A 115,343-nucleotide genomic window follows, 5' to 3' on the forward strand; every position below is an offset into this window, starting at 1 on the left:
GCGCAGGCTTTGGACCTGGCATGAGTTATTTTCTTATATTAAACGCTGCATTTAATTGACCACGAAGCATTTTGTCGCGAACTTCTTTCTTCTTCATCATCTTTTGTTCTTGTCTTCTTATTTCGAACGTCTGCATCCCATCTTCCATTTTATTTGCAATGTCAATTAGGCGTTCGACATCTATAAATGAATACTTGCGTGTACCACCTTTTGTTCTTTCAGGGTAAATTAATTTTCTTTCTTCATAATAGCGGATCTTCCTCTCGCTTAATCCAGTTAGTTCACTTACTATCCCAATTGTAATCACTTTCTTATCTTTATAAGACATAACCAAGAAACACCTCTTTGATGGAGATTATTTATCTGTTTTAAAGTGAGAATGTTCTGACCTTTTGTCATACTATATCACATGGACAAGGGGTAGGTGAGAGGGTTTGTTAGATTTTCTGACAAATTTTCGATTGAACGATCATATTAAATAGTGAATGTACATTTTCTGAAAATTACGTTATACTTTATAAAACTTATAAATTAACTCGGAATAATAGATGTGAAAAGTTAAGAGGAGATGAAGAGATGAACAATGGAGGGTATGTGTATTTAGTTGGGGCAGGTCCTGGGGATTTGCAGCTCATGACATTGAAAGCTAGAAGATGTGTTGAGATGGCAGATGTTGTTCTCTACGACCGGCTGGTGAATCCATTATTGCTTGAATGGACGAAGCCGGACTGTGAGCATATTTATTGCGGGAAGTTACCTAAGCGGCACTTATTGAGACAAGAGGCCATAAATGAAAAGCTCGTTCAGTATGGGACTGAAGGCAAAATTGTCGTCAGGCTTAAAGGCGGTGACCCAAGTGTGTTTGGTCGAGTGGGGGAAGAGGCTCATGCTTTAGATGAAGCTGGCGTTCCTTATGAAATCGTTCCGGGGATCACAGCTGGAATTGGAGCGGCAACATATGCTGGTATTCCTGTGACGCATCGGAATCACAGTGCATCGTTTACCGTCGTAACGGGCCATGACAAGTCTGAAAAAGGAGAGCCTTTAATCGACTGGCAAGCACTTGCAAGAGGGAGCGATACAATTGCCTTTTATATGGGAGTGAAAAACCTCGGTTATATAGCTAATCAACTAACTCTGCACGGTAAGCCAAAAGAAACACCTGTTATTTTGATTCAATGGGGAACGTTAGGCAGTCAAAAAACCGTGAGCGGGACACTTGAAACGATTGCAGAAGAAGTAAGCAAATCAAACTTGACGAACCCTGCGATCACTTTAGTTGGTGATGTGGCCAACATAAGAAAAGAACCAAGCTGGTTTGAGCGTAAACCACTATTTGGTCAACATATCTTATTAGGCAGAACTTCAGGAAGCCAAGGTGCGATTGCTCATGAGTTAGAAGAACTAGGAGCTGAAGTATTCGAATTTCCACGTATGTATTCTAGGACAGCTGAAAAACCGCAAGCAGATTTTAGGGACTTTGATCAAATTGTCTTTTTATCGCCTGAAAGTGTTGAAATCTTTTTTAATTGGTTGAGAGCAGATAAGGTGGATCTACGGGATATAAGGGCTGCATTTCATGTGCGGTCAAAAAAATCAGAGAGGGCTTTAGAGAAGTACGGTTGTTTTACAAGTGAATTATCTAAGGTAAAGGATGGGTGTTCTAAGGTTCTGTTGCTAGGGAATGCACATTCAGCAAATGACAAAATCTTATTAACTGACACATGGGGTCCACACGAATATGTTATTACCCATCACGATTTGGTTGTCTCGTCTACAGATGTTACCTGTGAAAGACTAAAAGATGAAGGGCGTATTCAAACCATTGTCTTCCCAAGTGCTCAGTCTGTACAAACCGTCAGCGATCGGTTTATGAAAATGGGCTGGAGCATAGAGGAGATTAACGAAACAGTCAAAGTGATTTGTTTTGGTTCAATGTCAGAGAAGGCAGCTCTTTCTGCTGGTTATAAAGTAGATGTCGTGTTAGAATCTCCTACAAAAGAAGCACTCATTAAAGCTCTAATACAATCGAACATAACAGAGGTGGTTAAATAGTGAAAGCCATTTTATATGTAGGTCACGGAAGCCGGGTGAGGGCTGGAAATGAAGAATTAATCGCATTTATTAACCAAGTAAAGCTGCGGTTTCCCGAGGTTCCTATTCAGGAGCATAGTTTTATTGAACTTGCCGAACCGTCGATCGACCAAGGAATTAAAACATGTATTGAAAAAGGGGCAACAGACATTGCGGTCATTCCTGTTTTGCTGCTAACGGCCAATCATGCGAAATTTGATATTCCAAGAGAAATCGACCGCGCAAAAGCACAATATCCTAACGTACAGTTTTCTTACGGCCGCCCGTTTGGAGTGGAATCAACTTTAATCTCAATTTTAAAGAAGAGACTTGAATACAAAGGTTTAATAAGTGTTGAAGGCAGACCAACAGATGAGGAGCGTGAAGAGGTAAGTGTTCTGCTTGTAGGACGGGGCAGCAGTGATCCTGATGCAAACAGCGATTTAATGAAAATCTCTAGACTTTTATGGGAGGAAGCTCCGGTAAGTGAGATAGAGGTATGTTATATCGCGGCAACAAGACCATCTGTCGATCAAGGTTTGGAGAAAATTACTAGATCACCTTATAAAAAAGTATTCGTTCTTCCTTATCTTCTTTTCACCGGTGTCTTAATGAAAGGACTTCAAAAAAAATTAGACCAGTGGTCGCTTGAAACCGGAATAGAATCGATTTTATGCCCTTATTTAGGGTTTGATAATGATATGAAAGAAGTGTTGGTCAAGAGGGTAGAAGAAGTGTTAGCTAATCAGGTGAGGGTGAATTGTGATTTATGTGTTTATCGAATAGAAGCAGAAGAAAAAAAGCAGGTGACCCCTGAATGAATCTTCCTGTGATGATGGACCTTGAGGGACGGGAAGTAACGGTAGTTGGAGGGGGAAGAGTGGCGTGCCGCCAAATAAAGAAGCTTCGGCTTCAAAGAGCAGCCATTCATCTTATTTCGCCAGATATTATTGCAGAAATCGAAGACCTAGTTAGAGCAGGTGAAGTGAGCTTTGAAAAACGTGAAGTTAAGCCGAATGAATCGTTCTCATCTGACCTGCTCATTCTAGCTACCAATGATCAAGAATTAAATGAGGCGCTTTATCATAACCGGGAAGCTAGACAATGGGTCTATAATGCCTCAAATCAAGTAAAAAGTGATATCCACTTTCCTCACACTTTACAAAAAGGGGATTTAACGATTACAGTTTCAACAAATGGGGCAAGTCCGTTCTATGCTAAAGAGCTCTCAAAACAAATCGAAAACCAATTGCCAGTTGATATTGAAGATCAGCTCTTATTTTTAAAATGGGCAAGAGATCAGATTAAAAGCGCGTCTTTAAATTCAGTTGATAAAAAAGATCTGCTTACTCAAATGGTTCATCCTAATTGGCTTAACGATAAAGAGCGTGAAGAGAAGCTTCTGATTAAAGTAAAGAAATCAAGCATGAAATAAAGAAGCCTGATCCGGATAGGATCAGGCTGTTTGTTATTCTTTAGAGAAAGAAAGCTGTGCGATTGCATCATGCTGGTGAATCGATTCTTCATTACGGCACTCAATTTCAAATGAACGAATCGCTTCATTTTCATAAAGATCACTAGCTACAAGGCGAACAAGATCTTCTACAAAACGAGGATTCTCATATGCATGTTCTGTAACAGCTTTTTCATCAGGTCTCTTTAATACAGGGTAAAGAATGGAGCTGGCATTACTTTCTGCTGCTTCAAGCAGCGCTTGCTTCCAATCAATATCTTCCACGTCATCCACCACAGCACTCATCGTTACAAAGCCGCGCTGGTTGTGCGCACTGTACTCACTAATTTCTTTTGAACAAGGACATAAAGTAGTTACAGCAGCAACTAAAGTAATCTTTGATGTGTAACCTGTTTCTTCATTAAAGCTAACATCAAATGTTACATCTGCGTGAGCCATTCCTTCTTTCTTCATAGAAGGGCTTGATTTAGTAAAGAACCAAGGGAATGTAACCTTTACATCAGATGCTTTTTGTTTCATTTCACGAGCTAAGATGGCAGCAAACTCACGCAGCGTTTCAATTGAAAGAAGATGAGTTTGGAAATACATATGGAGCTGTTCTGTTAAACGGCTCATGTTAATCCCTTTGAATTCTGCATCTAAGCTTGTCGTCATGGCAAATTCGGCTGTAGTCGTTTGAGTTGTTGGTGCTAGGGCCGATTCAATCATCACAGGATACTTGACCTTTGAAATACCTACTTTTTGAATAGGGAAATAATAGTCATCTGGTTTATTTTGAAGATCTGGCATCTGATCTTTTTCTTTAGGCTTTGTTCCTTCAATTGGTTCCACTGAGCCGAAATGACGGTGCCTTTCAGCTTTAGGCGGCAATTGTCTATTCATCATCATCACTCCTGATTTATCCTCTAACATAATCTATAAGTAGAGTAAATTACATAAGAAATACGAAATTATCATACCATATTTTGTTCCAAGCAGAAAACAACTTGATTCGATATAGTTAAAAATTACTTATACAAGTTGTAAAGGTTGCATGCGCTGCTCCCTCATATTACACTACAAAAGGAAATGTAGACAAGGAAGTGAGCATACTTGAAAAAAGGAACGGGTATTTTAATAGCAGTTGCGCTAGTTTTAGTAGTGCTTGGGTTAACGATTCAAACAACCGTTCAACCTAATGATGAGAGAGTAATTGTTGATCACACAAAGAAAGTTTACAGTGCACCAGAGTGTTTTGATCAAGCTGAATTAACCAACAATCTTGAAGAGGTTACATATGGCTATGCAGTTGATCTAGGATATGATTCTGAATCATCTTGCACGGCTGAAGCACTTAAAAGTGAGAAAATGCCAGTATTGCTCTCGTGGTTCAGATAAGCTGACCCCCCGCATGAAAATGCGCGGGGATTTTTTTGTTTCTTTTCATTTATTCCAGCTGTTACATAATTCGCAAAGAGCTAGTGAAAGAAGGGGAGACATAATATAATGAAATGAACATAAAATATCCTTTATATGTGCTTAACCATACTCAATAATGCTTCTCCACTTTGAGCATTTGGGAGAATTGGGCAATGAATGGCGTAAAATGAATGAACTAGACGGGTGAGGCGAGGTAAGCTAAGTTAAGCGTTTGGTATGCGGGATGAGTAGGATAGATTCACTTTGCGGCAACGATATCATTGTGCTATAGTTAGAATGTTCAAATAATTAGATAAATAGAGAAAACGAGAGAAGTAAGGAGCTGGAGTGACAAGATGAAGGTAGCTAAATTTGGGGGAAGTTCCGTAGCTAGTGCAGAACAAATCAAAAAAGTAGCAGCAATTGTATCAGAGGATTCTGAGCGGAAAATTGTTGTCGTTTCTGCACCTGGAAAAAGAGATAGCAGCGACACGAAAGTTACAGATTTACTTATTCATTTAGGTGAAACATACCTGTCGAATGGCGAGGTAGAATTAGCCCTACAAGCCGTTGTAGAACGCTATGCTTCCATTGCCGAGGGTCTTGGTTTAGGGGGCAGTATTATTGCCACAATCGAAGCTGATCTCCGTGAGAGGTTAACATTTGACAGGAATCGTCCTGGGTCATTTATGGACTTAATTAAAGCTAGCGGCGAGGATAATAATGCTAAATTAATTGCGTCATACTTACAAAGTGTGGGCTTACCTGCAAAATATGTTAATCCTAAAGATGCAGGTTTATTAGTAAGTGATGAGCCTGGAAATGCTCAAGTGCTTCTAGAAGCTTACGATCATTTAAAAGAGCTGCGTAACACTGATGAAATCATTGTTTTCCCAGGTTTCTTTGGCTACTCAAAAGAAGGGACTCTTGTAACGTTCCCACGAGGCGGATCTGATATTACTGGTTCGATCTTAGCGGCCGGTGTGGAAGCTGACTTATATGAGAATTTTACAGACGTAGATTCTGTTTTTGCAGCGAACCCAAATGTCGTTTCAGAACCTGTGAAAATCAAGAAAATGACATATCGAGAAATGCGCGAGCTCTCGTATGCCGGATTTTCAGTTTTCCATGATGAAGCCTTAATTCCTGCATTCAGAAAAGGAATTCCTGTTTGTGTGAAAAATACCAACAATCCATCTTCCTCTGGAACGATGATTATCGCCGAACGAGAATATTTTCTAAATCCTGTAATTGGAATTGCGGCAGATGAAGGCTTTTCAACCATTTACGTTCGTAAATACTTAATGAATAGAGAAGTGGGCTTTGGACGAAGGCTTCTGCAAATTATTGAAGATGAAGGCTTGTCCTATGAACATATTCCATCGGGAATTGACGATACATCTGTCATTCTGAGACAATGTCAGTTAACTCATGAGATTGAAGAGCGGATCGTTGAACGTATCAGAATGGAACTTGGGGCAGATGATGTGTATATTGAAAAGGATTTTGCAATGATTATGATTGTCGGAGAAGGGATGCACAATACAGTTGGCGTGTCAGCTCGTATGACTGCTGCTCTGGCCCGTGCTAATGTGAATATTGAGATGATTAACCAAGGATCTTCTGAAGTGAGCTTAGTTATTGGGATTCATGAAAAAGATACAGACCGTGCAGTACGAGAACTGTATGCTGAATTTTTCGGTGCTGCAGTTGAAGTCGTTCAATAAATGGTAATACGCACACAAAAAAGGAGCTGTCTTTAGTCAGCTCCTTTTTGTTACCCTTTTTTTGTTTGCTGTTTATGCATTTGTTTAATGAGGTCTTTCATCTCTGCTACTTCATTACGCAGAGAAGCAAGCTCTTCTTTTGTATCTGCCTCTTTATCATCTAATTCTGATTTGAGTTCTTCTTCGTTTGCTTTTTCAACGTTATTAACGATAACACCGATAAATAAGTTAAAGACAATAAATGTCCCTACTAAAATAAAGATGACAAAATAAATCCAAGACCACCAAACCTCTGCAAAAATCGGCCTCATGACACCGCTTGCCCAAGATTCAAGTGTAACAACTTGGAATAATGTTAATAAAGAAAGCTGTAAGTTACCAAAGTACTCAGGTGCTACAGAAGCAAATAACATCGTTCCAATCACAGCAAAAATATAGAAAATAATTCCCATCAGGATCATAATGTTTCCTAAAGCCGGGATGGTCATCAGCAAAGCATCGACTAAACGACGCAGAGAAGGAATGACAGAAATGGCACGTAATACGCGAAGAACGCGCAGGATACGAAGAACCGTTACAAAATGAGCACCGGCAAAGACATGACCGGCAAGAACGATTAATAAATCAAACCAGTTCCAGCTGCTTTTAAAAAAAGATTTAGTCGGTCTCGCTGCGATAAAACGCAGTGTAATCTCAATTGTAAATATCCAAAGTAAGGCTAAATCTGCTGCGTAGAACCAATCATTATAACCTTGATAAACAGTAGGATATGTTTCAAGGCCTACAATAATGGCATTAATGATAATCAAGGTAATAATAGTTGGGGTAAAGGCCTTATGAAAGACGATACGCTGAGCTAAGGCTACTAATGGTGGAACTTGTTGTTCGGCTGGATTGTTTTCCATTTACATAATAACTCCTTCTTGCATTTTATTCTGCTATTTCGATATGCACACTTTCCTATTTTACTAGATAAGAAGTCAACAAGACAAGCTGACGTTTCTTTTTATATATGTGCAATCCCTTCAGCAGTAATTGAAAACCGAAATCGAAATAACCACTTCGAAAGCGAGGTAAATTATTTCGTCATTCGGATTTATTCTGCTATGATCAATAATAATAGAAAAGGGAGGGTGAATATGAAAAAAGAATCACCTATTATTATTCTAGGGGCAGGGTTAACAGGACTATTTGCTGCACAAGAATTAAAAAAGAAAGGCATCCCGTCTCTTCTCATTGAAAAAGGGAGAAGTGTAGGGGGCAGGATGGCTACAAGAAGAATCCAAGGCGGTAGAGCCGATCATGGAGCTCAATTTTTTACAGCAAGATCAGATGTTATGAAAAGTTTAGTAGACAGCTGGATGGAAGAGGGCACTGTTAATGAGTGGACAAAGGGCTTTCACCAAATGGACCTAGGCGGTCAAGTTCATCTAGAGGCAGATGGTTATCCGCGGTATGTAGGCTCAACTGGTATGAACGCGCTTACAAAATCACTTGTTGATGAGAATGATATTCTTTTAAATCATCGTGCTGTTCATCTTGATTATCAAAAGCAACAATGGCAGTTGGAAGTCATAAATGAGCAGGATTCTGTAACAGAAACAATACAAGCGGCAGGAATTATATCAACCATTCCGATCCCTCAAGTCCTCACCTGGATGAACCTCGAGCTGTTAGAAAGTGATATAAAGATGGAGCTTGCAAATATTACGTATGATCCTTGCATTTGTTTGATGGTTACGTTAAGAAATGTCAGCAGAATTCCTCCTAAGGGCGGTATACAGGGAGATGGAAATGTAGCTTTTATAGGAGACAATCAACAAAAAGGAATATCGACCAAACCGATCATTACGATCCATGCCTCAGGAGAATGGAGTTCTAACAATTTCGATGCTGCCGATGACGAGGTCACTTCATCCTTATTAAAGCAAGTAGAATCACTCATCTCTCCTAATGAAGTAGAAGAAGTACAAGTGAAGAGGTGGAGGTATGCAAAGCCACGGTCACTATATCCAGACAGGGTGCTTGCTACAACATATCCGAGTCCTATAGTGTTTGCAGGAGATTGCTTTAAAGAAGGGAAAGTAGAAGGCGCTGTATTATCTGGAATGGAAGCAGGAAAACGAATGAGCAGGTACTTAAAGAAATAGAGGCTGGTGGCATAACTAACGTATATGACTCAGCATATGAACAAAGCGTTAGTATAGTGGATGAAACATAACGAAGATTCGAATGCGAAAAGAAGATGTTCACTGAAAAAATACTAGTTTGTGAGTTACAGGATAACCCCCTTCTCGCTCCGTTGATTGGAGCGGAAGGTACGAGACTCCTGCGGGAAGAGCGTTGGCCATGGGAGACCCCACAGGAGTGCAACGACGAGGAGGCTCCCGGTCCGCCCGCGGAAAGCGAGTACCTGCAGCGGAAATCAACAACTACTGTCAGGGCGAATCAGTGGCTTCAACTAAAGCAAAGTTGAGATTCCACCTGCCAAGCCTGAGGACTCGTGTTATCCCAGCCTCTATAATTATTTTGATTCTGTAAACACAGATCCTAATTCCTTCGAACGGGCAATGGCTTTTAAGATAGCATCATGCATGGCATCCTGGCCATTACGTTCACTTAAAAGCGTGATGCCAGCTTCCGTTGTTCCGTTTGGACTCATCACTTCCTCATATAATTCCCGAGATGATTTTGATGTGTCTTGAAGTCGTTTTCCAACTCCGACAACTGTTTGCGTAATTAAAGCTGTCGCTTCCTCACTTGTTAATCCACTCTCAACAGCCGCCTTCTCCATCGCTTCAATGAGATAATAAAAGTAAGCAGGGCCGCTGCCGGCTACGCCGGTGACAGCATCCATTTTTTCTTCTGGAACGACAGTTACCGTACCTACAGCTGAAAATAATAGCGACACCGTTTCTAAGTCATCACTTGTTGAATATCTGCCAGCACAGATGGCGGTTGCTGATGCTCCTACTTTAGCAGAAGTATTTGGCATCGTCCGAACCACTCTGCTCTTTGTGCCAGATAAATCCTCAATATAACTAGAAGGGATCCCTGCAATAACTGAAATAATCAGCTTATCGTTATTTACTTTCTCTTTAATTTCTCGTACAGCTTCTTCAATATTTTTAGGTTTCATCGCTAAAACAATAATTTCCGCTTGTTCCACAGCCCATGTACGGCTTGTGGTTGTTTGAATGTTGTATCTCATTTTTAATTTTTCGAGCTTATTTGTATCTGACAGGTTTGTGGCAATGATGTTATGTGGGTCTACGATTTGGTTTCGTATAAGTCCGCCAATGATTGCCTCTGCCATGGCACCTGCACCTAAAAAAGTAATCGTTTTATTAGTTAACATAAGTCACCTATCCTTTAATTTGTCCGTTCCCTAAAATCAGGTATTTGTTTGAAGTCAGGGCGTTCAGTCCCATTGGCCCTCTAGCATGTAATTTCTGTGTGCTTATTCCAATTTCGGCCCCAAAACCAAATTCAAATCCATCCGTAAACCTGGTTGACGCGTTGTGATAAATAGCAGCTGCATCCACAAAATTTTGGAATATATGGACATGTTCTTTAGTCTCGCTGATGATGGCTTCAGAATGTTTTGTGCCGTATTTTCGTATATGTCCAATCGCTTCATCAATAGAAGGGACGATTCGAACAGCAAGTTTTAAATCTAAATATTCATCTGCCCAATCAGATTCTGTGGCTTCCTTAACGCGCTCATCCATTGAACAAGCAGTCTGATCTCCGAAAAAGGTTACCCCTCTTTCTTCAAGTTGGTCAAGCAGACTTTGTAAATGTTCATTTGCAAAGTCTTGATGGATGATTACTGTTTCTGCTGCATTACATACAGATGGACGCTGTGTTTTCGCGTTGACGACAATTGATTTTGTTAGCTCGAAATCAGCTGAATGATCAACATAGATGTGACAATTTCCTACACCTGTCTCAATGACTGGGACGGTTGCTTTTTCAATGACTGCCTGAATTAAGGAAGCTCCCCCTCGTGGAATAAGTACATCTACATATTCGTTGCATGTAAATAGGTGTTCCGCCGTCGCTCGATTTGTATCTTCAATTAACTGAATCGTCTCTACAGGAAGTGAAACCTTTTTAAGCGCGCCTTGTAATACATTGACTAGGGCTATATTAGAATGAATGGCTGTAGAGCTGCCTCGTAAAATGACTGCATTTCCTGTTTTTAGACATAAGGCCGCTGCATCAACTGTGACATTCGGCCTTGCTTCATAAATCATGCCGACAACTCCTAGCGGCACGCGTACGTTTTGAATATGAAGCCCGTTAGGTCTTTCCCATTCACTCGTCACTTCACCTACAGGGTCATTTAGTTCTGCTACTTGTTCAGCGGCAGAGGCAATTTCTTCTAAACGGTCTGCAGTAAGAGTAAGGCGGTCAATCATCGTTTCACTCATCCCGTTTGCTCTTTGAGTTTCTACATCTTTTGCATTTTCATTTATTAAAAATTCCTGGTTTATTCTAAGTTCATCAGCAATGACTTTGAGAGCAGCATTTTTTTGATCTGTTGTTAAGTTTGCTAAAAGATGGGCAATTTCTTTTGCATTTTTTGCTTTTGTGTATACTTCATTCATTTCTAGATTCTCTCCTTTGTGAGTGGGACCCACTGATCACGGTGAATGGCCACTGGTTTAGTCAGCTTGATTTGTTCATTGGCTTGATTGCTTTGCATGCCTTTAATCAACATTAAATCACTAGCAGACAGTGTCGTTTGTCCTTTGCCAATGACTGCATTTTTTTCATTTACAATTTCAACGACATCATTTTCGTGAAAACGTCCAATAACGTCTACTACACCAACTGGCAGCAGGCTTTTGCCTTCAAAAAGCAAGGCTCGCTCTGCTCCTTTATCGATTTTGATTTGGCCAGATGCCTCAGAGTGCACTGCCAGCCATTGTTTAGAAGCGGGCATAACGCTCGCATGTTTGAATGATCCAATATACGTTCCATCACCTTTACCTAGCAAGAGATCTTCAAGTGTTGTCTCCCCGCTGGATTTTCCGATAAACACATTCACTCCAAAAGGGGTAGCTGTCTTAGCTGCCATTAGTTTAGATTTCATTCCACCTGTGCCGACCTTAGACCCTGAATCACCTGCATAAGCGAAAAGGTCTTCAGTTACTTCAGGAATATAGTGAAACTTTTTAGCGTTAGGGTTTTGATTTGGATTGGAATCATATAGACCATTCACATCCGTAATCATACAAAGGGCATCGGCATGTATAAACCCGCTGACTAGAGCGGAAAGCATGTCATTATCACCGAAAGTTAACTCTTCTATCGAAGTTGAGTCGTTTTCATTAATGATCGGAATAGCTGAACGCTTCAATAATTCAGTTAACGTTTGCAAGGCATTTTGGTAACGCTTCTGATCTTTAAAGTCTTCTCTAGTTAAAAGCAGCTGAGCAGCTGTAAGATCGTGTGCTGCAAATTCTGCAAGATAAGCTTGCATTAACAATCCTTGACCAACTGCAGCAGCAGCTTGTTTGCCTGCTGTTGTGGAAGGACGGGATGGATAACCGAGCGCAGAAAAACCTGCCGCTATTGCCCCAGAAGATACTAATACGACTTCATGGCCAAGTTTTTTTGCATAAGCAATGGCCCTGACATGCTCGCGTAATTTTGTCAGACATAGCGAGCCATTAGCGCCTGTAAGGGAGCTGCTTCCTACTTTCATAACTAATCGTTGACGGTTCATAATCAATGCCTTCTTTCTTTGGATCATTTATATTACATGCATCTTGTCTTTACTAAATAAAAAACCCTTCCATCCTTATCTATAAATAAGGACGGAAGGGTTGCATCCGCGGTACCACCTTGATTGGCATAAAATTATGCCCGCTCTAACATCCGTATCGTGGATGAGACGGTCAGGCTTTTACCAGACTGCTCAAGGGCAGGTTCCGCTACAACAGGGGTGATGGTCTTCTCAGCCGGTGAGACCACTCTCTTTTCACATGAAGTATGCGTACTATTCCCAATCAACGCACATTTGATTTAATTTTTATTATTATAATCATGCAAGCTTTTTTAGTCAAGTAGAAATCTGAAGATTCACACAACTTTAAAGCGCTTTCATAGAAAACTTTTGCTACTTATATTGGACCGGGTTACACTAATAAAGGATCCTTTATTATATGTAGGAGTGAGATCATGAGTGAGTTTACACGTCTAGAAAACAAAGTATTATGGATAACAGGTGCATCAAGCGGTCTAGGAAGACAATTAGCTATAGATGCGGCAGCCGCTGGTGCGGTCCTGGTGTTATTAGCTAGAAATGAAGCTAAGCTTAAAGAGGTGCAGCAAGTCATCCAAGAAACTTCCGGTCGAGCTCATATTTATACACTTGATATTAGCAAAACCGAGGACATAGAAGCAAGTGTCAAAAACATATTCGAAAAAGTCCAAAGAGTTGATATACTTATTAATAATGCTGGCTTTGGGGTATTTGATTATGCAGATCGAATGAATTCAGCGGATACGAAAGAAATGTTTGATGTGAATGTTCTTGGACTGATTGAAATGACGAGAGCGGTACTTCCATTAATGAAAGAAGCGAATCAAGGTCATATCATCAATGTCGCCTCTCAAGCAGGGAAACTCGCAACACCTAAATCAAGTGTATATGCTGCTACAAAGCATGCAGTATTAGGATACACGAATGCTCTTCGTCTTGAGCTAGAAGATACAAGTCTTCATGTAACAGCTGTGAACCCTGGTCCGATTCGTACTCCTTTTTTTGACCGGGCTGATGAGGATGGGAGCTATGTGGCTAATATTGAAAAGTTCATGCTGACCCCGGAATACGTATCAAAAGAAATTTTAAAAGTGATTGAAAAGCCAAAACGGGAAATTAATCTTCCGAAATGGATGGGGTTTGGATCAAAACTATACCAGTTGATGCCTGGTGTGGTAGAGAAGCTTGCGGGCAGTAAATTACGACAGAAATAAAATGGAGGTAAAAGTGAAAAATACATTCCATTGCTGTGCGACCTGTATTCATTTTAAGGCAGCCAGGGTTAATGATCACATGCACTATTTTTGCCAAAGACTTGGGTATGAAACCAAGCCTTCTTATCAATTTTCATGTTGGGAGCCGAAAGAACAAGTAAAGAAGCTGATGAAGAAGCGTCTTTCCTCTGATGAGTGATAAAAGAACCTAGTAAAAACTATGGTAAATGAATCAGCCTCCCATAAACATGTGACTAACCATGTCAATAAAAAATCAAGGTCCATCTCGGACCTTGATTTTTTTGTTTAGAAGAAATCTAAATCTCTTTGTTGATTGATTTGCTCAGGCTTCTTTGCAGGATCATCTTCCGGTGTATAAGCAATTAAAATGACACCAAGATCTTGCTCAAGCTGACGGACAGTTTGTAATTGATTTTGCTCTAAACGAGCTACGGGATAATTCATGTAAATCACCTCTACTCCTATTATTTACTTAGAAGTACTCTCTATACAAAACACGAGGAATGAACTTCAATTAAAAAAATCGCACTTTTGGGTAATCGCCTGAATAACATAATTTATGGGTAGAGGACCTTAAGCTGTGCAGGTTTTAGAGAGAAAATGTGATATTTCCCAAGAGGGGCTGATAAAATATGTGTGGTATTACTGGGTGGATTGACTGGCGGCGCGATATGAGAAAAGAAGAAGCGGAAGTATTAAAGATGGCTGAAACCCTCAATAGAAGGGGTCCAGATGATATGAATGTGTGGACTTCTAAGCATGTGGGCTTTGGTCACGCAAGACTTATTGTTGTTGACCCAGAAGGCGGAATACAGCCGATGAGCAGAACGTATAAAAATAAAACCTATACGATATGTTATAACGGTGAATTATACAATACAGAAGATATTCGTAAAGAGCTGCTATCAGCTGGTCATGACTTTAGCGGCCATTCCGACACTGAGGTATTATTGAAGTCCTATATTGAATGGGGTTATCAATGCCTCGAGAAATTAAATGGAATTTTTGCATTTGCTATTTGGAATGATCAAGATGAAAGTCTGTTTATGGCAAGAGATAGACTTGGAGTGAAGCCCCTGTTTTACACAGTACGAAACGGATGTTTACTATTTGGTTCGGAGTTGAAAGCACTCCTGGCTCACCGTGATATAGAGCCTGTTGTTGACAGGGAAGGTATTGCAGAAATTATGGGGCTAGGACCGTCGCGAACACCTGGCCATGGGGTGTTCAAAGATATAAATGAGCTTCGTCCTGCTCACATGTTAATTTATGACCGGAATGGTGCGAAAATCAGCCGTTACTGGACACTTAAAAGTAAACCCCACCCCCATTCAATGGAGGAAACCGCTGCACATATCCGTGAATTAATGGAGGATATTGTAGAGAGGCAATTATTTGCTGATGTACCAGTCGGTTTATTTTTATCTGGGGGGGTAGATTCAAGTGCATTAACAGCTCTAGCTGCAAAGGTACATGATAAGCAAGGCTTGGGTGCCGTTCGGAGTTATTCGGTTGATTATGATGAAAATGATAAATACTTTAAAGCAAATGATTTTCAGCCAAATGCAGATGGACCCTGGATAAAGCTCGTTTCTGATTCATTTAAAACAAAGCATTATAATGCCATTATTTCTATTGATGAACTAGCAAATCAACTGAAAGAAGCTGTTCGGGTACGGGATTTACCGGGCATGGCAGATATAGATTCATCTCTTCTATGGTTTTGTAGGGAAATAAAGAAAGATGTGACAGTGGGGCTCTCTGGCGAGTGTGCGGATGAAATTTTCGGAGGATACCCGTGGTTTCATAAACCTGAGATCATGAATGTTGATATGTTTCCATGGATGCGCTCCATTGATGAGCGGCAAGATTTATTAAATGAAAAATGGCAGAAGAAAATTAATTTAAAAAGATATGTGTACGACAGGTATAAAGAAACGATCTCTGAAACTCCAAGATTTAATGGTGACACGAAAGAAGAAGCACGAAGGAGAGAGATCTCTTATTTAAATATCATTTGGTTTATGACCAATTTATTAGATAGAAAAGATCGTATGAGTATGGGGGCAAGTCTTGAAGTTCGTGTTCCATTTTCAGATCACCGCTTAGTTGAGTATGTATGGAATATCCCGTGGGAGATGAAACAATTAGGCGGAAGAGAAAAAGGAATTCTGCGAAAATCATTAGAGGGCTTATTGCCAGATGAGATTTTGTATCGAAAGAAAAGTCCTTATCCTAAGACCCATCACCCGAGCTACACAGAAGCTGTTCAAAAAGGGATCCAAGAGATTCTGGCTCAAGATGACTCGCCCATTTTTGAATTTATTAATAAAGAAAAGCTGAGAGAAATAGCTGATAGCGGAGGGCTTTCAACAGGCACCCCTTATTTTGGGCAGTTGATGGCAGGACCGCAGCTTTTAGCGCATTTTATTCAGATGGACTTTTGGCTGAGAGAGTACGGAGTCAAAATAGAAGGATAATTAGAGAACGGCCTTACGTTGTAGGGCTGTTTTTTTATATTGTAGATTTATTTAGAGGTTGCATGTATAGGTAAGTTGAAGTAAGATATTCAGTAATGAAAGAAATGACCGTTTTAGTAAAATGGTCATTTTGCAAGGGTGATGATATGTTAGCAAATAAAAAAGAAACGATTTTAGAGGCTGCTGGTCAATCTTTTTCGATGTTTGGATACAAAGGAACAACGATCGATCAAGTTGCAAAGCTTGCCAATATTGGTAAAGGAACCATCTATACAGCGTTTAAAAGCAAGGAAGAATTATTTGAAGCAGTCTTAAATCAAATTATGATTGAAGTGAAAGATGTATTTGAGCGGGCTTTTCTAGACAGTAGAAGTATGGATGACAACATCAGTCATGCGCTGCATGATTTGCTTGAATTCAGGCAGCAGCATGTACTCTTAAATAAGTTGACTCAAGAAGCATCTGCTATTCGTTCTGTTCCTGCAAAAAATGCACTAACTGAGGTTGAAAAAGTCATTATTGAATCGATCACACAGCAAATTGAACGAGGGATCGAGCACGGGAAAGTAAAGGTCTCAGACCCAAAGTTGACTGCATTTATGGTGTTTAAATCCTATATGGCATTAGCTATTGAGTTTACAGAGATGTTTGAACCTATCAGTAAACAAAAAATTATCAAGTTATTTAAGAGTCATTTAACGAAAGGTCTGCTTGGTGACTAGGAGACCTTTTCTTTTTAATTAAAATTGACTAAATGAACAAATTGGTCATAAATTGGAGTGGTTGCATGAAAGGTTATAGAACTGAGTTGAAAGGTATATGGAGTCAAAAGAAAATGGTTATCGCTCTATTAGGAATTATTCTTATGCCTTTACTTTATGGAGGTGTATTAGTTTGGTCTTTTTGGGATCCGTATGGTCAATTGGATCAGTTGCCGGTAGCTGTAGTAAATGAAGACCTGGGTGCAGAGGTAGAAGGGGAACAAATAGAAGCTGGGGCAGAGTTTATTGAAGAGTTGAAAAAAGATCCAGCTTTAGACTTCCATTTCGTTTCAAAGAAAGAGGCAGAACAAGGATTAGCTAGTCACGATTATTATTTCTATGTTGAAATTCCGGAGAGCTTCTCAGAGGATCTTATTTCATTAAAAGAGTCAAACCCTGTGAAGGCAAACGTATTTTATGAAGTGAATGAAGAGTATAATTACGTCTCATCACAAATAGCTTCAAATGTGATTGAAGAAATGGAAAAAGAATTATCAGAAACCCTGACATTAGCATATGTAGAGGTCGCACATGATGCCTTTAGTAAGTTGACTGAGGCAGTCATAGCGCTTGAAGAAGGATCCAATGAAATAGCTGATGGAAATAAGACTGCGACAGAAAGCATGGAGCGCTTGTCTATGGGGTTAGTCAGCATTACATCTGGTTCAAATGAGCTTACTACAGGGGTGAAAAAGGCTGCTGAAGGGTCGGATCAGTTAGTTAGTGGGATCGAGCAAGCCAAAAAAGAACTTCAAACATTCAATCAAGCAAATAATGTAGACGCTAAATTTAATGAGACAAGCCAACTTTTAAAACAAACCATTAATGAGCTAGAACATGCCGATACAAAAGAAGCAGCTGTGATACTAGATAATCTAGATAACCATCTCAAAAATGTAAAGAGGGAGCTAAACCAAGCAGACGAGCAAGTGCAATTGGTAGAAGAACAAATACGTGGCCTGAAAGACAGCATGGAGGGGATGGAACAGCAGTTTAATGAAGTCATTCTTACGATAAATGATTATACTGACAAGCTGAATCAGCAAATGGAAATGACTCATAAAGAGTTATATGAATGGAATCAAAACGTGAAAGCAGCCTATGAAAAAGTAGAACAACCTTTGGCTGAACTTAAAAAAATTCAATCTCAAGTGGAGGAGCTTCCGGCCATTCTTAATAATATATATCCCGAATGGAGGGAACATGAACATCTCGTTAGTTGGTATGAGGATATTCAAGCGAATGTGAAACGTGTGGAGGGGCTTTACAAAGAGACTGCAGGTTCAATAGAAACGATTAATAATGGATTTCCTGAATTATTGAACGGACTCGAGTCACGTCAACTCGAATGGAAACAGTTTAATGAAGAGTTAAACAAACAAATGGATCAATCTTCAACAAAAATGAATCAATTCTTTGAAGAGGCGACCTCTAAAACGGAAGAGCTTCTTATGATTTTAGATCAGCTCTCTAGTGCCTTACAAGAAGCTGAAGCTGCTATTCCAGATGGTTTAAATGGGGATCAACTAACTGCCTCATTTGAAGAAGAGTATATGAATGTTTTAACCACTCTTAATAAAGTAAATGAAAAAATAAATTTGGCCGCTTCTCTTTATCAAAGAGGTCAGGCAGCAAGTGAACAAGCATATAAAGGGGTAGTAGATTTAAATGAAGGGCTGCATGAACTAGTGAATGGATCAGATCTTCTGAGTGAGAGCTTAGTTGAAGCAAGTGATGGAGGAAATGAACTCTTTAGCGGTCTTCAAACGTTGCAAGATGGATCCATTGATTTAGCCCTTAATATGAATCAGCTTAAAGAAGTGCTGCTTGAGGTTGATCCAAATGAAAAACAAGAAAGTATGCTTGTGAGTCCAGTGCAGTCCAAGAATCAATCGCAGACTGAAGATTATTCATACGGTGTAGGCTTAAGCCCTTACTTTCTGTCCATTGGGTTATATGTTGGGGGGCTGACTTTATCAATCATTTATCCCTTTAGAGAGCCATTAGGAGAGCATCAATCTGGATGGGAATGGTTTAGCGGAAAGCTAGGAGTTATCTATTCCGTTGGGGTTTTGCAGTCTTCGCTAGTTGCCGTATTTCTTCTATATGGGCTTAAGCTTGATGTAGCAAGCAAGATTGGCTTTTTTAGCTTTACCATCTTTACGAGTTTAGCGTTTCTCTCACTTATTTTCTTTTTGGTGAGTGTTCTTGATAATCCTGGCCGGTTTGCAGCGATCATTTTATTAATCCTGCAATTAGGCGGAAGTGCGGGAAGCTTTCCGGTTGAATTGTTAGCATCTCCCTTGCAAACTCTGCATGGCTGGCTGCCAATGACTTACTCTGTACTTGGATTTAGGTCGGTCATTTTTATGGGGGTGAATCCTTTGCTTTGGGACAGCGTTCGCTTTTTATGCATCTTATTAATGATTTGTACAGCAGGGGCTTTCGTTTATTTTATAGTTACACATCATAAGCGGAATAAAAAAGAATATCCTACAACTTCAGCAGCTGAATAAAGAATGAATGTCTCAACTTTAATTGGGCACATTACAGGTATCAGATTCGTATTGGAGGCAAATGTATGAAGAATATCCAATTAACCGCATCAGAGATTGGTACTCTGTGGATGACCTATCAACAAAAAACGATGCTGCTAAGGATGATTGAACATTTTCTATTGCATACTGAAGATAAGAAATCCAAGAAAATAATGATGGGGCTCCATAAAGATATATCTACATTTACTATAAAAATTGAAAAATTATTTATCCAAGAAGGGCATTCTATTCCATTAGGATACACTGAGCAAGATGTTAATTTAGAAGCTCCTAAGTTATTTGATCAACATTTTGATATTATGTGTATGAAATTGATGAAGGCTATAAGTATGGGGATACATGTATTGCATGTAAATATGGCCTATAGAGAAGATTTATTAATCCTTTTTAGGGACCTTACCGCCCTGACTCAAAAATATTACAATCAATGCTCTATGTATTTAGCAGAGAAGGGCTTGCTTACAAGGCCGCCTTATTTATCAAATGATCAAGGGATCCAATTTGTTCAAGATAAAGATTACTTCAGAGGAAACAAGCTGGTTGGGGATGAACGTGTGCTAAATGCTATTGAAGTGGCCCATCTGTATCATGCCATTGAAAATAACACCATTGGATTAACCTTAATGATTGGCTTTGCTCAATCTTCTAAAGAAAAAGATATTCAAGACTACTTTCTTAAAGGAAAAAAGTTAGCTAATCAAGTGGTAGATGATATTAGTCAAATCATGAAAAAAGATGACATTCAATTTACAAAGCCACCAAACGGAGCGTTGACTTCATCTACTATTTCACCATTTTCAGATAAGCTTATGATGTATTGTACAAGCTTATTATGCAGCTTTTCACTAGGGAGCAACGCATTTGGTACGGCATTTAGTCTTAGAAGCGACTTGCCATTAAAGGTTGCATCACTTGGAAAGTCTATTTTTGATTTTGCCTCAGAAGGTGCTAAATTAATGGCGAAGTATGGGTGGATGGAAGAGCCTCCTCAAATGATTGATCGCAGAGCTATTATAAAGTCAAAAAAATAAATCGAAAAACCAGCAGCATATCATGTTATGCCGCTGGTTTTTTCTATAGGGAATTTGCTTTTTCTATTAGGGTAGAGATGTCTGCGTGATCATTTGGAGACTTGTCTATGTGATGCCAGACTACTTCATTATTTGAATCAAACAACCAAGCGCCGCCTTGAACTTCAACATCAGATTTCTTAATGGCTTCTTTAACAGCTTTTTTGTCTTGAGCATTTGAGGGAAGAGTAAAATTCCCTTTAAATAAGCTGGATACAGAATGAATGAATAGTTTCCATTTAGACAGGGATTGGTGACCTAGTTTGTTATACAAAGTAAGCGTTGAATCACCGTAAAAAGGAAATGGGTACGAAGAGAGTGTATCTTTGTATTTCGTAAGATACTCTTCGTCGTGTGGAGTGACAATGAATATCTCTACATTTCTCTTTTTGAATTGTTCGTAAGACTCACGCACCTGCGTGAGGAAATCTCTATAAATTGGTCAACCAAGGTGACGAACGAATAATACATAACAAGGACTTTCTTTGACCAACTCATGAAATGTAATGTCAGTCCCATCGGCCGCCTCAAGCTTTGTATTTAATTGATCTTCAGTCATTTTAGTAGTCATCATGCTTGACCTCCTTTTCTAGAGGATAAAAGTTTTAGCAAATAATAGCAACTAATCCCCCTTCAGCACATATTTTTGTTAAAGGAGAAGCGGGTTGAGATATGGTCCTATAGTCATAAGAAATGATATGTGAGAAAATGAAATGAAAAATAAGGAATATACATGTGAAATATGGTGGTAATGGGCTACAGGGGGGTATTATGCAAAAATATCAAGAAAAATTTAAACAAAGGTTGAAACAACAGGTTGAAAAGTGGCAGCCAGGGGATACCATTTCAAGAGATCAGATCTATCGTTTTCTTCATTCTGTTCATGGTACTGCCGCTTCTATCGGACTGCCGGACTACTCACAAGCTGCTTCAGAAAAATTAACAGAACTTAATAAGGAACTGAAGGATAAATGGTCATTTGAAGAAGTAATGACCGGATATTTTTCCCCTTTTATAAAAGATATGACAGAGCAAGCGGAAGGTTTAAGGGAGTCAACTCTTGTTCCTGTTTCAACATTGGAAACGATCGAAGAACAGGATGCTAAAGCAGTTGTCTTAATGATTGATGAAGACCTAGACTTTCTTTCTGGGATGAAGAGCGGGTTAGAGCAGCGAGGTTTTATCGTTTTATTAGCCACATCTCCTGAAAAGGGTCTTGAAATGTTTCTTAATGAAAGACCTAACTGTGTGATTGTAGATTATGTACGCCCGTATGAACGAGAGTATGAGTCTGCTCAATCGCTATTATCGAAAGCGACCTCTGAATTTATCCCCGTTCTAATGATAAGCAGCAGTATGGATAAACATATCGAGTTAAGTGCTTATAAATCGGGTGTAGCTGATTTTATAAAAAAACCAGTAGATAGTGAAGAGTTAGAAGTACGTATGAACAATCGTCTAAGATACCAAAAGGTTATTCAACAAACAATCATGACTGATGATTTAACAGGTGTCTATACTAGACGCTATCTTTCTACAGAAGGTAAAAAACAATTGAGTCAAGCACTACGATCCAAGCAAACATTAACTGCTGCTATGTTTGATTTAGATTTTTTTAAGAAGGTGAATGATACGTATGGCCACCCTGCTGGTGATAACGTACTAAAGTCTTTTGCAAATATTATTACTCAGTTAAAACGAGAGTATGATTTATTGTTTAGGTTAGGGGGCGAAGAATTTTTATTGCTTCTTCCAAATACAACACCTGCTGAAGCAAAGAAGGTGGTGGAGAGGATTCGCATTAAACTCCGACTAACAGAGTACCAAGAAGGCTCCTCCTCCTTTAATGTTACGTTCTCAAGCGGTATCGCAGGTTCTACAATCGAAACTAAAAAATTGGAAGAGTTAGTTGAACAGGCAGATCAAGCTTTATATATGGCTAAGCAAACAGGCAGAAATCAAACCGTTCTTTTTGAAAATAAGAATATGGTAGCTTCAAAACGTACGATCTATGTATCTATTATTGATGATGATGAAGTGTTACGAAGAATATTATTTGACCGAGTATGTGAGCTCGTTACGGATCAAGTAAATCTTGAAGTGACTGCCTATAAAAATGGTGAAGAATTTCTTTTAGCAGATTGGTATAAAACAAGGGAAAAACACCTAGTGATTCTTGACCGCATTATGCCTAAGATGGATGGTTTAGAAGTGTTATCTACCCTTCGCAGCAAGTACCCCGAACATGAAGTTATGGTGTTAATGCTGACGGGGCGCAAGCAGGAACAAGAAATTGTCAAAGCACTAGAATTAGGTGCTGATGATTATTTAACAAAACCATTTAAGGTTGATGAAGTGACTGCTAGAATTAAACGGCTTATTAAGCGCTCATTACTTTAGGTGAGGAGTTGGTCATCATATCTATTTCAACTATTTTCTCTGTGTTTATCCTGCTCCTTATCATCCATATTTTCACCCTCATCTATTTACTTTTCATTAAAGGAAAATGGATGAGGAAGCAAAAAAGAAAAGAGCACCTTAGGTTCACAGTAGATAAAGCAGTATCAACCTACTTGTTTAATGATTCGATATCACTTAATGAAGTAGGGCTGACACGACATTTAAAAGGACAATCGATTACGTATGAGCTCCTTGAAGAATCACTAGAGACGTACCAAAAATTAATTGATCATGAAGAAACAAGAGAAAAGGTTGTTTTATTAGCTGAACACTATTTAAGAGATTATTATAAGGACCAGCTGTTAAAAGGTAGATGGAGTAAGAGGATGAATACACTGTACTATATCGAGGACTTTAAGATGAGAAGTCTTGCCGATACAATTTGGATGCTCTTTCAAACGCATTCAAAATGGGATGAAGAAAAAGAACAAATCATCCGAACTCTTGCAGCTCTGCAAGACGTGAGGCTGTTTGGAATGTTAGTAGAGGAGCAGCCTGATTGGTCTGTGGGCTTATATAAAGAAATATTTAGAAGGATGGATAGAGATCAATTTAAATATAACGTTTCAGAACTAGATTCATTCGAGCACCCTGTTGGAAATGCGATGCTTGATGTGGCGAGGGAAGAACGGGATGAAGATCTGCTTCCGTTATTTGAAGAACTTCTTAGCAGTCACTCTCTTGAAGTAAGGATTAGAGCCTTAAAAGGTATATTAGCTTTAGAGAGAATAACTAAGGTTGAGCTCCTCACTTCCTTTGCTTCCTCAAGTGAATGGGTAGAGAGAATGTTATTTGCAAGAATAGCAGGGAAGTTAAAGCAGTCTCGCTATATCGCAATACTAACCGAATTAATGGGGGATTCAAATTGGTGGGTAAGGCAAGGGGCTGCAGAGGCTTTATTCCATTATCGAGACGGAGTGCTTATTTTAGAGCATATTTACACTAATCACCCCGATCCATTCGCAAGAGATATGGCTAGACAATGGGTAGGAAGCAGGGACAGTGTGAGTGATGGAGGATGTTAGAAAAGGAGGGGGGTTAGTGTGATCGAATCATTAGAATTAGTCTTTTATGTAATCGGTATTCTGCTCATAAGTTATATGGCTTTTGCCTCACTTTTTTACACGGTACTCTTGCTTCTCTCTGCAGGGATGCTTAGACGGGAGAGAGGATTAAATAAAGGAGAGCCATACGAAGATATCCTGCATTCGACAGACACAAAGCCTATCTCCATTCTTGTACCAGCTTTTAATGAAGAAGCAGGGGTCGTTGGCAGTATCCGTTCACTCCTCAGTATGAATTATCCCGAATATGAAATTATCGTGGTAAATGACGGGTCAACTGATAACACATTGAATCGTTTAATAGAAGCTTTTAGTATGAAGGAAACTGTGCAAGTATGCAGAAAGCAGCTTGAAACGAAAGAAATTAAAGCCGTTTATAAATCAGAGCTATTCCATAATATTTATGTGGTTGATAAAGGAAATGGAGGAAAAGCTGATGCATTAAATGCAGGAATTAATGTTTCAAAATATCCGTATATATGTTCACTTGATGGAGATTCCATTTTAGAGGGCGATGCTTTATTAAAAGTAATGAAGCCGATTGTTGATTCAAATGAGAAGGTAATTGCTGCAGGAGGAAGCGTACGAATTGCTAATGGAAGTGAAATTGAACGCGGGCAGGTAGAAAAAATAAATCTTCCTACACACCCTTTAGCAATTATGCAGGTGATTGAGTATTTCCGTGCATTTTTAATGGGAAGAATTGGGTTGTCAAAATATAACTTGCTACTTATTATTTCTGGAGCCTTCGGGGTCTTTAATAAAAGCTGGGTCATTAAAGCAGGCGGATATAAAGTAGGGACCGTAGGGGAAGATATGGAGCTGGTTGTCAGGCTTCACCGTCAAATCAAAAAAGAAGGGGTTAAACGATCTATCCGCTATATTCCGGACCCCGTATGCTGGACAGAAGCACCGGAAAGCTTAACAATCCTTAGAAGGCAGCGAACTAGATGGCAAAGAGGATTATTTGAAACGCTCCGCCTTCATTGGAAGTTGATTTTTAATCCTAAATATAAACAAGTGGGTTTGATTTCTATGCCCTATTTCCTTTTAATAGAGCTGCTCGGAGCGATTGTTGAATTTTTTGCCTACCTCTATATCATACTAGGTTTGTTTTTTGCTTTTGTACCTATTGATATAACCGTCCTTCTATTTTTACTCACATGGGTGTATGGTTCTTATTTATCCATGTGGGGTGTTTTGTTAGAAGAATGGAGTTCTCGCAGATATCCAAGAAAAAGAGATCTAATTATTTTATTTTTGTATGCTTCAAGCGAAGTATTTTGGTACCGGCCGTTAACTGTTCTCTGGAGGCTAGAAGGTATTTGGCAGGCGTTAAGGAAGCGCTCGGATTGGGGTGTTATGACTCGAAGGGGTGTATCTAAATAATAAATGTAAAAACAGGAGGGGAGCTTGTTTGAAAAAGATATTAATCGCTGATGATGAAGAAGTATTACGGATGTTAATTGTTGATACTTTAGAGGAAGATCATCATCAATTAGATGAGGCAGAAGATGGTATTGAAGCCCTGTCTTTAATAAAGAAAGAACAGTATGATTTGCTTATCCTAGATTATATGATGCCTGAGAAATCAGGGATAGAAGTATTAATGGAGACCAGAAAGTTGGCTATTCCTCAACCAAAAGTGTTAATGTTAACAGCTAAAAGCCAGCAAAAAGATCAGGATGAAATGTATAAAGAGGGGGCGAACTATTTTTTAGCAAAGCCGTTTAGTCCAATTGAACTGCTGTCGCTCGTGGAGGAAATGTTAAGTGACTAATTATTTCAAGAGGACCCTCAATAGGCAATTCACTTTTTTGTTACTTGTTGTATCTTTAGTTATTGTTCTAGTAGGTGGAGTGCTAGCTGTTTATGGTGTATCAATCCAATCAAGCTATCAGGCTGAAAGAGAGCGGAAATTAGAAAAGCAGAAAATTGTATTTGAAATTGATTCACATGCTAAGCAGATGTTAATAAGGGCAAGAGGTTACTTTGCTTTTCAAGACAATGAAGAGTTAAATGCTCTCTACAGAGAAATAGATGCACTAAATTTGTATATTGAGAGGTTTTCCTCTTTAGATCTCTCAGCAGAAGAGCTTGCTTTATTAACTGAAATTAAAACAACCATTCATTTATATCAGACGATTCATCTGCCTGAAGCTTTAAGCTTAGTAAGTAACAATGAGCTTGACCGCTTAAGTGCTTATGCCAACAACGGAGCAAATGATACAGTAAACCAATTAATTGAGAACACATCAAATTATGTGTTAACAATCTCTGAAAAGGCAGCAGAAATTAGCAGCAGCTACACGGAAAAAGTAAGTATACTAGTCTCATTGTTTGTTGTTTTTTTAGGTGTTGTACTTCTCATTCTTTTCATCGTTCTGTACAAAATGATTAAACAAATAGGAAAGCCGATTCAAGATGTTACGGTTGCAGCTGCTGAGCTTGCAATCGGTAAAGATGTTTCTTTAAAAAGCCATCAAAGGGAAGATGAAATTGGTGTATTATCTAGAACGTTTCTTGATATGGTGGAGATCATTCAACAAAAAGAAGATGAGATGACTCAGCAAAATATTGAATTGAAAACCCAGCAAGAAGAACTTGAACATAAGCAGGATCAGCTAATAAAGTCCCTTCATGAAACAGAAGAGATGCAAAACGTATTATTAAAATACAACTCACTTAACCATGCTATATCTGTCACTCTTAATAAAGAGGACCTATTTGATGAGCTGCTTACTCATTTAAGCGATATTTATCCTGTTGATAAAATGCTTTTATTCTTAACGGAGGAAAGGTTTTACCGTTCAAGAGGGATCTATGAGAAGCATGTCACTCAGCTATTAAATCATTTTGATCAAGGAATTGGACTTATCTTGAGGGAGAAAAACAATTATCATCTTGTAGAAAGAGAAGTGACTGATGTTGAGAGAGGTTTAGCGGAGGGAGTATTGACTGCTTACGACCTCTACATCCCTATTTATTCTTCCGGCGGGGAGCTGCGTGCGGTTTTTGGAACAAATAGAGTTGGTAAACCTTTTTCGCAAACAGAAATTAATGAATTAAGCGGAGTTATGAATCATATGTCTATTGCTATTGAGAAAGTTCTTATGCACGAAGAAACAGAAAAAGAAAGACAGCTAAATCAAGATATCATAGATAATGTAAATGAAGCGATTCAGTTTGTAGACAATGAGGGGCATCTCCTACAGTTTAACCAGTCATTTTGTCAATTGATTGAATGTGAACAAAAGGCTCAATTAAAAGCGCCTTTTTCGATGTGGTTTCAAGCACTAGAACATGTGCTTGGTGGTAACGAGGCAGTAGCCAGTTTTTACAATGAGGCTTTAAAGCAAGATAATAGCTCCGTGTTATCATTGAATTATGAGATTCACACCAAGCAAAAACGTATATTCAAAGTGTATGCCGAGCCTGTATACCATGGATATCATAAAGTAGGGACCATTTTTGTACACCGTGATATTACTAAGCAGCATGAAGTAGAGCAAATGAAATCAGAGCTTGTTAGTACAGTAAGCCATGAGCTGAGGACACCTTTATCTAGTATTTTAGGATTTACGGAATTAATGCTTCATCGCAAGCTGAAGCCTGAAAAACAAGAAAAATACTTAAAAACGATCCATAAAGAAGCCAACCGTTTAACGAATCTGATCAATGATTTCTTAGATTTACAACGGATGGAATCGGGCGGGCAGATGTATACAAACGAGAGTGTAGATATAAGGGATCTTGTATCTGAAGTGTTAACAAGGTTTGAGGCATATTCAGAGAAGCATACGCTGCATTTTATCAACCTGGCAGAAAAGACGATCATACAAGGGGATAGTGAGAGGATCCAACAAGTCATTACAAACATTATTAGCAATGCCATTAAATTTTCCCCCGATGGCGGTGACATCACAACGACAGTAACTAGTAATTCCACCTCCCTCTTCGTATCTGTTAAGGATGAGGGGCTTGGTATTCCAGAGAACGAGATGAAAAATTTATTTAGAAAGTTTTACAGGATCGATAACTCAGATCGAAAGAAAATTGGTGGAACAGGGCTTGGACTTCCGATTTGTAAAGAAATAGTCGAAGCTCATAACGGTACGATAAGCGTAGAATCAAAAGAAAACGAGGGAAGTACATTTATCATTGAGCTCCCTTTAAATGATTGTTCCCAAACGCTGAAGGCGGAAGGGGAGAGCTCTAAAACGATATTGTTGTTAGAAGATGATCAGAGCCTGGCATTATTATTAGCTGAAGAATTAAAGAATTATGGGTTTAATGTTGAACATTTCTCAAACCCTGCCACAGCTATCACATTTGTCGATACAATGGCTAGTCATCTTATCTCCACTCATTCGCTCCCTCTAGATGCAATGGTTGTAGATATTATGCTTGGGGATGAGCTGACGGGCTGGGACTTTATCCATAAGATAAAAGCAAATAATCTTTGGAGTGACTTGCCTATTTTTATTTCTTCAGCACTAGATGAAGCCGAGCAGCTGACAAGACACTCTGAGATTGAGAGCTATTTGACAAAACCCTACCCTCCTAGCGAACTATCAAAAACAATAATTGAAACGCTCAATCAAGATAAGACAAGGGGTGAAATACTCATACCTAAGAGAAAGAGTGAAAGATGAGAAAGAGGCTGGGACATAACTAATGTGTGTGATTCAAGATATGAAAGATGTGCTGAATCTAGCAGCTGATATATTTAAAGACTGTGGGCGGAAACTAAGGATACTTAAAAATTAATCCCCCCACAGCAGTATTTGTTGATTTACGCTGCAGGCACACGCTTTCCGCGGGCGGTCCGGGAGCTATATGAATTGAACTGAACTAAGCCTACGAACTACTCCACCTGCCTTAAACAAAATGTAATTTAGCGGATGAATTATACGGAGACTCCAATGGGAACTAAAGCAAAGCTGAGACCCCACAGGGCTTATGCCCGAGGAGGCTCGGCAGCTTCCCATGGAAAGCGAAGTATAGTTCAGAAGCGGTATACATAAGCCGCATATGTAATATCTGTATCCCACAAGTTTAGAATACTTTTCTAATAGGATTTATTTTAATAACGAAGAAGGAAGAAAATTCTGAAAAGGTAATTGTAGGATGCAAAAGAACTGTGGTATGATCACAATAATCAGACTAATTTATCATGACAATTGTTTCGGTTTTGTGTGAATGATTATTCATTCATAATAAGGAGGAGTGGAAGAGTTGCTCAATTCAACAATCGTACTTAAAAAACGTAACAGGTTATTAACGAAGCTTATTTGGGCCTTATTTAGCTTAGGGTTGCTTAGTAATTTTATAAGTTCGGTTCCAATGGAAGGGATCATAGCTTATGCAGTGTGCGGGGCAGTTTTATCAACTGTGATCACTTTATTAACCTTTCAAGAAAAAGCACAAATGTATGTTCCATATGCTGTAACTGTTTCATTTTCTATTCTAACATTTGTACTCGGGACTACCTCACCAAAATTATCAAATTATCTTTTAGTATATGTCAGTTTAGCAATCGTCACTTTATATCATCAATATCATCTCATTGCTATTTCTGGAGTGCTTGGGCTCGTATTAACCAACTATTTCTTCCTTAATCTAAACGAAGCTATGTTCAGCGGATTAGGCAGTGAAGTGTTAATTTCTCTAAATCTGTATGTATTGTTATTAACTCTTATTCTAATTGCACAGGCCAGGATTGGGACTAGTATGCAAAAAGATGTTGAAATGCAGGCAGAAGATGCGACGAAAGCTAAAGAAAAAGCTGAAAACTTATTACATAAAGTGGCACAATCTCAAGCTGTCATCACACAATTCAGCGGAAAAGTAAAAGACGATATTCATTCTACAAAAGCTGTATCTACACAGCTTTACCAAACATTTAAAGAAGTTTCCGGGGGAATAGAAGATCAAGCAATGAGTGTAAGTGAAATGAACGAATTAATAAAGGAGCAAGACCAATCAGTGACATATGTTTCAACGTATGCTGAAACGGTTCATACAACCGCTTCTGACAGCCTTAAAGAAACGGAGTCAGGTTATCAGCGCTTAAATGAGTTAACAAAGGAAATGAATGATGTTCAGAAGATGGTAGAAAGTACGACAGTTAATATGAGTGACCTAACTGATAAAACGAAAAATATTGGTGCCATCTTAACGACGATCGATCAAATTGCCGAACAGACAAACTTACTAGCATTAAATGCTGCAATTGAAGCTGCCAGGGCCGGAGAACATGGGAGGGGATTTGCTGTTGTCGCTGATGAAGTTAGAAAGCTTGCCACACATTCGCAGCATTCTACAAAAGAAATCACCAAGCTTTTATTTGATATTCAGAAAAAAACCGAATCCGTCTCATTAGAGGTGAACCTTAGTGAACAAGCAATCAACAGAGGAATGCTTGCGACCGAACAAACGGAAACGAGCTTACAATTTCTATTATCAAAAATGAAGCAAATGGCTGAAGCAGCTAGTGCATTTAATGAGCTGGTGAAAAAATTAAAATCATCATCTGCGATTATAACCGAGGAACTTGCAACAGTTACAAGCGGAACCGAGCAATCACATGCGATGGTTGAAGAAGTTTTTGCAAGTGTCGAGGAACAAAATGAGTATATCGCAGCCATAACGGACCGCTTTAAAGAATTAGAAAAACTAACAAATGAATTGTCTTCTTTAATAGATAGAACAGAATAACACTGATAAAAAGGCACATGAAGAAAAAGTTTCTACATGGGTCTTTTTTGCTTTATTTTAGTAAATGTTGAATTGGAGTGATAATGTTTGAAAAAGAACCGTTTCAAGGTTATACTGTTTGTATAATATATGTACAATTTATTTCTAAGTTGTGATTAGTGATTAAGAGAGGGTGGATACGGTGGCAAGAAAAAAGATTTTCGTCATCGGTGCGGGCCCTGGCGGACTGGCAGCAGCTATGCTCTTAGCCGGTAGAGGGTATCACGTAGAAGTATTTGAAAAACAATCTTATCTTGGGGGCAGAACCTCTTCTTTTACAAAAGATGGATACACGTTTGACAGAGGGCCGACATTTCTAAGCATGCCCTATATTTTAGAAGAGTTATTTGATGCAGTGGGACGTAGAATGAATGACTATCTTTCTATGATAGAAATTGATCCGATGTATGAATTGAAATTTGATACCCTCTCTGTCTTTCCTTCAAGAGATTCTTCGATCACAAAAGAGAGAATTGATCAAACTTTTCCGGGTGAGGGCGAAGGATATTTGCAGTTTATGAGGGAAACAGAGAAAAAAATGAATGCCTTAATGCCTGTTCTGCAAAATAGACATAGTTCTTTGCTTGATTATACGAGATGGAGAACAATTAAGGCGCTTCCAGAATTATCACTTGGTCAAAGCCTTTATCAAGTCTTATCTAAATACTTCAAGGATGAACGTCTCAAACTCGCATTCACATTCCAATCAAAATATTTAGGAATGTCACCGTGGGATTGTCCAGGGGCATTCAGCATACTATCTTATATGGAACATAAATACGGTGTATTCCATCCAACAGGGGGGTTAAATCAAATACCTAAAGCGATGGCTAAAGTCGTTCAGGAATTTGGCGGAAGCATCCACCTGAATACCGGAGTAGAAAAACTGATTACTAAAAATAAAAAAATTATCGGGATTGAAACAACTAGCGGGGATCGTCTTCACTGCGATGATGTAGTGATTAATGCTGACTTCGCTAAAGCAATGACTACGATTGTAGAAGATCGTGACTTAAAACTTTATACAAAAAAGCGATTGGAAAAAAAGAAATACTCTTGCTCTACTTTTATGATTTACGCAGGGGTTAAGAAAACATTTGATCTTCCTCACCATACAATCCTTTTTTCAAATGATTATAAAAAGAATGTTGAGGAAATTACCCATTCTAAAATCATTTCAGAGGATCCATCAATCTACATTCAAAATGCCAGTGTGACAGACGGCAAATTAGCAGAAAAAGGGAAATCTGCTATGTATCTATTAGCCCCTGTTCCAAATAATTTTAGTTTAATCGATTGGGAAGAGAACAAACATGCTTTTAAGCAGCTTGTATACGAGCAGGTAGAAAAGAAGACAGGGTTTAAAGGGCTAAGGGAGAATCTTGAGGTAGAAGAGATTATTACACCGCTTGATTGGGAAGAAAAACATCATGTTTATAAAGGGGCGACGTTTAATTTAGCCCATAACTTAGGACAGATGATGTATTTCAGGCCTCATAATAAATTTCAGGAACTTGAAAATTGCTGGCTTGTAGGAGGCGGTACTCATCCAGGAAGCGGGCTGCCTACAATCTTTGAATCGGCAAGAATAACAGCTAACTTAATCTTTGATGCTGATAAGGAGGTGTTGGTGTCCACGTGAAGACAGCAATTATTGGCGGTGGTGTCGGAGGAATGCTCTCTGCTTTGTATGAAAGACAGCGAGGCAATGAAGTAGTCTTATATGAAAAAGAATCCTCCTTAGGTGGAAGGTTAAACTTTGTTTCCAAAGATGGTTTTAAAATCGATAAAGGTCCAACGATTGTTTTACTTCCAGAAATGATCTACTCCATCTTAAAAGAAGTAGGGATCCAAAAGGACGAGGTTGAGATGATTCGGATTGACCCTCTCTACAAACTACAATTTCCTGATGGGATGGAGTTTTTCAAATGGAGTCATATCGATAAACAACAACAAGAGATCAAAAAATGGTTTCCAGGAGAAGAAGAATCCTTTGTTCATTATTTAAATGAAATGAAATGGAGATTTGAAGAAGGAAAAGAAGCGTTTCTAGATCGAGACTTTGTGAGAAAACGAGATTTCTTTTCTCCTTCAAATGTACAGACATTATGGAAGCTAAAAGCATACCAAACAGTGAAAAAACAGGCAAGCCGGTATTTTATCAATCCGAGACTTGTAGAGGCTTTTTCGTTTCAAACCTTATATATAGGCGGGGCGCCAAACAAGTCTCCTGCGCTTTATTCATTAGTTCCGTTTAGTGAACATCATCATGGCATTTGGTATGTAAAAGGCGGATATGCAAGTCTCGTTTCACTTTTTGAAGAAAAGCTTCGTGCCAGGGGAGTTGAGATCAAGCTTTCTTCAGAAGTAAGTGAACTGATCACTGATGGTAAAAGATGTACAGGTGTACGTACAGGGGATAACTTAGATAAGGTTGATCGAGTAATTGTAAATGGAGACTTTCCGCTTGCTGAGCGGTTAGTGACCAGTAAACAGAAGTCGTATACCCCTTCATCAGGGTGTCTCCTGCTCTATTTTGGGCTCAATCGTACGTATAGTGAGTCCTCTGTTCATCAGTTTTTGATGACAGAAGACTTTGAAACTCATATGAATGAAGTATTTGAAAAGAAGACTTTGCCGGCTTCTCCCTCCATGTATGTATTTCATCCGTCTTTGATTGATGAATCGCTCGCTCCTAAGAATAAAGGGGTCATGTATGTGTTAATTCCAGTTCCATCTAACGGAAATGTGGATTGGGATTCAATTGATGACTATGTAGATGAGCGGATTAAGGAGCTAGAGGAAAGAGCATTTCCTAATTTAAGAGAAGCGATTGAATGGATGGAAGTTCGGACTCCAAAAGATGCGATGCAGGAGGGTTTGTATGCGGGAGGAAGCTTTGGAATTGCTCCTACCCTTATGCAATCAGGAGTATTTAGACCTCAATTAAAACCCTTTCAATATGAAAATGTGTATGCCGTAGGAGCATCAACTCATCCAGGCGGGGGCATCCCAATTGTGATGCAAGGTGCTAAGCTGTTAAATGAGTATATTGAAACAGAAGAGTTGGTCCAATCATGGTGAAAAGGAGTGAGACGATGGATAGGATAGAACAAGCTTATTATGATTGTTACGATGTCATTCGCCGTCATTCTAAAACATTTACAAAAGCCTTTGGTACACTTCCGAAAGAAAAACGAAATGCCGTATGGGCTGTATATGCTTTTTGCCGTGAAGTGGACGATATTGTTGATGAAGGTGACAACCCAAAAGAAGAGTTAACACATTTTGAAGAAACATTTGAGCTGTTTTTGCAGAGAAAGCTGCCGCTTGTAGAATCTAAATGGATTGCACTAGACGATGTATTTTCTCGTTTTGAAATGGATCAAGTAGCTTTCTATGATATGATTCGCGGACAGAGAATGGATTTAGAGAAAACAAAATATAAGTCACTAGATGAGTTAGAACACTATTCTTATCACGTGGCTAGTACCGTTGGGCTGATGCTGCTTCCTATTCTTGCTCCTAAGAACCACGAATCTCTTAGAGCGGGTGGAATTGCGCTCGGGCTTGCGATGCAATTAACGAACATTCTCCGTGATGTACAGGAAGATTTAGATAGAGACCGTATCTATCTGCCATCCGATTTAATGATGAAGCATGGCTATTCTTTAGTCGACTTGCATATGGGAATCAATAATTCTTCTTTTGTGAAGGTTTTTGAAGAGATCGCTGAAAGAGCAGAAATGCTGTATGAACAAGCCTTAGATACTATGGAAGGATACCCCCTTGATTCGAGACTCCAAGTAAAAGGGTCTGCCTTATTGTATCGAGCGATTCTCCAATCGATCCGCAAAAATAACTACAACGTTTTTAAGACCCGTCATTATGTGACGCAAGAAGAAAAAGATGCGATTTTGTTAGAGATGGAAGCATAACTACCTTATTGCATTATCTGCTATACGCTAAGAAGGAGCTGTCAAAAGACAGCTCCTTAAACATGTTTATCTATGAGTACCTTCGCTATATTCTTGCCGCTTAATGTGACCATTGGAGACCCGCCTCCTGGATGAGTCGAGCCGCCGACAAAGTATAGGTTGCTCAAGTCCTTTGCTTTATTAGCTGGCCTTAAATATGCATCTTTTCGTTTATTCGATGCTGGCCCGTACAATGCCCCGCGATATGCATTAAATGTGGAAGCAATCCAATTAGGCTCTATTATTTTTTCTTCTAAAATATAGGGTCTGATCTCTACACCAAAAGCCTCAAGTTTATCATAGATTACTTCTTTATATGTTTCTAAATCTAGCGGATCCTTTTCATTTGTGATGGCTGGTGCATTCACTAAAATAAATAAATTATCTCCATCAGGTGAGACAGCAGGGTCAGTATAAGATGAATTACATATATACACTGTAGGATCTCTCGGGAGCTGTTTTTTTGTGAATAATTCATTGAATTCTTTTTCGTACGATTCGCTAAAATAAACCTGATGGTGAATAAGTGAATCAAGCCGTCTATTTAAAGAAACTAAGAGAACGAGCGCAGAAATCGAGGGCTCATAGGAATCTCTTTTTCGATCTTTAAAAGAGGGTCGGTACTTTTCTTTTACTAAGGAAGGGTAAACGGATAAAAGGTCCCCGTTCATAATCACTTCATCTACATCAATCATCTCATCAGTTGATAAAGCCATTGCTGTTACACGGCTGTCTTTCACTTCAAGATGATTCACTTCTGTGTCTGTCTTAATGTTCACACCAAGCTCCACTGCTCTTCTAGTTAGAGCTTCCGCAATGACAGGGTTTCCCCCTTTAACGTAATACACTCCCTCGATCAACTCTAAGTAAGCAATCATCGCAAATGTAGCAGGGGCAACATACGGAGAGGAGCCGATATAGGTTGCATATCGGTTAAACATTTGGATTACCTGCTCATTGGTAAAGTACTTTCTATGAAATGAATCAAGAGTTTGGTGCGGCCTTACTTGGGTAAGCGCACGAGCAAGCTCTGGTGAAAGATAATCAGTCCAGCTGGTAAAAGTTCGATGAAAGAAGTAGCGTTCTGACAATCCGTATAAACGTTTGATTTCAGTTAAATAATCTGAATAACAAGAACGAGCATCTGGCTCAAATGAAGTGAGCTGACTGCTTACCTCAGATACATCAGTAGACAAATCTAGCGTTGTCCCATTTGTGAAATGATTTCTGGTGTGGGTTTTTAGTTGAATAAACTCAAGATAATCCTCCGGGTTGACACCAGTCTCTTTAAATATACTTTTAAACACATTAGGCATGGTTATGGTATTTGGACCAAAGTCAAATTGAGCACGACCTAACTGATGGCGCATCATCTTTCCACCTAAATGTTGATTCTTTTCTACTAAATGCACCTCAAAACCATGATAGGCAAGCAGTACTGCACTAGCTAAACCTCCCAGTCCCCCGCCAACAATCCCTACAACTTTCTTTTTCATGAATAACGCCGTCCTTTCCAAACAAATCCCTTCCCATTAAAGCTTAAGAACATAGATCGATATAATACTAATAACAGGCTTACTGCGGAGAGGGGCATGAAGAGCCACAGCCACTTTTCTTGATTCATGGAACGATCAATAAAGAATTTGATCATCCAAGTGAGAGTTAACGGTAACAAGTAATAAAATTGCAAAGTAAATAGACCGTATAAGGCAAGAGGGAGTGGCACAATAAACAACATAAAATAAAAAATAGAGAGAAAAACGGCTAGTATAACTGACCTGCCTATACCGGGAAAAATATTTTTTGAAAACCCTTCCCATACTTCTTTATTACTGTCGTACATATGGCATGTTACATCAGTTGTCACATTCGCAATGATTGCTTTGCTGCCGCTTTTTTTTACAGCGCGGGTAAGATGGACATCTTCGACAAGAGAATTTTGAACTGTCTGATGCCCGCCGGCTTTCTCATAGGCTGCACGGCTAAAGAACATGAAAGCACCATGGGCAGCAGTAAAAGCAGGCTTCATTGTATAGTTAGCCATAAAAAGCGGCAGGTGCATAAGTACAATCATATGCTGCATAGGAACAAGCAGTTTACTAAGAAAGCTTGTTGTAGGGAAAAACGGAAACCCTGTAAGCAATCCTGCTTTATGTTTCTCCAATAGCTGTAAAGCTTTATGAAGTGTGTTTGGCTTTATTCGAATGTCTGCATCAATAAAAACGAGAAATTCTCCCCGCGCTTTTGCTCCAAGTTGATAACATGCATGAACCTTTCCCACCCATCCTATTGGAAGCGGTTTTCCGTCGATTATAGTTACGTTGGTAAGAGATTGACTGTATGTTTCTAGAAGAGGTCGAGTCTGATCAGTTGAACCGTCGTCTAGAAAAAAAAATTCTACATTTGGGTACGTTACCTTCGATAAAGAAGAAAGTAAGTCACCTACATTGCGCTCTTCGTTTCTAAGCGGCACCAAAACAGAAAGCAAGGGGTAGGTGACACGTTTCTCACTTTTATCTGGAAGCTTCGGGATAAATAAGCGATTAATCGTGGCCCATATTAATATGACGAAAAGAATGAAGCAGAGGATCAATATCATCATTTAATTCCTCCCTTTAAAGTGAATGTTTGCAGCCACTCACTGACTGTTTTTCCACTTTGCAAAAGAGGTTGGTATTCTGATGGCTTCTCAAGAACCAACTCCTCCTTTTGCTCCTCAAGCTGCCTTGTAAGTGCTTTTTCTAATGAACATGTGATCTCTTTTCTATTTCTCCCTAGACCACCGTTATTCTCAATAGCAGTCCCGACATGAATATATAGCTCAGGTTTTTGCTCGTGTCTAAAGGTGTAGTAATAGGTGAGCGGAACGACTAATACATCTTTCTTATCTTTTAATAAGTACCCGACACCAGATTTAAATTCAAGCGGCCGTTTTTCAAGATGTTGTTCAGCCCCTTGAGGGAAAAACCACAGGGCTTGTTTAGTTGTCAACTTGGTCCGTGCATAGTTTAACGAGTCTAGGAGAGAGCGAGAATCGGATGGGTTGACTGAAAAAGCACCTATTTTTCTAAAAAAGGAATAGGACTTCATCCCTTCCTCACTCATCATCGCAAACGATTCATGACGTAAGCACTCGTTGGATAAATAAAAGGAAACGAGACCATCCCACCAGCTGCTGTGATTGGCGATTAACAGAAGAGGTCTGTCAGTTTTAGGGAAGGTTCCCTTTAGATTGACTGAATAAAAGGATCTTTTTAAAAGCCAATGAGTGGTATAGAAATGAAACACTTTTGAAAACCAGACACTCTTCTTATCTTTAATCATCTAGACTCACCTTCTTCTTTCTGTAGTGAGAGGAGATAGCTCCATAAAATAAGTAAGGTAGGGATGGCAGTGACAATAATAGCCAGCCAAAGCTGTTCAGTTGCAGCGATGACCATAAACATGAAAATCATTAATCCAAATAGCCAGACCATACGTATCTTCCAATAAGGTGATTGATCAAAGTGGTAAACCTTTTTATAAGAAAGCAGAAGATAAATAATAGCGTGAAGTAAAAAAGCAAGCCAAAACCATCCTGCAAAATTTGAAAAAGGAATGTCATAATACAACCCGCCCTGATCCCATATCCAATATTCTTTAATATGGAAAGCTACTGGATCAATGATTAAGTCAATCACAACAGCGAATACACTGCCAGCTACAACGTAAGTCAGTCCCCTAATCCAAGTATTAGAAATGACTTTTGTCAGTTGTTTGCTGATGACATGGGTCGTTGCTATAACCATCAACCAAGCAAAGCCGATCGTTAAAGGAAGGTCGAATACGACAAGTCCAAAATCTGGATTGTAATAATAGTGTCCAAAAAACAGCCCGTAATGAACTCCTGCGCCTTCAACAAGAAGTGTAATCAAAAAGATAGCAGCACTGATCACACTCCCAAGAGCCGCACCATAATTTCGGATAAAGTAAACGACTCCAAGAGTTCCGGATAAGATGAGAAACACTGCATTAGCCCACTCAAGAGCAGGAGGCAGAATATCAAAGGTTAATAGAATGACTCCGTTTATGTACCAAAAAATAAATAAACCGAATAGTATACGGTCGAATGTGTGTGACATGACTTTAGCCTCCTTATCTACTATGATCATTATAAAGTGATTTAGATAATTGTACAAATATTGTACAACGCGTTAAAATGTACAGCATGTTAAATTACACAATTTTTTATTTAGATAGAACGGAGGCATTAACATGAGAAATGAAGTCGTAATTGTAACAGGAGCAGGACAGGGTATAGGGAAAGTGATTGCATTAGAGTATGTAAAAAGGGGAGCGACCGTAATTGCTTGTGATATCAATCAAGAGGCAGTCGAAAAAACGGCTCAAGAAATAGATGAAAAAGACAAACACCTTTATTATCCTATGGCATGTGATGTCAGGTCTGAAGATCAAATACAAGAATTGATTGGACATGTGAAACAACAATTTGAGCGCATTGATGTTTTGATTAATAATGCAGGTGTTTCTTTGTTTAAACCTCCCTTTGATTTAGACGTGAGCGAATGGGATGATGTGATTCACACGAATTTACGTAGTGTGTTTATTTTTACAAAAGAAGCAGCAAAGGTAATGCAGCAAAATAAATATGGGGCGATCGTAAATATTGCCTCGACTAGAGCCACCATGTCTGAACCAAATTCTGAGGCTTACGCTGCTTCAAAAGGGGGTATCATCTCCCTAACACATGCTTTTGCAGCGAGTCTTCAAGATTCAGGGATCCGTGTAAATGCGATCAGCCCTGGTTGGATTCATACAGGTGATGCAGGGGAACTAAGAGAGGTTGATCACAACCAGCATTTTTCAAAAAGAGTCGGCGTACCAGAAGATATTGCGCGTGCATGCCTGTTTTTAACTCAAAAAGAGAATTCGTTCATCACTGGTGAGAATATCGTTATTGACGGAGGCATGACTCGGAAAATGATTTATGAACATTAAAACAACGACATTGATAGTGGAAACTTCAAAAGGTTTATTCATTTCCGGGTGATAGAAGCCTCATGATTTTTCTCATTAGTGAGAAGCTAATGGAAAAGGAGTGTTGCTATATGACAAATAAATCGTATCCAACTAGTCAGCCAGCTCAGCATCAAAATCGCCAGCCAGGCTTTGAGGAGGAAATGAACCCAAAACCTGTGTATGACCGGACGGAATACAAGGGGAGCGGGAAGCTTGAAGGTAAAGTAGCTCTCATTACAGGAGGAGACAGCGGAATTGGACGAGCGGTTGCTGTAGCATTCGCTAGAGAGGGAGCAGACCTTGTCATTGGGTATTTAGATGAACATGAAGATGCCCAGATTACCAAAGGATTAGTCGAAAAAGAAGGGAAGCAATGTTTATTATTCACTGGAGATATTGGGGAGGAAAGCATTGCTAAGCAGCTTGTTCAAAAAACGATCGAAACCTATAATAAGCTAGATATTCTAGTAAATAATGCAGCAGAGCAGCATCCTCAAACATCACTTGAAGCAATCACTGCAGAGCAGTTAGAGAGAACATTTAAAACAAATATTTTCTCCTTTTTCCATGTAACAAAAGCAGCACTGCCTCACTTGAAATCTGGTGCGAGTATTATTAACACAGCATCTATTACGGCATATCAAGGAAATGATCAATTAATCGATTACTCCTCAACAAAAGGGGCGATCGTCAGCTTTACCCGTTCCTTATCAGAATCATTAATTAAACGAGGCATACGAGTAAATGGTGTGGCGCCTGGTCCTATTTGGACGCCGCTTATCCCAGCAAGCTTTGATGCGAGCCACGTCGCTTCTTTTGGGCAAAACTCCCCTTTAGGACGTGCCGGGCAGCCGGAAGAATTGGCACCTTCCTATGTTTATCTAGCATCTGATGATTCCTCTTATGTCAGCGGACAGATGCTTCATGTAAACGGCGGGACCATTGTAAACGGTTAAAGGTGTTGCCATCATAGAGTCACATCCGCTAAACTAATAAATACGAGGAGTGATGACATGAGACCTTTACAAATTTCAGCCGAGACTGCACAAAAATTATCTAAATCATTGAATGTGCCGATTGAACAAATTATGCATATGCCTCAGCATATTCTAATTGCAAAACTGGCTGAGCTTGAGAAAAAAAATGATAGCACAGAAAAATAAAAAGACGTATCCGCACTGAACGGCGGATACGTCTTTCATTTTATTAAGAGGCTACTTGTTGTTTTGTTTTCGTTAAAGCAGGCTCTGTGACTTCTTGTGCCGATGCTTGTTTATACGCACAATATACAAAGAAAACGGCAACTAGTACATATCCTATAGCATAATCTGGGGCAGCATTAACAGCAAGAGCCGGTGCATGCATAAATCCGACAAAAGATAAGAAGGCAGCAATCAGAGAGAAAATGGTTGCTTGTTTAAAATTCCGATCAATAATAGCAACCGTCATAGCCCCAAGTAAAATAGCTGTAAACATAGCTCCTTGTCCGAGTGGAACGATCCCCTCAGAAATCCCAGCAACGACTTCACCTGCTCCGTTATTAAATCGTGTCATAACATAGTTAGCGAAATACGGCAGCATTGCGATCGCCACAGCAGGATAGTATTTCTTATCATTAGATTGAAAGGCTGTTGTGACCATTGATAAGCCGACAAATACAAGAATTGGTGCGATCGCAGCTAATGGAATGATCGCGGCTAATGCAGCAATCACACCTGTTACAGCTGCTGCACCAAAAACAACGGCATTTAATATACTGTATCCTCGTCCGGCTCCCATTTGTTTTGAGCCGACTGTGGCAATATAAACAGTTGTAGGAAACAATCCTCCAAAAATGGCACCAAGCATCGTCCCTGTGCCGTCCACAGCTTGGCATTCACGAACATCATAGGAATCACCTGCAGCTGCCATCGCATCGACGTTATTCATCGTTTCAATCGCATTATAAAGTGTGATGGGCAATAATACGGCAAGTAATCCAATAAGTGCTCCAAATAAATAAGTCATTCCTTCAAATGCAGCTAGTGAAGGGACGATTGGGTAAAATCCCATGTTTGAGATACCTTCAGCAATACTTCCAGGAGATTGATACCCTAAGGCAAAAGCTAGAGCAGTACCTATGATTACGGCGAATAATGATGCAGGGATATTGAATGGCATTGCGACTTTACCAACTACACCAACTAAAATAATAGCTAAAGCAACAAGACCTACAACCGGAATGGAGAACGTATTAAATAACATTTCACCAGCAATAAATGTGATTGCCACACCCGCAAGAGCTCCTAACATGGCTGCGCGCGGCAGGTGGTCACGGACCCAGTTTCCAGATAAGCTGACTACAGCTTCAATCAAACCACTTAAAAAGGCTGCGGCAACAGCAATTTTCCAAGCAAGTTCAGGGTCACCTGTAAGAGCGTTAGCAGGCGCAAGAACCCCAAATAAAAAGACAAACATAACAGGAGTGCTGATCCCATAAGACAGGGCGGTTACATCAGTTCGGTTTTCTTTAACGGCCAAGCGCTTTGCCATGTACGCATAATATAAATTTCCGGCCATAACAGCAACAGCAGCACCAGGAATAACTTTTCCAAACACAATACTAGCAGGGAATCCCATACCAAGCATAGTGACCGCTATAATCACAAAGTTTGCTAAGTTATTTTGGAATAAGGCAAAAAATGCATCTGTATCCTCTCTTTTATAAAGGGGATAATGAATAGGTTTAGTCGTCATGATGCAGCCTCCTTATGAGTGCGATGAAACGAGTTCATCAACAAATGTAATTTTACCTTCATTTAAATCGTGCAGGCGTGCTAGCGCTTCGACGCGATACCCAGCATCATCAAGCTTTTTTCTTCCTTCTTGGAATGATTTTTCAATCACAATTCCAATACCTGCAACACTAGCACCTGCTTGTTCAACGATCTCTATTAATCCAAATGCCGCCTGGCCATTAGCAAGGAAATCGTCAATGATTAACACACGATCTCCTCCTTGGATGAAATCCTTGGAGACAGATATATCATTTGATTCTTGTTTCGTAAAAGAATAAACCGTGCTTACAAGGAGGTTATCCGTTAACGTTAATGACTTTTTCTTGCGGGCAAAGATCAACGGTGCTTGAAGTTCTGTTGCTGCCATAAAGCTTGGTGCAATACCTGATGATTCAATGGTTAAAACTTTAGTAATCCCATCATTCTTAAAACGTGCAGCAAATTCCTTGCCGACCAATGCCATTAGCTCCGTGTCAATTTGATGGTTTAAAAAAGTATCAACCTTTAACACATCATTTGATAATACTTTTCCTCTTTCTCGTATTGCATTTTTTAGCTCTTGCATACGATCCCCTCCTTAATAATGAAAAAACCCGAATATCAAGGCACCTGTAGACTACAAGTGATACCTTGACATTCGGGTTTTTTGTCAAAAGAAACGTTAGGCAATGTATATTGCTAAATAAGAAGTAATATACATAAAACACCTGTTCAATTGAACTATTATTTGATCCGATTGTCATCATCACTCATAGTCAAGCCATTTACGGCAGCTTGGTAGAAACTTGTGAGCCATATCCTCACGATTATACGAGTTTGTTTTATATTGTTTGTGTATAGGGGTTAGTATAGAGTATCATGTCTATTTTTTAAAGAGTTTTTTGAAAAAAACGAATAAAAAACTTAAATTTTGAAAATTCATTCGTTTTTTAGGGTGCTCAAAATCTTTTAATTAATGGTCCTTAATAATAATGAATTCATTATTCAAAACCTTCATCACAATCTGAATTAGACTATTCCTATCTTTTTACTTGTATTTATAGAAAAACACGCTATAATCAGTAAATATCACAAAAATTTAATAGAGAGAAGGTACGTAAAGTGGGGAAAATAAAGCTATTCACTTTATTTATGTTGGTAATGTTAATTAGTGCAATGATGGCTGCGTGCTCAAGTGATGCAAACGTGGGTGAAGAAGCAGCTGATCAGGCAGAAATAAGCGGGGGAGATTTAGTGATTGATGTTCAAGCAGACCCTCAAACGCTAGATCCGCACTTAGGAAATGATCACCAAACGCTTAATGTTGGTCGTACTATTTATGATACATTAGTCTACACAGATCAAGAACTAACGATGCATATGGGATTAGCTGAATCATTCGAACCAATTGATGATACAACGTGGGAAGTAAAAGTACGAGAAGATGTAACGTTTCATGATGGTTCGAAATTAAATGGGGCAGTTATTAAAGCAAATATTGAGCGATTGCTCGACCCTGCTATTGCGTCTCCAGTTGCCTTTTTATTTGATATGATTACAAATGTTGAAGTAATTGATGAATATACAGTACACATTGAAACCGAGTTTCCATTTGCACCGCTTCCAGCTCATTTTGCACACCCTGGCGGTCATATAATTAGTGCTGAAGCCATTAGGGCGGATTATGCGGCTATGGATGAGGGAGAAGAACCTGGAAGTGTTATTAACTCTAATCCGGTTGGGTCTGGATATTTTAAGTTTGAAGATCGTGTTCACGGACAGTCGGTAAGAGTCGTTAAGAATGAAGAGTACTGGGGAGAAGCTGCAAAGGTCGACTCTATTACATTTAAAGTAGTACCTGAGGATTTAACTCGTGTTGCAGAGCTTGAAACAAATACAGCACAGATTATCGGCCACTTAAACCCAAGTGATGTTACTCGTATAGAGCAAACGGAAGGGGTTAAAGTCGCAAAAGAAGATAGTGTAAGCTTAGCCTATTTAGGATTTAACAACACAAAAGAACCGTTTGATAATGAGCTTGTTAGACAAGCGATTTCAATGGCTATCGATAAAGAACAAATCATAGACGGCATAATGGACGGAGCTGCACTCCCTGCCAAAGGACCTCTGGCTCCACCGGTTTTTGGCTACAGTGATGAAGTAGAAGGCCTTCCTTATAATGTGGATCAAGCAAAAGAATTATTAGCCGAAGCCGGTTATGAAGGTGGATTTGATACAACCATTTGGACCGATGATGCAAGAATTCGTATTGACGTAGCTGAATACCTGCAAAGTCAATTAGCTGAGATCGGGATCCGAGCTGATATTCGTGCGATGGAATATGGTGCGTTTTTAGACAATATCACGAATGCAGAGCATGATATGATGATTGGTGCTTGGGGAACGGTGACAGCTGATGCTGATTACGGACTTTATCCGATGTTTCATTCATCTAACTTCGGCATGACTGGAAACCGTACGTTCTATGCTAATGATGAAGTAGATGAGCTGCTTGTATTAGGCCGCCAAGAAACTGATGAGGGCGAGCGATTAAACATTTACAAACGTGCACAGGAAATTATTATCGAAGAAGCTCCTCTAGTGCCTCTTTATCATACAGAGCATCTAGCTGGTCTTCGTGATGAGGTAGAAGGTTTTTGGATTCATCCAAGCAGCTTATATTACCTCCGTGATGTGACGATTCAATAGTATAAAACCATGGTATAAAACCATAGTATAAAACCATAGCATAACTCCATAATTTAACGACTATGTAAATCCACTAACCCCCCAGTTTATAAACTGGGGGGTTATATGCGTTCACAATAAGGAGGGGGTTCTTAAAGTTTAATTAGCATACGTAAGCGGAACCGACAATGACTAATAAGATGAATAATACGACAATTAACGTAAACCCACCTTGATAAGAGTAACCCATAGCTGTCAACTCCTTTCTGCTCTGTTCCATACATACTATGTCAATTAGCTGATATTGGTTGGGCTAATCATCATTTTTTAGGTGAAAATCATAAATCCAGGCATGAGATGTTTTCTTGTTTGAGAAATGGTAAACAAGGGAATAGTACAAACAACGCTTCCCCTAAGCGAGATCATTTGACAAGGTCTATTGTTCATATTAAAATGTGTTAGCGAAATGAATATGGCAGGATTGTAACTGATTAGATCAGGCAAGACCTTGAGAAACGAATGGGGAGCACTAAGCTATCTTTATGCGTTTTTTTAGGTCTTTTTCTATTTCCTGAAAAAAAGCATCATTTCCAGTCATGTAATTAGTAATTATGAAATTAATTGAGAGGTGTATTTAACATGTTAAAAAAATTATTCGGACTAGATAAGAAGGAAGCAGCACCAGTTCAACCAACTCAAGAAATTGTTCACTCTCCAATGACGGGGAAATATGTTGCTATTGAAAATGTTCCAGACCCAACTTTTGCAGAGAAAATGATGGGTGACGGTGTTGCCGTGGAACCTGCTAATGGAACAGTTGTTGCTCCTGTATCAGGAGAAATCATGCAGGTTTTCCCGACAAAACATGCGATTGGAATCAAAACGCCAGGCGGAGCAGAGATCTTACTTCACATTGGTCTTGAAACGGTCAATATGAAAGGTGAAGGTTTCACAGCTCATGTTAAAGAAGGAGATAAAGTGAAAGTAGGAGATCCTTTAGTTGACTTTGACCTTGCACTTGTAAAAGAAAAAGCGGCAAGCATCATTACGCCAATTGTTGTTACAAATCAAGACGACCTAGATAGCGTCATCAAAGAAACAGCAACCGATGTGGTTGCAGGTGAAACTCCTCTTCTTACATTAAAGATGAAGGGCTAATCTTAAATTAATAGTTGAATAAGAAAAGTGAAGCCGTCAAACAGCTTCACTTTTTTTACATCTGCTCCCCTCATTTACCTGCAATGCCAAAGCATTCACTTTCGCTTTTCGTTTCATTTCGTTACAATGGTAGGGTGTTATTCGGATGATATATTGTTGATGGCGGATTAATTAGGGAGCATGATGATGAAGATTAATAAAGTGTTAAATAATAATGTAGTGGTCGTAAAAGAGGGGCAAGAAGAAATTATTGTTATGGGCTCTGGATTAGCTTTTGGTAAGCGGAAGAATGATTTAATTAACCCTGAGAAAATTGAGAAAGTGTTTGTCATGAAAGATAAGAATGAATATGAAAAATTTACTCAAATGCTCAATATGCTGCCTGAAGCACATATTTCTTTAGCTGAGCAAATCATTTCGTATGCCGAGAAGAAGTTAAAAGCCAGTCTAAATGAGCATGTTCATGTGGCTTTAGCCGATCATCTTTCGTTTGCCATTGAACGTATAAAACAGGGATTCAGCCTACATAATAAATTATTACACGAAATTAAAGCACTGTACCCTGCTGAATTTGATATTGGTAAATGGGCTGTCGACTTGGTTTTCGAAAAAACGGGTGTTCGATTACCGGAAGATGAAGCAGGACATTTAGCTCTTCACATTCATACAGCCAAGATGAATGCCTCTACCATGAATGAAGTGATGAATACAACCGTTATCCTTCATGAGCTCATTTCATTAATTGAAAATACACTGCAAGTCAAAGTTGAAGAAGACTCGATATCATATCAACGATTAATGACTCACTTAAATTTCGCTTTGAAACGAGTAGTAGAAAATGAACCGTTTCAAGATGTAGACCCAGACATGCATGCGCTTGTAAAGGAGAAATACAACAGATCCTATCAAACGGCCTTGCTGCTGAGAGATCATGTAAAGGATCGTTTGGAACAGGACCTTCCCTCATCAGAACTTGTTTATTTAACATTACACATTCAACGAATTGATAAAAAAGAACGAAGTTAAAGAAAAAAATAAGGTGTGATTGAATATGAAAGGGATTATATCCTTAGGTGAAGCATTAATTGATTTTATTCCATTAGACAAAGAGAATATCACTTATCAAAAAAGTCCTGGCGGTGCTCCGGCAAATGTGGCTGTTGCAGCAGCTAAATTAGGTGCGAAATCCACCTTTGTTGGTAAAGTTGGGCAAGATGTATTGGGAGAGTTCCTTAAAGAAACGTTGCAAAGCCACGGGGTAGATGTTACTTCTATGATCTTAACTGAGGAAGCAAGAACTGGAGTCGTTTTTGTAACGTTAGATGAATCGGGTGAGCGTAATTTCAGCTTTTATATTGATCCTAGTGCAGATCGTTTTCTTTCAATAGATAACTTAGATTCCGAGTTATTTACAGGACATAATGTTCTTCATTATGGGTCCATTTCAATGATTTCCGAGCCGAGCAGAAGTGCTACTCTACAAGCAGTAAAAATGGCTAAGGAGCAAAATATGATTGTGTCATATGACCCTAACTTAAGATTAGGGTTATGGCCGTCAGAAAAGGACGCGAGAGAAACGATTAGTTCAATGTTAAAAGAAGCAAGCATTGTGAAAATCTCAGACGAGGAACTTACATTTTTGACTGGTGAAACAGAACTTGAAGCAGGTATAAAAAAGCTTTCAAAGTACAACATTCCAGTGTTGCTTGTTACTTATGGCAGCAAGGGGAGTTATGTACATGTTGATAATGAAACGATTCATGTGCCGGCAATGAAAGTTGAAACAGTTGACACTACAGGAGCAGGGGATGCTTTTGTTTCAGGAATCTTATATCAACTGAGCGAAAGAAATACTGCTCTAGGAGAGATTGCTCTTGATCAGTGGAAGGAAATTGTTGAGTTTGCTTCGGTATCAGGGGCGCTTGCGGCTTCTACAAGAGGGGCAATGACTGCCCTTCCTACGCTTGATGAAGTGAAAGCTACATTACAAAAGTAGAGTGTGTGTCAGGTAATCTTAATGTATTTTTATGGAAAATAAGCCGATCGTAGCGTTGGCTGATCTAATTTTATAAGACAAAAGAAGGAGCTGTTCAACCTAGAACAGCTCTTTTTATACGAAATGTACTCTAGAAACATATAATTTAATGGAATTGTTAGAAAATCGAACAAATTAGTGAACTTACTCTTGTTTTCTATTTCTATTTTTGTATAATGATAAATAGTTGGTAGAAAAGTTCGAAAATTGTTAATACTATTAAGGATTAAATAATAACATTCATTAGATGAGTGTTTTAGAAGGTACACTGATAATGGGGGGATCAACATGAAAGATTCGAACATTCCTATCACCATTTCAAAACGTGCCTATGACTTTATAAAAAAGCGCGGAGGTACAGTAAGCATTTCATTATTTCACGGAAATTCTTCCTGCTGTACAGGGGGGATTACTGAACTTATTTTATCTTATAAGGCACCTTTTGATAGAAATAAGTTTCAGAAAATTCAGCATAATGAAATTGAGTTGTTAATTGAACCGAACCTTCCTCTAAAAGATACAGGTTTAAAAATTGATCTATCTACATTCGGCTGGATCAAACAACTACAAGCAACAGGACTCGAGAGATTTTAAAGGGGAGTAAGGTGAAGGGAATGAACAAGACTAAAGTCAGCACAAAGGAAATGAAAGAATTTATTAATGATATGGCTAATCAATATACGATGCAATTTAATGTGTACCGGGAGGAAAGAATAGGAAATACAGTGCTTGATTTTTATGCTGAATTTAAAAGGCGTGATGAGAAATATCTAATGAGTAAGTCAATTAAGGTATGGAGTGTTGAAAATCAGCAATATGCATTTGTCAGACATCAAGAACAAGCCATCACTCCAACAGATATAAAGAAGTTCGCCAAAGATATTGATGCTAGAATCAAAGAATTTGTACCATCTAAACGTGAACATATGTCGACATTTTTTATTGGATTTATTGTAACCAATCAACCAATAGATAAAGCTGTTTTGAAGGAGGTGAGGAAGGCACGGAAGCTGCAGTTTTTAAAGTTTGGTTTACATGGCTGGGCAGATCGCTACATTGCGATTGTTGACCTTACAGAGAGAATAGTACTCGTAAACAACAAAGGGAGAGAATTTGTAAAGGGATTTCAGGATGCCTTATTGAAGGGGGAAGCTAGGGTATGAACTTTTTAACATTAATGATGATCTCAGGGGTCATTTTCTTACTTGCTTATCGTATTTATGGTCGTTTTCTAGAAAAAGAATTAAAAGTGGATCCAAACCGTGTCACTCCAGCAGTAGAAGTAAATGACGGGGTAGAATATGTTCCTGCAAAGAAGCCGGTATTGCTAGGACATCACTTTGCAACGATTGCTGGTGGAGGTCCGATTACAGGCCCTATTACAGCAGTAGCATTTGGCTGGCTGCCTGCGGTATTATGGATTATCATTGGTAGTATTTTCATTGGCGGGGTACATGATTATACTTCACTTCAAGCTTCTATCCGCCATAAAGCAAAGTCAATTGGTGCGGTGATTAAAGAGTATATGGGTGGACGAGGTCAGGTATTATTTCTTACATTCTCTATTGCTACATTAATTTTAGTTGTCGGTGTATTTATGATTCTTGTAGCAAATACGTTTGTATCCGTTCCTGAAGCTGCTACAGCGTCGATTTTATTTTTAGGTGTTGCTATTATTTTTGGATTCTTTGTAAACCAGCTTCGTGTCAATTTAGCGATTGCAAGCGTGTTTGGTGTTATTGCCATGTTATTATCGATTTGGGTAGGAATTAACTTCCCAATCCATTTAAGTGCACCGACATGGTCGCTCATTTTACTAGGCTATGCTTATGCAGCTTCTGTTATGCCTGTATGGCTGCTTCTTCAGCCGCGTGATTATTTAAATGCCTTCTTATTATATGGGTTAATTATTGGAGCAGTAGTGGGGATCTTAATTGCCGCTCCATCTATTCAATTACCAGCTTACACTGGTTTCCGTCATGAGACGATGGGCTTCTTATTCCCAATCTTGTTTATTACGATTGCATGTGGAGCTATTTCAGGTTTCCATTCATTAGTATCATCAGGTACAACGGCAAAACAGCTTGATAATGAGAAAAATGGTAAATTTATTGCTTACGGCGGTATGCTCCTTGAAGGTTTCTTAGCGATTATTGCTATTGGCTCTGTTGCTTATTTATCACAAGCAGACTTTGCAGCAAGAATGGATGCATTAGGCGGACCGATTGGAACATTTGCTGCGGGTATCGGATACTTCATGTCATTTTGGGGAATCAGCGAAACGGTTGCCGTTACATTTGCTGCCCTGACTGCATCTGCTTTCTTACTAACAACACTAGATTCTGCTACGCGCCTTATGCGCTATGCAGTCCAAGAAATCACTGAAGACCGTGCGCCAAAAGCGTTCCAAAATTCACATGTGGCTACAGCATCTGGTCTTGTCTTTGCAGCTGCACTAGCTCTATCAGGAACGTGGAGTCAAATTTGGCCGCTGTTCGGCTCAGCTAATCAAATGCTTGGTGCGCTTGCTCTGCTTGCAGTAGCTGTCTGGCTTAAAAAGACTGGAGCTCGTACCTTCTATGTCGTTATACCGATGTACTTCATGTTCTTTGTCACAGTAGCAGCACTTGGGGTATTAATGTATAACAACTTTATCGCAAGCAATTGGCTGTTATTTGTTTCAGCATTCATCTTATTTATTCTATGTATCTTCCTAGCCATTGAAGGTTGGAGAGCATTAGGAGAGAAAGAAGAACAAGATCGTACGGTTAAAATGTAAATAAAGAAACAAAAAAGGCGGCTCATAAGAGCTGCCTTTTTTGTTAGATCCCAAAGCTTGGGAAGACATATGGAGTGTCTGGTTCTGGAACTTCGTTAATCGTATCGAGCTGGATTAAAGGTATGTGAAAATCATTGTACATTGTTTTGTCAATCGTACCTACTACGTTGACCCATGTATCGTTTTCAAATGCAGTTGCTTCAGTCGTTTCAATCATCGTTCCATAAACCGATGCATCGGCAACACAGCAAGTCATTCCAAACCGGGCAACGACTAATTGATTATCATCAAAATCAGGTTCCCTGTACACAAATCCTACTATATGAATTTCTTTCCCGACAAAGCGGTCTAGGTGTAAATCTAGGACAGTCATAATATCTAAATAATTTTCTTCTGTAACTACAATCCGTTCTTCTGCAAGTAACTCTTGTGCCATTTCGTCGTAATAGGAGTTAAACCCTTCCTCAGTATAAAATTCTTCTGTGCTGAATTCGTCACTGGAGCTTGTTTCTGACTCGAGACTTTCCATATAACCATCAGGATCATTTAAATAGGCTTCAGCTCGAGAAGTCTGTGATCCTTCTTCTGACACTTGAGCTGTTGGTTTTGTTAGAATGCCTGAACCGTATTGGATCCCTCGGTTTTGCGCGACAGTTGAGTCTAATACTTTATCCGGCAGCACAAACCCTAAAACAATAGGTGCAATGAAAATAGAGTAAATAAATAATTTAGTAACAGGAGAACCTTCCATACTGTGGTCGGTTCCGCAATCGCATAACAGCTCTTCCTCTTGGCCTTTTGATGTGCTTCTTATTATCTGAACGACACCGAGCAAGAGAAAAACGCCCGTAGCAAAGTAGATAAACGGCATCATATTTACGGCAATATAGTAACGTATGTTGCCAGTAATGATAAATGCCAATATTAATAAAGCAAAACCGATTAAAATAATTCCTCGAATATAGGCATGAAATCCTAAGTCTGTTTCTTTCTTCAAATCCTTTCACCTCATTTATTTTAAAAACTGAGTACTTTTAACAAACTAAGTACTTTTTACAATATGAATAACTGAAGAGTCATCACTGCCGCAAAAACAGCCACTGTAACAACGATCATAAATGTAACAACAAAGCGAGCTTTAAAGAACGCAAATAACATAATTGTATTTTTTAGGTCCAGCATAGGTCCGTATACTAAAAAGGCTATAAGTGATCCAGTAGTAAATGTATTTCCAAATGATGAAGCTACAAAAGCATCTGCCTCAGAGCATAATGAAAGCAAGAAGGCGAAAGCCATCATTACAGCCGTTGAAGACCATTCGTTGCTTCCGATTGTAAGAAGAAGCTCACGATCTAGGAACGTTTGAAATAACGAGGCAATAAATGCCCCAAGAATCAGATATTTTCCCATTAAGAAAAATTCGTCTGAAGCGTGATAGAGGGTTTGCTTAAACCGATTCATCTTGCGCACAGGACTTTCTATAGTAACAGGGGTAATACCTACTAGCTCATCTTTAGATAACTTTAGCTGCTCACTATTTTTGAAAATGACATAAAGTATGCCTCCAATAATAATAGCAAGTATGAAAGCTAGTCCCATTCTCGCATATAAAACTGTTAAATCTGTTCTAAAGGCATAATAAGTCGATGCAGCTACAACCGGATTTAAGATGGGTGCCCCGACTAGAAAGACAACACCCACATGCAGGGGCATTCCTTTTTTGATGAGTCGTCTGACGATAGGAACGATGGCACATTCACAAATAGGGAAGATCGCTCCTAAAAAGGCAGCGGGCAGAAGGGCTGCATAAGCATTTTTCGGAAGATAACGATGAATCCATTCTTCCTTTACATAGATTTGAATTAAAGCAGACACGAAGACTCCAAGTAAAATAAAGGGTACCGCTTCAATTACTATACTTAAGAAGATTGTATTAACCGTTAACCATGTATCAGGGACAGCGATAGAGGCTTCCGTATTTTTAAATGATTCAATATTAAAAAATAAAATTAAGAACAACAGCAGCAAGACAAAGCCGATCATGTCTTTGCCAAAACCTATGAATTTTTTACCTGCTTTCATTTCTTTTAAATCGACTCCTTTATTAGATGGTTCTATTTATTCTTATGTAAGTGACTTTGGCTTTAGTAGAAATAGAATAACTTTGCTAGAAAAAAGTTCCCTAGCTAGTTTATCATAAACAGCTTCACAACAGGGGAAACCGTTGCATTCGTAATAAAATTGAAAAAATATCGAAAGAAGTAGAAAAAAAGTGGTAGATTCATGGTTGTTTTCCTGTTAAACTACGGGAGTTGCCTGATGGATAATAGTAAAGGAAGGTGATTGAATATGGTTCAGGCTTTAATTATTTTTGTTGCCCAGCTTTTATTTGTACCAGTCTTAACCTTACGTACGATTATGATGGTTAAGGGGATGAAAGAGAAGGCTGCTGCTATGGGTATACTTGAGGGGATTATTTATGTTGGAGCACTTGGACTCGTGTTCAGTGATCTATCCAACTATTTAAATATGGCTTCGTATGCATTGGGCTTTGGTGTTGGACTCTATATCGGAGCAATTATTGAACAAAAGCTCGCGATTGGTTACGTAACAATTGAAGTCAACATTATGCAGCGTAATGAGGAATTAACAAATCGTTTAAGAGTGGTAGGATTCAGTGTTTCGACTGCTGAAGTAGAAGGAATGAATTCTTCTCGTTTTAGACTAGATTGCACAGCTCGGAGAGATCGTGAGCGAGAGTTTATTGAAATTGTAAATGCTTATGAGCCAAGTGCGTTTATCGTTTCCTTTGAACCGCGTAATTTTAAAGGCGGTTACATTACAAAAGCGATGAAAAAGCGTAAAGAAAAATTCTTGAAGAAGAAAATGAGTGCATAATATAAATGATAGAGGAAGACATAAGGGGAACCTTATGTTTTTTTCTTTGTGTAAATAAGAATGATTTTGATTTATGAGGTAATTTATGATATTTTTGTAGAAAAGGAGAGAAGGAGACAGGTCAATGAAACAAATTCCTGCATATGTGTTAACGGGATTCCTTGGCAGCGGAAAAACCACTGTCCTGCAGCGTATGATCCAATCAGCTAAAGATGACGGCTTAAGACCAATTATTGTCTTGAATGAGCTAGGTGAAACGAATGTAGAACGTCATTTATTTACTGATGTTGAAATGGTTGAATTATTGAATGGATGCATTTGTTGTACGATTCAAGAAGATATGAGAACCGAACTAGAGGAGCTTTTGCGCTCAGACGATCCAGGAGATATATTATTTATAGAAGGGACAGGCATTGCTAATCCCCAAGAAATAATGGAAGCACTCACACACCCGCATTTAGTTGAGGCCGTTCAATTACAGTCGATTATAAGTGTATTAGATACTAGTAAATTTCTCGAGTATCAAAGCCGGTTTCAAAGTTCTAAAGAAGTAAGACAGTTATTAAATCAACAGGTTGAGTTTGCCTCATTACTCTTATTTAATAAGATGGATTTAACAGACGGCCGTACGCTTAACAAAGTTAAAAAGAAAGTTGAAGTTTTGAAGCAGAAAAACACTCCTATTATTGAAACTGAGATGGGAAATGTAGATCGTACTGAGTTGTTCGCCTCAAGATTTAAGTGGGAATTAGAGGAGTCTGAAAAAAGTCAAAACAACCATCACCATCACCATCAACATACTTTCCAAGCCGTTCGAGTAAAAGATGTGCCGAATATAGAGAGGGTAGCTTTTGAGAAGTGGCTGAAGAAAAATGATGAGCTGATCATTCGAGCGAAAGGAGTAGTTCGCTTAACTGAAACACCAAGACTCTTTCACTTTCAATATGCATCCAAGACTTTGCAGTTAACGCCTGCTGATGAGGAAGATGAGCCTGTTATCATTTTGATTGGCACAGGATTTCAGAAAGAAGAGTTATTGGATTCCATAAAAGCAGAAGTGTTAATGAAAGGATGAGAAGAAGCGTAGTGATTGCACTACGCTTCTTTACGTTCTATACATGGACGGATTCGTTTTGGAGTGCTTGCAATCGATCTTTAAAATCTCCTCTAATAAGTCCTTTTTCGGTAATAATTCCGCTAATAAGTTCATTAGGTACAACATCAAAAGCAGGGTTAAATACCTTAGTGCCATCAGGTGCAAGCGCCACACCTTGAAGGTGAGTCACTTCCTCAGCAGCTCGTTCTTCAATAGGTATATCTTCCCCGGATACAGTGTTAAGGTCAATGGTTGAAAAAGGTGCTGCTACATAAAAAGGAATATCATGGGCTTTAGCCAAGATGGCAAGACCGTATGTACCTATCTTATTTGCAGTATCTCCATTAGCGGCTATTCGATCCGCTCCAACCATCACCGCAGTAATGTTTTTTGTCTTTAATACATGAGCAGCCATACTGTCAGTAATTAAGGTTACATCAATACCTAGCTGCTGCAATTCCCAAGCCGTTAGTCTTGCACCTTGTAAAACGGGTCTTGTCTCACACGCATAAGCGTTTAATTCTATATCTCTTTCTTTTGCGAGATAAAAAGGAGCCAGAGCTGTACCGTATTGCGCTGTTGCGATCCCTCCAGCATTACAGATCGTTAGTACTGTATCTCCATCTTCCAAGAGCTCTAGACCAAATTCTCCAATTTTTCTACACGTATTCCTATCTTCCTCTTGGATCGCTAGTGCCTCTAATACACACCGCTCTTTAGCTTCCTCGACACTTTTAGCTTGAATAGCTGCTTCAATCACTCGGTCTGTGGCCCAAAATAAATTAACAGCAGTAGGGCGGCTTGTGGCAAGATAATCTCGTTTGGCCTCGAGCTCATCTAAAAAGAGTTCAAGTTGATTAGATTGCTTTCCTTCGCTCCATAAAACAAGTCCAAAAGCTGCGGCAATACCAATCGCAGGTGCACCTCTTACTTTAAGAAACGTGATGGCCTCCCAAACTTCCTCAATGGAAACGGCATCTATAAAGATCACTTTATGAGGTAATTGTCTTTGGTCTAGGATACGGAGTACGTTTGTTTCTTGATTCCACTCAACAGATTGAATGGTCATTTTAACACATCCTTTGTTTCTTGAATTAATTGATCAATCGTACGAATATTTCGTCTTTTTAGGATAAAGGTGCTTCCTAATTCCAACGCATTTTTCTGAGCGCATAAACGCTTTTGACAATCTGAAATGTTATCAATATCAGCCACATGAGCAAGTCCAATAATCCTTCTAATTAATTCACAGCCAGCAAAGCCAACAGCATCTTCAAAAATGGTAGCTAGCATATAATCGACGTAGCCTTCTGTTTGTATAAAAGCTTCTACATGGTGGTTTTGCCATAGCTTTTTATATTCTTCTTTAAATACTTCTATGGTTTCAATGATAATTAGATACAGGTCAGAATGCTGCTGTTCATCTATAGCCGTTTTTGAGATGGTATTTAACAGTATATTAGCAATAAATAAACCTAAATCAAAGCCAGCAGGACCAAAAAAAGCAAATTCCGGATCAATCACTTTTGTTTCTTCTGCAGTTACAAACACACTCCCTGTGTGGAGATCCCCGTGAATGAGAGCTTCTGATTTTGTAAGAAATGTATATTTGAGTTTGGCAGCTTCTAGCTTAAGCTCTTCGTTTTTCCATAGTTCAATCACAGTATCTTTCAAATGATCTTCGAAGTTATTTGTATCATGATCAAAGAAAGGATCTGTGAACACGAGATCTTCTGTGATTTTACAAAGCTCAGGATTTGTAAATCTAACTGAGATTTCTTTTATCTCTTGCTGGCTTTCACCAAAAGGAGAGGAATGAAAGATCGTTTTTGCTAGATATGTCCCAATATGCCTGCCAAGATTAGGGTAGGTCTCACCATCAATTAGTCCTTTTCTTAAGATAGTATAGTCAGATAAATCTTCCATGATAGTGATAGCTAAGTCATCATCAGTATGTATCACGTTAGGAACCAATGATGGGACAGTTTCTGCAGCTTTTTGTAAGGCTTCTGCTTCAATTTTTGCTCGTCTTAAAGTGAGGGGCCAGCTTTCCCCTACCACTTTTGCATAAGGTAGTGCTTGTTTGATAATGAGAGATTGTCCGCTTAGTGAGTCGCTCAAGTGAAATACATAATTAAGATTACCATCACCAATCTCTTTGCATAGAAGAAGAGAAGGTGCAGGGAAGAGGCCGAGCTTCTGATTAAGCTTTTCGATGTAGGCGATAGCCGTTTCTTCTGTTAATGGTTCATAACTTGCCGTGGCAATGCTTGTACTCATTAGATCATCTCCTAAAATAATAAAAATAAAAAACCTCTTTTCTGATCGAAAAGAGGTGGATGTATGATCGCATCTCTCTTATCTCTCAGACAAAGTCTGTTGGATGTAGCACCGTGCCTTTGGTTGATTCAAAACATTTGATTCAAAACATTTGATTCAAACCTATTGATTTAAACCTATTGATTTAAACCAATGAAATCAAACATTAGAAAGGTCGGTTGCTGGGCGTCATAGGGCCAATTCCCTCAGCCTACTCGTAATAAGAGTGGAATATGAAGTTTTTGGAAAATTGTAAGATCACTTGATGAAAACTATAAAACAAGTAACTCCATTTCGTCAATATTTTTTTAAAATAAATAATTTTCAAATTTGAATAAAATAATTATTGACAAGTTAACTTAGTAGCTGTCATGATAGTAACAATAAATTGATTGTTCAGTTTATTTGGCTGGAATTTTTAAAATTTAAGTAAGTTTAATTATAATTTTATACCAATCTCTTATCAAGAGCAGGCGGAGGGACAAGCCCAGTGAAGCCCGGCAACCGGTTTGAAAAACACGGTGCTAATTCTTGCAGCGATTATTAGCTGATAGATAAGAGGGAGCTTAAACTATACAAACCTCTCCCTCTTTAGGAAGAGGTTTTTTTGTTTACTATTCATGCAGGGGGTCTAAAAATGACAGTTATCGCTCAGTATTTAGTTCATGATCAAAATGGTGAATTTGAAAAAAAAGCAGAAAAAATTGCAATAGGATTAACGGTTGGTTCATGGACGGATCTGCCAGAACTTGAAAAAGCACAACTGCTTGCTCATAAAGGTGAGGTTGTTGAAGTGAGGGAAATTGAGGAATCGGCAGATGGAGTCAGAAGAGGGTTAATTAGTATTTCTTTTCCTGCTGCTAACTACAGCTTTGATCTGCCGGCTATTCTTACAACGACCTTTGGCAAACTATCTTTAGATGGCTCAATCAAACTGATCGATCTACATTTCAGCAATGAAATTCAACGCCATTTCAAAGGACCGCGTTTTGGTATTCAAGGGGTGAGAGAATTAACAGGTGCTTATGATCGTCCATTGGTGATGAGTATATTTAAGGCAGCTATTGGAAGGTCACTCGACTCGCTTCATGAGCAAATGCTTCATCAAGCGTTAGGCGGGGTTGATTTAGTGAAAGACGATGAAATTCTATTTGAAAATGAATTAACTCCACTTGAACAAAGAGTTCCGGTTGGGCTTGCGGCGATTGCTGAAGCAGCAGAAGAAACTGGAAATCGGCCTTTATATGCTGTGAATTTAACGGGAAAGACATTTGAGTTGAAAGAGCGGGCAAAAACAGCGATTGAACTCGGAGCACCGGCCTTACTGTTTAACGTATTTACATACGGACTCGATGTTCTTCAAGGGTTAAGAGAAGACCCGGAAATTGATGTGCCGATCTTAGCACATCCAGCCTTTTCAGGGGCTATAACCTCTTCTACTAGATACGGGGTGAGCAATCCATTACTTTTAGGGAAATTACTACGTATGGTTGGTGCAGACCTAGTCTTATTCCCGTCACCTTATGGCAGTGTAGCGATGCCTAAACAAGAAACATTACAAATCGCTCAAGCTTTGCGAACAGCAGATGAGCCATACGCGCAAGCATTTCCTGTCCCATCAGCAGGCATTCACCCAGGTATGACAGCGCAATTAATTGAAGATTTTGGAATTGATACTGTCATTAATGCAGGCGGAGGCATTCATGGTCATCCAGATGGAGCGAGCGCAGGCGGTGCGGCTTTTAGAGAAGCTATAGATGGTGTTCTTTCTGGCCAGACATTAGAAGAGAAGGCGGAATCAAGTTTAAACTTGAGAAAGGCACTAGATACGTGGGGGCTCGTAAAAGTATGAAGAAACCGATTATTTTCTGTGACTTTGACGGGACCATTACAGAATCAGACAACATTATTGCTCTAATGAAGCAGTTTGCCCCTCCTGAATGGGAAGAGATCAAAGATCAGATTTTAAATCAAACCATTACGATACAAGAAGGTGTCGGGAAATTATTCTCCTATATTCCCTCTTCTAAAAAGCAAGACATGCTTGAGTTTCTCAGGGAGAACGCACACTATCGGGATGGTTTTGCTTCCCTGTTAACTTATGCGAATGAAAACGATATCCCGTTTTACATAGTGAGCGGAGGCGTTGATTTTTTTGTTTATCCAATGCTTGCAGAATTTGATGTGCCTTTAGAGCAGATCTATTGTAATAAAGCCGATTTTTCAGGTGAGAAAATCCTGATTAAATGGCCGCATTCTTGTGATACGCATTGCAATAATGGGTGCGGCTGCTGCAAACCAAGTATTATACGATCATTCGATGAGACATTGCATGAGTGTATTGTCATTGGCGATTCAATAACTGATCTTGAAGCAGCAAAGTTAGCAGACTTAGTTTTTGCGCGAGACTATCTAAAGGAAAAATGCGAGGAATTAAATATTACCTATCAGCCTTTTGAAAATTTTCATCAGATTACGAATTACTTAGAAGGGAGGAAGTCAGTTTGTCGATAGATAAGTGGAACGAATTAGCTGATATTAAAGATGAATTAGCTGCTCGTGATTGGTTTCCTGGAACAAGCGGCAACCTTTCAATAAAGGTGGATAATGAGCCGTTATCTTTTTATGTGACAGCTAGCGGAGTAGATAAGCGTAAACGAACGGAAAAAGATTTTTTGTTAGTGGATCAATGTGGTCAATCTATCGAACAAACATCCTTAAAACCTTCTGCAGAAACGCTCCTTCATGCACAAGTATACCGGTTAACGGACGCTGGCTGCTCGCTGCATGTGCATACAATTTATAATAATTTAATTTCAGATATGTACGGTGATACAGGGGCCGTAACGTTTAGAGGCAATGAATTAATTAAAGCATTCAATATTTGGGAAGAGGACGGGGAATTAACAATCCCTATTGTTCGTAATTTTGCAGATATCCCTAAACTTAGCCAAGCTGTTGCTGATGTTATTAAACGAGAAACGAAAGCTGTTTTAATTAGAAATCACGGAATCACTGTCTGGGGGCGTGACGGCCTAGAAGCTAAAAAGCATCTGGAAGCACTTGAATTTTTGTTCAGCTTTCATGTGAAGCAGCTTCTTCTCACACAACAAGTACAAGCGATTAAGGGAGGAATGAACTATGGCAACATTGAGATTTCATGATACGAACGAGAGACTAGAAGGAGGAAGGGTAGAAGCATATTTAAATGATCAAGGTGTTATCTATGAAAGCTGGTCAACAGATAAACTACCGTCTCACTTAGTTGAAAAGTATACATTATCAGAGGCTGAGAAAGAAGAAATTCTAGAAGTTTATGCAAATGAAATTGCTGATATTTCAGAGAGAAGAGGCTATCTAACTGCAGATGTAATCTCACTGTCTTCTGCTACGCCCAAGCTTGAAGATTTACTTAAAAACTTTAAGCAAGAACACCATCATACTGATGACGAAGTGCGATATATTGTGAGCGGACATGGGATATTTGCAATTGAGGGGAAAGATGGCCGTTTCTTTGATGTAGAGTTAGAACCGGGCGATTTAATTTCTGTACCTGAAAATTATCGTCACTATTTCACACTGCAAGAAGATCGTCAAGTCGTAGCCATTCGCATTTTTAAAACAAAAGAAGGATGGGTGCCAGTATATGATCGAAAAGAGGAAGTAAAATAAAAAAGCTGGGACGGAAGTATTTAACTGAGAGCAAACAAAATGCTAATTTATCTGAAGCATAGTATGAAGCGGAGTGATGAAAAAACTTTACTCCTTTGGCGTTATTGTTTGCAAGGCTCATCAAATGCTTTGTCCCCTTTTCTTTTTTTAATAGAGGCGCTGTGTGTAGCTTTCTTCGAGCTGCTGCTGAATTGTTTCTGTGTCACGATTCAATGTCTTTGCATGACTTGATAAAATAGAGGCTGGATTTGGAAGTTCATTATCATACGAAGTTGAATCCCATAAGTTTGAACGAATAAAAGCTTTGGCACAGTGTATGAAGCACTCTTCTACCTCAACGACTATTCCTAAAATGGGGATTTTCCCTTTCACACTCATTGATTCTAATAAATTTTGATCATTTGTTACTCTAGCCTTCCCGTTGATTCGAAGGGTTTCATTAAGTCCAGGAATAATACATAACAAGCCTATCTGAGAATTCTGAAGAATGTTTTTGATGGAATCAAGCCGCTTATTGCCTGGTCTCTCAGGAATAATCAATGTTTTTGAATCAAGGATGGATACAAAGCCCGGAGCATCTCCTCGTGGTGAGGCGTCACATAAACCAGCTGCGTTGGCTGAAGATATTACGACAAAGGGAGATTTAGATAGAAACTCGCTCACATGCCGATCAATATGATCAATAACTTTTCGCTTAGCTAAAAGACTAGGCTCCCCAAGCATATTTAAAAGTTCATTTTCTGTATTAATAAAAGAATAATCAGACAAATTCATAGGTTAAAGCTCCTTTGGTTGATTTTACTATTTTTATCATACTAACTTCCTTGTCGTTCGTAAATGCTTTAATGCTTATTTCTGATGTTTATGAAAAACTGAATTAGGGAAAAGATTTATTGAGATAGTAAAAGGAGTGAATGAAATGAATATACTAGTAGTTGGAGCAAATGGAAATGTAGCAAAGCAAGCTATAAAAGAATTAAGCAAAAGTGATCATAAGGCTGCAGCGATGATTAGAGATGACAAACAGACAGAATCACTTATGGATGCAGGCGCAGACAGAGTGGTCATTGCTGATTTAGAGGAAAATATCGATCATGCCTTTGACGGGATAGATGCTGTCATCTTTGCAGCTGGTTCCGGAGGTCATACCGGGGCAGATAAAACGATTTTAATTGACATGTGGGGTGCGATGAAAGCAGTAGATGCTGCGAAAAAACATAAGGTCGACCGCTTTGTGCTGCTTAGCTCAATGGGGACTGTTGACCCTGATAAGAGCGATCGCATCAAACATTACCTTGTTGCTAAAAAAATAGCAGACGATCATTTAAAACAATCAGGTTTAAATTATACAATTGTACGACCAGGCACTCTCACAGATGATGAGGCTCTTGGAAAAATTAAACTAGAGCAGGAAATTGAAGTGCGCGATACGACGATTACTAGAGCAGATGTTGCTAAGGTCTTAGCTGAGGTTGTGGATCGGGTGAATACCTATGGTAAAACGTTTGAAATTTTAAATGGTGATACACCAATTAATGATGCTCTAGATCGTGTGTAAAAAGGAATCTTTAGGTGAGTGAACAATATTTGTTCACTCACCTTTTTTATTTTTCCTCATACACATAGGGTGAGGTGAGGGCTATGACAGGAAGTGCATTTCTCTTTTATGAGATGCTTGGGCTGTTAGTTATCGGATTCATAGGCTTTACAGCGCGGAAGGTGAGAATTCTGCCAGTTGAAGCAAATAGGGTTTTGACCCAAGTGATTTTATACATTACTCTTCCTTCTTTGATTCTTTATGCTATGGACATTAACTTATCAACTGAAATCATGTTTGAACTCCTATGGTTAATAGGTTTATCGATATATGCTATGGCAGTTGCCATCTTAGTAGGAAGAGGAATGCGAAGGAGTGCGACATTACCTGAGAATAAGCAAGGTGTGTATGAAGGGTTAATTGTATTTGGAAATCAAGGATTCATCGGATACGCTGTTACTTTTTATTTGTTTGGAGAAATAGGGGTGTTATATACAGCTATTTTTATGATATTTTATCTATTTTTAATCTGGTCGTATGCCATCTACTTAGTGGCGAGAAACTATCAAAAAATTAACCTATCCTTATTATTCTGGAATCCTGGTATAATCGCTACTACTCTTGGATTGGTCATAATGCTAATGCCTTTTGGCTGGCCTTCTCCTGTATCCTCTTTGCTTTTAACACTAGGAGAATTGACAATGCCCTTATCAATGTTATTGATAGGCAGCTTATTAGCTGGTTTGACGGCTTCTGCTTGCCGGCAATTAATGACATCGAAGTATGTGTGGCTTGCCGTGCTGGCAAAATTAGTTGTCATTCCTGTTTTTCTTTTACCTTTTATCTATTTGCCTGTTTCTATGACTGTTATCGGTGTAGCCATCCTTGTCACTGCAACACCCTCTGCACCAACCATTACAATGTATGCAGAGAAATATGGAGGCGATACTAAGTTTGCGGCAGTTATAGTGGCAGCGGGGACAATTCTTTGTGTGCTAACAATTCCGTTATTGTACAGCTTGATCGTATGGCTTTCATAATATAGTTAGTTTTAGAAACGTTAAAACGAAGAAGGAGCTGCCCCAGCAGGACAGCTCCTTTTAAATGTTCTCTATTCAAGTTCCATAATGAAGTTAGCATCAAAATAGAAGAAGATGAAGATGGCAGCAACAAAGCAATAAATCGCAAAGTAAATAAGTTTGCTGCGTTTTAGGAACTCAATCAGCCATACAATACCTAGCCATGAGAAAATGAATGTAGCGATGAAAGCAACGACTAATGCCAGGACCCCTGTTTCAGCAACTAGTGTGCCGTCTGTAAAATCACCAATAGCCAATACTGTTGATCCTAGGATTACAGGAATAGATAAAAGGAACGAGTAGCGTACAGCCGTTTCTTTATTTAATCCTGCAAATAACCCTGTAATTAGAGTCGCTCCAGACCTTGAGATCCCAGGAATAACAGCAAGTGTCTGTCCTAAACCAACAATAACCGCATCGACAAATGTCATGTCTTTTTCTGTTCGATTTCCGTGTTTAACAAAACGTTCAATAATAATCAAGAAGATTCCTGTTGTAGCAAGAGCTAATGCAATAAAAGGGGGGGTTTTTAAAACACTGCCAATTGAATCCTCTAGTAATACGCCTAACACACCTGTAATTCCAGTTGCTACGATAATATAGAGTCCAAATAAAAATTGCACTCGGTTTTCTTTTGAGCGATTCCCAAAAAATGAGAAGAATCCAATAATGACTTCAACGATATCTTTTCTAAAATAGAGGACGACCGCTAAGATGGAAGCTAAATGTAAAAAGATCTCGAATGCGAAACCAGGAAAAGAGTAATTAAAAACCATTTGTGTAATGATAATATGAGCCGTACTTGATATAGGAAGAAATTCAGTAATTCCCTGAACAATTCCAAAAATGATTGCTTCAATTATTGACATAGTAGGTTCCTTCCTTTTTATGAATAGTTATTTTTTATTGGGTAATAACTGCTTCATTCTAGCAAACTTTTCATTTTTAGAAAAGAGTATTTAGTAGAAATACATCGTACGTTCACTTTATTGTTTATTGCGGCTTCGTTTTTTAAATTCTATAATGTAGGGAGAAAATAGAGTAAGTGATTTTAGAATGGATGTGTAAAAATGAAACGGAAAAGAACCTTTTTGGTTTTAGCTATAGCGTGTATTTTAGCAGTTGTGACGGTTGTAACAATGGATAGGCAAGAGGTAGGTAATGAAGTCGGGATGGTTGCTGAAGATTTTGAGCTTCCAACTTATCAAGGCGGTCAAGAATCATTTAATCAGTACGAGGGTCAAGTTGTGATCCTTAATATGTGGGCCTCATGGTGTGAGCCTTGCCGTGATGAAATGCCAGATTTTATGGAACTACAGCAAGATTATCATCAAGAGGGTTTAGACATAGTGACTGTAAATATGCAGACGTATGAACGAACGCTAAATGATGCCCCCGAATTTATAGAAGAAATGAATCTCACACTTCCTGTTTTCTTTGATGAAGACGGGGTTGTATCAGATCGTTACGGAATAAGAGTTCTGCCGACGACTTTTGTTATTGACCGTGAAGGAGTCATTGCCCATGTGATTCCTGGTGAAGTGAATTATGAAAGATTAGAAGAATTGATTAAACCATTATTATAAGTGGATCTAGTGTAAGTCGAGCCTATGCTCGGCTTTTTGTGTTGGAGAAGAGGAATTAGTAATTTATGAATAATTTGGAAGGGAAACTTCATACTAAGAGCAAAGAAAAAGAACGGAGCTGAAGTGAGATGTTTGCAGAAGTGCGAGATCAGATCAAAGCTATTGTGTTTGAAGATAATCATATACAGATTTTGCAGACATCTCGCACACAACAAGCTGTTTTATACAAAGCGCTGACAAAAAAAGGCCGGATAGGAGATACAGTTTTATTAAATACCACAGCGAGCGAATTGAATCTAGGTACAGGAGGATATGATTTTGTTAAATCAGCGGGAGAGAATGCCCAGGGGACTCCTTGTCTAAACAGAGATGACGGTCATATTCTGAAATTACGATATACTCCGATGCAGCATCAAGTCTTATCTGTAGAATCACAGGAAAGTCCATATCATTCATTGTTTCAAACCACGTATTCTCTAGAGAAGAGGCCTGTTTTAGTCGGTGAATTGCATAGTATGATTCCCATCCTCTATGCAGGTTCTAAAGTTTTACACAAAAGGGCTACTGTATGTATTATCATTGATGACCAAGCAGCTTTGCCTCTTATGCTGAGTGAACACATTAGAGCACTTGAAGGAGAAGAGACATTTGTAACCATTACGGTAGGTCAGGCTTTTGGAGGGACATATGAAGCGGTTACTATCCAAACAGCCCTTCAATTTGCTCACAAACACCTTAAAGCAGACATTATTATGATAACTGTCGGTCCTGGAGTTGTAGGCACAGGGAGTTATTACGGATTTACAGGAATGTCTTTGGCGAATTGGTCTAATAATGTGGCGGCTTTAGGGGGGGTTCCTGTATGGATTCCGCGCTTGTCCTTTGCTGATAAAAGGAAGCGGCATAGAGGGATTAGTCATCATACATTAACGCCGCTAATAGAAGCAGTCCTAACGAAGGTAATCTTGCCCCTGCCACTTTTAAATGGAGATAGGCTTGAAATGATTGAAAACCAGCTTTCTATGCTGCAGAAAGCAAAAGTGAGCCCTGAAATAAAGTGGATCGATGAACAGGAAGTACAACAAAAGACAGAGCAAGCTCTTCGTACGTTAGGAAAAGATATTAAGACTATGGGAAGAGGCTATCAAGAAGATCCAGCTTTTTTTTGGGCAGTGGTGGCTGCATTATGGACCAGTCTTAATTTAGGCCGTGAATGAACAGTCTTAACCCAATCTTCTACATACTCAAAATGCTGCATAGATTCTTTCAGCTTGGCGTTAATTTCCCATGCTTTACCTGCTAGAACGATTCCTTGATTGTGTACGTAGACTTTCATATCTCACACATCCTCGAATGATAGATTATATGGTACACTTCTATGTAATAACTATGTCAAAAAGAACCTAGGAGTGAGATCGTTGAATCATCTTTACGAAAAAACAATCAAATCTAACTCGATATACAGCGGCAAGATCATTGACTTGCAAGTGGATGAAGTAGAACTGCCTAACGGCAAAACAAGTAAAAGAGAGATTATTAAACACCCTGGAGCTGTAGCTATTCTTCCTATTACAACAGAAGGAAAGTTGATTTTAGTTAGGCAATTTCGAAAAGCACTTGAAAAAACGATTATTGAAATACCAGCAGGCAAGTTGGACGCGGGGGAAGAGCCTGCTGATTGTGCGAAAAGAGAGCTCGCAGAAGAAACAGGTTATGTAACAGACAATCTTGACTTTTTACTTTCATTTTATACATCGCCTGGATTTGCTGATGAGCTCATTTATATGTATGTGGCTACTGGTCTTACAGCAGGGGAAGTAAGCCGGGATGAAGATGAATTTCTAGATGTGGTCGAGGTAACACTTGAGGAAGCAGTAGAGATGGTGCGAGATGAACGGATACATGATGCCAAAACAGCCTATGCCATTCAATATATGCGGTTAATGAAATATCTTGGTAAATAAGAGGAGCGCTCCTGCTTTGAGAGTAGGAGCGCTTTGGTGTTGTACTAATTAACATAGCACCGAACTTGTTTACGATAGTGCTTGCTCTAAATCATAAATAATATCTTCAACGTTCTCTATTCCTACAGACAGGCGAATTAAGCCATCTGCAATCCCCATTTTTATCCGTTCTTCACGAGGGACGACAGAGTGAGTCATAGAAGCAGGGTGCTGAATCAATGAGTCAACATCCCCTAGGCTGACAGCACATTTAAGTAATTCAAGTTTGTTCATCATGTTAAGTCCAGCTTCAAGTCCTTCTTTTAATTCAAAGCTGATAAGTCCGCCGAAACCGTCCATTTGTCTTTTTGCGAGTTCGTGTTGTGGGAAGCTTTTTAACCCAGGATACATGACATTCGTCACTTTTGGGTGGGATTCTAGGAATTCGGCAACCTTTTGAGCATTTTCAGAGTGCCGGTCCATTCGTACACCTAATGTTTTTATTCCTCTGACAAGTAAAAAGGCATCAAATGGAGCAAGGATTCCGCCAATATCTTTTTGAGTTGTAAATTGAATATGCTCAAGGAATTCTTTTGTACCAACAGCGACACCAGCTACAAGGTCCCCATGTCCACCTAAATATTTTGTAGCACTATGGACAACCACATCACAACCATATTCTAGGGGGCGCTGCAAGTAAGGAGACATAAATGTGTTATCCACTACTGTAGTCACATTATGCTCTTTTCCGATTTGACCTATAAGTGCTAAGTCAATGATTTGCATCGTTGGATTAATCGGGGTTTCAATATAGATAACTTTCGTATTTTCCTTTATTTCACGGAGGATGCTTTCTTTATCTCGCATGTCACATAATGTGTAGTCCACATTAAACTTATCTTTTAAAATCGATAAAAAGCCAAATGTACAACCATAAAGACCTCGTGAGCATAAAATATGATCTCCGGAGCGCACAAGGCCTAGGAGCACAGCTGAAATAGCTGCCATACCAGACGCGAATGCTAATGCTTTTTCTCCTTTCTCAAGAGCTGCGATTTTTTCTTCTAATGCGGTAACTGTCGGGTTTCCAAGTCTTGAATATACATAACCTTCCTCTTCGCCGGCAAACCGCCTCCCGCCTGTCTCTGCACTAGGAAAGACGAAAGTAGACGTTTGGTGAATAGGTAGAGCAAGTGAACCGGTAAGAGGATCTGGTTTGTACCCTTTATGGACAGCTAATGTTTGAAAGCCTTGCTCTCGGTTGGATTCTTTTGATGACATGATATCCCTCTTCTCTTTTTGTAAACGTTTTCATAATAGACGAAAAAAATAGCACTCGTCATGGATGCCCCTCATTATTACTATACTAAAAAAGAGCAAGTTTAAAAAGAAGAAAAAATCTATCATTTTATCTGCAGGCATAGATTGCAGCTTGTCTTCATAGAGTAGAGTAAGAGTGTACAGAGGAGGGATGCGGATGTTTAAGTATGGGGTAAGAGATATGATCTCATTTCACATCCAAGAAAATAGATCGATTTATTTATTCATAACTGTATTATTTTTAATCGGAATTATTTTTGGTGCCATCGTCGTTAATAGCTTGAGTTTGACACAAAAGCATGACTTATATATGTATTTGGGGCAATTTTTTGGACAGGTATCAGAGGGGAACCTAGCACAGTCATCTGCTATTTTCAGTCAAAGCTTCGCTCATTACGCTAAATACTTTGGACTCATGTGGCTGCTTGGACTCTCAGTAATTGGGCTGCCGGTTATACTAATATTGTTATTTTTAAAGGGAGTCGTTGTTGGGTTTACGGTCGGCTTTCTTGTCAATCAAATGGGAATGTCAGGCTTTCTTCTTTCCTTTGTAGCAATCATGCCCCAAAATTTTATCCTTGTACCAGCTTTCTTAATAGCAGGTACCGCAAGTGTAGCTTTTTGTTTGAAAATGATCCGTCATCAATTTTTAAAAAAATCAAGTACGCCTTTCTTTCCGATTTTCATTAAGTATTCTGCATTAATACTATGTGTGGGGGCAGCGCTTGCTGCAGCGTCTGCTGTAGAGGCATATCTTTCACCTTTATTAATGAAGTTTGTACTAACTACTTTTTAATAATTAGTATTAAATAAGAGTGTGTGATTAACTTTAAATAATAATCATTATTGATTGACACTATTTTTTTAGATGATTATAATGATAGGAGGTTAAAGGCTTGGGAGGGACACACATACAATGGAGAAAAGACTAGAAAGAATTAAAAAGCATTTGCACTCACAAAGCTATAAATTAACACCGCAGCGTGAAGCAACCGTTCGTGTGTTACTTGAGCATGAAGAGGATCACTTGAGTGCAGAAGATGTATACCTCCTTGTCAAAGATAAAGCACCGGAAATTGGACTAGCTACGGTATACCGCACGCTAGAATTACTAGCTGAACTTAAAATTGTTGATAAAATTAATTTTGGTGATGGCGTATCGAGATTTGATCTCAGACAAGAAGGAGCCGCTCACTTTCACCATCATTTAGTATGTATAGAATGTGGTGCAGTAGACGAAATTCAAGAAGATTTACTTGGTGATGTGGAAGAGATCGTTGAGCGTGATTGGAACTTTAAAATTAAAGATCATCGTTTGACTTTCCATGGAATTTGTTATCGCTGTAACGATAAAGACGAAACAAGTGAAAATGAACCTTCTAATGAACCTTCTAATGAAGAATCAAATAACGAATAACTAAAGTGCCGTTCACGAGGTGAATGGGCACTTTTTATATTGAGCAGACACTTAATACAGGAACCTAATGCAAGCACCTAATCACTCGTTTGTTAAGACAGGTATAATCCTCACACTTTTTGGCATAGCTTGATAGTAACAGCTAATCCAAAATGGATTTAACTTTATCGAGGTGAGGATATGAAACAGTGGTTTTTGCTCGTTTTACAAAGTATTAAAGTTTTTCTGCTATTTATAGGATGCACAGTTCTCTTTTATTATGGTATCCTATGGGTGAGTGCTGAGTATGAAAGCTATCATCGTTATGATGAACCAAAAGGAAAAGCGGTCAAAGTGATGAGTTATGAATCAAATGAGATAGAGATGACATGGGTCGATCGTTTAATGATGTACTATCATTTTGGTGAATAGTTTCTTAGTTTTGATGGACTTATTTGTGCTTCTCATTTTATAGACAATTCATCAAGGGCTTTAAATAAAGGAGAGGGTGTATATGCAAAAAGATGTAAGCGAATTCCTGCACTACATCCAGATTGAGAGAGGCCTTGCTGAGAATACGATTCAATCGTATCGCCGTGACCTGTTAAATTATGCGAAATTTTTACAGAACGTCATTGATATTCAAACGTTTAAGGATGTTACACGTCACATGATTGTAGATTACCTTTTCTTCTTAAAGGAGCAGGGACGAGCTGAAGCGACGATTGCAAGAACGATAGCGTCGATTCGTGCTTTTCATCAATTTTTGCTTAGAGAAAAATTAAGTGAGCAAGATCCTTCTGTTCACCTTGACATACCTAAAGCTTCAAAGCGCCTGCCAAAAGTGTTATCATTGGAAGAGGTAGAAGCGTTGTTAACGATTTCTGGACAAGATCATTTATCTATTCGCAACCGTGCAATGATGGAAACATTATATGCAACAGGCATGCGCGTCTCAGAATTGATTAATCTAAAGTTAACAGATACCCATCTATCAATGGGATTTGTGCGATGTATAGGAAAAGGAAATAAAGAAAGAATCATTCCTTTAGGTAAGCAAGCAACGAAAGCGCTTCAACTCTATTTAGAGCAAGCAAGGTCTACTATGCTGAAAAAGAATAGACATGAATATGTTTTTGTAAATCACTACGGGAGGCCGCTGACAAGACAGGGGTTCTGGAAAATTGTAAAGAAGTTAGCTGAAGCTGCTAAGATTGAGAAAGAATTGACTCCACATACGCTTCGCCACTCATTTGCAACCCATTTACTTGAAAACGGGGCTGATCTCCGTGCTGTTCAAGAAATGCTCGGACATGTTGATATATCTACTACTCAAATTTATACTCATGTCACAAAAACACGAATGAAAGACGTCTATGCTCAATACCATCCTAGAGCATAATCGTTTTTTTTAATAAAAGAGGTCAGACTTCTGACATCTATGATTATTAGCAAAACTCACCAAGAAAAGGGAAGACTATGGTAGGAATGTAAAGGGGGCACTTTTAAATGAGCAATCAATTTAAGCGTGTATTTTTAATTGTGATGGATTCAGTAGGTATCGGAGAATCTCCTGATGCAGCAAGGTTTGGAGATATAGGTTCTGATACATTAGGACATATTGCAGAAAAGATGAATGGACTAACGATGCCTAATATGGCAAACCTTGGATTAAGTCATATTAAAGAAATAGATGGGGTAGAAAAAGTAGACAAGCCAATCGCTCATTACGGTAAGATGCAGGAAGCATCTAACGGAAAAGATACGATGACAGGTCATTGGGAAATTATGGGCCTGAATATCCAAGAACCATTTCAAGTCTTTCCAGAAGGTTTTCCGCCAGAATTAGTAGCAGAGCTTGAGCGCCAAACTGGCCGCAAAGTGATTGGTAATAAAGTAGCTTCCGGGACAGAAATTCTTGATGAACTAGCAGATGAACACGTTAAAACAGGAGCGCTGATTGTTTATACTTCAGCAGATTCTGTCTTACAAATCGCTGCGCATGAAGAGATTGTGCCAATTGAAGAATTATATGATATTTGTGAGAAAGCAAGAAAGCTGACACTCGATCCTAAGTACATGGTTGGCCGAATTATTGCTCGTCCTTTTATTGGTACGCCAGGTTTATGGAAGCGTACAGCGAACCGTCATGACTACGCTTTGAAGCCTTTTGAGCGTACAGTTATGAATGAATTAAAGGATAGCGGATTAGATTCAATTGCTATCGGCAAAATTTCTGATATTTACGATGGCGAAGGAATTACAGAAGCAATTCGTACTGTGTCAAATGATGATGGGATGGAAAAATTGGTTGGGACGATGTCAAAAGATTTCACAGGAATCAGCTTTTTAAATTTAGTGGATTTTGATGCATTGTATGGCCATCGCAGAGACCCAATCGGGTACGGCGAGGCACTAGAGCAGTTTGACCGTCAGCTAGAAGAGGTATTTGCTCAGTTAAGAGAGAATGATTTATTAATCATTACAGCTGACCACGGAAATGATCCTACTCATCCAGGTACAGATCATACACGTGAATATGTTCCGTTGCTTGTGCACTATAAAGGGCAGACAGAAGCTAAAGATTTAGGGATTCGTCAAACATTTGCAGATATTGGAGCAACAATTGCTGATAACTTTAATGTGACTCTACCTAAACACGGGACAAGCTTTTTAGGCGATCTTTAATTAATAGGGGGATAAAAAATGGTAAACAAACAAGCATTACAAGAAGCAGCAGCGTATTTACAAGAGAAAATGGGTGAAACACCGTCAATTGGCTTAATTCTTGGATCAGGCCTTGGTGTTCTAGCTGAAGAAATCGAAAATCCTGTAAAGATTCCTTATAACGAAATTCCTAACTTCCCAGTTTCTACAGTGGCTGGACATGCTGGTCAACTAGTTATCGGTACACTTCAAGGCAAGCAAGTTGTAGCGATGCAAGGCCGCTTTCATTTCTATGAAGGGTACAGCATGGATGTTGTCACGTTCCCTGTTCGTGTAATGAAAGAGATCGGTGTCAAGCAGATTATTGTAACAAATGCTGCAGGCGGCGTGAACGAATCATTTGAAGCAGGAAACTTAATGATTATCACTGATCATATTAATAACATGAATGCAAATCCACTAATTGGACCTAATGATGAAGCATTCGGTGTACGTTTCCCTGATATGTCAAATGCCTATTCAAAAGAATTAAGTGAACTTGCCAAAACACAAGCTTCTCAGTTGAATGTTGAACTGAAAGAAGGAGTGTATGTTGGTAATTCAGGTCCTTGCTATGAGACTCCAGCAGAAGTTCGCATGATACGTAAAATGGGCGGCGATGCAGTCGGTATGTCAACGGTCCCTGAAGTTATTGTAGCCCGTCATGCTGGTCTTGAAGTACTAGGTATTTCATGTATCTCAAATATGGCAGCAGGTATCCTGCCACAGCCATTAACACACGATGAGGTAATGGAAACGACAGAACGAGTCAAATCTGACTTCCTTTCCCTAGTAAAAGCCATCGTAAAAGAAATGTAGGAAGAAATGTGAAATGATTCGTTTAGATATGAGGAGGCTGGAGGTTTGACAAAGAGAAGCGCACTTCGCTTCGTTTGGCAAAGTGAAGGTACCGATTATCTGAATCATGGAACTGGACAAAGAAAAGCGGAAGCGACTGGTCTGGCATGCGGAGAAATAAGGGGGAGTGATTTGAAGTCGCACTTTGACTTCAATCGATGCACCGTTTTATCCCGCAGGACAAAGAGTTGCAGCTGGACAAAAAAGTGAAATGATTCGTTTAGATATGAGGAGGCTGGAGGTTTGACAAAGAGAAGCGCACTTTGCTTCGTTTGGCAAAGTGAAGGCACCGATTATCTGAATCATGGAACTGGACAAGAAAAGCGGAAGCGACTCGATAAATACAAATTTATAGCCTCATAAGAAAAGCTAGTATTTATATGAATTTTATATCATCTAAAGGAGCGATTTTAATGGAAAACATGTTGGAGAAAATTAAGCAGTCAGCTACATATTTAGAAGGGAAAATCGAGACAAAACCTCAAATTGGTCTAATCTTAGGCTCTGGTCTTGGTGAGCTTGCAGATGAGATTGAAGATGCTGTTAAGATTCCTTACTCTGATATTCCTAACTTCCCTGTATCCACTGTTGAAGGTCATGCAGGTCAGCTTGTTATTGGTAAGCTTCATGGGAAAGATGTCGTAGCAATGCAAGGCCGCTTCCATTATTATGAAGGCTACACGATGCAAGAGGTAACATTCCCTGTACGTGTAATGAAGCAAATTGGTGTTGAATTAATGGTTGTTACAAATGCCTGCGGCGGTATGAACAAGAATTTTGAACCAGGCGATCTAATGATTATTACGGATCAACTAAACTTTACAGGTGATAACCCGCTTATTGGTGCTAACTTCGAGGAGCTTGGACCACGCTTCCCTGATATGAGCAGTGCGTACACTACTGAGTATGTTGAATTTGTGGAGAAGACAGCTAATAACTTAGATATTAAAGTTCAAAAAGGTGTATATGCTGGCGTAACAGGACCTACTTACATGAGTGGTGCTGAGCTTGTTATGCTTCGCAACTTAGGCGGGGATGTAGTTGGAATGTCCACGGTTCCTGAAGTGATTGTAGCTAGTCACGCTAGTATGAAAGTAATTGGTATTTCATGTATTACGGATATGGCGATTGGCGAAGAACTGCAAGGAATCACTCATGAAGAAGTAGTGGAAGTAGCAAACCGTACGAAACCAAAGTTCATTAAGCTTGTAAAAGAAATTGTTTCTACAGTAGAAGTTTAAGAGCAGCACTCTAAGACGAGGGAGATGTTTGAGAAATGCGCATGGTAGATATTATTGAGAAAAAGCGTGATGGCTTAGAGTTATCGAAAGAAGAAATTCAGTTCGTTATTGAAGGCTATACAAAAGGAGATATCCCGGAATATCAGATGTCAGCACTTGCAATGGCGATCTTCTTTAAAGATATGAACACAGCAGAGCGTGCCGAGTTAACGATGTCGATGGTGAAATCAGGAGATCAAATTGACCTTTCTGCTGTAGAGGGTATAAAAGTGGATAAGCATTCTACAGGCGGTGTGGGTGACAAAACGACGATTGCCTTAGCTCCTTTAGTAGCGGCACTTGGTGTTCCTGTAGCTAAAATGTCTGGACGCGGCTTAGGCCATACAGGCGGAACGATTGATAAACTCGAAGCGATTCCAGGCTTCAGTGTAGAAATTGAAACAGATACATTTATTGAACTAGTCAATAAGAATAAATTAGCGGTGGTTGGCCAAACGGGGAACTTAACACCGGCGGATAAGAAACTTTACGGGCTGCGCGATGTAACAGCAACCGTGAATTCTATTCCGTTGATTGCAAGTTCAATTATGAGTAAGAAGATTGCATCTGGTGCAGATGCGATTGTTCTTGATGTGAAAACAGGTTCTGGAGCGTTCATGAAAGAGTTGGATCAATCAAAAGAGCTTGCTAAGGCAATGGTTGAGATAGGTAACAGCCTTGGCCGTAACACAATGGCGATCATTTCAGATATGAATCAGCCGCTAGGTTTAACAGTCGGTAATGCTCTTGAAGTAAAAGAAGCGATTGATATGCTGCGCGGGGAGGGTCCTGAAGATCTTCGCGAACTATGCTTGACGCTTGGAAGCCAGATGGTATATTTGGCAGATCAAGCGAGTTCCGTTCAACAAGCTCGTCAAAAACTTGAAGAAGTGATTTCATCTGGTAAGGCTCTTGAAACATTAAAAACGTTTATTGAGGCTCAAAATGGTGATCCTTCTATTGTAGATGATCCAGAAAAGCTGCCGAAAGCTAAGCACTTAATAGAAGTTAAAGCGAAAGAATCAGGTTCAGTTTCTGCCATTGTTGCGGACAAAATCGGTACAGCTGCTATGTTATTAGGTGCTGGACGAGCAACGAAGGAATCTGAAATTGATCTTGCTGTTGGACTTGTATTAAATAAAAAGATTGGTGATAAAGTAGAAGCAGGCGATTCAATTGTTACCCTTCATAGTAACAATGAAGATGTGCAAAATGTCATTGACATGGTACTAAATGCGTACTCTATTACAAGTGACAATGTGGAAAAACCAACATTAATTTACGATGAAATTCATTAAGACTAAAAACAGCCTTTTTACATAAAAAGGCTGTTTTTTATGTTTAAAATGGAACAAGAACGTTAATACATAAGTAAGTACCCAATTTAGTAGCAAAAAAGGAGAGTGTACGTCATGGCAGAAGTAATGTTTACAGCACAAGCAAAAGCAAAAAATGGAAGAAATGGACATGTAACCTCTAATAATGGTGTGATTGACCATAAGCTGGTTATGCCGACAGGAGGCAATTCTGATAAGGACGGAACGAATCCTGAGCAATTATTTGCAGCAGGCTACGCCGCTTGTTTCGACGGAGCACTTAACTTAATGGCTAAAAAATCCAATGAAGACATTGATTCTGAAATTGAAGCAGAAGTAAGTCTGTTAAAGGATCCATCAGATGATGGCTTTAAAATTGGAGTTACGTTAAATGTATTTATTAAAGGCGTCTCTCAAGCTACAGCGGAAGAATTGACACATAAAGCTCATGAGTTTTGTCCGTACTCTAAAGCGACGCGCGGTAATGTCGATATTAATTTAAATGTAAAAGCAGAGTAATCCAGTGCCCTTTATCTTTTTAGATGAAGGGCTTTTTGGTTGAACGTCAAAAATCTGAAACAAGCAAAAAGATACCATTATTTTCAAATTTAAGATACAATGGTGGCAGATAAGAAAGAGCCCATTATGTTTTAGGAGTGACTGTTTATGAATGGTGTTAGTCTTGTTTTAGAAGGCGGCGGAATGAGAGCTGTTTACACAGCTGGTGTGCTTGAAGCTCTGATGAAACATGAAGTTGAAATCCCTCATGTGATAGGAGTTTCTGCTGGAGCGTGTAATGGGTCATCTTATGTGTCTAAGCAAATTGATAGAAATCGTAAAGTGAATATTGATTATATTGATCGGCCGGAATATTTAAGTTTCAAAAACTTAGTGAAAACGAAATCAATTTTTGGTTGGGATTTTATTTTTAATACACTTCCTAACGAGCTTGAACCGTTTGATTTTGATACGTTTAAAGATTCTCCTCAAACATTCACCATTGTAACGACGAAACTAGATACAGGTGAGCCTTACTACTTCGATAAACATTTACCAAAAGAAGATCTTTTGACTGTTTTGAAGGCATCTAGCAGTATCCCGATGCTCGCACCGCCTGTTACATACAAAAATGATGTGTTTTTTGATGGCGGGGTAGCAGATCCGATTCCAATAAAACGTTCCATAGAAGAAGGACATCAAAAGCATGTGATTGTTCTAACTCAAAATAAAGGGTATCAAAAAACCCCTATGAAATTTACGCGTTTTGCAAAATGGCAATTCAGAAACAATCCAGCTTTCTTGCAAACCATGCTCACACGTTATCAACGGTACAATCAAACGTTAAAACGAATTGAAGAGATGGAGGCAAGTGGTGAAGCGTTTGTTATTAGACCCAAAATGCCCGTCCGCGTCTCAAGGCTAGAAAAGAACAAAGAAAGGCTCGCCGCTCTCTATAATGAAGGTGCAGAGGATATGCTGAGCGAGATGAATAAATTGGAACGGTGGTTAGCCAAGTAATGCAAAGCTAGGACAAATTGTTCTAGCTTTTTTATCTTTCTCTTTCTAGATAGGCATCTCTATGATATTCTAGAATAATACAAATAAGAACAGATGTTTCTTTTTTGATTTTCATTAGAAAGAGAGCTTTATACATATGACAGGAAAAACACATGTAGCCGGAGGGCTTGCATTATGTATGGCAGCAGATACTTTTTTGCTGCCTCATAGCGGAACACCGCTTTATTATGTTGCGGGGATGGCTGGAGCGCTAATCCCTGATATATGCCATATCCACTCTAAAATTGGAAGGCGGCTTCCTCTTTTATCTAGAGCCATCTCATCTATATTCGGTCATCGGACGCTCACTCACAGTCTGCTTTTTTTAGGAATATGGGCATTGATTTTTCATATCTTTTTTGCAGAGTATACGATGATACGAGATGGATTAATTGTAGGTATGATTAGTCATATTATTTTAGATGCAAGTACAGTGAGGGGAGTACGATTATTCTATCCACTAGACTTTCGGGTGCGTCTTCCGTTCTTCATTCGAACCGGTGGAGCTTTCGAGAGAGTCTTATTTTTAGCTTTGTCTCTTTATGTTGTCATTTATTCACTCGATACTCTTAAAGGATGGCTGTAGTTTTACTTTATCTTTAACAATTCGTTCACTCTTCTTTCTTCGCTTTTGTGGTAAAGTAATTTTCATAGGTGAAAGAAGGGGGTACTAGGTTTGACTAAAAAAATAGAAAATATATTAATCTTTGCGTGGCTTACCTCATTTACTGCGATGCTTGGTTCCCTTTACTTCTCGGTAATACGTCAATTTGAGCCATGTTCGTTGTGCTGGTATCAACGTATATTGATGTACCCGCTTGTGATTATTTTGCTTATTGGGATTATACGAAGAGATACAACAGCTGCTATTTATTCTTTCATTTTTTCGATTATAGGGATTCTTGTTTCCTCCTATCATTACGCAAACCAAAAGCTCCCTTTCTTGCAGGATGCTGTCCCTTCTTGCGGGAGAGTCCCATGCAGCGGGCAGTATATTAATTGGTTTGGTTTTGTAACGATACCGTTTTTAGCTTTAACAGCATTTACGATTATTGCTTTATGCAGCTTAATCATCATTCGTAATACTAAGGAGAGAGAGTAGATATGAAGAAGGTTCTTATTTTTGGTGGCATTATTGTCATATTATTTGGGTTATTAGCAGTCGTTAATTCTATGAAACAATCACAGCTAGCAGAGGGTAATCCATTTGGAAAAGAACGCATCGCTCCAGCAACGGCAGAGTTAATGAACGATCCAAACTATCAAAATGTCATTTTGCCAGATGAGCTTGAGGAGATCCTTGAAGATAATGGAGATGTAACGGTGTATTTTTATAGCTCTACTTGTCCTTATTGTAAGGAGGCAACACCAAGGCTTGTACCGATCAGTGAAGAATTGGGAGTAGAACTTGTTCAATACAACCTAACTGAATTTGAGGATGGTTATTCTGATTATAGAATTGAATCCACTCCAACAATTGTCCATTTTGAGAATGGTGAAGAGGTTGACAGAATTGTAGGCAGCGCCCCAGATGAAGAATATAGAGCGTTTTTCGAACGAAACGTCAATAATTAATAGTGTGACCGATCAGCTAATTGTTGATCGGTTTTTTTATGTAAAGAAAAGTATGAATATATTGACAAATGAATGAACGATCAAATAAACTTATAAAACAAAGTTGTTTAGTTGGTTTTAAAAGAAGGGATGGATGAGGGTGCGTTTTAGTTATGTGAGTCATTTATATTGTCCGAAATGTTCTGGAGCCTATTCTGCAGATGAAAAAAATAATTTGTGTACATGTGGTTCACCATTACTAGTAAGTTATGATTACAACTCATTAAAAGAAAAGTGGCAAAAAGAAGATTTACTACATAGAGAACCTAATTTATGGCGTTATCATGAATTGCTGCCAGTAAAAAAGAAAGAGAACATCGTTTCTTTAGGAGAAGGGATGACTCCATTACTTTCTATGGGTAAGCTCGGTGAAGAGTATGGAATTACAACATTATTGATGAAAGATGAAGGGTTAATCCCCACAGGTTCGTTTAAAGCAAGAGGTTCAGCAGTGGGTGTATCTAAAGCAAAAGAACTTGGTGTAGAAGAGCTTGCTATGCCTACGAACGGTAATGCAGGAGCAGCTTGGTCATTGTATGCTTCGAGAGCAGGAATTAAAAGCCATATCGTTATGCCAAAAGATGCCCCGATGATTACGAGACAAGAGGTTCATGTGGCTGGCGCTGATTTGAAAGTGATTGACGGCTTAATTAGTGACGCAGGTAAATTAGTAGGTGAAGCTGTAAATGAATATGGCTGGTTTGATGTTTCAACATTAAAAGAGCCTTACCGAATTGAAGGTAAAAAAACAATGGGGCTTGAAATAGCTGAACAATTGAATTGGGAACTCCCTGATGTGATTTTGTACCCAACTGGAGGAGGAGTCGGCTTAATCGGAATATACAAAGCACTTAAGGAATTAGCCGAAATTGGTTGGATAGAAAAAGAAAAGCTTCCTAGGCTTGTAGCTGTTCAGGCAGAGGGATGTGCACCAATTGTTAAAGCATTTGAAGCAGGAAATAAAGATTCTGAATTTTGGAATGACTCTGTAACTGCAGCTTTTGGAATAAATGTGCCTAAAGCACTTGGTGACTTTTTAGTTCTTGAAGCGATCTATGAAACGAATGGTTGTGCAATTGCAGTGTCAGATGAACATCTTTTACAAGAGCAGCATCATATTGCCGAACGAGAAGGGGCATTTATTTGTCCTGAAGGGGCTGCAACATTTGCGGCTGCAAAAAAATTACGTCAAGATGGATGGATTAAAGAAAATGAAACCGTCATATGCTTAAACACAGGCATGGGAATCAAGTATCCTGAGACGGTTCCGATGAATGTGGCTGTCCGCTCAAAAACAGAACGATTATAGGGGGATGAAGATGAAAAGGCCATCATTGCTAACTCAGATTTTATTGGCATTTGTTTTAGCTATCATCGTCGGGTCGATATTTGGTTCTTCAGCAGAAGTTGTCAGTCCGCTTGGTACCTTTTTCTTACGACTAATTCAATTTGTGATTGCACCGCTCATTTTAGCGACCCTTGTTACAGGAATTGCAAGTCTTGGCAGCGGGAAAAAACTAGCTAGACTCGGCGCAAAAACAGTTGGATTCTTTTTAACTACCACATTAATTGCCGTATCATTAGGTCTTGCTATTGGCTTTTTGTTCTCTCCTGGGGAGGGGCTTAATATTGAACCGCCTGCAACAGGCTCAGTTGAGGTGAATGAAACAGAAGGTGTTGTCACCACTTTACTTAATATCATTCCAACCAACCCATTTGCAGCTCTTGCTGAACAAAATATTCTGCAGATTATCTTTTTTGCAGCGGCTCTTGGAATTGGTATAACAATTGTAGGAGAGAAAGCAATCCCTGTACGTCGCTTCTTTGAAGGCTTTGCAGATGTATTATTAAAGATTACTGGTGCTATTATGAAGCTTGCTCCTATAGGTGTTTTCGGGATTATGGCTCCTATAGTAGGTAATTATGGTTTAGCTGTGCTGCTTCCTTTAGGGAAGGTCATTTTAGCTGTCGCTGTGGCGTGTATGCTGCATGTTCTGATTGTCTACGGTTTAGCTGTGAAAACACTTGGTAAAACCAGCCTCCTTCATTTCTTCAAAGGGATGGCTCCTGCAGCACTCGTTGGATTTACAACATCAAGCAGTGCAGCGACGCTTCCTGTTACCTTAAAAAATGCACAAGAGAGGGTCGGCGTATCAAAGGAAACGAGCAGTTTTGTTCTGCCTCTTGGTGCCACAATTAATATGGACGGAGGGGCGATTTATCAAGGGATCGCAGTATTGTTTATTGCTCAATTTTATGGGATTGAGCTGACAATGCTGCAGATCTTTACTGTTATGCTGACGGCTACTCTAGCATCTATCGGTGCGGCAGGGGTGCCAGGTGCGGGTCTGATTATGCTTGCGATGGTTTTAAGCTCTGCTGGACTTCCGATTGAAGGCATTGCTTTAGTAGCGGCGATTGATCGTATTCTAGATATGTTTAGAACAGGAACGAATATCTTAGGTGATGCAGCAGCTTCGGTTGTCATTGATCGTTCTGAGAATAAGAACAAACCTATTGAAGCAAATGAGCTTGCTTCATAGAAGAAACACCCTGTACCGTCTTAGGTACAGGGTGTTATTGTTTTAGGGCGATGGTATTTACATGTATAGTAGAGTCCTTCTTAAATATTGACTGTAGTTTTCACCCTTTTTGACAACCATACTGCCGTTTCATTGAATAGTCTATTTTCAAAAGCATGGCTTGAAAAGGTATGGTCTCCTTTATCTATAAAAATACGATTTGCATCTATAGCGGCAGTAACATAATCATCAGCATTGGATTTTGGAACTTCTTGGTCCTCATCACCGTGAATGATAAGTACAGAGCCGTTAAAAGTTGAAATAGAAGTTAGAGGATCATGACGCTTTAAGTCTTCAAAGAAAGATTTACTAAGTTCAAAGCCTTGGTAATCATAGACACCATTCTTCTTAGCAGACATAACCGCATCCTCCGTAGTAATGGATACAATATCATCATATGGTCTAGCAACAGGTGCCCAAAGAACAACTTGATTAAGTTGAGGGATTGTTGGTGAGGTTAATGCTGTAACTGCGCCCCCTAAACTATGACCTACAAGAGATATACGATTAGGGTCTACACCCTCTAGTTCCATAGTATATGAAATCACTGATTTAAGCTCGTCTACTTTCTTTGTTACAGTAACATCTTTATAATGGCCATTACTTTCACCACAGCCGCTAAAATCAAATCTTACACAAATATAGCCTAAAGAACTGAAGTAGCGTGCGGCTTTCACAAACATTCTGTGTTCACCAATTTTATTGCCCACAAACCCATGAATAAAAATGAGGGCAGGTGCTTCTTTCTCAAACAATTGTTCAGGTGTATGTATTGCGGCCGATAAATGATACTCACCTGCAGGAATGGTAATATGTTTGCTTGCCATCCGTCTCACGCTCCTTTGTGTTATTTAGTTTATTATAAAGAGTACAACGCAAAATAACAATAAAAATTCTAATTTTTCCGGGTGGTTTTGTCGGAATAATGAATAATTACTTAAAAGGTCTTTGCTGAGAAGGCTACCGAGGCTTGCACCATTTTATTGGTGCAAGTCTCTTTTATATAGAATAAAATTAGTCTTTATCTAAATTTAGGTGGTTTTAGAATGTAAGAGATAAAAGAGAATACAAGGACTGGCCTTGAAGTCTTGAAAGAACATCCTAAAGTACCTACAATCTATACTCCTGCCTCCTAAACCATAAAGGACATAATTTACATTCAAAGCAGGGAAAAGATTTTGCGGCTTTCCTTTCTGGAAGGCTTTTTAAATTTGATTATTTACCTAGTTATTATTGATCGAACATGTATAAAAAAGAAAAGATTGGTAAAAATGGTGGGTAGCAAACTTAGGGACATCTTGTTTTTTGAGGCTTCCTTAAGAGGACTATGAAAATGATGAGATGGAGGTCGGATGGGATGCGGAAAGTCTTATCTACACTATTAGCTATCGTACTTGTATGTACGTTGGCAGCACCAATGGGATATGCAGCTGAAAAGCAGGCTAGTTTAGCAGAAAATGCTTCATCAGCTATTGTAATTGAGCGGGATACAGGAGAAGTGTTATTCGAGAAAAACAGCCACGATCAACTTCCCCCTGCTAGTATGACAAAAATTATGACTATGCTTTTAATTATGGAAGCCATTGATGAAGGTTCTCTTTCCTACGATGATAAAATTCGCACGAGTGAAAACGCGGCATCAATGGGTGGTTCTCAAGTGTTTTTAGAGCCAGGTGAAGAGATGACGGTTACTGATATGTTAAAAGCGATTGCTGTTGCCTCAGGTAATGATGCATCAGTAGCAATGGCTGAACACCTTGGAGGTACGGAAGAGGAATTTGTCTCAATGATGAATGATAAAGCAAAAGAATTGGGACTAGAAAATACAAACTTTATGAACTCTAACGGATTACCTGCAGAAAATCACTACACTACGGCGTATGATTTAGCGATGATCTCAAAAGAGCTGCTCAAGTATGAAGATATCACAAAATTCACCGGAATTTATGAAGATTACTTAAGACAGGATTCAGAAAATAAGTTTTGGCTCGTGAATACGAACAAGCTTGTAAAGTTTTATCCTGGAGTTGACGGTCTTAAAACAGGTTTTACAAGAGAAGCAATGTATTGTTTAACAGCAACAGCCCAAAAGAACGATATGCGTGTCATTTCTGTGATTATGGGAGCACCTACTCCGAAAGAAAGAAACGCTCAAATTACAGAGATGCTTGATTATTCGTTTAGTCAATTTAAAACACATAAACTGTATGAGAGAGACCATATTTTAGCTGAAGTGAAGGTTAGTAAAGGGGATAAAAATCAAATTCCTGTACAAACCTCTGAATCTGTTTCAATTTTAACGAAAAAAGGCGAATCGATTGATGATGTGACAGAGCGTATGGAAATCGATGAGCAATTGCATGCTCCCCTTGCTAAAGGAGATACAGTTGGAACCTTATATATCGAAAGAGCTGGAGAAGTTCTAAGTGAAACATCGCTTGTTGCCGGTGATGATGTAATGGATGCTTCTTGGTGGAAGTTATTTAAAAACGTCTTATCGAAATTTAGCGGCAAATAAATCGCATAGTTGAATTTAATCGTATGGTGGAATTAGATCGTCTAATTAGGCGAATGAAGACTACTTTTTACGAATGTAAACTAGTTTTGTCATATGGCAGGTATAGGAGTGGAAAAAGGCGAAATTCTCTCTAGCAAAACAAACAGGGGGTCCTGTATGTGAGACTTAGAGGGAGTGATCGAATGAGTTTAGTGATGGATTTAGAGCGAAAAGGAAGTGTGCTGCTCGTTAGACTTGAAGGCGAGCTTGATCATCACACTGCTGAAAAATTACGTAAACAAGTAGAAGGTCACCTAACCGATGCGAGTGTCAAGCATATTGTTCTTAATCTTGAACAGCTGTCTTTTATGGATAGTTCAGGACTAGGAGTGATACTTGGACGCTACAAACAAGTGAAAGCAAATGGAGGAGAGATGGTCGTTTGCGCCATTTCACCAGCAGTTAAACGTTTGTTTGAGATGTCAGGATTGTTCAAGATCATCCGTCTTGAGGAAAATGAACAATTTGCATTAAAGACATTGGGGGTGGCCTAATATGCGTAATCAAATGGATTTAACCTTTTCTGCCTTAAGCGAAAATGAATCATTCGCACGTGTAACCGTTGGCGCTTTTATTGCTCAGCTTGACCCTACGATGGATGAGATGACAGAAATTAAAACGGTTGTTTCAGAAGCAGTTACTAACTCCATCATTCACGGGTACCATAATAAACCAGAAGGTATGGTCTTTATTCATGTCACTCTTGATAACGGAGTCATTGAATTAACGATTCGAGATGAAGGTATGGGAATTGAAGATATCGAAGAGGCCAGACAGCCTCTTTATACAACGAAGCCTGAGCTTGAGCGTTCTGGCATGGGCTTTACGATTATGGAGAACTTTATGGATGAAATTAAGGTCATCTCTGAGCCGATGATTGGTACGACGGTTTATTTGAAAAAGCACTTAACTAATAGCAAAGCGATTTGCAATTAAGGAGTTTTGCCTATGGATGTCGAGGTAAAACAAGTAAAGAAGAAAAAGGAAGCTCACTTTTCTGATAAAGAGGTCAAGGAGCTCATTGCCCGAAGTCAGGAAGGTGACCAACAAGCGCGTGATCTGATTGTAAACCGCAACACAAGACTCGTGTGGTCGGTTGTACAAAGGTTTATGAACCGTGGGTATGAAGCAGATGATTTATTTCAGATCGGATGTATAGGCTTAATTAAATCCGTTGATAAATTTGACCTTTCATATGATGTTAAATTCTCAACGTATGCTGTTCCGATGATCATTGGAGAAATTCAACGCTTTTTACGAGATGATGGGACAGTGAAAGTAAGCAGGTCTATTAAAGAATTAGGAAATAAAATCCGCAAAATGAAAGATGAATTAACTAAGTCTCTAGGACGCGTGCCCACTGTTAATGAAATTGCTGAACAGCTTGAGATAACTCCTGAAGAAGTGGTATTCGCTGGTGAGGCAAGCAGATCGTTAACGTCTATACATGAAACAGTTTATGAGAATGACGGAGATCCGATCACTTTGCTTGACCAGATTGCTGATCAAACAGAAACAAAATGGTTTGATAAAATTGCTTTAAAAGAAGCCATCCGTGACCTCGATGAGCGAGAGCGGCTGATTGTCTTCTTAAGGTATTATAAAGATCAAACGCAATCAGAAGTGGCGACAAGACTTGGCATTTCCCAAGTTCAAGTCTCTCGATTAGAAAAAAAGATCCTTGAACAAATGAAAGAAGTCATGGGGGAGCAAATATAGACGTGAGAAAGCAGCCTATTGGGCTGCTTTTTTGTTGTGCGATAAGAAACTAGATGCTAGGAAGTGTAGACCCCCCTCTGTACCTTGCATGTTTTCTTCCGATCTTTCTCATACTAAGTGATAACTCATATGGTTAAGGGTGGTGAAAAAAATGGGGGATGCTGAGGTATACATTCGAATGAAGCAACGGATAGAGGCGGATATGAATCAATCATTAACAGTCGGGGATGTGGCTCATATCGTCACGAATGAACCTAGTTTGAACCAATTACTTCACATACCAATTTATCAAATCACAAAGCAAGATAGGAATCGGGTTGTTATTGATGTTATGCAAGTTATTTATGCAATCAATACTCACGTAAAGTCTTTAAGCATTCAAGTCGTAGGTGCCGCACAGACAATTATTGAAGTAAATGTTCAAACTAAACCATATAAAATGATCTATGTCACACTGATCTGGTTTTTATTATTTGTGGGAGCAGCACTGGCTATTATGAATTTTCATGAAGACGTAAGCATGAGAGAAGTCCACGGTCAAATTTATTATTTAGTAACAGGAAAAACTATTGCTAAACCGCTTCTGCTCCAAATTCCGTACTCCATTGGTCTTGGACTCGGGATGATTCTATTTTTTAATCATATTTTCAAGAAAAGACTTAATGATGAACCTAGTCCCCTTGAAGTAGAAATGTTTAATTATCAGCAGAACTTGGATCAATACGTCATTATGGATGAATTACAAGTCCCGCATAATGGCGCAGATCAAACTGTATTAAAAGAGAGTGGTAGGAAGGGAAATGGTTATTGAAGCAGTAGCTGTTATGTTTATTGGTCTAGCAGGAGGAATTGCTGTTGGAAGCGGATTGGTTGCTTTTCTTACTGTTTTAGGAATTGCTCCTAGAATGACACAGTTAACGAAGACTCATCAATCGATTCGTGCGTATGAAGGAGCGATAATTTTAGGGGCACAAGCTGGTGTGTGGGCTAGTTTTACTCCCTTTTCCCTTATGCTCCCAAGCATCTTCCTTATTCCTATTGGCCTTGCATGCGGAATGTTTGTCGGAATGCTTGCGGCCGCTTTAACAGAAGTATTAAATGTCTTTCCACTCCTCGCTAAAAGGATTGGGGTCACAGAGAAAATCGTTATATTAATGATGGCTATCGTTTTTGGGAAAATAGCAGGCTCGCTCATTCAATGGTTGTTTTTATAGGAGGTGAGGCAATGTGTTAACAGATGAACAAAAAAGGTACCAAGCAAATATTGAACTATATCATTCAAAAAGACCGGTGTTCTCAAACAGTCTTAAGGCGTTTATTATCGGGGGTGCAATTTGTGCACTAGGACAATGGATTAACAATGTTTATATGAATATCTTTGACCTTACCCAAAAAGAAGCGATGAGTCCAACTTTGGCAACGTTAATCTTAGCAGCGGCTCTTCTAACAGGATTTGGGGTCTATGATAAGCTTGGACAATTTGCAGGTGCAGGCTCGCTTGTTCCGGTTACCGGATTTTCTAATGCGATGACTAGTGCGGCGCTTGAACATAAAAGTGAAGGACTGGTGTTTGGGATCGGGGCGAACATGTTCAAGTTAACAGGCGCTGTGATTGCTTTTGGAGTGTTATCAGCTTATGTAGTCGGACTCACTCGATTGCTTGTTCAGATGCTTATTCAATAAAGGAGCCACTTTTATGAGATTAGGAAAAACGACTTGGCAGTTTAATCAGCCGGTATACCTTCAGGCCGCTGGTACAGCAGTTGGACCGGTAGAAGGCGAAGGACCGCTTGGAGCTAATTTTGATAAGGTTTTTGATAGTCTATACTGCGATAAAGAGAATTGGGAGCTCGCTGAGAGGGCTTTGATGGAAGAGGCTGTTCGAATAAGTCTAGAAAAAGTAAATATGAAGCCAGAAGATATAGATGTGATGTTGGCAGGTGATCTTCTTAATCAAATTGTTACCTCTAATTATTCCGCTAGACAGCTGAATATTCCTTTTCTCGGCATGTTCAGCGCGTGTGCCACTGTAATGGAAGCTGTGGCCGTAGCAGCTGTTTTGATTAACAGCCATTACGTCTCAAACGCTCTTGTTGCAGTAAGCAGTCATCATTCAACAGCTGAAAGACAGTTTAGATATCCGACTGAATTTGGCGGACAGAAACCAGAGACAGCTAGTTATACAGTAACAGGATCAGGAGCAGCAATTCTTAGCAATCAGCCGAGCGCGATTCGTGTTAGGCAAGCAACAATCGGACAAGTAGTAGATATGGGAGTAACTAATCCTCTTGATATGGGATCGGCAATGGCCCCGGCTGCAGCTAAGACCTTAATCAATCATTTTAAGGATACAAATAGGGATCCTTCCTACTATGATTTGATCGTTACGGGTGACTTATCACGTGTAGGAAGTTCGATTTTGCGCAAGCTAGTAGATGATGAAGGATATACCTTAGGAAATAATTACGAAGATTGTGGAATCATGATCTATCATCAGGAGCAGCCTGTTTTTGCAGGAGGCAGCGGAGCAGGTTGCCCTGCTGTTGTCACATTTGGCTATCTAATGAAGGAGATGGAGAGAGGGATCATTAAACGTCTTTTAGTTGTCGCAACAGGCGCTTTATTAAGTCCTTTAATGATTCAGCAAAAAGAAACCATTCCTTGTATTGCCCATGCTGTGTCATTTGAGCTAGAGGAGGATAGCTGATGGAATATGTCATTGCTTTTATTGTAGGGGGGGTTATTTGTATTATAGGGCAGCTTCTCTTAGATGTAGGGAAATTATCTCCTACTCATACATTAAGCGCCTTGGTAGTACTCGGTGCATTGCTCGACGGCTTCCATTTATATGACCGTTTAATTGACTTTGCAGGGGCGGGTGCGACCGTCCCGATTACAAGCTTTGGTCATTCGCTCGTTCACGGGGCAATGGCAGAAGGTGAGAGATTTGGGTTTCTTGGTGTTGGGATGGGCATTTTTGAAGTGACATCTGTTGGTATATCATCAGCAATTTTATTTAGTTTTTTAGTTGCTTTAGTTTTTAAGCCGAGGGGGTGAAGGTGTGTTAGAGAAAAAACAAAGGAAAGTCATATTGATTACCGATGGCGACGAACATGCGAAGCAAGCAGTTGAAAAAGTAGCTGTCGATATAGGAGGCAGGTGCATCAGTCATTCTTGGGGGAATCCAACTCATGTATCTGGAGAGGAGCTTGTTGAAATGATTCTTAGCACACCTTCAGATCCCGTTTTAGTTATGTTTGATGATTGCGGTTATCAATATGAGGGGCCAGGGGAGAGGGCGATGCGAGTGGTGGCCACTGATCCCAATATAGAGGTGCTAGGTGCCATTGCTGTTGCTTCCTCGACTCATTCATGCGAATGGGCAAAAGTAGATATAAGCATTGATCGTTACGGAGAGCTGACCGAGTATGGTGTAGACAAAGATGGGGTCGCTGACATGGAGATTGGCAGAATTAATGGAGATACTGTCTACATTCTAGATCAGCTTGATATCCCTTTTATTGTCGGGATAGGTGATATAGGAAAGATGGCAGGGCTTGATACGTTAAAAAAAGGCTGTCCGGTAACAAAACAAGCAGTTAATCTCATCTTAGAGAGGAGTGGCTACCGTGAGTCAAAAAAAGGAAATACATGAAGAACATTTTAGCCGGGATTTCACAAAAAATGAGACGCGGCTCAAAGAAAGGCTGGGGCTAGGTGAATCATTTGATGTAGGGGTTAGAACGTTATCCATCCTTGATCGCAAGACAAGCATCTATTTTGTAAATGGTTTAATTGATAGTCTTTACGTGATCGAATTAATGAAGGAATTGATGGACTTAGATGTTCGTCACCGTAAAACTCACAATATTAAAGAGGCGTTCAAAAACCATTTAACCCATGTTCAAGTAGAAGAAACGCATTCAATGGACAATGCGATTACGCAAATGCTCTCTGGCCTTATTTTTATCCTTGTAGAAGGAGAAGAAGAAGCTTTTGTTATTGATGTTCGTCAATATCCCGGCCGAGGACCAGAAGAGCCTGATACAGAGCGTGTTGTACGTGGAGCAAGAGATGGCTATACCGAAAATATTATCATTAATACTGCTCTAACTAGACGGAGAATCCGAGACGAGCGTCTTCGTAATGAAATTATGCAAGTCGGAGTACGCTCTAAAACAGACATCTGTGTCTCCTACATTGACGGCATTGCTGATCCTGTGTTGGTTGATATTATTAAAAAGGAACTCGAAGCGATTGAAATTGACGGACTTACGATGGCAGACAAAATTGTCGAAGAATATATAGTAAAGCAAGGGGCAAATCCATTTCCGCTCGTACGGTATACAGAGCGGCCTGATGTGGCAGCCACTCACTTGCTTGAAGGTCATATCATCATCATAGTTGATGCGTCGCCAAGTGTTATTATTGCACCGACCACATTGTTCCACCATGTTCAGCATGCTGAGGAGTATCGACAATCGCCAGCAGTAGGGACTTTTCTTAGATGGACACGTTTCATAGGGATATTCTTCTCTTTGTTTATTCTGCCGTTTTGGCTCCTGCTTGTAATGCAGCCAAGTCTTTTGCCTGCTGCACTTGAGTTTATCGGTCCTGAGGAAACGAATAATATACCGATGGTGCTGCAAATATTATTTGCCGAAATGGGGATTGAGCTCTTGAGGATGGCAGCTATTCATACCCCTTCTCCGCTTGCGACGGCACTAGGGTTAGTAGCTGCATTATTGATTGGTGAAATTGCTATACAAGTCGGCTATTTTACACCGGAAGTGATTTTATACGTGGCTCTAGGTGCAATTGGGATGTTTGCTACACCTAGTTATGAGCTTGGCGTTGCGCTTAGAATTACTAGGGTCATTCTCATTATTTTAGTAGCGTTCTTTAAGGTGCCTGGCCTTGTCATAGGTACGACGATCTTTGTTCTATTACTCGCCGGCCTCAAAACATTCAACAAGCCTTACTTGTGGCCGTTTATTCCGTTTGATCCGCCTGCTATTTGGCAGATACTTATTCGTTCTACTGTGCCTTCAGTTCGATGGCGTCCAAGTATCGTTAATCCGCAAGATCCGATTAAACAAAAACCTAGCGGAAGGTAAGGCTGAAGCGTTAAATACCTATATAAAAATGGCTTTCTCTCTCTATTTAGGGTTGATGACTTCTTCTTTGTGTGCTAAAGTAGTTACAACAATTTAATGAACCTCATGAATAATGGGGTAGAGGCGCAAAACGAATGAGTACAATTGGGGAGCTGATGGCTGGCTTAGAACCAAATGGAAAGGTCAATTTGCCGAAGCGCTTATTTTGCCATGAAATAAGTGCTGGGTCGTTTGTGAACAATGAACGAACTGTCACTACATTCGTAGTGGAGGACTATTCTAGAAGTGAGGTTACTCTTGCGCATATTAGGGCAGCTAGTGTAACAACATTAGCTGCTTTTTTTGTATAGACAGGAATAAAAGGAGAGAGATTCTATGTATATGCACGGTTCAAGTCTTATTAATGATAAAGGTCATCTAGAAATCGGCGGGGTCGATACAATTGAATTAGCAAATAAATACGGAACACCATTATTTGTATACGATGTTGCATTAATTAAAGAGAGAGCTGAACAGTTTCAGGAGGCATTTAGGGAAGAAGGTGTAAATTATCAAGTAGCCTATGCATCTAAAGCTTTCAGCTGTATTGCAATGTTTCAACTTGCTGATGAACTTGGGTTGAGTTTAGATGTTGTATCAGGCGGTGAGCTCTATACAGCGATTCAAGCGGGTGTACCGATGGAACGTATTCACTTTCACGGCAACAACAAAAGCTTAGCAGAGCTTGAAATGGCTGTGGAATCAGGAATTGGCTGTGTCGTTGTTGATAATTTCTATGAGTTAAAACAATTAGGACATATTTGTGCTCGTCATGATGTGAAAATGGATATCTTGCTTCGTATTACACCAGGTGTAGAAGCACACACGCATGATTATATTTCTACAGGACAAGAAGATTCAAAATTTGGTTTTGACCTAGAAAGCGGCCAAGTAGACCAGGCGATTCAATTATCACTACTAGATCCACATATTAATCTGCTCGGTATCCATTCACATATCGGCTCACAAATATTTGAGACGAGCGGCTTTGTAATGGCTGTTGAAAAAATCTTTGAATTTATTGAGAAATGGCGTGAAGAATTAGGATTTACCCCAAGCGTTCTTAATTTAGGGGGCGGATTTGGCATTCGTTACATTGAAGGTGATACGCCGCTGCCTGTTGGTGAGTATGTGAGAAAAATGGTTCATGTTATTAAAGAAAAGGCAGCTGCTCATCAAATGGAGATCCCTGAAATTTGGATTGAACCAGGTCGTTCACTAGTTGGGGATGCAGGTACTACTTTATATTCGATAGGTTCAAGAAAAGAAATTCCAAATGTTCGTCATTATTTATCTGTTGATGGTGGAATGAGTGACAATCTCCGTCCTGCACTTTATCAAGCGGAGTATGAAGGGATTCTTGCAAATCGTGCGGACGAGGAAGCGACAGAAACATTCTCTATTGCAGGGAAATGCTGTGAAAGTGGAGATATGTTAATTTGGGATCTTCCACTGCCAAGAGCATCACATGAAGATGTGTTAGCTGTATTCTGTACAGGTGCGTACGGCTATTCAATGGCTAATAACTATAACCGCATTCCAAGACCACCAGTTGTATTTGTAGAAAAAGGAGAAGCACAATTAGTTATTCAACGAGAATCATATGAAGATCTAGTTCGCCTTGACCTGCCATTAAAGCAAGTAATGAAACAGATGTAGGTTGGCGCAGACATGGGCGGCTTGGAAGTAGTCTCATCGCTTTGCTCCTGTGAGGCTGGCACTTAATGCTATTAAGACACCTCCCTGCAGTAGTGGCTGATCTCCGCTGCAGGTACTCGCTTTCCGCGGGCGGTCCGGGAGCCTCCTCGGGCTCTCTCCCTGTGGGATCTCCCTGGTCACGCGCATCCCGCTGGAGTCGGCGCCATCCACTCCAATCAACGGAGGAAGGATGTTGTAAGTGTTCCCATTTTATAAGCAACTGTTCAGCGATGTAGTCTTGGAAGATGAACCTTATAATGCCTGCTGTTTTATAATTTGAACTGGACCATAACTAAATCGCTCCACATCATAATTACAAAAAGTTATAACTTAGCGGATGAAATATACGCAGACTCATGTGTGGACTAGAGCAGGAGTGAGATACCGCAGGGCGAAGGCCCGAGGAAGCTCACCAACTCCCCACGGAAAGCGGAGTATATTTCAGAAGCGGATTATATGCACTTTATAACTCTTTTCGTATTTCTGTTTCAGCCTTTTCGATTTCACTTTCAGCTTGGAATCGTGTACAATAAGGTGAATCTTATCAATTGGAGGCTATACATATGAAAAAAGGTAGTATTGCATTTGAAAATGGCGAAAAGCTAATTATTGAATTTTATCCAGAAGCAGCACCAGGAACAGTAGCTAACTTTGAAAAATTAGCGAATGAAGGATATTATAACGGTCTTACATTCCACCGTGTTATCCCAGGTTTTGTTGCTCAAGGCGGATGCCCGACTGGTAACGGTACAGGAGGTCCTGGTTACACAATCAAATGTGAAACAGAAGGGAATCCTCACAAGCACGTACCGGGCGCACTTTCAATGGCACATGCAGGAAAAGATACAGGCGGAAGCCAGTTCTTTATCGTTCACGAACCTCAACCTCACCTAGACGGCGTACACACTGTATTTGGTCAAGTTGTAGAAGGATTAGATTCAGTGACTCGCATTAAACAAGGCGACGTAATGCAAGAAGTAAAAGTTTGGGAAGAGTAAATTTTTTCCTTTAGAGTCATCTTTTGATGGCTCTTTTTTGTTTTTTAATGAAAAGGGTCACATTCGAATAACAAAACCGGCAGATCAGTATGAACTGCCGGTTTATTTATGTTTTACACAATCGTTAATTTTTTTGAAGTTTTCGTGAGGGTAATATGTCCATCTTTTGTGATAAGAACATCGTCTTCAATTCGAACGCCGCCTAAAACAGGATCATAAATGCCGGGTTCAATCGTATACACCATGCCTTCTTTTAGGATGCCATCATTTAGGTGGCTCATTGAAGGAAACTCATGTACATTAATCCCCATACCATGACCGATTCTGTGCGGGAAACGATCACCGTAACCCGCTTCTGTAATCACGTCACGAGCTGTTTGATCTAGGTCTCCGATTCGTGTACCTGGTTTGCTGATTTCAAGAGAAGCTAGCTGTGCTTGTAAAACGGTGTTATAGAGCTTTCTTTTTTCATCGCTGATTGATCGAAAGGCAAAGGTACGCGTGATGTCTGAAGTGTAGCCGTCTAAGACAACACCGAGGTCAAATAATACAAAGTCGCCTTCTTGTAACTTGCGGTCTCCTGGATTTCCGTGCGGAGCGCCTGATTTTTCACCGAAAAGAACCATTGTTGAAAATGACATTTCGCGTATGCCTTTTTTCTTTAATTCATATTCAATTTTTGCAAGTACTTCCATTTCTGTGATGCCTTCTTTAAGAGCACTTTTTCCAACTTCTACACCGAAGTCTGCCATCTCAGCTGCTCGTTGAATGATTGCTATTTCAGATGAGTCCTTAACCAATCGCATCGCGTTTAATTGGTTCTCTACAGGTTGTACCGCAGCATTAGGAAACAGCTGAAGAAGGTCATTCATTCGTGCCACAGTTAATACATCCGTTTCGATTGCTGCTGAAGAAATAGTATCTAATTGACGATCTTTTAATAATTGCTGAATAAGTCCCCAAGGGCTTTCATGATCTTTATATCCAACAATTTGGTGCTCCCATCCAGCATCTTGAACTTGTGAGACTTCCATACTTGGTATGACCATAATTGGGCTGTGATCTTTGAAGACAAACAATCCCACAAGTCTCTCATGAGGGTCTGTATAGAAGTTAGTTAGGTAGAAAATATTTTCTTTTGAAGTAATAAAAGCGACATCGGTCTTTTCTTCTTTTAGCCAGGTAGTGAGTTGATTGATACGATGTTTCACAAAAACGCCTCCTTAAGCAGATTTGAGTTGAATTAGTGCTGCTTTTAATGATCTTTGTTTTGGGTTGAAAGGGAAACAACAATTAATACAATAATTGCGATTGGTACTGAAATAACAGCTGCATTCAGCTCAAATGGCTGTCCTAATGGAATTTCCCAGGTGAGTGTTGTAACGAGACCTGTGAACATAGATGCAATTCCGCCTGCTGCTGTGACACGCTTCCAAAAGAATACAGCTAGTACTGCTGGTGTAATTCCTGCTCCATAAACAGTGTAAGCATACATTTGGACAGCTAGGACAGTAGGGAAGAATCGAATAATGATAAAGGCTAGTACACCAAGAATAACAATAAAAAGACGAGTCATCCAAAGTTTCTTTTTATCTGAGGCATCTTTATCAATATAGTTGCTGTAAATGTCGTATGTTAGGTTTGTTGCAGCTGAAAGTAAATAAGAGTTACCTGTAGTAATGATAAAGGATGCAGCTGCAGCAAGCAACAATCCGCCGATGGCAACAGGCATCACAACTGTTGTAGCAAGTAAAGCCATTCCTGGGTCGATATCAGGAAAAATTGAGCGAGAAGCAAAGGCGATAATCGCAATGGAAGGTGAAATCACTAACATGGCGATTAACCAGCCGATCTGTCCTCGTTTAGAGGCTTGATCATTTTTGGATGAAGCCAGACGTTGGTACATATTTTGATCACCAAGTAATAAAAATAGCGACGGAAGCAAGAATCCAATTAGCTGCAAGGTTGTAAGTCCTCCAGTTGCAGTCGTATGCGATTCAGGAACATTTGCAATAATTTCACTCCATCCCCCAGCTATAATTATAATGGTAGGTACAGTGATTAATAAACCGCCGACCATTAAAAAGCCGCTTAGGGCATCTGTTTGAGATACAGATCGTAAGCCGCCGATCATGGCCAAGAATATAATCATGACTGCACCAATGATCGTACCCTGACTTACATCCATACCCGTTGTAATATTTAAAATAAAGCCAAAACCTTGGATTTGGTAAGAAACGATTCCTACATAAGCTAAGATGATAATTAAAGAAGCCAGGTTACGAGAGGTCGTTCCATACTTTGCTTCGAGAATACCAGCTACAGTGAATTTTCCAAATGCACGTATCTTAGGTGCAACGACATACAAAATTAGAATACCGATAAGAGTCGGAAGCATATACATGATCGCTGGAATAATCCCATATGTATAAGCCATAGATGTTTCTCCACCTGAGATACTGCCGCTTCCTGTCCATGTTGCAAGCAGGGTTCCCATTAATACAAAAGGACCTAAGCTTTTTCCTGCTAAAACAAAATCCTCACTCCCAGAAACTTTCTTAGACATGAAAATTCCTATACCGATCATAATGACGGCATATACTGCCATAAACCATAGTAATGTTGAATCTGGTTGTAATTCCATAACGTTTCACATCATCTCCTTCGAGTAGTTTACTTGCTTGAATTTAACAACAGTTAATAACCTAACATACCTTTTGGGAGAAAGAAAATGGCTGAACACGTTGGTATGGAGGTTTATCTGGTAGAATTTTATGCGAGTTTTATTATTTTAAAATTGTAATTAACAAGATAAGAACACCGCTTTCAAAAATTGGGTTATTTTTATGAAAATTATAATAATTTGTGTTGAAATCTAAAAATAAAATAGTAAAAAATACCTACAAAATTTCATGTGTTTTTTTGATGTGTCTTTAGGCAAGCTTTGTTGAATAAACTAGGTTAGTCATATAAATGAGGGGGGATGCATTGTGGAAGATCAACTAACGTTAACCGTAAATGGGGAAGGGGAAGTTAGCGTAATGCCTGACCAAGCTGAAATCACGCTTGGTGTAGTGACAGAAGCAGAGACAGTAAGTGAGTCTCAGCAAGTGAATAATGACATCTTTTCTGCTGTTATTTCCGCTCTAAATGAAATTGGAATTGAGGATAGTCAGATTCAAACAATCACTTATCGAATTGAACCTCGATATGACTTTGTAGAAGGGGTACAGCAATTTAGGGGATACGAGGTCACTCATATGATTAACATTAAGGTTGAGGATATTACACAAGCTGGAGAAATAGTAGATACCGCAGTAGCGAATGGTGCCAATGTCATTCAATCGATCCAATTTACAGTAGCAGACTCAACGGACTTATACCGACAAGCACTTCAATTAGCTTTAGAAGATGCAAAAGGGAAAGCTATGGCAATGACAGAAACACTTAATGTCACGCTGAATGAGACGCCTCAGAAAATAATTGAGAGGTCAGGCGGTGCACCTGTCAGGATGTATGACGGGGCGGCTTTCAGCACACAAGCTACGCCGATCCAAGCTGGTACCATATCAGTCCGCGCATCTGTAGAAGCAGTATTTTCATATCAATAATAAAAAGAGCAAGTACCTTAGTTGGTATTTGCTCTTAATCTATTATTCGTTATATAACGTTTTCATCCACTCAACAATGCTCATATTTTGGGTGTACCGAAGGTCTTCGACGTTGTGATGACCGATAAATTGCCCATCCTTAATGGCAATGACCTCATCTAGAATCATTTCTACCTCTTTAATTTCATGAGTTGTGATCAGAATAATCTGCTTTTCTAAATCTACAAAAGAGATCAACCCTTGCACAATTGAGTCGCGTACCATCGGATCAAGTCCAGAAAATGGTTCATCTAGTAAAATAACTGGCACATCTCGAGATAACGTTAGGATCAGCTTCAGCCTTCCTCGATTCCCTTTGGATAAATGTTTTAGTTTAGTATTTTTATCTAATTTCATAAATTCTCGTATTTCTTCTGCTTTTACTAAATTGAAATCTGGGAATTGTGAAGCGTAAAATTCAATCGTCTGACCCACATTATAAAAGCTGTAGTATTCATCAAGTTCTGATAAATAGGTTACATCTTTTGCGATGCGGCGGTCAGCTTTCTTACCATTCACAATGACAGAACCTTTTGAAGGCTGAATAAGTCCAGCAATGAGTTTCAATGTTGTAGATTTTCCGCTGCCATTTTCCCCGACTAACCCAATAATCTTCCCCTTATTTAATTCAATGTTAATATCTTTTAAAGCTGTTTTGGTCATATATTTTTTAGAAACATTGTTGAAGGTTATCATTGCTTAGGCTCCTCTCTAGAACTATTTAGAAAATCAGTTAAGCCTGACTCAATTTCCCTATCTGTGTAACCCATTTGGTGCATGCCTGTTACAAACCGAGAAATTTCTTCTTTTTTTAGTGAATTGCGCATAACATCAAGAACCGTTTTGTCTTCTGTTACAAATGTACCTTGCCCGCGCTTTGTTTCCACAATATTCATCCCCTCAAGTTCTCTATATGTTCGCTGTACCGTGTTTGGATTGACGCTTGACTGGATACCCATTTCTCTTACAGATGGCAGCTTATCACCCGGAGCTAATTCTCCGCGTAAAATTTGACGCTGTATCCTTTCTGCGAGCTGAATGTATATTGGTTTTGACGCATGAAACGTATCAGTCATATCCTACACCTCAACTTTTCGATCCAGCATCCAACAAGCTATGAAGAATAAAGCTAGAGCCAAGATCGTTTCAAATAATAATGTACCGGTATAAAAAGAAAGTGAACCCATTTGAGTGGTGACATCAGTGCCTGTTTCTAAGCTTGTTTGAAAATCAATACTTTGTAGCATTTGCCCAAGTTCAATTTCTCCCCACTCGGTAAGTGCAGCATGGACAGACGTGTTTCCAAACCATCCAATAAAACTAAACAAGGCGATAAAGCTGATCGCAGTCAAAACAAAACTTAAAAAACTATGGAAGACTCTTGATAGCAGCAAGAATATCATCCAGAAAAACATCACCCATACGACTGCAGATAAGGCAAACAAATATAATGTAAAGCCTCCATAAAATCCGAGTTCAGCGATTTGTGCGAATGTTATATAGGAGGAGAGTTCTCCCCACAGCTCAGACTGTGTTATGGCAATTAATCCAACGGCAGCAACAATAACGGTTGTAATTACCATAGAAATAATACCGGCAGCTAGTTTAGCTGAAAGCAAACCATAAGCAGGAAGAGGGTTATGAAGCCATAAATGTAATTTCTTATGTTCAGCCTGTAAGCTGAAGAACATATAATAAGCTAAATAAAAGGCTTGCAGACCTATTGCCAATACGACAACACCTATTAACGCTTCCCACATAAATCCATTGCGTTGCCCAATAAATCCAGCAATCGCACAGATGATTAGAAAGCCTGCGACCGGCATGATAAAAGCGGGCACCCCTAAGCGGATTTCTTTTTTTAATAAATTTCCCCATACATTCATAAAGACCCCTCCAAATTTTTAATGTCTTAGTGTGTTAGTTAGATAGTACACTAAGACAAAAGTACAGTCAAGATCTTTTACAAAATGGACAAGCCCGTTTTTATTGTTGTTTCAAATTGTTATATAAGTAACAATAGAGGTAATATGAAAACGAAAGGTGCGGGTAGTATGATTCAACTATATAAAGGGGAAGATTTTTGGAAGAGGCCTACTTCTTATAAACCAGGAAAGAGGCTGACGGAGAATGCGATTCAACAAATAGAGAATTTATTAGATGTAGAGTTGCCCCTTATGTATAAGAAGCTTATGAATGAGCAGAATGGCGGAGAATTAACCTACCGTTATCTTTTATTTGAGGACGGGGAAGCCGCCATCATCCCTTACTTTCAGGAGCTTGATGCAGAATGCGGGGTCGGTCTATCTAGTGTTTTCATAGAACAACTCCATTTACCTGAAAGACAAGTGTTACTAACTGGGACAATGGATACGTGGCTTTCACTAGATTATAGATACACAACCGTTCCTAAGGTTGTTTATTTTTCTGCAAATGAGGACGGCTCTTGGTCTGAAGAGGTAGCTGCGCAGTCGTTTGATGAATTTCTAGGTAGACTATTTTTAAAAGAGAATGATGATTAATTCAATTAACATTTTCAACGTAATAATGATAAACCTATTGAAGCCTAGTTGCTCGCTAATTGGAACTAGGCTTTAATAAATGATCGGGTGGATTTTGCAGTGTTATCAGGTGTAAGAAGGTTCTTCAACTCTTGTTCACTTTTTCTTGAGACGAGAATATATAAGGTGTCTTCATTTTCAATCTTGGTATTCCCAGTAGGGGTAATTAACTCTCCTTTCCTAATGATTGCATTGATCAAGACATCTTTTGGAAAAGGGATATCCTTTAACTGTTGACCTATGACCACTGTTTCCTCATTCACCTCATACTCTATAATTTCAGCATTTGCTTTCCCAATAGAGATTAATTCAAGCGTATGCATCGGAGTCACTTTTTTAGGTCCTGTTAAGGAGAGAGACTTTGCAAAAAAGTGGATGGTTGACCCTTGAATAAGCGTTGATGTTAGGACGATGAAAAAAATAAGATTGAAAAATAATTGACTGTTTTCTAATCCAGCAAGTAAGGGAAAGGTAGCAAGCACAATAGGAACAGCACCTCGTAATCCAGCCCAAGAGAGGAACGCTTTTTCTTTCCAATTCATATTCATGTTCCATGTGGATAAAAAGACAGCAGCAGGTCTGGCGATAAAGATAAGAATGGCGGATAGTAAGAGGCCGACAATTATAATCGTTCCATCAAGCAGATCACTTGGAAAGACGAGGAGACCTAAAATAACGAACATAGAGATTTGCATCATCCAAGCAAACCCTTCGTTAAACCTGAAAATAGAGTGTTTGTATGTTAGATCATGACTGCCAATGACAAGAGCGCTCACGTAAACAGCGAGAAGACCGCTTGCTCCTAAAAGAGCCGTGACGCTGTAGGTTAACAAGGCAAAAGCAAGAGCAAAAACTGGGTAGAGCCCGCTTGAATCGAGGTTTATGCGATTAATAGCAAGCGAAGCAGCCTTTCCAAATGTAAGACCAATAATAAGTCCTGCACCCATCTGCCAAAGAAAATTTGTGATCATGTAGGTTATAGAGGTTGCGTCATTTAAGATGAACTCGATAAACAGTAAGGTCAAAAAGACAGCCATTGGATCATTCGCACCAGACTCGGCTTCTAGTGTTGACCCGAGTCGCTCTTTAATATTTTGGTCTTTTAATACGGCAAAAACAGCTGCTGCATCGGTAGAACCTACGATCGCTCCGAATAACATTCCTTCAAACCAAGTCAAGCCAAGTATGTATTTGGCAGCAACAGCAATAATGCAGGAAGTAATAATTACACCGAGGGTAGCTAATGAAAGTGAGGGGAGCAGGACGGGTTTTACGGTAGACCACTTTGTTTGGAGGCCGCCCTCAAATAAAATAATGACCAAAGCAAACAGACCAAGTAATTGTGCAAGTTTTATATTTTCAAAATGAATAAAGCCTATTCCGTCACTCCCTGCAAGCATTCCAAGAAGGATGAACAGCACTAGCGCAGGTACACCATAACGAGAGGAAAACTTAGCAGCCAGTACACCTGTAATGAGAAGCAGTGCACATAGCAGGATAAAGTAGTCGTTAGATGAGAGAGTCTCAATCAAGTTAGGTTTTCCCCCCTTTTTGTTCAAATCTATAGAATCAGTGGAATCCATACTAAAGTATATGTAGACATTTGCCTATATGTTCGAAAATTCTAGCGAATGAGAAGTTGTTTTCTTAAATTCAAGATAATATAGTTGACGGTATGTGAGGAAACGAGATACAATGTCGGTAGTTGTAAAAAATTGAATGATGTTTCCTTCGGGGCGTGGTGAAATTCCCGACCGGCGGTGATGAAGCAAATGCTTCTTAGTCCGTGACCCGTTTTCGCTTCTATCGGCTGTGATCAATACGATGATTAGAGTATAGAGGTGATGTGTTTGCTGCATCTTGAAAACGGTGGACCTGGTGAAAATCCGGGACCGACAGTTAAAGTCTGGATGGGAGAAGGAACGAGAGCATGATTCTAAAAGTGATAGAAAATGAGACCGACTTTTGAGTCACATTTCTTAGACATGCCTTATTTAAGTCTATCTTTTTCAAAAGAAAGCACTTATTAAAGGGAGCAGTCTGCCTTTTTGAATACAGTTGAAATCCATTATGTTTGTAATGGTTAGTTCATGCTACTCTTCTTTAAATGACACCCCCGAATGATGATGAATCGTTCGGGGGTTTTTTGGATTTCCTTTGAAGGAACATCGGATGAGAGGGATGCGTGATGAAGGATATAGACTACATGAAGCTGGCTCTAACGCTTGCAGAACAAACACGTGGTCAAACATCTCCCAATCCGATGGTAGGATCTGTCGTCGTAAAAGACGGAGCGATTGTAGGAATGGGAGCTCATTTAAAGGCAGGGGAAGGTCATGCTGAAGTTAACGCATTAAAAATGGCCGGTGAAAAAGCCGAAGGAGCTACCATATATGTGACGTTAGAACCGTGCAGTCACTATGGTAAAACTCCTCCCTGTGCTGATTTAATTATTGAAAAACAATTGAAGCGCGTTGTGGTAGCAACAGTCGACCCAAACCCAGAAGTATCTGGACGTGGGATCAAACGACTTCGTGATTCAGGAATTACCGTAGATGTTGGAGTATGTGAGGCTGAAGCCATTGAATTAAATCGTATGTTTTTTCATTTTATTCAAACAAAGCGGCCTTTTGTAACTATGAAAACAGCATCTACCCTAGATGGAAAGACAGCCACTGTTACAGGTGAAAGTAAGTGGATTACAGGAGAGGAAGCGAGGCTTGATGTGCACCGCGACCGTCACATTCATGATGCAATCATGGTTGGAATTGGTACAGTGCTGAGCGATAACCCAGCTTTGACGACACGTCTGCCGAATGGCGGGCGCAATCCGATTCGAATTATTTTAGACAGACATCTGCGTCTGCCGGAGAGTTCACAAGTAGCTTGTGATCAAGCAGCGAAGACGTGGGTATTTACCACAGAACATGCTTCTAGTGAAAAAGAAGAAGCCCTTCGTATGCTTGGTGTGGATGTGATTAGATTACGTGACTACTCTATTCCCTCTATTTTAAAGGAATTAGGAAAACGACGAGTTATGACGCTCTATGTGGAAGGCGGCCAAGAAGTAAATGGAAGCTTCATTAAAGAAAGAGCGGTCAATCAAGTCATAACCTATGTGGCGCCTAAAATGATCGGAGGGAAGAATGCCCCGACTTCAGTTGGTGGAGAAGGAATTCCTTCTATTAATCAAGCACTTGAGCTTGAAGTGATTGATGTAGTACAAGTAGGACAAGATATTAAAATCACTTCTTTAGTAAAGGAGGGGTAAGATGTTTACTGGAATTATTGAAGAAATTGGCAGAATTGACCAAGTACGTCAAAGCGGCGAAGCTATTGTGATGAATATAGCTGCGAAAAAAGTTCTCAGTGATGTTGCTCTTGGAGACAGTATCGCAGTTAATGGGGTGTGTCTTACGGTTACTTCGTATACAAGTCATTCATTTACAGTGGACCTAATGCCAGAAACGGTCCGTGCCACTAGTTTAAACGGGTTAGGCAGAGGCGCAAAAGTGAATCTTGAGAGGGCGATGAGTGCTAAAGGTAGATTTGGAGGCCATTTTGTATCTGGACATGTTGATGGAATCGGCAAAATCATCTCAAAAGAACCTAAAGATAATGCAGTCTATTATACAATTGAAGTGTCTGATGACTTAAGACACTACATGATTCATAAAGGTTCCGTTGCAGTAGATGGAACAAGCTTAACGATTTTTGGAGTAGATGAAAATTCCTTCACGATTTCAATTATTCCCCACACGATTGAAGAAACGATTATAGGATCAAAAGGTGTGGGAGATATTGTGAATATTGAGTGTGACATGATAGGAAAATATATAGAACAATTTATAACAAGGAAAAAGAGTCCACCCAGAAAGAGCAGTCAACAGGTAAAACAAACCTCCTTGAGTGAACAGTTTTTATCAGAGCATGGTTTTTAAATAGCGAACGAGATTAGGATGGTGAATCAACATGCAAGACAAAATGTTTGATCCAATTGAAGAAGCAATCTATGAATTAATGCAAGGAAAAGTCGTCATTGTATGTGATGATGAGGACAGGGAAAATGAAGGTGATTTTGTTGCCATTGCAGAGAAAACAACACCTGAGGTTATTAATTTCATGGTCACTCACGGACGCGGCTTAGTTTGTACACCAATTACTGAAGACCGTGCGAGGGAACTTGATTTAGTCCCAATGGTTGATCATAATACAGACCCACACGGAACAGCTTTTACTGTCAGCATTGATCATCATACTACGACGACAGGAATTTCGGCTCATGAGCGTTCAGACACGGTGTTAGCACTTGTGGATGATCAAACGAAGAAACATCATTTTAAACGTCCTGGCCATATTTTTCCGCTGATTGCTAAAAACGGTGGAGTTTTGCGCCGGGCTGGTCACACAGAGGCTGCTGTTGATTTAGCAAGGTTATCTGGAGCAAAGCCTGCTGGTGTCATCTGTGAAATTATGAATGAAGATGGTTCAATGGCCAGAGTGCCTGAGCTTCGCAAGATTGCTGATGAACATGATCTTAAGATGATTACGATAAAAGATCTTATTTCCTATCGTCATCGTAAAGATAAGCTTGTTAAGCAAGAGGTTGAAATTAAACTTCCGACTGTTTTTGGTGATTTTCGCGCCATTGGCTATACAGATGTACTTGAAGGAAAAGAAAGTGTTGCTCTTGTAAAGGGTAAAATAAGAGAAGGAGAGCCAACCCTTGTCAGAGTTCATTCAGAGTGTTTAACTGGTGATGTGTTCGGCTCTAACCGCTGTGATTGTGGACCGCAATTACATGCAGCTCTAGCACAAATTGAGCAAGAAGGCTCTGGAATTCTGCTTTATATGCGTCAAGAAGGGCGTGGGATTGGCTTAATGAATAAGCTCAAAGCCTACAAGCTTCAAGAAGAGGGTTATGATACAGTTGAAGCAAATGAGAAGCTGGGTTTTGGGCCAGATCTTCGTGATTATGGTATTGGGGCGCAGATTTTAAGAGATTTAGGTGTCACTCAAATGAAACTTCTAACGAACAATCCAAGAAAAATTACGGGTCTGAAAGGATACGGATTAGAAGTGGTTGACCGTGTTCCGATTCAAATGCCGCATAATGTAGATAATGAGCGTTATCTGCGTACAAAAACAGAAAAGCTTGGCCACATGCTTCATTTTTAAACGTAAATAAAAGGTGAACGAGAACGAGAAGCACTAGAAGCTTCTAGTGCTTCTGTCAAATTGATACATACATTAGGAGGAATTTAAACATGGGTAAAGTATATGAAGGTCATTTAGTAGCAACAGGGTTAAAAGTAGGGATCGTAGTTGGACGATTTAACGAATTTATTACTAGCAAATTATTAGGCGGAGCTGAAGATGCTCTAAAACGTCATGGTGTTGCTGAGGAAGATGTAGATGTAGCATGGGTTCCTGGTGCTTTTGAAATTCCATTTGCTGCAAAGAAAATGGTCGAGAGCGGAAAGTATGATGCAGTTATTACACTAGGGACGGTTATTCGCGGTGCGACTCCTCACTTTGATTACGTGTGTGGTGAAGTAGCGAAAGGTGTAGCTTCTCTATCTCTTTCATCAGGTAAACCGGTTATTTTCGGGGTGCTGACAACTGATACGATCGAGCAAGCTGTAGAACGTGCTGGTACAAAAGCAGGAAATAAAGGGTGGGAAGCGGCAGCGGCTGCAATTGAAATGGCAAATCTAGGTCGTTCGTTCGAATAATATTCCCCTAAAATCAGCATAGCTGCCAAGCTACGCTGATTTTTTGTTTCTTTAGTCTTAAATTGCCTTTAGTATATGAATTAAAGACGCAAAATGTGTATGAATATGGTAAAATGTATGGGGTGAAAGCGGATACGTTACATTAGGTTCATAGGAAGAGGAGAAATCATGCTCATACCATACAAAACATCTCATAAGAAAATAGCGATGGGCTTACTATCGTATATGCCAAAAGAGAAGGATGTAAAGAAACTTATTAAAACGATCGAGCTTTATGAAACGAATGAAACATGGAAATTATTTTTTTGGAAGGTAGACGATGATATTGTAGGGATAGCTGGTCTTGAAATGGATGGAGATGAAGCCATTTTACACCACCTCAGCGTCAATCCTTCTTATCGTGAAGAGGGCTTAGGAACGAATATAATACACGCTTTAAAAGAAAGATTGAATGCAGATCTTAAACCATCAAAAGAAACAAAAGACTTTCTTTTAAACTGTGAAGAAAAAACGAATTAACACGAAAAAAGTAGACAGATGATTTGTCTACTTTTTTTCATGTTTCATCAATTGGTTCTCACTTAACCTTCGTTCACGTTCTTTTATAACAGGGCTGCGATCTCTTAGCTTATGTTTGTGGATAAGCTGCTCCGAATCTAACGCGCTTGACGATCCCCATATCACTTTCCTCTCGTAAGCGAGCTTTTCGCATGCCGCTAGCAGTTTCTTATCATTTATAGGGATCATAAAATCAGTAAATGTACTGCCAGCTTGCAAGGTTCTCTCTAAAATAAGTTGTTGTAATTGGCTGGTATCTATACCAAGCTGTTCTATTGACTTCTTCTCTGCTTCAATAATTCTAAGAGCACTGCGGTACATCCGTTTTGCACCTGTCACATTTCCTCTCCGCTCATGATATAAGGCAACTGCTAGCTGTATTAACCCAACCCAGTGTAGTTTTCTCTTACCAGCAGGGTCTTCTTTCCAATGTTCTTCTAAAATTTCATGGCATTCAAAATAATCACGCGTGGCATGAAATTCAATCAGAAACTCTAAATAGGCGTTTGAATACATAAAAAAACTCCTTTGAGCAACACTCCATCTACTATATTTTCTATTTTATCAGGAACACATGTGGTTTGTAAGCTAACCGTATTACCAAGTTTCTTAGCGACCTTCTCTAACCCTATATCTATTGCCTGTTACAGAGTGTTTCGAAGTATGGTATAATCTCATCTAGCGCAAAAAAATCAAGGCTAGTGGTGAATGTGAATTGAATTCAAATGAAGTAAATCCTTATGAAATAAATCCTTATAATGTAAAGCTTGATACCTTTGAAGGGCCTCTTGATCTTCTGCTTCATTTAATTAATCAAGCAGAGGTTGATATTTATGATATTCCGGTAGCACCAATTACGGACCAATATATGAGTTATGTTCATGCTATGCAAGAGCTTCATCTTGATATTGCTAGCGAATATTTGGTTATGGCAGCAACTCTTCTAGTAATTAAAAGTAAAACGCTCCTACCTAAGCAAGAGGAGTTGTTTGATGAAGAATTAATGATTGAAGATGAGGAAGATCCAAGAGATGAATTAATGAATCGATTAATTGAGTATCGTAAGTATAAAGAAGCCGCAACGGAACTTAAGGAAAAAGAAGAAAAGCGCAGCCTTGTACATACTAGACCGCCAGAAGATCTAGAGCCGTTAATTAGTGAAAATGATCGTCGTGAAGTAGCTATTTCTGGGGTTTCATTATTTGATATGCTCGCAGCTTATCAAAAGTTAATGAAACGAAAATCATTAAAAGCACCACGTACGACAACGATTAGATCCCAGGAGTATTCAATTGAAGATCGAATGAATGAGGTCGTTTCCTATCTAACGGAGCTTCCAACCAAATCTTGTTCATTTCATGAATTGTTTACCGTACCTGAAAAAAGTCATATGGTTGTGACATTTCTAGCTGTATTAGAATTAATGAAAACAAAAACGATTCGTTGTGAGCAGGAAGGGAATTTTGCAGATATTACAATCTTTAAGCAGGGAGGAGGAAATCTATAATGACTAAAAATGAAATGAAGGCTATTGTCGAGGGCTTATTATTTGTAGCTGGTGATGAGGGAATGACGTATGAACAGCTTGCAGAAGTGATTGAAGTTGAAGTTGACACTGTAAAAGATGTGATGAGTGACCTGCAGGCATCAATGGAAGACACTGTGCGCGGGTTACAGATTGTAGAGGTTGGTGGTTCATTCCGTTTTCAAACACGGGCAGATCATGCACCTTTTATTAAGAAACTAGCTACGTCGCCGCTGCATTCAGGGCTTTCACAAGCAGCGCTAGAAACGTTAGCCATTGTTGCTTATAAACAGCCTATCACACGTGCTGAAATAGATGAGATTCGTGGTGTGAAGTCTGAACGAGCACTTCAATCGCTTACTTCAAAATTATTAATTAAGGAAGTGGGAAGAGTTGCAGGAACGGGGCGACCTATATTATATGGGACAACCCCTCAATTTCTTGACCATTTTGGGTTAAAGCATTTAGATGAGCTTCCGCCGCTGCCTGAGGATATTGAAGATGATCCAATCGAAGATGAGGCTGATCTGTTCTTTAAGAATATGGAAGAAGGGCTTTAGTGATAAAGGTATGTCTGACTTTTAAGTGAGACATACCTTTTTTATATGGTCAAGTTCACATGGACATTCTCTAGTCATACGCTTTAACGATGAGTAAAAATTTAGGGGGGCGGCATATGGGATATAATGACCGGCTGTATGAATGGGCTGAGGACATAAAGCAGCTTTGGAATGAACAAGGGGAATTCATTGAAAGTCAGGTTGGGAAACAGAAAACAGTATCTTTTGTAAGCTCCTTAACGTCATTATTAAACTCAATGGAAGAACAACAGCTAAGAGATTCCGCTGACTATGAAAATGAGGCATGGGAAGTCTATGACGCTTGGCAAAAGATGTTTAGTGATAAGAGATATGACGGGGGAGTACGCGCGGTTCCAATTGGCGGCCATACACTCCCTCCATTGCCGTATGCTTATAATGCACTAGAGCCATATATTGCAGAAGAAATTATGCGGCTGCATCATGATAAACATCATCAAAGCTATGTAGACGGTCTAAATAAAGCTGAAAATGCCATGCAAGGGGCCAGAGAAACAGGTGATTTCTCTCTGATTAAATATTGGGAAAGGGAAGCTGCTTTTCACGGATCAGGTCATTACCTTCATTCGATTTTTTGGGAAATTATGAATCCTGATGGCGGCGGAGAGCCAAGTGGAGAACTGTTAGAGCGAATCAATCATGATTTTGGTTCATTTGAGCAGATGAAAAAACATTTTTCAGAAGCTGCAAACGCGGTTGAAGGAGGAGGGTGGGCCATATTAGTTTGGTCGCCAAGATCTCATCGTCTAGAAATCCTGCAAGCGGAAAAGCATCAAAACCTTTCTCAGCAAGATCAAATTCCTCTGCTTGTCTTAGATGTATGGGAGCATGCATATTACCTGCAGTATAAAAATGAAAGGAAGCCATATATCGAAAATTGGTGGAACGTCGTGAACTGGCCGGCTGTCGAAGATCGGTTTGCAACAGCCAAACAAGTGAGATGGGAGCCATTTTAAAAATTGACAGGCAAAAAGCGTCTAGGTATAGCTTAACTAATTTATAGCGAAGTGATTTAGTTATAGCTTCAAAGCTTTTTTAACTAAGAGTACCTGAAACATGGGTTACAGCACAGTCTCCGCTCCAGCGGAAAGCAGCCACTATTGGCAGGGGCGACTATTTCAGTGTGTGCGTGGTCAGCCATTAAGAGACTGGGCTTTAAAAGACCCAGTCTCTTATTTGTTCAATTCTTTTTTCTTATCACTCGACTATTTTATTCAACCAAGGACTCCTTTTGGTTTAACAACTGCAGGAAATAATGTTTCAGGTCTCGGATTCTATGTCTGTCTGGATAAATGTCCGTTCCCGTTACAATAAGAGCTGCCTTAGTATCGTCTTCATGGAGCCCTCCATGCTCTCCTCCATCATAATGAACAGGGGCTCCCTCTGTCTTTAAAGTATAACCTGGCTTGGCTGTAATAATTAAAGAACCTGCTTGACTTTTCAGGGCCGAATACAGTTGTTCAAGAGCATCCGGATATTTTCCGTAATCGAGTGAATTAGAGTTCTTATCTATACTTAGATCAAGTACGGATAAATCCCCAGTGATGTCCCACGTTTGATTATATTGATCACGCAGATCTCCATTTTTCTTATAAGAAAGCCACGCATCACTTTCTGCTTGTTTTACAATGATTTCTTCTCCATCTGCCCATGCCAGCTGATCAATCCGTTCATCATAAAGCAGGTCAATAATGTCTTGTTTAGTTAGATTTTTAGTAGCAAGATGTATATAGGCCATTCGGTGATTGTTTGCAAGAATGAGATCACCATCCGTTGGTTCATCTAAGAGATTCGCAATAGAATAAGGCTCAAGCAACGCTTCAAGCTCGATTGCTGTATGCTCCCCTTTATCCTTTAAAGCTACTTGGCTGTGATCACCTAACAAAATAAAAATGGTATCATCTATAGCTTCTTCCCAACTTGGATAACTGTTCAGTATTGTCTGCAGGTGATAGTCAGCTTTAGCAAATCCTTCAAGGTCATGTGGACCATGGATATGTGCTTCCTTATCAAAATCAGGAAGAAATGTCATTAAAAAATCAGGCTGCTGTCCAGATTGAATAAGAGTTTGAATGACTTCAGTAGAATATTGATCATTAATTCCATACTGCTCATACATATGGTCTGGCAAGTTTTTATTTTTTATCGCATCAGGCTTAGCGAGCTGCCCAAATGCTAATAAATCAGGACCTTTTGTAGTAATCGATGAGGGAGTATGGATGGCGTGTTTTACTAAAGGGGGGATCGATAAGGTATGTTGTATTGGCCCTTTGTAAAGCAGCATGTTAACAGAACCAGTTGTCAATCCCTTATTCTTAGCTTCATCATAGATCGTCGGTAGCTCTTGGTTCAAATGTGTATTGTTTAAATGTTTTAATCCATCTTCAAGTATTTGTTTTGTGCCGAGCTTAAAGGTACGAGGGATCGTTGACCCATAATCAACCAATCTGTTCTCATCTTTGTTAAACCAAATTAGTCCCGGGACATGGTGCTCCTCTGGACCAACCCCTGTAATCAATGAGCTTTCAATGACCACTGACATAGAAGGGAACGGAGAAATGAAGTCATCAAATACTTTCCCATGTTCCTTTAAAAAAGCAATTGCTGGAGTTCTTCCTTCTTCTATCCCAAGGTTAATTAAATCAGATGTCATAGAATCCACCATAATTACCATTATTTTTTTTGAGGGATGGTCACTTGATTGGATCGAAGCGCCGCTTTTCTCCTCTTCTTTACCGCCACAGCCTGAACAGAGGAGACTAATCATTAGGAGAATTACGATCGATGCTCTCATTTTGATCCCTTCTTTCTATCATACGTTTGTATCTCAAACCCTTCGCCGTCAAGCCATTCTGCATACATAACAGCTTTAATCTCTGGGATTCCTCTTCTTAATAGTTCTTCTTTTAACCACTTTTCACTCATATTCAGCTGCTGTAAGCTTTCTGTAATTAATTCCCCATCTAATATTAAAAGGATAGGCAGCGAAACAGTTTTAGCGGGGATATTTAAGTCTTTATTGATAGGTGTGTCAAACTGCTGCTTTTTTAATACGCTGACCGACCCATTCGTTTCAAGCACACCATATTGAACTTCACGTATAGAAAACACACTTTTCTCTCTTAAAAGATGTTGCAGCTGATTTAGGTCAAGCTTATTTTTTCTTAATTCTTCATATTGAATTTTTCCATTTGCAATGATTAGTGCGGGGGTTCCTTCTAAGTATGATCGCGTTCCTCTAAATTTTTGTGTGAGCATCTCAATAAAATAAATTAAAGTCCCCCAAAAAAAGATGGCGTAAAGAACATACTGCAAGCCGATCTCCTTGTCATAAATCGCATTACCAACCAGCTCCCCAAGTACTAATGCTGAGATGAAATCAAATGGAGTCAGCTGTGTAATCTGATTTTTGCCTAACACTTTAGTTAATATTAATAACGCAAAGAAACCGACTAAAAGCTCGGTAGTTAGCGATAGGAAGTTTGTATGCACAGCGCTTCTCCTTCTCAGATGTAATCCTTTCTAGTGTGATCAGAATGATATTTTTTATCACAAGGAAAAACAGAAGCTGCCCAGTTTTTAGGGCAGCTTCAAAAAATGGTATGGAAAGGTACTATTCTTTCGCACTCTGGATGGTAATGAGTAGTTGATCTATCTGATGGAGAAGCTGAGTAGAAGCAACGTGCAAAGTTCCGAGTTCAGAGGTTGGATCATCAGGATTCCCCCTAAAAATCTTCTTAATCGATTGATCATTTCCTACCCAGTATGTCTCTACATACTCTCTATAGTTACTAAAAAGTGTGCTCACACTTAATGCTTGTTCTGAATCAAACATTTTGCTAACTCTTCATCAGTAAGGCCGTGCCTGAGCGGAGTGAGTTCGATCTGCAATGGGTGCAGACTAGTTGTTTGTTTAGAAACGGATTCACGTATTTTAAAGCAAAGAAGAATAACATGAGTACGTTGTTCTTCAATCAGTTCTGCATGTTGCTTTAATTCCGCTTGTTGTGTTGTAGCTAAAATCAAATCATACATTTGTTTACTCAGGTGAATGTGCTTCTGCTGTCTATTAAAGAGATAGATGAGCAGTGCGGTATGTAAAATAGTCATAAGACAGAGGAAGAATAGGATCATTTTCATAAAAAACTCCTAACTAAAAAAGTTTACAGAAATTGTATCTAATAAGATGACGTAAATTATTTCATCCTAAAAGTGATGTTAAAGAGAAAGGGAGTGACATAATGACTGTTGCTAACAAAATGAAACAGACGATTTCTGGATTAAAAAGTGCACAAGCAAGCCTTGAAACATTTGCTCTTGAAACAGATAATCAGCAAGCGAAGCAATTATTTCAGCAGCTTGCTACACAAACACAAGGAATTGTTGACGGGTTAAACCCTCGTTTGCAAGAAATTGAACAAGAAGAGCCTCAATACAAACAGTAAGATTTGGCAGCCTCGAAAAGTTTTGAGCTAAGTAATGAAGATTGCTTAGCTCTTACATCATGTATTTTATCAGAAGATGAGGTGATATAAATGAAACGAATATTAATTATATGTATTTTTCTTCTTATAGCAAGCGGATGCGGTCAAAGGGCACAGACAATTAAGCCTCTACAAGTAGGTGAAGAAGCCATTGTTTCTCAACATGAAGCAGATGAGTCCAAACAGATTCTCTTATCTATGGAAGAGATATTAGAAGTAGTTGGTGTATCCACTGAAAAGGATATATATCTGGCCCCTCGTGTGAAGCAATTAGATCGTTTTCATTTGAATGATATTAGAGAACGAGGTCATGAGAACGTAAAAAAGCGTTTTCCAGAATACACAGTTCACGTATCTACAGATAAAAAGATTTTTATTGAACTTGGCAAGCTTGAGAAAGAATTGAAGCAACGCACTATAAGTAAAAAGAGATATGACGCCAAACTAAAAGATCTAGAAGAAAAAATGAAGGGTTAGGAGGGTAGCTTATGTCAAGCAGTAAAATGAAAAATGTGACGCCGACACAGCAGGCTTATCAACGTCTTGCCCAAAAGCACGAATTGAAGCGCCCGGTTCTTAAAAACTGTATTCGAGCTTTCTTTATTGGTGGATTAATTTGTTTTTTTGGACAAGGCGTACAAACGATGTATTATACCTTTTTTGATTTTACTGAGCGCACAGCAGGCAATCCAACCGTAGCCACGTTAATTTTTATCGCCGTCTTACTAACAGGTTTTGGGGTGTATGACAGATTCGCTCAATTTGCAGGAGCTGGTACAGCAGTACCTGTAACAGGCTTTGCTAACTCGGTTGCATCTGCTGCAATTGAACATAGGACTGAGGGGTACGTTCTTGGGGTGGGCGGCAATATGTTTAAGCTGGCTGGCTCAGTTATCGTATTTGGGACGGTTGCAGCTTTCATTATTGCAATTATAAAAACCGTGCTGCTTCAGTGGGGAGGGCTGTGAGATGTTAAAGGGACATCAGTCTTGGGTGTTTGAAAATAAGCCAGTGATTACCTCAACTGGTGTTGTTGGAGGTCCGTTTGAAGCAAATGGTTTGCTATCTAACGACTTTGACCTCCTCCATGAAGACCTTTGGTTAGGGCAGGATTCTTACGAGAAAGCACAACGTGTCCTTCTAGAAGAATCCGTAACCAGGGCCATTGAAAAAGCAGAGCTAACAAATGGTGATATTCAATTTATGCTGGCAGGAGATCTGCTTAATCAATTAACCCCATCAAGTTTTGCCTGCCGTATGCTTTGTATTCCTTACCTAGGCATGTTTGGAGCGTGTTCAACATCAATGGAAGGGCTTGCACTAGCTGCGTTTCTAGTGAATGGGGACGGGGCAAATCATGTAGTGACAGCAGCAACGAGTCATAATGCAGCAACCGAAAAGCAATTCCGTTATCCTACCGAGTATGGCGGACAAAAACCGCCAACTGCTCAATGGACTGTTACCGCTTCGGGCGCTGCCATTGTTTCAAAAGAAGGTTCAGGTCCCCACGTTACTTCGGCTACGATTGGCAAGGTTATTGATATGGGTTTGTCAGATCCATTTAATATGGGCGGTGCTATGGCTCCGGCAGCTGTTGATACGATTGAATCACATTTTCGTGATTTGGAACTGCCACATGATCATTATGATCTTATAGCAACAGGTGACTTAGGAAAGATTGGATTGCCTATTGCAAAAGAAATGCTTGAAGAGAGAGGCATCGCACTAGGGGATGGTGTGTTCCAAGATTGTGGGTTAATGATTTATCGAGAAGGACAGCCGGTTCTTGCCGGAGCAAGCGGACCGGGGTGTTCTGCTTCAGTAACGTACGGGCATTTACTTAACAGAATGAAACGAGGCGAAATTAAGCGAATGTTAATAGTGGCAACTGGAGCACTTCTTTCCCCGTTATCGTTTCAACAAAAGGAAACGATCCCTTGTATCGCACATGCAGTCTCAATTGAAGCGGGGGGAATGTAATATGATCTTTATTTGGGCCTTTATTGTTGGCGGTATTATATGTGTGGTTGGACAGTTGTTAATGGATGTAGGGAAGCTGACTCCGGCACACACCATGAGTACTCTTGTTGTGACAGG

Annotated in this window: 120 protein-coding genes, 5 riboswitches and 1 other annotated feature (1 of these 126 only partly in view); of the genes, 84 read left to right on the plus strand and 36 right to left on the minus strand. The window is 39.4% G+C overall.

From position 1 onward, the window contains the following. Positions 1-25 precede the first annotated feature (25 nt). Positions 26-328 carry a MerR family transcriptional regulator gene (locus tag PQ478_RS06565; protein ID WP_075683447.1) on the minus strand — a complete coding sequence of 101 codons (303 nt, stop codon included), beginning with the start codon at positions 326-328 and terminating at the stop codon, positions 26-28. Between the two features lie 248 nt (positions 329-576). On the opposite strand from PQ478_RS06565, the gene cobA reads away from it, so the two are divergent. Genes cobA through PQ478_RS06580 form a run of 3 tightly spaced genes read left to right on the plus strand, consistent with a single transcriptional unit; the run spans position 577 to position 3,508 of the window. Further along, positions 577-2,055: a uroporphyrinogen-III C-methyltransferase gene (gene cobA / locus PQ478_RS06570; RefSeq protein WP_289236210.1), complete on the plus strand. Its 1,479-nt coding sequence runs from the start codon at positions 577-579 to the stop codon at positions 2,053-2,055. Next, on the plus strand, positions 2,055-2,894 hold the full coding sequence (locus PQ478_RS06575) for a sirohydrochlorin chelatase (protein ID WP_289236211.1): 840 nt from the start codon (positions 2,055-2,057) through the stop codon (positions 2,892-2,894). The genes cobA and PQ478_RS06575 overlap by 1 nt, the downstream gene beginning before the upstream one ends. Beyond that, positions 2,891-3,508: an NAD(P)-dependent oxidoreductase gene (locus PQ478_RS06580; RefSeq protein ID WP_075683450.1), complete on the plus strand. Its 618-nt coding sequence runs from the start codon at positions 2,891-2,893 to the stop codon at positions 3,506-3,508. Before PQ478_RS06575 ends, PQ478_RS06580 begins: the two co-directional genes overlap by 4 nt. A gap of 33 nt (positions 3,509-3,541) precedes the next feature. Here PQ478_RS06580 and folE2 read toward each other — a convergent pair whose 3' ends face one another. Next, positions 3,542-4,432, minus strand: coding sequence for a GTP cyclohydrolase FolE2 (gene folE2, locus PQ478_RS06585; RefSeq protein ID WP_175585185.1), 891 nt, complete (start codon positions 4,430-4,432; stop codon positions 3,542-3,544). Between the two features lie 207 nt (positions 4,433-4,639). Between folE2 and PQ478_RS06590 the strand changes: the two genes are divergently transcribed. Both PQ478_RS06590 and PQ478_RS06595 read left to right on the plus strand, forming a co-directional pair. Next, positions 4,640-4,924 (plus strand): hypothetical protein, encoded by a 285-nt coding sequence (locus PQ478_RS06590; RefSeq protein WP_289236212.1) that lies wholly within the window; start codon positions 4,640-4,642, stop codon positions 4,922-4,924. Positions 4,925-5,301: 377 nt separating this feature from the next. Continuing rightward, positions 5,302-6,672, plus strand: coding sequence for an aspartate kinase (locus tag PQ478_RS06595; RefSeq protein WP_289236213.1), 1,371 nt, complete (start codon positions 5,302-5,304; stop codon positions 6,670-6,672). A 50-nt stretch (positions 6,673-6,722) separates the two neighbouring features. On the opposite strand, the gene PQ478_RS06600 is transcribed toward PQ478_RS06595, so the two are convergent. Further along, on the minus strand, positions 6,723-7,577 hold the full coding sequence (locus PQ478_RS06600) for an ion transporter (RefSeq protein ID WP_012958300.1): 855 nt from the start codon (positions 7,575-7,577) through the stop codon (positions 6,723-6,725). 234 nt (positions 7,578-7,811) lie between these two features. Here PQ478_RS06600 and PQ478_RS06605 point away from each other — a divergent pair, with 234 nt between their 5' ends. Then, a complete protein-coding gene (locus PQ478_RS06605; RefSeq protein WP_289236214.1) occupies positions 7,812-8,822 on the plus strand; it encodes an NAD(P)/FAD-dependent oxidoreductase in 1,011 nt (336 codons plus the stop codon). A gap of 374 nt (positions 8,823-9,196) precedes the next feature. On the opposite strand, the gene proC is transcribed toward PQ478_RS06605, so the two are convergent. The 3 genes from proC to proB are packed head-to-tail and all read right to left on the minus strand — an operon-like array spanning position 9,197 to position 12,409. Next, positions 9,197-10,030: a pyrroline-5-carboxylate reductase gene (gene proC / locus PQ478_RS06610; protein ID WP_289236215.1), complete on the minus strand. Its 834-nt coding sequence runs from the start codon at positions 10,028-10,030 to the stop codon at positions 9,197-9,199. A gap of 7 nt (positions 10,031-10,037) precedes the next feature. Next, positions 10,038-11,285, minus strand: coding sequence for a glutamate-5-semialdehyde dehydrogenase (locus tag PQ478_RS06615; RefSeq protein WP_289236216.1), 1,248 nt, complete (start codon positions 11,283-11,285; stop codon positions 10,038-10,040). A 2-nt stretch (positions 11,286-11,287) separates the two neighbouring features. Then, positions 11,288-12,409 carry a glutamate 5-kinase gene (gene proB / locus PQ478_RS06620; RefSeq protein WP_289236217.1) on the minus strand — a complete coding sequence of 374 codons (1,122 nt, stop codon included), beginning with the start codon at positions 12,407-12,409 and terminating at the stop codon, positions 11,288-11,290. Positions 12,410-12,493: 84 nt separating this feature from the next. Further along, positions 12,494-12,705: a binding site (T-box leader), on the minus strand. 159 nt (positions 12,706-12,864) lie between these two features. Here proB and PQ478_RS06625 point away from each other — a divergent pair. Then, a complete protein-coding gene (locus PQ478_RS06625) occupies positions 12,865-13,662 on the plus strand; it encodes an SDR family NAD(P)-dependent oxidoreductase (protein WP_289236218.1) in 798 nt (265 codons plus the stop codon). A 306-nt stretch (positions 13,663-13,968) separates the two neighbouring features. Here PQ478_RS06625 and PQ478_RS06635 read toward each other — a convergent pair whose 3' ends face one another. Further along, positions 13,969-14,127: a hypothetical protein gene (locus PQ478_RS06635; RefSeq protein ID WP_022626978.1), complete on the minus strand. Its 159-nt coding sequence runs from the start codon at positions 14,125-14,127 to the stop codon at positions 13,969-13,971. Positions 14,128-14,315: 188 nt separating this feature from the next. On the opposite strand from PQ478_RS06635, the gene asnB reads away from it, so the two are divergent. The 4 genes from asnB (at position 14,316) to PQ478_RS06655 (ending at position 20,513) form a co-directional block, all read left to right on the plus strand. Then, positions 14,316-16,163 carry an asparagine synthase (glutamine-hydrolyzing) gene (gene asnB / locus PQ478_RS06640; RefSeq protein WP_289236219.1) on the plus strand — a complete coding sequence of 616 codons (1,848 nt, stop codon included), beginning with the start codon at positions 14,316-14,318 and terminating at the stop codon, positions 16,161-16,163. Positions 16,164-16,309: 146 nt separating this feature from the next. Beyond that, positions 16,310-16,885, plus strand: coding sequence for a TetR/AcrR family transcriptional regulator (locus PQ478_RS06645; protein ID WP_289236220.1), 576 nt, complete (start codon positions 16,310-16,312; stop codon positions 16,883-16,885). Positions 16,886-16,950: 65 nt separating this feature from the next. After that, on the plus strand, positions 16,951-19,440 hold the full coding sequence (locus PQ478_RS06650; RefSeq protein WP_289236221.1) for a YhgE/Pip domain-containing protein: 2,490 nt from the start codon (positions 16,951-16,953) through the stop codon (positions 19,438-19,440). A 65-nt stretch (positions 19,441-19,505) separates the two neighbouring features. Continuing rightward, positions 19,506-20,513, plus strand: coding sequence for a DUF3231 family protein (locus PQ478_RS06655; protein WP_289236222.1), 1,008 nt, complete (start codon positions 19,506-19,508; stop codon positions 20,511-20,513). Positions 20,514-20,556: 43 nt separating this feature from the next. On the opposite strand, the gene PQ478_RS06660 is transcribed toward PQ478_RS06655, so the two are convergent. Continuing rightward, entirely contained in the window at positions 20,557-20,967 is a 411-nt protein-coding gene (locus tag PQ478_RS06660) for a peroxiredoxin-like family protein (protein ID WP_289236223.1), read from the minus strand. Positions 20,968-20,994: 27 nt separating this feature from the next. Continuing rightward, positions 20,995-21,126, minus strand: a complete 132-nt coding sequence (locus PQ478_RS06665) for a hypothetical protein (RefSeq protein WP_274378528.1) — start codon at positions 21,124-21,126, stop codon at positions 20,995-20,997. Between the two features lie 197 nt (positions 21,127-21,323). Between PQ478_RS06665 and PQ478_RS06670 the strand changes: the two genes are divergently transcribed. From PQ478_RS06670 to PQ478_RS06710, 9 genes are all read left to right on the plus strand, one after another. After that, positions 21,324-22,952 (plus strand): GGDEF domain-containing response regulator, encoded by a 1,629-nt coding sequence (locus PQ478_RS06670; protein WP_289236224.1) that lies wholly within the window; start codon positions 21,324-21,326, stop codon positions 22,950-22,952. A gap of 110 nt (positions 22,953-23,062) precedes the next feature. After that, entirely contained in the window at positions 23,063-24,037 is a 975-nt protein-coding gene (locus PQ478_RS06675) for a HEAT repeat domain-containing protein (protein WP_289236225.1), read from the plus strand. A gap of 75 nt (positions 24,038-24,112) precedes the next feature. After that, on the plus strand, positions 24,113-25,465 hold the full coding sequence (locus tag PQ478_RS06680; protein WP_289236945.1) for a glycosyltransferase family 2 protein: 1,353 nt from the start codon (positions 24,113-24,115) through the stop codon (positions 25,463-25,465). Between the two features lie 28 nt (positions 25,466-25,493). Then, entirely contained in the window at positions 25,494-25,856 is a 363-nt protein-coding gene (locus PQ478_RS06685) for a response regulator transcription factor (protein ID WP_289236226.1), read from the plus strand. After that, on the plus strand, positions 25,849-28,731 hold the full coding sequence (locus tag PQ478_RS06690) for an ATP-binding protein (protein ID WP_289236227.1): 2,883 nt from the start codon (positions 25,849-25,851) through the stop codon (positions 28,729-28,731). Before PQ478_RS06685 ends, PQ478_RS06690 begins: the two co-directional genes overlap by 8 nt. A gap of 583 nt (positions 28,732-29,314) precedes the next feature. Further along, positions 29,315-30,796 carry a methyl-accepting chemotaxis protein gene (locus PQ478_RS06695; protein ID WP_289236228.1) on the plus strand — a complete coding sequence of 494 codons (1,482 nt, stop codon included), beginning with the start codon at positions 29,315-29,317 and terminating at the stop codon, positions 30,794-30,796. A 181-nt stretch (positions 30,797-30,977) separates the two neighbouring features. Then, entirely contained in the window at positions 30,978-32,477 is a 1,500-nt protein-coding gene (locus PQ478_RS06700) for a phytoene desaturase family protein (RefSeq protein WP_289236229.1), read from the plus strand. Continuing rightward, the gene (locus PQ478_RS06705; protein WP_289236230.1) at positions 32,474-33,919 is read left to right on the plus strand and encodes a phytoene desaturase family protein; all 1,446 of its coding nucleotides are present in this window, start codon (positions 32,474-32,476) and stop codon (positions 33,917-33,919) included. Before PQ478_RS06700 ends, PQ478_RS06705 begins: the two co-directional genes overlap by 4 nt. A gap of 14 nt (positions 33,920-33,933) precedes the next feature. Continuing rightward, a complete protein-coding gene (locus tag PQ478_RS06710) occupies positions 33,934-34,773 on the plus strand; it encodes a phytoene/squalene synthase family protein (protein WP_289236231.1) in 840 nt (279 codons plus the stop codon). A 56-nt stretch (positions 34,774-34,829) separates the two neighbouring features. On the opposite strand, the gene PQ478_RS06715 is transcribed toward PQ478_RS06710, so the two are convergent. From PQ478_RS06715 to PQ478_RS06730, 4 genes are read right to left on the minus strand one after another with little or no spacing between them, the layout of a single operon-like run. Continuing rightward, entirely contained in the window at positions 34,830-36,308 is a 1,479-nt protein-coding gene (locus tag PQ478_RS06715) for a phytoene desaturase family protein (RefSeq protein WP_289236232.1), read from the minus strand. Continuing rightward, the gene (locus PQ478_RS06720) at positions 36,305-37,414 is read right to left on the minus strand and encodes a glycosyltransferase family 2 protein (protein ID WP_289236233.1); all 1,110 of its coding nucleotides are present in this window, start codon (positions 37,412-37,414) and stop codon (positions 36,305-36,307) included. Before PQ478_RS06720 ends, PQ478_RS06715 begins: the two co-directional genes overlap by 4 nt. Then, on the minus strand, positions 37,411-38,136 hold the full coding sequence (locus PQ478_RS06725; protein ID WP_289236234.1) for a lysophospholipid acyltransferase family protein: 726 nt from the start codon (positions 38,134-38,136) through the stop codon (positions 37,411-37,413). Before PQ478_RS06725 ends, PQ478_RS06720 begins: the two co-directional genes overlap by 4 nt. Further along, positions 38,133-38,933 (minus strand): carotenoid biosynthesis protein, encoded by an 801-nt coding sequence (locus PQ478_RS06730; protein WP_289236235.1) that lies wholly within the window; start codon positions 38,931-38,933, stop codon positions 38,133-38,135. Before PQ478_RS06730 ends, PQ478_RS06725 begins: the two co-directional genes overlap by 4 nt. 133 nt (positions 38,934-39,066) lie before the next feature. Here PQ478_RS06730 and PQ478_RS06735 point away from each other — a divergent pair, with 133 nt between their 5' ends. The 3 genes from PQ478_RS06735 (at position 39,067) to PQ478_RS06745 (ending at position 40,994) form a co-directional block, all read left to right on the plus strand. After that, positions 39,067-39,810, plus strand: a complete 744-nt coding sequence (locus PQ478_RS06735; protein WP_289236236.1) for an SDR family NAD(P)-dependent oxidoreductase — start codon at positions 39,067-39,069, stop codon at positions 39,808-39,810. 110 nt (positions 39,811-39,920) lie between these two features. Next, the gene (locus PQ478_RS06740) at positions 39,921-40,787 is read left to right on the plus strand and encodes an SDR family oxidoreductase (protein ID WP_289236237.1); all 867 of its coding nucleotides are present in this window, start codon (positions 39,921-39,923) and stop codon (positions 40,785-40,787) included. Between the two features lie 57 nt (positions 40,788-40,844). Continuing rightward, positions 40,845-40,994 carry a YycC family protein gene (locus PQ478_RS06745; RefSeq protein ID WP_012958330.1) on the plus strand — a complete coding sequence of 50 codons (150 nt, stop codon included), beginning with the start codon at positions 40,845-40,847 and terminating at the stop codon, positions 40,992-40,994. A 43-nt stretch (positions 40,995-41,037) separates the two neighbouring features. Here PQ478_RS06745 and PQ478_RS06750 read toward each other — a convergent pair whose 3' ends face one another. Together PQ478_RS06750 and PQ478_RS06755 are read right to left on the minus strand one after the other, a co-directional pair. Then, positions 41,038-42,567 (minus strand): NCS2 family permease, encoded by a 1,530-nt coding sequence (locus tag PQ478_RS06750; protein ID WP_012958331.1) that lies wholly within the window; start codon positions 42,565-42,567, stop codon positions 41,038-41,040. 12 nt (positions 42,568-42,579) lie between these two features. After that, positions 42,580-43,173: a xanthine phosphoribosyltransferase gene (locus PQ478_RS06755; RefSeq protein ID WP_289236238.1), complete on the minus strand. Its 594-nt coding sequence runs from the start codon at positions 43,171-43,173 to the stop codon at positions 42,580-42,582. A 167-nt stretch (positions 43,174-43,340) separates the two neighbouring features. Beyond that, positions 43,341-43,442: riboswitch (purine riboswitch) on the minus strand. Positions 43,443-43,709: 267 nt separating this feature from the next. Here PQ478_RS06755 and PQ478_RS06760 point away from each other — a divergent pair. Beyond that, the gene (locus tag PQ478_RS06760; protein WP_323465847.1) at positions 43,710-45,296 is read left to right on the plus strand and encodes a glutathione ABC transporter substrate-binding protein; all 1,587 of its coding nucleotides are present in this window, start codon (positions 43,710-43,712) and stop codon (positions 45,294-45,296) included. Positions 45,297-45,438: 142 nt separating this feature from the next. Here PQ478_RS06760 and PQ478_RS06765 read toward each other — a convergent pair whose 3' ends face one another. Next, positions 45,439-45,555, minus strand: coding sequence for a YjcZ family sporulation protein (locus PQ478_RS06765; RefSeq protein WP_081457638.1), 117 nt, complete (start codon positions 45,553-45,555; stop codon positions 45,439-45,441). 359 nt (positions 45,556-45,914) lie between these two features. Here PQ478_RS06765 and PQ478_RS06770 point away from each other — a divergent pair, with 359 nt between their 5' ends. The 6 genes from PQ478_RS06770 to PQ478_RS06795 all read left to right on the plus strand — a co-directional run bounded on the left by PQ478_RS06770 (position 45,915) and on the right by PQ478_RS06795 (position 51,247). Continuing rightward, entirely contained in the window at positions 45,915-46,433 is a 519-nt protein-coding gene (locus PQ478_RS06770) for a PTS sugar transporter subunit IIA (protein ID WP_012958334.1), read from the plus strand. A gap of 186 nt (positions 46,434-46,619) precedes the next feature. Further along, positions 46,620-47,459 (plus strand): BglG family transcription antiterminator LicT, encoded by an 840-nt coding sequence (gene licT / locus PQ478_RS06775; protein ID WP_289236946.1) that lies wholly within the window; start codon positions 46,620-46,622, stop codon positions 47,457-47,459. A 25-nt stretch (positions 47,460-47,484) separates the two neighbouring features. Continuing rightward, entirely contained in the window at positions 47,485-48,429 is a 945-nt protein-coding gene (locus PQ478_RS06780) for a carbohydrate kinase family protein (RefSeq protein WP_289236239.1), read from the plus strand. Positions 48,430-48,756: 327 nt separating this feature from the next. Beyond that, on the plus strand, positions 48,757-49,062 hold the full coding sequence (locus PQ478_RS06785; RefSeq protein ID WP_289236240.1) for a CC/Se motif family (seleno)protein: 306 nt from the start codon (positions 48,757-48,759) through the stop codon (positions 49,060-49,062). A 20-nt stretch (positions 49,063-49,082) separates the two neighbouring features. Continuing rightward, entirely contained in the window at positions 49,083-49,631 is a 549-nt protein-coding gene (locus tag PQ478_RS06790; RefSeq protein WP_289236241.1) for a DUF8052 family protein, read from the plus strand. Beyond that, complete coding sequence (locus PQ478_RS06795; protein ID WP_012958339.1) at positions 49,628-51,247, plus strand: carbon starvation CstA family protein; 1,620 nt, start codon at positions 49,628-49,630, stop codon at positions 51,245-51,247. Before PQ478_RS06790 ends, PQ478_RS06795 begins: the two co-directional genes overlap by 4 nt. Before the next feature lie 43 nt (positions 51,248-51,290). Here PQ478_RS06795 and PQ478_RS06800 read toward each other — a convergent pair whose 3' ends face one another. Then, on the minus strand, positions 51,291-52,244 hold the full coding sequence (locus PQ478_RS06800; RefSeq protein WP_289236242.1) for a TIGR03943 family putative permease subunit: 954 nt from the start codon (positions 52,242-52,244) through the stop codon (positions 51,291-51,293). 56 nt (positions 52,245-52,300) lie between these two features. Next, positions 52,301-53,329, minus strand: coding sequence for a permease (locus PQ478_RS06805; protein WP_289236243.1), 1,029 nt, complete (start codon positions 53,327-53,329; stop codon positions 52,301-52,303). A 267-nt stretch (positions 53,330-53,596) separates the two neighbouring features. On the opposite strand from PQ478_RS06805, the gene PQ478_RS06810 reads away from it, so the two are divergent. Together PQ478_RS06810 and PQ478_RS06815 are read left to right on the plus strand one after the other, a co-directional pair. After that, entirely contained in the window at positions 53,597-54,145 is a 549-nt protein-coding gene (locus PQ478_RS06810; protein ID WP_289236244.1) for a DUF2179 domain-containing protein, read from the plus strand. A gap of 124 nt (positions 54,146-54,269) precedes the next feature. Further along, positions 54,270-55,220, plus strand: coding sequence for a CobW family GTP-binding protein (locus PQ478_RS06815; RefSeq protein ID WP_289236245.1), 951 nt, complete (start codon positions 54,270-54,272; stop codon positions 55,218-55,220). A 37-nt stretch (positions 55,221-55,257) separates the two neighbouring features. Here PQ478_RS06815 and mtnA read toward each other — a convergent pair whose 3' ends face one another. Together mtnA and mtnK are read right to left on the minus strand one after the other, a co-directional pair. After that, positions 55,258-56,310, minus strand: a complete 1,053-nt coding sequence (gene mtnA, locus PQ478_RS06820) for an S-methyl-5-thioribose-1-phosphate isomerase (RefSeq protein WP_289236246.1) — start codon at positions 56,308-56,310, stop codon at positions 55,258-55,260. After that, positions 56,307-57,521, minus strand: a complete 1,215-nt coding sequence (gene mtnK / locus PQ478_RS06825) for an S-methyl-5-thioribose kinase (protein ID WP_289236247.1) — start codon at positions 57,519-57,521, stop codon at positions 56,307-56,309. The genes mtnA and mtnK overlap by 4 nt, the downstream gene beginning before the upstream one ends. Positions 57,522-57,596: 75 nt before the next feature. Beyond that, a riboswitch (SAM riboswitch) is annotated at positions 57,597-57,787 on the minus strand. Between the two features lie 230 nt (positions 57,788-58,017). After that, positions 58,018-58,121, plus strand: a riboswitch (SAM riboswitch). Between the two features lie 76 nt (positions 58,122-58,197). Here mtnK and PQ478_RS06830 point away from each other — a divergent pair. The 4 genes from PQ478_RS06830 to PQ478_RS06845 are packed head-to-tail and all read left to right on the plus strand — an operon-like array spanning position 58,198 to position 61,232. Next, entirely contained in the window at positions 58,198-59,412 is a 1,215-nt protein-coding gene (locus tag PQ478_RS06830) for a 2,3-diketo-5-methylthiopentyl-1-phosphate enolase (RefSeq protein ID WP_289236248.1), read from the plus strand. After that, positions 59,409-60,074 carry a 2-hydroxy-3-keto-5-methylthiopentenyl-1-phosphate phosphatase gene (locus tag PQ478_RS06835; RefSeq protein WP_289236249.1) on the plus strand — a complete coding sequence of 222 codons (666 nt, stop codon included), beginning with the start codon at positions 59,409-59,411 and terminating at the stop codon, positions 60,072-60,074. Before PQ478_RS06830 ends, PQ478_RS06835 begins: the two co-directional genes overlap by 4 nt. Beyond that, positions 60,065-60,724 (plus strand): methylthioribulose 1-phosphate dehydratase, encoded by a 660-nt coding sequence (locus PQ478_RS06840; RefSeq protein WP_289236250.1) that lies wholly within the window; start codon positions 60,065-60,067, stop codon positions 60,722-60,724. The genes PQ478_RS06835 and PQ478_RS06840 overlap by 10 nt, the downstream gene beginning before the upstream one ends. Next, on the plus strand, positions 60,702-61,232 hold the full coding sequence (locus PQ478_RS06845) for a 1,2-dihydroxy-3-keto-5-methylthiopentene dioxygenase (protein ID WP_289236251.1): 531 nt from the start codon (positions 60,702-60,704) through the stop codon (positions 61,230-61,232). The genes PQ478_RS06840 and PQ478_RS06845 overlap by 23 nt, the downstream gene beginning before the upstream one ends. 147 nt (positions 61,233-61,379) lie before the next feature. On the opposite strand, the gene PQ478_RS06850 is transcribed toward PQ478_RS06845, so the two are convergent. Beyond that, positions 61,380-62,006: an MSMEG_1061 family FMN-dependent PPOX-type flavoprotein gene (locus PQ478_RS06850; RefSeq protein WP_289236252.1), complete on the minus strand. Its 627-nt coding sequence runs from the start codon at positions 62,004-62,006 to the stop codon at positions 61,380-61,382. Positions 62,007-62,151: 145 nt separating this feature from the next. Between PQ478_RS06850 and PQ478_RS06855 the strand changes: the two genes are divergently transcribed. Beyond that, entirely contained in the window at positions 62,152-62,790 is a 639-nt protein-coding gene (locus PQ478_RS06855) for an SDR family oxidoreductase (RefSeq protein WP_289236253.1), read from the plus strand. 83 nt (positions 62,791-62,873) lie between these two features. Next, positions 62,874-63,809 carry an AEC family transporter gene (locus tag PQ478_RS06860; protein WP_289236254.1) on the plus strand — a complete coding sequence of 312 codons (936 nt, stop codon included), beginning with the start codon at positions 62,874-62,876 and terminating at the stop codon, positions 63,807-63,809. Between the two features lie 71 nt (positions 63,810-63,880). Here the strand turns inward: PQ478_RS06860 and uppP are convergent, their stop codons facing one another. Continuing rightward, on the minus strand, positions 63,881-64,717 hold the full coding sequence (uppP, locus tag PQ478_RS06865; protein WP_289236255.1) for an undecaprenyl-diphosphatase UppP: 837 nt from the start codon (positions 64,715-64,717) through the stop codon (positions 63,881-63,883). 201 nt (positions 64,718-64,918) lie between these two features. Between uppP and PQ478_RS06870 the strand changes: the two genes are divergently transcribed. Together PQ478_RS06870 and PQ478_RS06875 are read left to right on the plus strand one after the other, a co-directional pair. After that, positions 64,919-65,434, plus strand: a complete 516-nt coding sequence (locus PQ478_RS06870; RefSeq protein WP_289236256.1) for a TlpA disulfide reductase family protein — start codon at positions 64,919-64,921, stop codon at positions 65,432-65,434. Between the two features lie 128 nt (positions 65,435-65,562). Beyond that, positions 65,563-66,651, plus strand: coding sequence for a DUF3866 family protein (locus tag PQ478_RS06875; protein WP_289236257.1), 1,089 nt, complete (start codon positions 65,563-65,565; stop codon positions 66,649-66,651). Here the strand turns inward: PQ478_RS06875 and mciZ are convergent. Further along, complete coding sequence (gene mciZ, locus PQ478_RS21980) at positions 66,579-66,770, minus strand: Z-ring formation inhibitor MciZ (RefSeq protein WP_075683493.1); 192 nt, start codon at positions 66,768-66,770, stop codon at positions 66,579-66,581. The two genes, PQ478_RS06875 and mciZ, sit on opposite strands and share 73 nt — an antisense overlap. A gap of 82 nt (positions 66,771-66,852) precedes the next feature. On the opposite strand from mciZ, the gene PQ478_RS06885 reads away from it, so the two are divergent. Next, a complete protein-coding gene (locus tag PQ478_RS06885; RefSeq protein ID WP_289236258.1) occupies positions 66,853-67,398 on the plus strand; it encodes an NUDIX domain-containing protein in 546 nt (181 codons plus the stop codon). A gap of 69 nt (positions 67,399-67,467) precedes the next feature. On the opposite strand, the gene megL is transcribed toward PQ478_RS06885, so the two are convergent. After that, the gene (megL, locus tag PQ478_RS06890) at positions 67,468-68,658 is read right to left on the minus strand and encodes a methionine gamma-lyase (RefSeq protein WP_012958357.1); all 1,191 of its coding nucleotides are present in this window, start codon (positions 68,656-68,658) and stop codon (positions 67,468-67,470) included. Between the two features lie 196 nt (positions 68,659-68,854). Between megL and spoIIM the strand changes: the two genes are divergently transcribed. From spoIIM to PQ478_RS06965, 15 genes are all read left to right on the plus strand, one after another. Then, positions 68,855-69,493, plus strand: coding sequence for a stage II sporulation protein M (gene spoIIM, locus PQ478_RS06895; RefSeq protein WP_289236259.1), 639 nt, complete (start codon positions 68,855-68,857; stop codon positions 69,491-69,493). Between the two features lie 120 nt (positions 69,494-69,613). Beyond that, positions 69,614-70,114, plus strand: a complete 501-nt coding sequence (gene fur, locus PQ478_RS06900) for a ferric iron uptake transcriptional regulator (RefSeq protein WP_289236260.1) — start codon at positions 69,614-69,616, stop codon at positions 70,112-70,114. Between the two features lie 180 nt (positions 70,115-70,294). Next, entirely contained in the window at positions 70,295-70,525 is a 231-nt protein-coding gene (locus PQ478_RS06905) for a YqzK family protein (protein WP_012958360.1), read from the plus strand. Positions 70,526-70,607: 82 nt separating this feature from the next. Continuing rightward, positions 70,608-71,495, plus strand: a complete 888-nt coding sequence (xerD, locus tag PQ478_RS06910) for a site-specific tyrosine recombinase XerD (RefSeq protein ID WP_289236261.1) — start codon at positions 70,608-70,610, stop codon at positions 71,493-71,495. A 107-nt stretch (positions 71,496-71,602) separates the two neighbouring features. Next, the gene (gene deoB, locus PQ478_RS06915) at positions 71,603-72,781 is read left to right on the plus strand and encodes a phosphopentomutase (protein ID WP_289236262.1); all 1,179 of its coding nucleotides are present in this window, start codon (positions 71,603-71,605) and stop codon (positions 72,779-72,781) included. An 18-nt stretch (positions 72,782-72,799) separates the two neighbouring features. Further along, on the plus strand, positions 72,800-73,618 hold the full coding sequence (locus PQ478_RS06920; protein WP_022627030.1) for a purine-nucleoside phosphorylase: 819 nt from the start codon (positions 72,800-72,802) through the stop codon (positions 73,616-73,618). 452 nt (positions 73,619-74,070) lie between these two features. Next, entirely contained in the window at positions 74,071-74,898 is an 828-nt protein-coding gene (locus PQ478_RS06925) for a purine-nucleoside phosphorylase (protein ID WP_289236263.1), read from the plus strand. Between the two features lie 35 nt (positions 74,899-74,933). Beyond that, on the plus strand, positions 74,934-76,235 hold the full coding sequence (locus tag PQ478_RS06930; RefSeq protein ID WP_289236264.1) for a pyrimidine-nucleoside phosphorylase: 1,302 nt from the start codon (positions 74,934-74,936) through the stop codon (positions 76,233-76,235). 114 nt (positions 76,236-76,349) lie between these two features. Then, positions 76,350-76,772, plus strand: coding sequence for an organic hydroperoxide resistance protein (locus tag PQ478_RS06935; RefSeq protein WP_075683499.1), 423 nt, complete (start codon positions 76,350-76,352; stop codon positions 76,770-76,772). A 147-nt stretch (positions 76,773-76,919) separates the two neighbouring features. Then, a complete protein-coding gene (locus tag PQ478_RS06940; RefSeq protein WP_289236265.1) occupies positions 76,920-77,771 on the plus strand; it encodes a patatin-like phospholipase family protein in 852 nt (283 codons plus the stop codon). 136 nt (positions 77,772-77,907) lie between these two features. Then, positions 77,908-78,396, plus strand: a complete 489-nt coding sequence (locus PQ478_RS06945) for a metal-dependent hydrolase (protein ID WP_289236266.1) — start codon at positions 77,908-77,910, stop codon at positions 78,394-78,396. Positions 78,397-78,486: 90 nt separating this feature from the next. Beyond that, positions 78,487-78,912, plus strand: coding sequence for a disulfide formation protein C (locus PQ478_RS06950; protein ID WP_289236267.1), 426 nt, complete (start codon positions 78,487-78,489; stop codon positions 78,910-78,912). 2 nt (positions 78,913-78,914) lie between these two features. Then, a complete protein-coding gene (locus tag PQ478_RS06955; protein WP_289236268.1) occupies positions 78,915-79,385 on the plus strand; it encodes a thioredoxin family protein in 471 nt (156 codons plus the stop codon). A gap of 139 nt (positions 79,386-79,524) precedes the next feature. Continuing rightward, on the plus strand, positions 79,525-80,733 hold the full coding sequence (locus tag PQ478_RS06960; protein ID WP_289236947.1) for a threonine synthase: 1,209 nt from the start codon (positions 79,525-79,527) through the stop codon (positions 80,731-80,733). Positions 80,734-80,743: 10 nt separating this feature from the next. Further along, positions 80,744-81,967 carry a dicarboxylate/amino acid:cation symporter gene (locus tag PQ478_RS06965; RefSeq protein ID WP_289236269.1) on the plus strand — a complete coding sequence of 408 codons (1,224 nt, stop codon included), beginning with the start codon at positions 80,744-80,746 and terminating at the stop codon, positions 81,965-81,967. Positions 81,968-82,047: 80 nt separating this feature from the next. On the opposite strand, the gene PQ478_RS06970 is transcribed toward PQ478_RS06965, so the two are convergent. After that, entirely contained in the window at positions 82,048-82,833 is a 786-nt protein-coding gene (locus tag PQ478_RS06970; protein WP_289236270.1) for an alpha/beta hydrolase family protein, read from the minus strand. Positions 82,834-83,363: 530 nt separating this feature from the next. Between PQ478_RS06970 and PQ478_RS06975 the strand changes: the two genes are divergently transcribed. The 13 genes from PQ478_RS06975 to PQ478_RS07035 all read left to right on the plus strand — a co-directional run bounded on the left by PQ478_RS06975 (position 83,364) and on the right by PQ478_RS07035 (position 94,134). Further along, on the plus strand, positions 83,364-84,524 hold the full coding sequence (locus PQ478_RS06975) for a D-alanyl-D-alanine carboxypeptidase family protein (protein WP_289236271.1): 1,161 nt from the start codon (positions 83,364-83,366) through the stop codon (positions 84,522-84,524). Positions 84,525-84,706: 182 nt separating this feature from the next. Then, entirely contained in the window at positions 84,707-85,057 is a 351-nt protein-coding gene (spoIIAA, locus tag PQ478_RS06980; RefSeq protein ID WP_012958376.1) for an anti-sigma F factor antagonist, read from the plus strand. A gap of 1 nt (position 85,058) precedes the next feature. Then, positions 85,059-85,499: an anti-sigma F factor gene (spoIIAB, locus tag PQ478_RS06985; RefSeq protein ID WP_012958377.1), complete on the plus strand. Its 441-nt coding sequence runs from the start codon at positions 85,059-85,061 to the stop codon at positions 85,497-85,499. Positions 85,500-85,511: 12 nt separating this feature from the next. Then, complete coding sequence (gene sigF / locus PQ478_RS06990; RefSeq protein WP_012958378.1) at positions 85,512-86,282, plus strand: RNA polymerase sporulation sigma factor SigF; 771 nt, start codon at positions 85,512-85,514, stop codon at positions 86,280-86,282. A gap of 151 nt (positions 86,283-86,433) precedes the next feature. Next, complete coding sequence (locus tag PQ478_RS06995) at positions 86,434-87,093, plus strand: stage V sporulation protein AA (protein WP_075683508.1); 660 nt, start codon at positions 86,434-86,436, stop codon at positions 87,091-87,093. Then, the gene (locus tag PQ478_RS07000; protein ID WP_022627045.1) at positions 87,083-87,496 is read left to right on the plus strand and encodes a stage V sporulation protein AB; all 414 of its coding nucleotides are present in this window, start codon (positions 87,083-87,085) and stop codon (positions 87,494-87,496) included. The genes PQ478_RS06995 and PQ478_RS07000 overlap by 11 nt, the downstream gene beginning before the upstream one ends. A 13-nt stretch (positions 87,497-87,509) precedes the next feature. Next, positions 87,510-87,965: a stage V sporulation protein AC gene (gene spoVAC / locus PQ478_RS07005; protein ID WP_289236272.1), complete on the plus strand. Its 456-nt coding sequence runs from the start codon at positions 87,510-87,512 to the stop codon at positions 87,963-87,965. Between the two features lie 13 nt (positions 87,966-87,978). Then, positions 87,979-88,989, plus strand: coding sequence for a stage V sporulation protein AD (gene spoVAD, locus PQ478_RS07010; protein ID WP_289236273.1), 1,011 nt, complete (start codon positions 87,979-87,981; stop codon positions 88,987-88,989). Further along, positions 88,989-89,339, plus strand: a complete 351-nt coding sequence (gene spoVAE / locus PQ478_RS07015; RefSeq protein ID WP_289236274.1) for a stage V sporulation protein AE — start codon at positions 88,989-88,991, stop codon at positions 89,337-89,339. Before spoVAD (PQ478_RS07010) ends, spoVAE (PQ478_RS07015) begins: the two co-directional genes overlap by 1 nt. A 4-nt stretch (positions 89,340-89,343) precedes the next feature. Next, positions 89,344-89,937 (plus strand): stage V sporulation protein SpoVABEA, encoded by a 594-nt coding sequence (gene spoVAEA / locus PQ478_RS07020; protein WP_289236275.1) that lies wholly within the window; start codon positions 89,344-89,346, stop codon positions 89,935-89,937. Further along, positions 89,912-91,399: a spore germination protein gene (locus PQ478_RS07025; protein WP_289236276.1), complete on the plus strand. Its 1,488-nt coding sequence runs from the start codon at positions 89,912-89,914 to the stop codon at positions 91,397-91,399. The genes spoVAEA and PQ478_RS07025 overlap by 26 nt, the downstream gene beginning before the upstream one ends. 110 nt (positions 91,400-91,509) lie before the next feature. Next, a riboswitch (Lysine riboswitch) is annotated at positions 91,510-91,684 on the plus strand. Between the two features lie 90 nt (positions 91,685-91,774). After that, positions 91,775-93,097, plus strand: coding sequence for a diaminopimelate decarboxylase (gene lysA, locus PQ478_RS07030; protein WP_289236277.1), 1,323 nt, complete (start codon positions 91,775-91,777; stop codon positions 93,095-93,097). A 602-nt stretch (positions 93,098-93,699) separates the two neighbouring features. After that, entirely contained in the window at positions 93,700-94,134 is a 435-nt protein-coding gene (locus PQ478_RS07035; RefSeq protein ID WP_289236278.1) for a peptidylprolyl isomerase, read from the plus strand. A 113-nt stretch (positions 94,135-94,247) separates the two neighbouring features. On the opposite strand, the gene PQ478_RS07040 is transcribed toward PQ478_RS07035, so the two are convergent. Next, positions 94,248-95,345: a M24 family metallopeptidase gene (locus tag PQ478_RS07040; RefSeq protein WP_289236279.1), complete on the minus strand. Its 1,098-nt coding sequence runs from the start codon at positions 95,343-95,345 to the stop codon at positions 94,248-94,250. A 44-nt stretch (positions 95,346-95,389) separates the two neighbouring features. Next, a complete protein-coding gene (locus tag PQ478_RS07045; RefSeq protein WP_289236280.1) occupies positions 95,390-96,778 on the minus strand; it encodes a sodium:solute symporter family protein in 1,389 nt (462 codons plus the stop codon). Positions 96,779-97,124: 346 nt separating this feature from the next. Between PQ478_RS07045 and PQ478_RS07050 the strand changes: the two genes are divergently transcribed. Next, positions 97,125-97,745, plus strand: a complete 621-nt coding sequence (locus tag PQ478_RS07050; RefSeq protein ID WP_289236281.1) for an SIMPL domain-containing protein — start codon at positions 97,125-97,127, stop codon at positions 97,743-97,745. Positions 97,746-97,787: 42 nt separating this feature from the next. Here the strand turns inward: PQ478_RS07050 and PQ478_RS07055 are convergent, their stop codons facing one another. Genes PQ478_RS07055 through PQ478_RS07065 form a run of 3 tightly spaced genes read right to left on the minus strand, consistent with a single transcriptional unit; the run spans position 97,788 to position 99,670 of the window. Continuing rightward, positions 97,788-98,480, minus strand: a complete 693-nt coding sequence (locus PQ478_RS07055; protein ID WP_075683519.1) for an ABC transporter ATP-binding protein — start codon at positions 98,478-98,480, stop codon at positions 97,788-97,790. Beyond that, on the minus strand, positions 98,477-98,860 hold the full coding sequence (locus PQ478_RS07060) for a GntR family transcriptional regulator (RefSeq protein WP_012958392.1): 384 nt from the start codon (positions 98,858-98,860) through the stop codon (positions 98,477-98,479). The genes PQ478_RS07055 and PQ478_RS07060 overlap by 4 nt, the downstream gene beginning before the upstream one ends. A 3-nt stretch (positions 98,861-98,863) precedes the next feature. Continuing rightward, a complete protein-coding gene (locus tag PQ478_RS07065; RefSeq protein WP_075683520.1) occupies positions 98,864-99,670 on the minus strand; it encodes a hypothetical protein in 807 nt (268 codons plus the stop codon). A gap of 168 nt (positions 99,671-99,838) precedes the next feature. On the opposite strand from PQ478_RS07065, the gene PQ478_RS07070 reads away from it, so the two are divergent. Beyond that, positions 99,839-100,306, plus strand: coding sequence for an SMI1/KNR4 family protein (locus tag PQ478_RS07070; protein WP_289236282.1), 468 nt, complete (start codon positions 99,839-99,841; stop codon positions 100,304-100,306). 65 nt (positions 100,307-100,371) lie between these two features. Here PQ478_RS07070 and PQ478_RS07075 read toward each other — a convergent pair whose 3' ends face one another. Then, on the minus strand, positions 100,372-101,877 hold the full coding sequence (locus PQ478_RS07075) for a potassium/proton antiporter (RefSeq protein WP_435521070.1): 1,506 nt from the start codon (positions 101,875-101,877) through the stop codon (positions 100,372-100,374). 191 nt (positions 101,878-102,068) lie between these two features. Next, a riboswitch (FMN riboswitch) is annotated at positions 102,069-102,271 on the plus strand. A gap of 262 nt (positions 102,272-102,533) precedes the next feature. On the opposite strand from PQ478_RS07075, the gene ribD reads away from it, so the two are divergent. From ribD to PQ478_RS07100, 5 genes are all read left to right on the plus strand, one after another. Continuing rightward, complete coding sequence (ribD, locus tag PQ478_RS07080; RefSeq protein WP_289236283.1) at positions 102,534-103,616, plus strand: bifunctional diaminohydroxyphosphoribosylaminopyrimidine deaminase/5-amino-6-(5-phosphoribosylamino)uracil reductase RibD; 1,083 nt, start codon at positions 102,534-102,536, stop codon at positions 103,614-103,616. A gap of 1 nt (position 103,617) precedes the next feature. Next, entirely contained in the window at positions 103,618-104,286 is a 669-nt protein-coding gene (gene ribE, locus PQ478_RS07085; RefSeq protein WP_289236284.1) for a riboflavin synthase, read from the plus strand. Between the two features lie 43 nt (positions 104,287-104,329). After that, on the plus strand, positions 104,330-105,523 hold the full coding sequence (locus PQ478_RS07090; protein ID WP_012958398.1) for a bifunctional 3,4-dihydroxy-2-butanone-4-phosphate synthase/GTP cyclohydrolase II: 1,194 nt from the start codon (positions 104,330-104,332) through the stop codon (positions 105,521-105,523). A gap of 89 nt (positions 105,524-105,612) precedes the next feature. Continuing rightward, the gene (ribH, locus tag PQ478_RS07095) at positions 105,613-106,080 is read left to right on the plus strand and encodes a 6,7-dimethyl-8-ribityllumazine synthase (RefSeq protein WP_012958399.1); all 468 of its coding nucleotides are present in this window, start codon (positions 105,613-105,615) and stop codon (positions 106,078-106,080) included. Positions 106,081-106,248: 168 nt separating this feature from the next. Beyond that, positions 106,249-106,599, plus strand: a complete 351-nt coding sequence (locus tag PQ478_RS07100) for a GNAT family N-acetyltransferase (protein WP_289236285.1) — start codon at positions 106,249-106,251, stop codon at positions 106,597-106,599. 27 nt (positions 106,600-106,626) lie between these two features. Here the strand turns inward: PQ478_RS07100 and PQ478_RS07105 are convergent, their stop codons facing one another. After that, a complete protein-coding gene (locus tag PQ478_RS07105; RefSeq protein WP_289236286.1) occupies positions 106,627-107,154 on the minus strand; it encodes a DUF309 domain-containing protein in 528 nt (175 codons plus the stop codon). 229 nt (positions 107,155-107,383) lie between these two features. On the opposite strand from PQ478_RS07105, the gene PQ478_RS07110 reads away from it, so the two are divergent. The 3 genes from PQ478_RS07110 to PQ478_RS07120 all read left to right on the plus strand — a co-directional run bounded on the left by PQ478_RS07110 (position 107,384) and on the right by PQ478_RS07120 (position 109,718). After that, on the plus strand, positions 107,384-108,145 hold the full coding sequence (locus PQ478_RS07110) for a segregation/condensation protein A (protein ID WP_289236949.1): 762 nt from the start codon (positions 107,384-107,386) through the stop codon (positions 108,143-108,145). After that, complete coding sequence (scpB, locus tag PQ478_RS07115) at positions 108,145-108,723, plus strand: SMC-Scp complex subunit ScpB (RefSeq protein WP_012958403.1); 579 nt, start codon at positions 108,145-108,147, stop codon at positions 108,721-108,723. The genes PQ478_RS07110 and scpB overlap by 1 nt, the downstream gene beginning before the upstream one ends. 116 nt (positions 108,724-108,839) lie before the next feature. Continuing rightward, the gene (locus tag PQ478_RS07120; protein ID WP_289236287.1) at positions 108,840-109,718 is read left to right on the plus strand and encodes a superoxide dismutase; all 879 of its coding nucleotides are present in this window, start codon (positions 108,840-108,842) and stop codon (positions 109,716-109,718) included. Positions 109,719-109,972: 254 nt separating this feature from the next. Here PQ478_RS07120 and PQ478_RS07125 read toward each other — a convergent pair whose 3' ends face one another. From PQ478_RS07125 to PQ478_RS07140, 4 genes are all read right to left on the minus strand, one after another. Continuing rightward, the gene (locus PQ478_RS07125; RefSeq protein WP_289236288.1) at positions 109,973-111,556 is read right to left on the minus strand and encodes an alkaline phosphatase family protein; all 1,584 of its coding nucleotides are present in this window, start codon (positions 111,554-111,556) and stop codon (positions 109,973-109,975) included. Beyond that, positions 111,553-112,254 (minus strand): DUF421 domain-containing protein, encoded by a 702-nt coding sequence (locus PQ478_RS07130; protein ID WP_289236289.1) that lies wholly within the window; start codon positions 112,252-112,254, stop codon positions 111,553-111,555. Before PQ478_RS07130 ends, PQ478_RS07125 begins: the two co-directional genes overlap by 4 nt. Positions 112,255-112,375: 121 nt before the next feature. Further along, the gene (locus PQ478_RS07135; RefSeq protein WP_289236290.1) at positions 112,376-112,597 is read right to left on the minus strand and encodes a hypothetical protein; all 222 of its coding nucleotides are present in this window, start codon (positions 112,595-112,597) and stop codon (positions 112,376-112,378) included. Continuing rightward, positions 112,573-112,902: a hypothetical protein gene (locus tag PQ478_RS07140; RefSeq protein WP_289236291.1), complete on the minus strand. Its 330-nt coding sequence runs from the start codon at positions 112,900-112,902 to the stop codon at positions 112,573-112,575. Before PQ478_RS07140 ends, PQ478_RS07135 begins: the two co-directional genes overlap by 25 nt. 101 nt (positions 112,903-113,003) lie before the next feature. On the opposite strand from PQ478_RS07140, the gene PQ478_RS07145 reads away from it, so the two are divergent. The 5 genes from PQ478_RS07145 to spoVAE (PQ478_RS07165) all read left to right on the plus strand — a co-directional run. After that, entirely contained in the window at positions 113,004-113,207 is a 204-nt protein-coding gene (locus PQ478_RS07145) for a DUF1657 domain-containing protein (RefSeq protein ID WP_012958408.1), read from the plus strand. Between the two features lie 90 nt (positions 113,208-113,297). Then, complete coding sequence (locus PQ478_RS07150; RefSeq protein WP_289236292.1) at positions 113,298-113,723, plus strand: hypothetical protein; 426 nt, start codon at positions 113,298-113,300, stop codon at positions 113,721-113,723. 11 nt (positions 113,724-113,734) lie between these two features. Further along, entirely contained in the window at positions 113,735-114,214 is a 480-nt protein-coding gene (gene spoVAC, locus PQ478_RS07155) for a stage V sporulation protein AC (protein WP_012958410.1), read from the plus strand. Between the two features lies 1 nt (position 114,215). Next, a complete protein-coding gene (gene spoVAD, locus PQ478_RS07160; protein WP_289236293.1) occupies positions 114,216-115,226 on the plus strand; it encodes a stage V sporulation protein AD in 1,011 nt (336 codons plus the stop codon). A gap of 1 nt (position 115,227) precedes the next feature. Then, positions 115,228-115,343, plus strand: partial view of a stage V sporulation protein AE gene (gene spoVAE / locus PQ478_RS07165; RefSeq protein WP_012958412.1) — the 5' portion only. 235 nt of this gene lie beyond the right edge of the window; only the first 116 of its 351 coding nucleotides appear in the window; its start codon is at positions 115,228-115,230; its stop codon lies beyond the right edge, outside the window.

It is taken from the genome of Alkalihalophilus pseudofirmus, from assembly GCF_029094545.1.
GTDB classification, from domain to species: Bacteria; Bacillota; Bacilli; order Bacillales; family Bacillaceae_D; genus Alkalihalophilus; species Alkalihalophilus pseudofirmus.

Bases quoted from the DNA above. Each gene is read 5' to 3' on its own strand.
- PQ478_RS06965 (WP_289236269.1), top strand. From the start codon at position 80,744: ATGAAAAGGCCATCATTGCTAACTCAGATTTTATTGGCATTTGTTTTA.
- PQ478_RS06970 (WP_289236270.1), bottom strand. From the start codon at position 82,833: ATGGCAAGCAAACATATTACCATTCCTGCAGGTGAGTATCATTTATCG.
- mtnK (WP_289236247.1), bottom strand. From the start codon at position 57,521: ATGAGTACAAGCATTGCCACGGCAAGTTATGAACCATTAACAGAAGAA.
- PQ478_RS06710 (WP_289236231.1), top strand. From the start codon at position 33,934: ATGGATAGGATAGAACAAGCTTATTATGATTGTTACGATGTCATTCGC.
- spoVAC (WP_012958410.1), top strand. From the start codon at position 113,735: ATGTCAAGCAGTAAAATGAAAAATGTGACGCCGACACAGCAGGCTTAT.
- PQ478_RS07145 (WP_012958408.1), top strand. From the start codon at position 113,004: ATGACTGTTGCTAACAAAATGAAACAGACGATTTCTGGATTAAAAAGT.
- PQ478_RS07150 (WP_289236292.1), top strand. From the start codon at position 113,298: ATGAAACGAATATTAATTATATGTATTTTTCTTCTTATAGCAAGCGGA.
- PQ478_RS06945 (WP_289236266.1), top strand. From the start codon at position 77,908: ATGACAGGAAAAACACATGTAGCCGGAGGGCTTGCATTATGTATGGCA.
- PQ478_RS06780 (WP_289236239.1), top strand. From the start codon at position 47,485: ATGAAAGGGATTATATCCTTAGGTGAAGCATTAATTGATTTTATTCCA.
- PQ478_RS06615 (WP_289236216.1), bottom strand. From the start codon at position 11,285: ATGAATGAAGTATACACAAAAGCAAAAAATGCAAAAGAAATTGCCCAT.
- PQ478_RS06815 (WP_289236245.1), top strand. From the start codon at position 54,270: ATGAAACAAATTCCTGCATATGTGTTAACGGGATTCCTTGGCAGCGGA.
- PQ478_RS07105 (WP_289236286.1), bottom strand. From the start codon at position 107,154: ATGTATTCAAACGCCTATTTAGAGTTTCTGATTGAATTTCATGCCACG.
- ribD (WP_289236283.1), top strand. From the start codon at position 102,534: ATGAAGGATATAGACTACATGAAGCTGGCTCTAACGCTTGCAGAACAA.
- PQ478_RS07140 (WP_289236291.1), bottom strand. From the start codon at position 112,902: ATGAAAATGATCCTATTCTTCCTCTGTCTTATGACTATTTTACATACC.
- spoVAD (WP_289236273.1), top strand. From the start codon at position 87,979: ATGAGATTAGGAAAAACGACTTGGCAGTTTAATCAGCCGGTATACCTT.
- ribH (WP_012958399.1), top strand. From the start codon at position 105,613: ATGGGTAAAGTATATGAAGGTCATTTAGTAGCAACAGGGTTAAAAGTA.
- PQ478_RS06770 (WP_012958334.1), top strand. From the start codon at position 45,915: ATGTTAAAAAAATTATTCGGACTAGATAAGAAGGAAGCAGCACCAGTT.
- PQ478_RS06750 (WP_012958331.1), bottom strand. From the start codon at position 42,567: ATGACGACTAAACCTATTCATTATCCCCTTTATAAAAGAGAGGATACA.
- PQ478_RS06810 (WP_289236244.1), top strand. From the start codon at position 53,597: ATGGTTCAGGCTTTAATTATTTTTGTTGCCCAGCTTTTATTTGTACCA.
- PQ478_RS06905 (WP_012958360.1), top strand. From the start codon at position 70,295: ATGAAACAGTGGTTTTTGCTCGTTTTACAAAGTATTAAAGTTTTTCTG.
- PQ478_RS07120 (WP_289236287.1), top strand. From the start codon at position 108,840: ATGGGATATAATGACCGGCTGTATGAATGGGCTGAGGACATAAAGCAG.
- megL (WP_012958357.1), bottom strand. From the start codon at position 68,658: ATGTCATCAAAAGAATCCAACCGAGAGCAAGGCTTTCAAACATTAGCT.
- PQ478_RS06995 (WP_075683508.1), top strand. From the start codon at position 86,434: ATGGGGGATGCTGAGGTATACATTCGAATGAAGCAACGGATAGAGGCG.
- PQ478_RS06670 (WP_289236224.1), top strand. From the start codon at position 21,324: ATGCAAAAATATCAAGAAAAATTTAAACAAAGGTTGAAACAACAGGTT.
- PQ478_RS06975 (WP_289236271.1), top strand. From the start codon at position 83,364: ATGCGGAAAGTCTTATCTACACTATTAGCTATCGTACTTGTATGTACG.
- PQ478_RS06715 (WP_289236232.1), bottom strand. From the start codon at position 36,308: ATGAAAAAGAAAGTTGTAGGGATTGTTGGCGGGGGACTGGGAGGTTTA.
- spoIIAB (WP_012958377.1), top strand. From the start codon at position 85,059: ATGCGTAATCAAATGGATTTAACCTTTTCTGCCTTAAGCGAAAATGAA.
- PQ478_RS06725 (WP_289236234.1), bottom strand. From the start codon at position 38,136: ATGATTAAAGATAAGAAGAGTGTCTGGTTTTCAAAAGTGTTTCATTTC.
- PQ478_RS06605 (WP_289236214.1), top strand. From the start codon at position 7,812: ATGAAAAAAGAATCACCTATTATTATTCTAGGGGCAGGGTTAACAGGA.
- PQ478_RS06795 (WP_012958339.1), top strand. From the start codon at position 49,628: ATGAACTTTTTAACATTAATGATGATCTCAGGGGTCATTTTCTTACTT.
- PQ478_RS06930 (WP_289236264.1), top strand. From the start codon at position 74,934: ATGCGCATGGTAGATATTATTGAGAAAAAGCGTGATGGCTTAGAGTTA.
- PQ478_RS06735 (WP_289236236.1), top strand. From the start codon at position 39,067: ATGAGAAATGAAGTCGTAATTGTAACAGGAGCAGGACAGGGTATAGGG.
- spoIIAA (WP_012958376.1), top strand. From the start codon at position 84,707: ATGAGTTTAGTGATGGATTTAGAGCGAAAAGGAAGTGTGCTGCTCGTT.
- licT (WP_289236946.1), top strand. From the start codon at position 46,620: ATGAAGATTAATAAAGTGTTAAATAATAATGTAGTGGTCGTAAAAGAG.
- sigF (WP_012958378.1), top strand. From the start codon at position 85,512: ATGGATGTCGAGGTAAAACAAGTAAAGAAGAAAAAGGAAGCTCACTTT.
- PQ478_RS06870 (WP_289236256.1), top strand. From the start codon at position 64,919: ATGAAACGGAAAAGAACCTTTTTGGTTTTAGCTATAGCGTGTATTTTA.
- PQ478_RS07070 (WP_289236282.1), top strand. From the start codon at position 99,839: ATGATTCAACTATATAAAGGGGAAGATTTTTGGAAGAGGCCTACTTCT.
- proB (WP_289236217.1), bottom strand. From the start codon at position 12,409: ATGAACCGTCAACGATTAGTTATGAAAGTAGGAAGCAGCTCCCTTACA.
- PQ478_RS06740 (WP_289236237.1), top strand. From the start codon at position 39,921: ATGACAAATAAATCGTATCCAACTAGTCAGCCAGCTCAGCATCAAAAT.
- PQ478_RS06595 (WP_289236213.1), top strand. From the start codon at position 5,302: ATGAAGGTAGCTAAATTTGGGGGAAGTTCCGTAGCTAGTGCAGAACAA.
- deoB (WP_289236262.1), top strand. From the start codon at position 71,603: ATGAGCAATCAATTTAAGCGTGTATTTTTAATTGTGATGGATTCAGTA.
- PQ478_RS06790 (WP_289236241.1), top strand. From the start codon at position 49,083: ATGAACAAGACTAAAGTCAGCACAAAGGAAATGAAAGAATTTATTAAT.
- PQ478_RS07060 (WP_012958392.1), bottom strand. From the start codon at position 98,860: ATGACTGATACGTTTCATGCGTCAAAACCAATATACATTCAGCTCGCA.
- PQ478_RS06940 (WP_289236265.1), top strand. From the start codon at position 76,920: ATGAATGGTGTTAGTCTTGTTTTAGAAGGCGGCGGAATGAGAGCTGTT.
- PQ478_RS06600 (WP_012958300.1), bottom strand. From the start codon at position 7,577: ATGGAAAACAATCCAGCCGAACAACAAGTTCCACCATTAGTAGCCTTA.
- PQ478_RS07000 (WP_022627045.1), top strand. From the start codon at position 87,083: ATGGTTATTGAAGCAGTAGCTGTTATGTTTATTGGTCTAGCAGGAGGA.
- PQ478_RS06565 (WP_075683447.1), bottom strand. From the start codon at position 328: ATGTCTTATAAAGATAAGAAAGTGATTACAATTGGGATAGTAAGTGAA.
- PQ478_RS07045 (WP_289236280.1), bottom strand. From the start codon at position 96,778: ATGGAATTACAACCAGATTCAACATTACTATGGTTTATGGCAGTATAT.
- PQ478_RS06955 (WP_289236268.1), top strand. From the start codon at position 78,915: ATGAAGAAGGTTCTTATTTTTGGTGGCATTATTGTCATATTATTTGGG.
- PQ478_RS07055 (WP_075683519.1), bottom strand. From the start codon at position 98,480: ATGATAACCTTCAACAATGTTTCTAAAAAATATATGACCAAAACAGCT.
- PQ478_RS07090 (WP_012958398.1), top strand. From the start codon at position 104,330: ATGTTTGATCCAATTGAAGAAGCAATCTATGAATTAATGCAAGGAAAA.
- uppP (WP_289236255.1), bottom strand. From the start codon at position 64,717: ATGTCAATAATTGAAGCAATCATTTTTGGAATTGTTCAGGGAATTACT.
- ribE (WP_289236284.1), top strand. From the start codon at position 103,618: ATGTTTACTGGAATTATTGAAGAAATTGGCAGAATTGACCAAGTACGT.
- PQ478_RS06835 (WP_289236249.1), top strand. From the start codon at position 59,409: ATGAAGAAACCGATTATTTTCTGTGACTTTGACGGGACCATTACAGAA.
- asnB (WP_289236219.1), top strand. From the start codon at position 14,316: ATGTGTGGTATTACTGGGTGGATTGACTGGCGGCGCGATATGAGAAAA.
- PQ478_RS06875 (WP_289236257.1), top strand. From the start codon at position 65,563: ATGTTTGCAGAAGTGCGAGATCAGATCAAAGCTATTGTGTTTGAAGAT.
- PQ478_RS07100 (WP_289236285.1), top strand. From the start codon at position 106,249: ATGCTCATACCATACAAAACATCTCATAAGAAAATAGCGATGGGCTTA.
- PQ478_RS06720 (WP_289236233.1), bottom strand. From the start codon at position 37,414: ATGATGATATTGATCCTCTGCTTCATTCTTTTCGTCATATTAATATGG.
- PQ478_RS06675 (WP_289236225.1), top strand. From the start codon at position 23,063: ATGAGGAAGCAAAAAAGAAAAGAGCACCTTAGGTTCACAGTAGATAAA.
- PQ478_RS06845 (WP_289236251.1), top strand. From the start codon at position 60,702: ATGGCAACATTGAGATTTCATGATACGAACGAGAGACTAGAAGGAGGA.
- PQ478_RS06860 (WP_289236254.1), top strand. From the start codon at position 62,874: ATGACAGGAAGTGCATTTCTCTTTTATGAGATGCTTGGGCTGTTAGTT.
- PQ478_RS06785 (WP_289236240.1), top strand. From the start codon at position 48,757: ATGAAAGATTCGAACATTCCTATCACCATTTCAAAACGTGCCTATGAC.
- PQ478_RS07035 (WP_289236278.1), top strand. From the start codon at position 93,700: ATGAAAAAAGGTAGTATTGCATTTGAAAATGGCGAAAAGCTAATTATT.
- PQ478_RS06665 (WP_274378528.1), bottom strand. From the start codon at position 21,126: ATGATGACTACTAAAATGACTGAAGATCAATTAAATACAAAGCTTGAG.
- proC (WP_289236215.1), bottom strand. From the start codon at position 10,030: ATGTTAACTAATAAAACGATTACTTTTTTAGGTGCAGGTGCCATGGCA.
- lysA (WP_289236277.1), top strand. From the start codon at position 91,775: ATGTATATGCACGGTTCAAGTCTTATTAATGATAAAGGTCATCTAGAA.
- PQ478_RS06625 (WP_289236218.1), top strand. From the start codon at position 12,865: ATGAGTGAGTTTACACGTCTAGAAAACAAAGTATTATGGATAACAGGT.
- PQ478_RS06730 (WP_289236235.1), bottom strand. From the start codon at position 38,933: ATGTCACACACATTCGACCGTATACTATTCGGTTTATTTATTTTTTGG.
- PQ478_RS06580 (WP_075683450.1), top strand. From the start codon at position 2,891: ATGAATCTTCCTGTGATGATGGACCTTGAGGGACGGGAAGTAACGGTA.
- PQ478_RS06635 (WP_022626978.1), bottom strand. From the start codon at position 14,127: ATGAATTATCCCGTAGCTCGTTTAGAGCAAAATCAATTACAAACTGTC.
- PQ478_RS07135 (WP_289236290.1), bottom strand. From the start codon at position 112,597: ATGTTTGATTCAGAACAAGCATTAAGTGTGAGCACACTTTTTAGTAAC.
- spoIIM (WP_289236259.1), top strand. From the start codon at position 68,855: ATGTTTAAGTATGGGGTAAGAGATATGATCTCATTTCACATCCAAGAA.
- PQ478_RS06925 (WP_289236263.1), top strand. From the start codon at position 74,071: ATGGAAAACATGTTGGAGAAAATTAAGCAGTCAGCTACATATTTAGAA.
- spoVAE (WP_289236274.1), top strand. From the start codon at position 88,989: ATGGAATATGTCATTGCTTTTATTGTAGGGGGGGTTATTTGTATTATA.
- PQ478_RS07065 (WP_075683520.1), bottom strand. From the start codon at position 99,670: ATGAATGTATGGGGAAATTTATTAAAAAAAGAAATCCGCTTAGGGGTG.
- PQ478_RS06920 (WP_022627030.1), top strand. From the start codon at position 72,800: ATGGTAAACAAACAAGCATTACAAGAAGCAGCAGCGTATTTACAAGAG.
- PQ478_RS06935 (WP_075683499.1), top strand. From the start codon at position 76,350: ATGGCAGAAGTAATGTTTACAGCACAAGCAAAAGCAAAAAATGGAAGA.
- PQ478_RS06830 (WP_289236248.1), top strand. From the start codon at position 58,198: ATGACAGTTATCGCTCAGTATTTAGTTCATGATCAAAATGGTGAATTT.
- PQ478_RS07125 (WP_289236288.1), bottom strand. From the start codon at position 111,556: ATGAGAGCATCGATCGTAATTCTCCTAATGATTAGTCTCCTCTGTTCA.
- folE2 (WP_175585185.1), bottom strand. From the start codon at position 4,432: ATGATGAATAGACAATTGCCGCCTAAAGCTGAAAGGCACCGTCATTTC.
- PQ478_RS06655 (WP_289236222.1), top strand. From the start codon at position 19,506: ATGAAGAATATCCAATTAACCGCATCAGAGATTGGTACTCTGTGGATG.
- fur (WP_289236260.1), top strand. From the start codon at position 69,614: ATGGAGAAAAGACTAGAAAGAATTAAAAAGCATTTGCACTCACAAAGC.
- PQ478_RS06850 (WP_289236252.1), bottom strand. From the start codon at position 62,006: ATGAATTTGTCTGATTATTCTTTTATTAATACAGAAAATGAACTTTTA.
- PQ478_RS06805 (WP_289236243.1), bottom strand. From the start codon at position 53,329: ATGAAAGCAGGTAAAAAATTCATAGGTTTTGGCAAAGACATGATCGGC.
- PQ478_RS06650 (WP_289236221.1), top strand. From the start codon at position 16,951: ATGAAAGGTTATAGAACTGAGTTGAAAGGTATATGGAGTCAAAAGAAA.
- mtnA (WP_289236246.1), bottom strand. From the start codon at position 56,310: ATGACCATTCAATCTGTTGAGTGGAATCAAGAAACAAACGTACTCCGT.
- PQ478_RS06645 (WP_289236220.1), top strand. From the start codon at position 16,310: ATGTTAGCAAATAAAAAAGAAACGATTTTAGAGGCTGCTGGTCAATCT.
- PQ478_RS06855 (WP_289236253.1), top strand. From the start codon at position 62,152: ATGAATATACTAGTAGTTGGAGCAAATGGAAATGTAGCAAAGCAAGCT.
- PQ478_RS06755 (WP_289236238.1), bottom strand. From the start codon at position 43,173: ATGCAAGAGCTAAAAAATGCAATACGAGAAAGAGGAAAAGTATTATCA.
- scpB (WP_012958403.1), top strand. From the start codon at position 108,145: ATGACTAAAAATGAAATGAAGGCTATTGTCGAGGGCTTATTATTTGTA.
- PQ478_RS06765 (WP_081457638.1), bottom strand. From the start codon at position 45,555: ATGGAACAGAGCAGAAAGGAGTTGACAGCTATGGGTTACTCTTATCAA.
- PQ478_RS06680 (WP_289236945.1), top strand. From the start codon at position 24,113: ATGGCTTTTGCCTCACTTTTTTACACGGTACTCTTGCTTCTCTCTGCA.
- xerD (WP_289236261.1), top strand. From the start codon at position 70,608: ATGCAAAAAGATGTAAGCGAATTCCTGCACTACATCCAGATTGAGAGA.
- PQ478_RS06745 (WP_012958330.1), top strand. From the start codon at position 40,845: ATGAGACCTTTACAAATTTCAGCCGAGACTGCACAAAAATTATCTAAA.
- mciZ (WP_075683493.1), bottom strand. From the start codon at position 66,770: ATGAAAGTCTACGTACACAATCAAGGAATCGTTCTAGCAGGTAAAGCA.
- spoVAD (WP_289236293.1), top strand. From the start codon at position 114,216: ATGTTAAAGGGACATCAGTCTTGGGTGTTTGAAAATAAGCCAGTGATT.
- cobA (WP_289236210.1), top strand. From the start codon at position 577: ATGAACAATGGAGGGTATGTGTATTTAGTTGGGGCAGGTCCTGGGGAT.